Source organism: Primorskyibacter sedentarius, from assembly GCF_004342065.1.
GTDB classification, from domain to species: domain Bacteria; phylum Pseudomonadota; class Alphaproteobacteria; order Rhodobacterales; family Rhodobacteraceae; genus Primorskyibacter; species Primorskyibacter sedentarius.
Genome location: NZ_SLZU01000011.1, coordinates 56551 through 163216, shown reverse-complemented (window position 1 = coordinate 163216; position 106666 = coordinate 56551). Strand labels below are relative to the sequence as shown.

Sequence of the window (106666 nt, the reverse complement as noted above, 5' to 3'; positions counted from 1 at the left end):
CGAAGCAGAGGCAAACTTCTATGCTGCTCTGAAAAGATCAGATATGGCCGCGTAACTAAGACAAATCAGCCTCCGGCAAACCCGGCGCGGTTCAACGCTAGGTGCAAGCGACGTCAGGAATGGGTACCAAAAGCCGCTTGAGAGATACAGTTGCTAAAAGAGTTGAGAGACCGGAACGAAACCGTGGCAAGACCAAAAATCACCAGAGCTGTCACGAGATACTGCAGAACCTCACGCCGACTGACTCCTACTCCGGGCGCGGCCAGATCATTCTGAAAGAGCGAGAAATAATAAACGAAAGACTTTCAAAACCCTGCGCTTGCTTCGTCGAAAAACCGCCTCATAATCAAAAGGTCTGGATGGGCCAGTAACTCTTTTGATTCAGGGGGCGGAGTGGCCCAAAATCCCTGACGATGGACATAAGGAAATAAACATGAAACGGATCCTTCTGACAGCCGCCCTTCTATTCGGTACAGCAGGCGTCGCTGCGGCGCAGTCAATCGACATCGATGCACTAATAGCGGGCATCGACAAACGCAGCACTCAGTATGAGGCGCTGATCGACATTTTGCAGGGCACTGACGGAAACCGGTCCCTTGCTGCATTTGACGCCATGATCGAAACCGGCGACGCAACGATGATTGAGGTTGCCGTTAACACAGGGATTTCTGCGACAGACAGCCGCCTGCGTGCTCGCGCGCTTTGGGAGGCCCTATCGCGGCGCGACGCCCTGACCATCGAGATTGAAGTCGACGAACTTGCTGATGATCGCAAGGCCGCTGTCAAGGAGTGGTACGGCGCATTTCAGACCTGGTCCTTGCAGCAGAAATTTCCGGACAGTCAATGCATAAATCTTTCTTCGAAAAGCGACTGCTACGTAGGAAGAAATCTGACTGCTTCGGGCCTCATCGTTGACATCGTATACAACGCAGCACCGGGTATTTCCGGGCAGTTCGAATTGAACGGATCCGGAGAACTTTCGGGGACCGTAATGGACCTCAGCAGCAAATCGACTTATCCCGCAAGGATCACATTCCGATGAAACATTTTTCCAAACTTTTTTCAGTCCTGATCGTCACGGTGGCCACATCCGCAGCAGCGCAGGTGACGCTCGAAGAGGCCGACGACGTAATGAACAATCGAAATACCGAGTTGCAGGCTTTTCAGGACCGGCTGAACGATCCAGATCCCGAACGGGCGCTGGCCATCCTCAAGCTGTTGATCGTCAAGGGGGACGCCGATCAACGCCGTATGGCTATCCGGCATGGATTGCAAAGCACCGACAGCGCGATCCGGGCCACCACTGTGCGGGCCATTCTGGATTCGGAACCGACGATCGTGATTACGTTTGACCCCGTATCGGAAGAACCGGACGGCTATTATGCCCGGACGATTGCACAGGCGGGCGGAATCGTTGCCGAGGACGGAACTTCGGAAGTCACTCGGAACATCGCGGGCTTTGATGATGAGGAAGAGTGCTGGACATATAAGCAGGGCGTCTACACCCCATGCCTGGCGATGATGCGCGGGGAAGTAGTCAGCATTTTGTTCGGCGGCACCTGGGGCAGCTATACTCTGAATTCCAAAGGCGAATTGGAGGGTCAGCAAACGATCACTGGCAATCTCGCCAAGGGAGTAATCGAACTATACGAATAGAGATTTGGGAGTATCAGATTTGAAGAACTGTTTTTACGGTCTCGCGGTGGCCGCGATTTGTATGGCCACGGCAGTCACGGCTCAGGTAAGCCTCGACGAACTCGATCAGGCAATGGAAGGAAAGGAAGATCAGCAGGAAGCAATCCGTCTCAGACTAAATGACGAGAACCCCGACCGCGCTATGGCGGCGATGCAGCTGTTGATCGAAAAGGGCGACGACCGGCAACGGAAAGTGGCCATTTCGCACGGTCTGTCCAGCACGAACCACGACGTACAACTTGCCGCAGTCGAGGCAATTTTCAACTCCAAGCCGATCCTCGTAACGCGCTGGTATTCCGAGGAAGGTGCCAAATCGGGGGGATGGAGACAAACTGCAGAACGTCTGGACGGCGCGATAGAGATTGATGGCACCGCGCGGATGCCGATCCAGATTTCAGGCTATTCGGAAGAGAAACGCTGCTGGACGAACACAAAGACTTACTGTGTCTTCCGCATCAATTCCGGCGAAATCACATTCAACACTCATGGCGGCTGGACGCCCCTGATGCTCGATGTGGCAGGACAGCTTGTCGGTGAACGGTTTGTTTTCAACATCCCGACCCGCGTGGTCGTTGACCTTGGCGCCTAGTCGATCACAATTCGGTCAATACGGATCGGCGACCCACCTCCCCAAGACGACGTAATGCGGATCGTCACGCGCTTGGCGAAGCGTTCGCCGACCCTGTTGTCGTACCGCCCGTCAGGCGACATGTCGCGACGCGGCATTGGGTTTGGGCGGCTGCGCCCTTCTGCCGAGACATCGGTGACGATCTCGATATCCTTGGGTACTGCCGTGTCTTCGCCCGGCTCGGACAGTATACGGATGCGCCGCAAGCGGTCAGTGTCTGTCAGCAAGAGGTCCAGCACCACAGGCTCATGCGGAGACAAGGGCGCAATATAGGGACCCTCGCCGCTGGCGATCGCGGAGGGGTCCGCCGCGCCGCCGACAGGGTGGGCCGACCAGGCGAGCACCTCGTAGGGGGCGCCCTCGGCGGGCACCACAGGCGCGTCGCACGCTGCCGAAAGCACGCCCTGCTCGCAATTCGCCTTTGGGGGAACCTCGCCCATAAACCGGCCTAGCATGTTGACGATCTCGTCCATCCGCAGCGCCCAGGCCGCGTCGGCGGTCTCGGCCTGTAGCACCATTCCAACCGGGGTCCCGTCCATGAAGACAGTCGCGCCACTGGTGCCTCCGAAAAGATCGGGCTGCTCCTCCGGGGTCGGGACAAGCCGGATCCTTGCGAATTCCTTGCTGTGAAGCTGCACACGGCGACCTTCAACCGACTGCTGTCGCGCCCGTTCGATGATCCCGACCCGGCCGACGTCCAATTCGTCGGTCAGGGTTCTGGGCAGGGCGGACCAGTCCGGTCCGCAATCCTCGGTCACGGCTCCCTTGACCAGACCAAGCGAAATATCAGACAGCCTCGGCGCGCGATAGACGATATCGGCGGATCCGATAGTACCGGATTGGTAGCCATCAATGGGGATGTTGGTGTTGAACCGACCATGGACATGGCTTGGCATGATGACAAAGCAATTTCCACGATGGGTATAGAGGAAACCAGAGCCGGTCCCGTTCTCGACCCCGACGACCTTGGCTTCAGCAAGCGATGCAAAAGCTAGCCAAATCAGGCCAGCGGCGATACTATTTCTAAAAATCATTTTTTCGACTCGGATCCGTATAAGTGCGTATTTCTGTTATTCTATGCGTTACGCTTCTGCCCGCCACGGTTTTCGCACAGGAGATCAGATGGGCCGGGAAAGATTTCAATGAAACGGTGTCCGAAAACGCCCGGGTGTCGGGGGATATCGTATTGGGTGTGATGCTGACCGAAGATTCATCCTCGCCGGGGGGGCCGACGGTGACGACCGGCAACCACTGGATGGCAAGCGACGCCGAGGCGCAGGTCTGCGTCAGGATCGTGACTAAGGACGGGCGCTACGAGGCCGAAAACACCTACCTCATCCCGCAGCATTACCAGAAGCCCGACGCGATTTTTCCGTATGGTGGCGAAGGTCCGGACATCCTGTCCGAGGAACCAGTAGCGGCTCTGGTCAAGACCGGCCCCTGTGGCAGCCGCAATGCCGTCGCGGTTCCGGTCCTCTCGCTGAACGAAGGCGGGGCGGCATCGGATATGTTGCGCGTGTTCGTCAATGCCGCCGGTAATCCCGTCGATGTGGCGTGGGGGCGGGGGCGCGACCAGTTCACGGATTGCGATGACGTGACCGAACTTGACGGGTTGAAATACACTGCGCGCTGCGATGTGCCGCTAAATAAACTGCCCCAAGCGGGGGCAGCCAACCTCACATTCTTCATTGCGCGGGGCAATACCGAAGAGGATTTCGAACTATCTGTCCTGCCGCCCTATGTCGGTGAATAAGTCCGGGCGGCCAAGGGCCAGATGCCTGATTAAGGCGGTTGTGTTTGCGGCGATAGTGCTTGTCGCGATCTTTTGTGACCTTCTTTACGACCGCTACATAACGCGTAGCGCGGTAGTCGAGGCCACCACGGGAACGCTGCAGCTGGTTCTGACCCGCGAATTGAACGGCAAGTTCTTTGAGAACGCTATCGTTTGCCGTCGGCAGCAAGACGACGACGCCCCAGTGGCGCGCGGGGCGCCCTATGGGTGCAGCCGCCGGACACACGCATTGACCCCCCCGGAAGATGAACAGGTGCAGACACGCCCGCAGAACGACGAGGAAAATATCGGGCGCGAGAACTACAATCTGACCCTGCCGGCGGGCACGAAAGTCGTGCTGACCGCGCGCCCTGGTCTTGTCGCGCTGCGGGTAGTCGATGTGCCGACCGCCTATGCCGAAGCCGAGGCCGGTCTGCTTGTCGGTGGCGGTGTCATCCTTGACGCGCGCGCGATCCCCGCTTTCGGCACCCTCCCGATGACCGGCCGGGCCTTGATCGGCGCCAGCCAGAGCGAAACGGACTTTCCCACGATCACCACAGGGAGCTACCAGTTCACAGGTCCGACTCCCGCGGCGTTGCTGGACGGTGAATGGCGAGTGGTGCGGGAAGGCAAGCTATTGTCCGGAGCGACAGTCTATTTCGCCGAACGAGGTAGCGACGTGCAGGATCCGCTTGAAAAGCCGGCGCCGGAAACCCGCCTGACCGTCTCAATCCCCGATCCTGGGTCCTCTCTGCTTCGGGTGACGGGAATTTCGGATGCGGGTCCAATGGTGTTGAAGATCGCCTATTATTCGACAGAGGGTCCGACGGTGCGGCCCTCGATCACAAATGTCCTGCTTGCCGACCCCATCCTGACCTTTCTTGCCTCGCTGATCCTCGGCCTTATTGCATTCTACGAGTTCCTGCGATCCCGCAATTGATCAGCGGCGTTCCCGCATACACTCTAGGCGTCCTGCCAAAACAAAGGCTTCCGGATCAGAAGCGGGCACTGATCGACTGGAGTGGGCAGAACCCCCAGCTTTTGCCGGTGTTGTCACATTAGCTCAACCAGTCTTCAGGTTGGTGTGCCGATTTCACATCAAGCGACGTTGGCCGCGATTTTCCATACCTCGAATGCTTCCAGCCGGTGGTAACGGATCATAAGATCTGCGCGGCGGCGGGCTGGGGCGGAGAAGAAATTGCGGGTTGCGGAGTGCATGGAGACGAAGCGTTGCAATCCCCCTGGTGATCGGAAACGCTGCATCGTCCGTTCTCTTTTCCTCAACGGCAAATGGCTGTTCTTGGCGCGGTTTTTGAGCCCTTTGTGGGACCAGTGATCAAGGCCGGGGGCGACAGCTCGCTTCGCTGTGCCGTAGGAGCAGCTTGTCTGTGATGATCCGTCTGGGCACGAAGCCCCAGCGTTTCATCAGCCTGACCAAGAGCTGCTTTGCCGCGCGCTCGTCCCGCCGGGGCTGGAGGATTTCATCCAAAACAACACCGTCCTGATCGACGGCACGCCAGAGCCAGAATGACCGGTCCGCGATCTTCACCACGACTTCATCCAGATGCCAAACATCGCCGGGGCGGGCCTGTCGGGGGCGTAAGTTGTGCGTAATCAGCGATCCGAACTTGCGGGTCCACCGGCGGACCGTTTCGTAGGAAACATCGATGCCACGTTTCAGCATCATCTCCTCGACCTCGCGCAGGCTCAGATTGAAACGGACGTACAGCCAGACCGCGTGAGCGATGATCTCTGGCCGGAAGCGGTGGCGTTTGTAGTTGATGGAGGGTTGGATCATGCATTTCAATTACGCTGATGTCGGCACACCGACAACCGACGCCGAGTTTACGTGACAACACCCCCGGTCATTAATGTAACCGACCTATTTGACGACGCCTTTGCGCAAAATGATGTTGCCGTAGAGCCGTCTTTCGCCAGTTTGAACGATTGCAAATGCCTGTTTGGCCCGGTCGTAGAAGTTGAACCGCTCGATCGAGCTTAGTTGAGCGGGGGCGTCGGCGGTCTCATCAATGGTGGACTGGAAGATGGCAACCACTGGCGGGATCTCATCCGGGTTGCCGACCACCGCCATCACATTTGCCGGGTTCTCGCCGAAAGTATCCAGCGGCATGACCCCGAGGATCGCCTCAAGGAGGCGTGGCGCCTCGATCCCGTCGACCCGGTGCAAAGTACGGGCGCAGGCCTCGGCTGGAAAGTTCGCGTCAGCAATGACGATTTCGTCGCCGTGTCCCATCGCCCGAAGCGTTCTGAGAAGATCAGGCGAGAGGATGGGGTTGATTCCGATAAGCATGTGGCAGCACCTTTCTTCAATTCATGAGTCTGTCCGGGCGGGCGCAGGGTTAGGGATCCCCGATCCCGTAAAACCTTTGGGCGGTCCCACCCATGATGTCGGCACGTTCGTCGGCGCTCCGACCGGCAATCAGATCACCCGTGCAAGAAAACCATTGCGGGTAGGAACCATCAAGCTCCAACACCGGCCAATCGCTGCCCCACATGACGCGCGACGGCCCGAATGACCCGATCACATGCTCCGAGACCGGGCGGAGCGTTCCTTTCCGCCACCCGAGTCCGGCTTCCGTCACCAGCCCCGAAATCTTGCAATAAACCTGTGGATGGCGAGCAAGACTTTCCATGCCATCCCGCCAGTTGGCACTTGGGGCTGCACCCCCTCTGATGACCGGTTTCGCAGCGTGATCCACGACAATCGGCAGGTCAGGAAGTGCCTTTGCAAGGCGGTCAATCACCGGCAGATGGCGCGGCTGGATCAGCGCGTCAAAGCGCAGCCCGAGGGGTGCCAGCCGTGACAGTGCCTTCACTACCGCTGGGCGCAGGATCCATTCGTCCTCAGCGATGCCTTGCAGCACCGGACGAATGCCCTTGACGATGGGATGACGGGCCAGTTCTTCAATCTGTTCTATCGCCTCGGGTGCAGCCAGATCCACCCAGCCAACAACTGCTTTCACAAACCCACTCGCTTCGGCCTCGGCAATCATGAAGGCATTTTCACACCAAGTTTCGCTTGCCTGAACCAATACGGTGCCGTCGATACCAAGATGCGCCAGATACGGCGCCAAATGCTCGGGCAGGTAGTCGCGCCGGACGCCGGAAATTTCGTCGGTGATCCAATCGTTCACACCGCGATCAATGCGCCAGAAATGGTGATGTGCGTCAATGACAGTCCTCATTCCCAGACTACCGAGTTCAGCAACGTCCGCCGCGCGGATTGCAAGTGGGCTTTCAGCGCGTCTTCTGCCTTGGTCCGATCGCTCGCCAGGATGGATTGAATGACCTTCAGGTGCTCCTCTGCCGCCACCTCGTTGCGTTCACGCTCGTCAGTTTTCCTCCAGCGATAGTGAAAGTGGAAGATCATCGCCACGAGTTCGTAGAAATCATCGACGAAACGATTGTGCAGTTTGTTCGTAAACATGCGGTGAAACCGTTCATCAAGATTGGGGAACCGAAGATAGTTGGCATCCATATCGTCAAGGATTTCCAGATGTTCCTGTTCAAGCTTCGCAAGTTGCGCCTGCGCCTCCGGGGATGGCCAGGCATCAAAAAATGAATTGAAGGCGCGCAGTTCGAACATCTCACGCACGTCGAACAGCTCTATCGCGAATTCTCGGGTGAAACCGTTCAGAACCCAATGGCGGTTAGGTTTTTTTTCGATCAACCCGAAGCGGGAAAACCGGATCAGGAACTCACGAACCGCCGAGGTACTAATGCCAAATTCGCGAACAAGCTCGGCCTCGCGCAGGATCGTACCGGGGGCCAGATCCCCGCCAAGCACGTACTCCATAAAGGCCGTCTCGACCCTCTTTCCTGCCGAGCGCGTCTCTTCCACGGCAAAATAGTCAGACTTGCGGGGCTTGCGAAGAACCTGCTTGTCGCGGCCTTCCCAGTGGATAATCTGTGCCTCGTCGAGATGTTCCAGCACTGATCGAACAGTCGTGCGGCTTATGTGCCATTTTTCGGCAAGCGTTGTTTCAGGGGGCAGGTTGGATCTTGGCCCGAGTTCCTTGATGAAATCGAGACACCGGTTGTAGGTTTCCTTGTAAACGCTGTTGGTACGGGACACGGTGCTTCGATCCTTGTGTCTTTATTGGATTGTTCGACAGGTTACCGTTCGGTCCGCGATACGCCAAGTCCTGATGGTTGAGCAGTCATTGGCCCTCAAGCGAGATCATGACCTTGAAGGTTTCGTTCCTGTGATCTTGCCAATACTCAAAAGATCCTTGCGCTTCGGCCCATGGAAAAATCCGGGAGATCAGCCGGTCTCCGATTGTTGGATTGGCTTCCAGGAAAGCGATGACCTCGTTGAAATCGGCGCGGGTCGCATTGCGCGAGCCCATGATGTCCAATTCCTTGAGGTTGAACAAAGAGGTGTTGTAACTGACGTCCTGCTTTGCATAGCCAACATAGACGACACGGCCCGCAAAACAGACAAGGTCAATCGCGCTGCGGAAGGTTTCTGGCAGGCCGACAGCTTCTATCACGACGTTGGTGCCATGGTCGCCGGTAAGGCGCATCACCTCGTCGGCAAGGTTACATCGGGTGGGGTTGAGCACTTCAGAGACGCCCAAGTCCAGCAAGGTCTGTCGTTTTGACTCGCTGACTTCGACCGCCAGAACGCGGGCTCCGCGCGCCAGAGCGCCCAACATCGCGCCTACGCCGATCATTCCACCACCAAGTACAACAACGGTGTCGTCAGCGGTTACACGCCCTCGGGCGACTGCATGGAAGCCGACGGACAGGGGCTCCACCAACGCCCGGTGGGGAGATGTGAGTGTGTTATTCAGGATAAGGCGATCATGCCTGACAACCAACAGGTTCGACATGCCCCCGTCCTGCTGCACACCCAGCGTGCGATTGTAACGGCAGGCGTTCTGCCGCCCGGCAAGGCAGGCCGAACATTCGCCACAGGTCGTGTAGGGGATGACAATCGCCGTCGCGCCGACCTGAAAGGTTTCCGGTACGTTCGCGCCGCGTTCAAGTATCTCACCACCAATTTCGTGGCCGGGAATGCGGGGCAGTTGCACCAGAGGATTGAGGCCAGAATAGGTGTTGAGGTCCGATCCGCAAAGTCCAACATGCTGCACTGACAAGAGCACCTCGTCCCGTCCTGGGGAGGGTGCTTCGACCTCTCGGATTTCGGTTTGTCCGATATTGGTGATGACCAGAGCTTGCATGATTATTCCTGACTTTCAGTTTGCGTCTTCGACGTGCCGTGTCTGACCGCGAGGCGGGTGATCGGGGGCGGGCGGGTTGTGCATCGCAACGTCCAAGGGCTGCATCGTGTGGCATTTGCCAATCATCCGGTCGGGCGCATTGATCCGCTCGGGGGTTTGCGTGACCATAGCTTGGAAATACGGCACATATTGCGGTTTTGCACATGGCGGGAAAGCCTTGCACAGAAAACGCCAGCCTATGAATGACCGTCGCCCCCGCAGCTTTCAGACTCATGACGCGACAGTGCAAATTGAGCTATGCCTTACGGGTGTTCGAATTGTTGCATGATGCGCACAGAAGGTCCCTTCGCTGCAATAAATGTTTATATTGCCTTAAAAACACTATTGCGTTCCGTCAAGTGTTCTTTTTATATATTGTACATATCATACGCCGTAACGCGCCTTGATTCTGGAGGTCAAATCTTTGAACGAACTTCTAATTCTACATTCGGATGACAATGTCGGAGTGTTGAAAAATGCAGTGGAAAAGGGGGTGCGGCAGGTGGTTCGCGACAGGTCGCTTGTCGTATCTGACAGCCTTTCCATGGGGCACAAGGTGGCGATCAGAGAGATACGGAAGGGAGAAATGGTGCTGAAATACGGCGTTTGCATCGGGCTGGCGAAATCCGAAATCCCGGCTGGCGCTCATGTGCATCTGCACAACCTCGAAAGCCGTTACACGCAAATCGAAGACATGGAGACAGGCCAATGACCAAGCCGGGGGCAATGCATGCGTGGCGCCGAAGTGACGGCCGCAAGGGTATTCGTAACACGGTAGTTGTCACCTATCTCGTCGAATGCGCACATCACGTTGCCCGACAGATCGTGCGTCCGTTCGAGGGGATGGATGTCCATGTCATCGGGTTTCCGGGCTGCTTTCCGAACGACTACTCGCAGCGGATGATGGAGACTCTTTGCACCCACCCGAATGTCGGCGGCGTGCTGTTGGTGTCGCTGGGCTGCGAGAATTTCCGCAAGGGACAACTTTTCCGGCATATCGAGGCCACTGGGCGACCTGTCGAGTTGCTGACAATTCAGCATTCCGGTGGGACCGAAGCGAGCGTGCGGCTTGGGCGTGACTGGGTAAGCAAGACGCTTTCCTACCTGATTGATGCGCCGACGGTGGACATGGTCCCGTCTGAATTGATCATTGGTACGATTTGCGGGGGGTCCGATGCCACGTCTGGCATTGCGGGAAACCCAGCGGCGGGCAGGGCCTTCGATATGCTGCTCGCTGAAGGAGCGACATGCATCTTTGAAGAAACGGGCGAATTGATCGGGTGTGAGCATATCATAGCCGAGCGAGCGGCGAACCCGGCACTGGCCAATGAACTCGTTGGGTCGGTTAAGAAGGCTGCGCGCTATTATGCGGACATGGGCTATGGCTCGTTCTCGCAAGGAAACGCAGAAGGCGGGCTTACCACCATCGAAGAGAAGTCGATGGGCGCATATGCGAAATCGGGCAGTGCGTGTATCCAGGGGATCGTCAAGCCCTGCATCGTGCCACCGAAGCAAGGGCTCTACCTGCTGGACGTGGTGCCGGACGGGCCTCCGCGTTTCGGATTTCCGAACATTAATGACAATGCCGAAATCATTGAGCTGATATCCTGCGGTGCACATGCGGTGATCTTCGTGACCGGGCGTGGGTCGGTTGTGGGTTCTGCGATCTCTCCGGTGCTGAAGGTTTGCGCCAATCCCGAAACATTTGCGCGGATGCCTGAGGATATGGACGTGAATGCGGGTCGCATCCTTTCCGAAAACGCGTCTCTTGAAGATGTCGGCACCGAAATCCGCGACAAGGTGATCGCGCTTGGACAGGCCGGACAAACAGCTTCGGAACGGCTGGGCCACCAGGAGTTTGTCCTGACTTACAAGAGCTTCGATCCGCTTGGCCCCGCCTGCCTTCCGAATGTCGCGGCGGCCTGAAGGATGAACACTGCGACCTCAACCCCGATCATCCAATTCGGCACCAGCCGGTTTTTGCAAGCTCATGCTGATCTCTTCGTCGATGAAGCGCAGCGCGACGGTCGGGCGGCTGGGCCGATCACCGTCGTACAAAGTTCCGGCGATCCTGCCCGCGCTGCTCGTCTGTCTGCTTTGGCGGCGTCAGGTGGCTATCCGGTACGTATCCGCGGGCTTGAAGATGGTCGCATTATCGACCGGGTTCAGCAGGTGAGCAGCGTTACCAGAACGATGTCTACTGCGACCGGTTGGGCCGCTTTGGAAAAGGTTTTTTGTGAAGAGGCAGAGTTCGTGCTGTCCAATACCGGCGACCGCGGGTTCGCCCCACAGCCCGCCGATGAACAGCCGGAGTTTGAGCAGGCGATGGCTTACCCGGCCAAGCTGCAGCTGCTGCTGCGCGCCCGGTTTGACTCGTCTGGGCGGCCATTGACAGTGTTGCCGCTTGAACTGGTGCGACGCAACGGGAGGGTCCTTCAGGCTCGTGTGCTCGAACTGGCTGCCGGTGCGCCTGAAGCCTACCGCGAGTGGTTGGCGAACGATGTGATCTGGGCCAATTCTTTGGTCGATCGCATCGTGTCGGAACCCATTGAGCCTGCAGGGGCGGTGGCAGAGCCCTATGCGCTCTGGGCGATAGAAAAGGCCGAAGGTCTCATCCCGCCCTGCCGTCACCCTGCTGTACAATTGGTCGAGGATTTGGACGCGATCGAGGCGTTGAAGCTTTTCATTCTGAACCTCGGACACACATGGCTGGTTTCTGAATGGCAGCAGATGCACAGGCCGCCGGACACGGTCGCGGCGTTGCTGGATCAGCAAGAGGTCTGCGATGGTTTGCTGCGAGTCTATGAAGATGAAGTTCTGCCTGCTTTTGCGGTGGCCGGGCTTGGGGACGAGGCTGCGGCCTATGTCGAAACAACGCTTCAGCGTTATCGGAACCCGTTTTTGGATCATCTCCTATCGGACATCGCCCAGAACCATGCCGAGAAGGTCGCGCGCCGCATTGGCGGATTTCTCGAATGGGCAAACAACAATGGAGACACTACTCGAAAGCCGCTGCTGACAGGGTTATTTGAAGAGATGAAGACAGATGCTTGAAACGCGCAGGATTGGAAAGACGGATGTCATGGTCAGCGCCCTCTCGCTTGGGTGCAGCGCCATCGCCAATCTTTATGCCGAGGTCTCGCCCGACGATGCGCAGGCGCTTTTGTCCTATGCGTGGGCTCGGGGCATTCGGTATTTTGACACCGCGCCGCATTACGGTCGTGGGCTCTCTGAAGAACGACTTGGCAGCTTTTTGGAAAGCAAATCGCGCGGCGCCTTCACCTTGTCGACGAAGGTCGGGCGGGTGTTGCGGCCCGGCCCGGCAATGGAGCAGGCCGACGGCTTCATCGCGCCGCTGCCCAATGCCGCGTATTACGACTATTCCAGCAACGGCATCAGGGAAAGCTTTGAGGGCAGCTGTTCAAGGTTGAAGACCGACAGGGTTGATATTGTCTATGTCCATGACATCGGAGAGCTGACCCATGGCACCGAAAATGATCATCACATGGGTGACCTGCTGGACACGGGTCTGGCGGAACTTCAGTCCCTAAAGGCCAAAGGTCGGATCGGGGCGATTGGACTTGGCGTGAATGAAACTCAGGTCTGTCTGGACGTTCTGAAGAACCACGATTTGGATGCGATCCTGCTTGCCGGGAGGTGGACGTTGCTTGACCGGAGCGCCGAGGCCGAACTGGTTCCACTGTGCCATCTGCGCGACACAAGTCTTGTTCTGGGCGGGATATTCAACTCCGGCATTCTTGCCACCGGGGCCGTCGACGGGGCGCATTACGACTATCGCCCCGCACCTGACCATATCGAGCAACGCGTGCGCGATCTGCAATCGCAGTGCGAGGCGCAGGACATACCGCTTGCCACTGCGGCCTTGCAATTTGGGCTGACACGCCCCGGCGTCGCCAGCGTACTTATTGGGACTGCCAGGCCCAGCTCTCTCGCCCGCAATCTTGATGCGTTGGATGCGGACTTTCCCGCGCCTCTCGCTGATGCCCTTTTCTGATTTTCAGGAGTGTCCGACCTATGCCCGCCCAACAACCCAATATCATCTTCATCATGGCAGACGACCACGCGGCCAAGGCCATCAGCCATTACGGTCACGGGCTGAACAGCACTCCCAATATCGACCGGCTCGGTAACGAAGGGAAGCGGCTGAACCATTGCTACGTCACCAATTCAATTTGCACCCCCAGCCGTGCCGCGATCCTGACCGGGACGTATAATCACGTGAACGGGGTGACCACCCTTGAAACCGGGCTGAACAATCGCGCCCCGCATCTGGCGAAGCATCTCCAGCAGGTCGGCTACCGGACCGCGATGATCGGCAAGTGGCACCTTGGCGAAGGCGCTGCGCATCAGCCCACGGGCTTCGATCATTGGTCCGTGTTGCCAGGGCAGGGCGACTATTTCGACCCCATGTTCATCGGCCCGGAGGGGCAGGGCAGAGAGCCCGGCTACGTCACCGATGTGATCACTGACAAATGTCTTGATTGGTTGGACGGTGGAAGCAAGGATCAGCCGTTCTTCCTGATGTGCCATCACAAGGCACCGCACCGCAATTTTGCGCCCCACCCCAAGAACCGGCATCAGTTCGATGGCGAGGACATCGCTGTTCCTGACACGTTTGATGATGACTACAAGACGCGGGCGCGTGCGGCACGGGATGCACGCATGCGGGTAAGATCCGACTTCGAATACGAAGATCTGGGCCTTGCGCAGCCGGAAGGCGGTGATGAAGTGGGCGTGATCCATTTCGAAGGCAAGCCCGGACGCAAGATCCCCGATCCCGAGGATGTCAGCAAATTGGCGCTGGTGGATGTGAACACTGGCGAACAGTTCCGGTTCGAGACGAAAGAGCAGCTCGATCATTTCAAATATCAGCGCTACCTCAAACGCTACCTGCAAACTGTCGCCTCGATCGACGAGGGGGTCGGTCGCCTGCTGGATTGGCTGGATGACACCGGGCAGGCCGAGAACACGATAGTCATCTACACGTCCGATCAGGGCTTTTTCCTGGGTGAACACGGTTGGTTCGACAAGCGTTTCATGTATGAGGAATCGTTGCAGATGCCGTTCTTGATCCGCTATCCGCAAGCGATCAAACCGGGCAGCATCTGTGATGATCTGGTCTGCAATGTCGACTTCGCGCCGACCCTTTTGAGCTTTGCCGGTGCGACCATTCCCAGCTATATGCAGGGCAGGGATTTTCGGCCGATCCTTGAAGGTAACACGCCCGATGACTGGCAGCAGATCGTCTATCATCGCTATTGGATGCACAAGGACGAGAGCCACAATGCCTTCGCCCATTATGGCATTCGAAACCAGCGTTACAAGCTGATCTACTGGTACAATGACGCGCTTGACCAGCCCGGTGCCCACCAGGGAGACGAGCCCTCGGAATGGGAGCTTTTCGACTGTCTGAAGGACCCTTTGGAAGTGCTCAATCTGTACGGCGATTCGAGTTACGCGGATGTGCAGTCACAGATGCTGTCGGAGCTCGATATAAAGATGAAAGAGATCGGTGATATTCCGCAGCATTGATCTTTTCTACTTTAGTAGTATCACGCAAAGCATTGTAAAGTAAAATAAAAAAATGATAAATGAAGTTTCAAGAAATAATGTTCAAAAAAGAAAAAAAACAATTGGCAAGCCCGAAAACTGCTCGTACGGTTTAGGCGCTACCGGTGAAACCGCAGATCCGAATCGTGGTTTCACCGGCTTGAGGAGGTCATCAATTCCATCATCAAGGGAGGACACCATGCTTCGGATGGACACGACAAAGAGAACCACGCTTCTGGGCAGTGCCGCGGTGCTGCTGGGGTTGGCCTGTTCGGCCGGATCCGCACTGGCGCTGGACGGCGAACTGGTCATGATCAATTGGCTCGGTGGTGCCCAGGGCGAGATGATGGAAAAGCTTCAGGAAGATTTCGAAGCGAAGAACCCGGGCGTTGAAATCCGCAACGTCATCCCGCAGGCCTCTGGCGACGCGCGGGGCGGTATCCGGGCGGTCCTGATGGGTGGCGAGCAGGCGGATCTGCTGATCAACACTTGGCCCGCGTTTCGCGCCGAACTGATCGAAGCAGGGATGATCCTGCCGCTGGATGCATCTTACGAGTCCAACGGATGGGGTGAGAAGCTAGGCGAAAGCTGGCAGGCACTGTCCACGGTGGGCGAAGAAAACTACGGCGTCACATATACGTTCGGTGATCGTAGCGGCATCTGGTACCGGACGGACACGATGGCGAAGGCGGAAATTGATCCCCCCGCGACCTATGAAGAATTCCTCTCAGGGTTTGGCGCCCTGAATGCGGCCGGGGTCACGCCGATTTCTGTCCCCGCCAAGGTTTGGGCGCATGCCGAATGGTTCGAGTCGCTGCTGCTACGGACGGCGGGCGCCGACTACATGACCCGGCTGGCCAGTGGTGAAGCCTCATGGACCGATCCCGAGGTCAGGACAGCCCTGTCAAAGTGGCAGGAGATGCTGCAGTCCGGGTGCTGCGACGATGGTAACACGATGCTGGCGCTTGATTGGGACATCTCCGTGGATGCGGCGCTGAAAACCGGCGATGCCGCCTATGTCCTCATGGGCATGTGGTTGAACACCCGCGCTAAACAGGAATACGGCGAAACGCCGGGCGAGGATTTCAACATCGTTCAGTTCCCGGCCTTCGACATGGGGCATGACCGAGAATCCATGGTCGATGCCAAGGAACTGAACATGCTTTCCGCGGTTGAGAACCGCGAGGCCGCCGAGGCGTTCATGGGGTATATGCTGACCGCTGACGCTGCCGGGATCATGGCGGAATATGGACTTGCCTCGCCCAGCACCGAAGTTGACCCGTCGATCTACGATCCGGTCATCCAGAAATCGGTCAACGAGGTTACCTCTGCGGATAAGCTGCAATTTGTTCTCGGCGACCTTCTGCCGGGTGATCTTGGGGGCGAATACCGCATCGCTTTGCAACGGTTCCTGCAAGATCCCAGCGACGAAACAATTGATGCTGTGACCCAACAATTGGCGCTTGTCGCACAGGGCGCCTACTGACATGGCGCTTGCGGAAACAGCATCCCCGGATGGGCCGATTGGCCCGTCCACCGCGCGGCTGCGACCGGCTGCCCTGCGGCAACTGAGCGACACTCAGGCCGCATGGTTGTTGCTGACGCCGCTGCTGCTCTTTTTCGGCGTTTCGGTGATCTACCCGGTCATCGAAACGATACGCCTGTCCTTTTTCGAAATCCGTGGACTTGCACCGCCGAAATTCGACGGGTTCGGCAATTACATACGGCTTTTCTCCGACGCGAATTTCCTCAACTCGATGAAAGTCACGCTGGTCTGGGCGCTGACCGCCACGTTCTTTTCGGTCTTGATTGGCTGGGGCCTGGCGATGTTGTGCTCGCTCAACCCCCAAAAGACACTTGTCTTCCGAGTGATGATCTTCGCCGCCTATGGCGTGTCCGAGGCGGTCAGCGGATTTATGTGGCTGGGCATCTATCGCCCTGACTATGGGCTGCTGAACGGCATCCTTGAGGCGATTGGCCTGACAAACCTGACACAGCCCTGGCTTGGCAATCCGTCGACAGCGCTTGGTTCGGTGATTGTTGCCTATGTCTGGACCCAGGTGGGGCTGCCATTGATGACCTGTTTCGCGTCGATCCAGTCGATCCCCAAGAACTTGTTTGAAGCGGCCTATATTGACGGGGCCAAGTCCGGGTCCGTGATGCGCCACATCATCGCGCCACTCTCGATGCCGGGGGTCCGCGTAGCGATTTTCATCAACCTGCTGAATTCGCTCAAGGCCTTCGACCTGATCTTCATGCTGACCGGCGGGGGTCCCGTTCGCAGTACCGAAACCGTGGGTTTCTTCATGTACCGGGAATCCATGCTCAATTTCAAACTGGGCTACGGCGCCGCCAGCACGGTCATTCTTCTGATCGCTGTTCTGGTCGTGTCGATCCCTCTGATCCTGAAACGGACGGGAGACGCCAAATGATCGGTCGCGCACCTGGCTGGATCGTTCCGCTTGTCGGAGCTTTTGCCCTCATCTGGATCGTGCCCATCGTCGGGCTGGTGGTGACGTCGCTGCGCCCGATTTCCGAGATCATCCTTGGCTGGTGGTCGCTGCAGGAGTTTACCCTGACGCTGGATGCATGGATCGTCGTCTGGGACAAGTATCCGCTGGCATATGCTTTCTGGATCTCGACAAAGATCGCGGTGATCTCGACCATAATCCCGATGTTGTTGGCCCCGGCCGCTGCCTATGCCTTTCACTTCCTGAAGTTCCGTTTCCGGCGCTTGCTGCTGATCTTGATCATCAACGCCTTTGTCCTGCCCAATCAGGTCGTGATTATCCCGCTGTTCCGGCTGTGGCGTGAACTGGGACTGATCGACAATATCTGGTCCGTCATCATCCCCTTTGCCGGCTTGTCTTTCGCCTGGGCTGTCTTTCTGGTGAAGAACTACCTTGAAGATTTCCCCAACGAATTGATCGAGGCGGCGCAGGTCGATGGCTGCGGTCCCTTGGCGCGGTTCTTTTACATCGTTCTGCCCAACGCGCTGACCCCCATCGCGGCGGTCGGTATCTTGCAATTCATGTGGACGTGGAACGGCCTGCTTTTGCCGGTGGTCTTCCTTCGGGACGAACTGCCGCTGACCGCTCTGCTGGCACGTATTCAGGGGGTCTACGACCGCAACTGGGATCAGGTCGCAGTTGCCGCAATCATCACGACGATCGTGCCGCTTATGATCTTCATCGTTTTCCAGCGCTACTTCACTGCAGGCGCCCAGACCAAATCGGGAAGCAAGGAATGACCGAGCAATTCGCGCCGCTCCGCTATCGGCAGATTCATCTCGATTTTCACACATCCGAGGCGATCCCCGCAGTCGGGGCGGACTTCGATGCAGATGCATTCGTGCAGACCCTGAAAGCCGCGCATGTCGACAGCATCACGCTGTTTGCCCGCTGCCATCACGGCTGGTCCTATTATCCCGGAACCGTTGGCCCATCGCATCCCAACCTCGCGCGACCCGATCTCTTGGGCGAAATGGTCTCTGCCTGCCGGGCGGCGGATATCGAGACGCCGATCTATATCACCGTTCAATGGGATGAATACTTGGCCCGCACGCGGCCCGAGTGGCGCGTCATGGGGGCCACGAACGGTATGCAGGTGCCCAATCCCAAGGATCAATCGGCGGGCGGGCAGCTTTCCGCGACCTGGCATTCACTATGCCTGAGCAATGACGGATTGTTTGAATATGTCCGCAATACGGCGCTGGAAGTGGCAGAGCGATATGCCCCGCCGGGGCTATTCTTTGACATTGTCACTGGGTTCGATTGCGTGTGTGCGAACTGTCTGGCGCGCATGACCGAAATGGGATTGGATCCTGAAAGCGCCGCCGACCGTGCCACGAAAGATCAGGCGCTTGCAGCTTCGTTCCGCGAAAGTATGAGCGCGGCCGTCTGGCACCGCCATCCGAAGATGCGGGCCTTCTATAATGCAGGGCATATCCCGAAACGAGACGCGCAAAACTTCACACCCTATTCTCATTTCGAGATCGAAAGCCTGCCAACCGGTGGTTGGGGGTATGACCACTTCCCGACAAGCGCCCGCTTTGCGCGCGCTTTGGGTTTCGACACGCTGGGACAAACTGGCAAGTTCCACACGCTTTGGGGCGAATTCGGCGGCTACAAGAGCTCCGATGCGCTGCTTTATGAATGTGCGCAAATGGCCGCTTTGGGAACGAAATGCCTGATCGGCGATCAGTTGCACCCCTCGGGCGTGATGAATGCGGACACCTATGCGCGGATTGCCCCGGCCTATTCACATATCGCCGCGCTGGAGCCCTATCTTGATGGCGCAGATCAACTGAGCGAGGTTGCGGTCCTGCCGGTGGAGCATGTCGTGCCGGGCGCCTCTGCGCGCAGCACCATGGCCGACGACGGTGCTGCGCAGATGCTGTTGGAGCTTCACATCCCCTTCGACATCGTCACGGCAGAGGCGGATCTTGCTCAATACAAACTGCTCATCCTGCCCGACGAGGTTCCGATCTCGGGCGCGCTTTCCGATAAGCTCGCAAACTATATGGCAGGGGGCGGACGCATCATCGCATCGGGACGGTCCGGCCTGTCTGCTGAGGGACAATTCGCGCTTGATCTGGGTGTTCATCATTCGGGTGAAGTGGCGTACGACCCCGGATATCTTGTGCCAATCGGCGACAGTCTGGGGGCAAAGGTGCCAGCGAATGCGTCGGTCATGTATGGGCGGGCCCAACAGGTGACTTTGCATGGCGCGAAAGGTCTTGCCGAGATCCAGCCGCCGTATTTTCAGCGAAACTGGCGGCAATTCTCGTCGCATCAGCACACGCCGGATGACCCTGCAGCCCGTTCGCTTGGACCCGCCGTCGCCGTGACGGACCAAAGCGCCTTTGTCGCGTGGCCGATTTTCTCGATGTACAAACGTATTGGGCAACCGATCTACAAACATGTGCTTGCAGCTCTGCTTGACCGGTTGATGCCTCGACGCAATCTGCGGACGACCCTGCCCAGCGGTGGCCGCGTCAGCCTGACCCGACAGGCGGATCAAGATCGGCTGATCCTGCATTTGCTTTACGGCGGCCCGCAAGTTCGCGGCGTCGCCGTGGACGATCTGCAGCATGGCGTCCGGCATATCGAAGTCATCGAGGACGTGCCCCATCTGGGCCCGGTAAGCGCAGAAGTCGCGCTCGACCGACGCCCCGCGCGGGTCTTCGACGCGATCACCGGCAAGCATGTCGACTGGAATTGGAACGACGGGATCGTGACGCTGGTCGTCGACGGCCTGCATATTCACCGGGCCATTGTGATCGAAGGCGCCGGCAATGAGGAGGGAAAGCTCGATGGCGACGCTTGAACTAGATGGCATCAAGAAGAAATACGGCGAACTCGAAGTTGTCGAAGGGTTGGATCTGTCCGTCGAAGAGGGGTCATTCACCGTGTTTGTCGGACCGTCGGGATGTGGCAAGTCAACCTTGCTGCGTATGATCGCGGGGTTGGAGGAGATCACGGCTGGCGAATTGCGCATCGACGGGGAACGCATGAACGACGCCACACCGGTAGAGCGTGGCGTATCCATGGTTTTTCAGAACTATGCGCTCTATCCGCACATGAGCGTGGAAAAGAACATTGCGTTCGGCCTCAAGATGCTGGGCCTTCCGCGTGACGACATCAAGCGGCGGGTGGCGGCTGCGGCAGAGACGCTTCAGATCGGTGCATTGCTCAAGCGGCGCCCTTCGCAACTGTCGGGTGGTCAGCGCCAACGCGTTGCCATCGGGCGGGCCATTGTTCGCGAACCAAGGCTGTTTCTGTTCGACGAACCGCTTTCCAACCTTGATGCAGAGCTGCGCGTGACCATGCGGGTCGAGCTGGCAAAGTTGCACCGCCAGATTGGCGCGACGATGATCTATGTCACCCACGACCAGACCGAGGCGCTGACCCTGGCTGACAAGATCGTGGTTCTTCGCGATGGTGCCATCGAACAGGCGGGCACACCGATGGAGCTGTATCTTGATCCGGCGAACGCCTTTGTCGCCGGCTTCATTGGTAGCCCGCAGATGAATTTCCTGCCCGTCACGACCACTGGCACCGATGCCGGTCTGCGATTGAGCAGTGCAGAGCTTTACGCGCTCAACGTTGTTCCGGACGGGGCAGGCTGGGGGGCTGACATGACGCTCGACCTTGGTATCCGGCCCGAGCACCTTCAGGTTGGCGAGGACTTGCCGGTGCGTTTCGATATCAACGTCGATGTCGTCGAGAATCTGGGCGGGACCCGCTATGTATATGGCAGCACCGCGAGCGGAAAATCGGTCATTGCCGAAACCCGCGCGGACGCCATTCCACGTGCCGGGGACAAGGTGACCGTTGGCTTTGATCCGGTCCGGGCGCGGTACTTCAATGCAAACGGGCAGCGGTTGCGCCACAAGCTCGCCGCATGAAACGGACCCGAATTTCAGAGGTATGTCCGATCGCGGCTCATATCGGGCAGCGAAACATGTGCTTCGTCAAGATCACCTGTGAAGATGGCACAGTAGGCTGGGGCGAGGCGGGTCTGACCGGCCGCGAGAAAGCGGTTGTGGGAATGTTGGAACATTTCGCGCCGTTGCTCGTAGGCGAGTCGCCGGACGCGATCGGGCGGATATGGCAGCGGCTGTATCGCAGCCAGTATTTCGAGGGAGGCCGCGTGATCACGGCTGCGCTCTCGGCGATTGATCTTGCGCTTCATGACATTAAGGGAAAGCGGGTTGATGTGCCGGTCTACGAGCTGCTGGGTGGCCGCCAGCGCACTCACGTCCCTGCCTTCGCCTCCACCGCGCGTGAACCTGACGAAGTCATGATCGAAGAGGCAAAACTGCTGGTGTCGCTCGGATGGAACTGCATTCGGCTCAGTCCCGCTCAACATTATACCGATGAGATCTTCGATCCGCGAAGCTCCATTGCGGAAACCGCCCGCTGGATGGTGCGCGCACGAGAGGAGTTGGGGCCCGGCCCGGTTCTGGGTGTCGATTATCACCACAGGCTTTCCGTGGCCGAGGCGGCATCGTTCTGTCAGCGGATGCCGACGGGCACCCTGGATTTTCTTGAAGAGCCGATCCGCGCGCAAACTCCGGATGCCTACCGGGAGCTGCGGCGAATGACGGAAGTGCCCTTTGCAATTGGCGAGGAATTCAGCTCCAAATGGGATGCATTGCCCTATATAGAGGGCGGTCTGACCCAATTCCTGCGAGTAGATGTATGCGTCGTCGGCGGACTGACCGAAGCGATGAAGATCGCCGGTTGGGCCGAGGCACGTTATCTGGACCTGATGCCCCACAATCCACTGGGCCCGCTATGTACCGCCGCATCGGTGCATCTGGGAGCTGCCATTGGCAACTTCGCCTGGCTGGAATGCAGGGACACGCCGGTGGAGGCCTGCGGCTTTGACGCGCCGGAGTTCTTTCCCAACGGCATGCGGTTGGAAGGGTCATCTTATGTTGTGCCAGACACGCCCGGTCTGGGCGTCGACGTGAACGAGGCTGCGCTGCGCGCCTCGCCAGCACGTGTCGTCAAGGGTGCTCCGCTGCTGCGTCGCGCCGACGGGTCAGTGACGAACTGGTGATGCCATGAAACGTTTCCAAGTTCGATCAAAGATTTCTTGGTGCCTCCCCGGACAATCTGGCGTCCTTGGAGCGGGCACTACCGACCGAAAGCGCAGGGTGGTCTGAACATGACAAACGCACAGAATACCCACACTACAGTGAACGAGGAACGCCAGCGCCTGTTTCGCCGCGTGATGGTTTATGTCGCGCTTACGGTGGTGACGCTGATCATGGCGTTCCCGATCATCTGGATGGTCTCGGTCTCGCTGAAACCCACGGTAGAAACCTTCTCGCTGCCGCCCCGACTGCTTCCCAATTCGCTCTACCTGGATGGCTATACCCGTATTTTTGAAAACCCGCAGTTCCGCCGGTTTCTGCTCAACAGCTACTTGTTGGGTATCGTGGTGACGATCCTGTCGCTGGCGATCGGTACGCTCGCGGCCTTCGGGTTCTCTCGCTATCGGTTTTTTGGTGACAAGGCGGCGAAGCTCTTCGTCATCACGACGCAAATGGTGCCTTCGATCACCCTGCTGATCCCCTTCTTCGGAGTGATCGTCTGGCTGAGGCTTTACGATACGATCTGGGGTCTTGTTCTAACATATCTGACCTTCGCACTGCCTTACGCCGTGATCATGATGAATGGTTATCTCGACACGATACCGCGGGATTTCGACGAGGCCGCAACAATCGACGGCTGCAGCCCGCTTGGTGTCCTGTTCCGCGTTTTGCTGCCAGTCGCAGCACCTGGGCTCATCTCGACCGCTGTCTACACGTTCCTTCTGTCCTGGAACGAGTTTCTCTTCGCGTTGGCACTGACACGTTCGGTCGAGATGCGGACGGTGCCTGTCGGGATTTCAATGATGGTGGGCGAATTCGGCCTGAAATGGGACGAGATGATGGCCTTTTCCGTAATCGGCTCTCTGCCGGTTCTGGTGCTCTTCATGCTGGTGCAACGCTTTGTGGTGTCGGGCCTCTCGGCCGGGGGGATCAAAGGGTGAATGCCCGAAAACGCCGTGCGGTTAGGCACGGTTCAATGTCAGAGGAGGATAACGTGAAACTTACATGCACTCTCAAGGCGGCGGTCGCGGCCGCCACGCTATTGGCCGGAACGGCCTCGGCGCAGACCGAGATTGAATGGCTGCAATGGTTCGCTGCCGAAAATACGACAGGGTTCTACGAGGCGTTGGCCGAAGAATTCGAGGCCACACATCCTGACATCAAGGTCAAACTGGTAACCCAGCCCTTTGGCAAGGTCCGTGAGAGCATCGTGACCGACAGCGCAATCGGCGTGGGTTCGGACGTGTTGGGGCTCAACATGCCGTGGACAGCGGAGTTCATGAAGATCGGGCTGCTGGAACCGCTTGATGACTATTTGGCGCGCGACACGAATAGTTTCGCGACCGAAGATCTGGTTCAGGCCCCGATCGGCAAGATCGAAGGCCACACTTGGATGGTTCCGCTGAATGCCTTTCCCTTCGTGATGCATGTGAACATGCAGCTGGTTGAACAGGCAGGTTTCGACGCGCCGCCGTCAACCTGGGACGAGCTTCGAGAGCAGGCCATTGCGATCGCCGCCCTTGGCGAGGGCACGTCCGGTATCGGCCTGCCGTTCAGCTCTCAACCGCCTGCCAACGGTCCGATCCTGACTTTTCTGCCGCTTCTCTACACCAATGGTGGGCGGATCATGGATGGGACGACACCCAATTTTGACAATCCCAAGGTGGTTGAAACGCTCCACTTCCTCAACGACCTGAACAAGGCGGGCGCGATCGCGCCGGGTATTTCCTCGCGGACTGGCGGGGTTGATCTGGAAGAGTTCATCGCAGGCCGGACCGGTTTTCTGATCTCACCCGGTGTTCACGCTCAGGCAATCGAGGGGCGCAACGCGGATCTGGACTATGTTGCCGCCGCAGTGCCGAACAATGGTATCGAAGCGTACCGGGTCCATGGTTGGGAACTTGGCCTTTCTTCTGCCAGCAGGAACAAGGACGAAGCGTGGGAATTCATCAACTTCCTGCTTAGCAAGGACGTGAACGCTCGCGTTGCGGCGGCCTCCAACGCGTTGCCCGGAAACCTTGAAGCCCTTGAAATCGTAGGAGAAGGGGCAGGCGACGTCATGCAGGCTCAGATCGGGATCCTGGCCGAGCATGAACCGGTCGAGGAATTGCGGCAGGCGCCGAATGCCGTCGGTAGCTGGTCGCTGATGACAGAAGAGATGCAATCCATGCTGAACGGAGATCAAACGCCAGAAGAGACTGCAGCGAACGTGCAGGCCCGCTGGTTGGACCTGATCAAGTAACCACAGTGACCGGCCGCATTTGCAGCCGGTCCGCCCCTCTGGAAGGACAAATTGTGACAAGGATCATTCAGGGGTTCCGGGCGCAAGGCACGGCCTATCTGTTCCTCTTGCCATGCCTCGTTATCTTGGGTGCCCTGCTTTCGGTGCCGCTATACAAGGTCGTGGAATACTCGCTTTACGACAACGTCATCGTCGAACGAAATCCGACATTCGTCGGGCTGCAAAACTACCGCGATCTGCTGACTGACGGGGCGTATTGGTCCGCGTCGCTCAACACGATCCTGTTCACCATCGGTTCGGTCGTGGGGCACATCATCGTTGGAACGGGACTGGCTTTGCTCGTCAATTCCGACATCAATCGCCACGCGCAGACGCTGTTTCGCTCATTGCTGATCTTGCCGTGGATATTCACGGCAGTTGTGGTGGCGTTGAACTGGCAACTACTGCTGAATCCGTTCGGCGTGGTCAACTACGCGCTGGGGCAACTCGGGCTGATCGACGAACCGCTCGACTGGCTGGGCGATCCGGCCCTTGCGATGTGGTCGCTTTTGGTGATCTCGACCTGGCGGGGCTATCCATTCATCATGGTTAGTTTCCTCAGCGGCCTGCAATCTATCCCGCAAGAGCTTTACGAGGCCGCAGAGATCGATGGGGCCGGGTTCTTCGCGAAGTTTTGGCACGTGACCATCCCGCAGCTGAAGCCGGTAATCTATGGCGTTGCCCTGCTCGATCTTATCTGGACCTTCCAATTGTTCCCGCTTGTATGGCTAACCACCGGCGGCGGGCCTGGCCGTGCAACCGAGGTCTTGTCCACAATGACCTTCCGCTTTGCATTTGTGGATTTCGAATTCAGCAAAGCTGCTACCGCGGCGGTTTCGATCCTCGTGATCTCTGCAGCATTCACAATTCTCTATCTGCGAAACGAAACGCGGAAGATCTGACATTGAGGAGGCCTCGGCCATGTCGAAAATTGAGATCAGGAACCTGGTCAAGATGTATGGCGCGCATCAGGCGCTTCACGGCATCGATATCTCGATTGCACCCGGTGAATTCTGCGTGCTCGTCGGACCTTCGGGATGTGGAAAGTCCACAACCCTGCGCATGGTCGCGGGCCTGGAAACCATCTCGGGCGGAGAGGTGGTGATTGGTGACCGCGTCGTCAACGGGCTGAAGCCCAAGGACAGGGGTATCGCGATGGTCTTTCAGAACTACGCGCTTTACCCGTCCAAGACTGTCTATGAAAATATGTCTTTCTCGCTGCGTCTTGCGAAGATGCCAAAGCCGGAAATCGCTCGGCGCGTCAACGATGTCGCGCAGATCCTGGAACTTACTCCGCTTCTCGAACGCAAGCCTGGCGCTCTGTCAGGCGGTCAGCGTCAGCGCGTCGCAATGGGGCGTGCCATCGTGCGCGACCCGGAGGTCTTTCTCTTCGATGAGCCTCTCTCCAACCTTGACGCAAAGCTGCGTGGGCAAATGCGGGCTGAAATCAAGCGGCTGCATCAGCGTCTGAACAACACGATCATCTACGTGACACATGATCAGGTCGAGGCAATGACGCTTGCCGACAAGATCGTCATCATGAAAGACGGGCGGATCGAACAGCAGGGCACACCGGATGAGGTGTTTCACGACCCAGATACGCTGTTTGTTGCGGGCTTCATGGGAAGCCCCCCGATGAACCTGATTGACTGCATTGTGACGCCTACTGGAATCCGCCTGTCCGAAGTGGAGATTGCATGCGACGTGCCGCCATCGCTGACGTCTGGTGACAAGGTGGTGTTCGGGATCCGGGCGGACGATCTGCGTCCCAGTTCCGAAGGGGCGGAAGGTGTACCCATCAAGGCTCATCTCGATCTGATCGAGCAGTTAGGGACAGAGAACCTTGCTCATTTCCGTCTGGGACATACAGAAATGATCGGCAAGACCGATGGCCGCACAGCACTGAGTGCAGGCGACACTCCATCGTTCACACTTCAAATGCGTCACGCCTATTTCTTCGATCCTGCAACAGGTGCAAGACTGCGTTGAGTGTTTGACGCCACTGTTCACGCAGCGCAAGCTGTCTTGCGGCCGCCGGAGAAAGAAAGGTTGACCGAGGACATCATCGATCTGATCGTGAATGTGATCCGGGCACATCTCGGGGAGTTCGGAATCGTCGTCCCGAAGGGGATCCAGAACACCGGCCGCCTGATTGAGGTCCGCGACAAGGAAACGCTTCCAGATGCCGCTCGCAAGGCATTGAACCTGCTGGCCGATCAGTTGATGGACACGAAGAAGCCGATTGGAGATCTGACTGCTGACGTGGCCAACGTCGCCGCGTCCGACGAGGCCTCTCGGCGCCTGCAAACGATCCCGGGCATCGGCCCGATTACCGCCAGCGCTCTGGTTGCCTCGCTGCCGGACGTCACGGATTTCCAATCTGGCCGGGACCTCTCCGCCTGGATCGGCCTGACGCCAAAGCCCCACCCGACGGGAGGCAAGGAGCGGCCGGGGCGTATCTCGAAGACGGGGAACCGGTATCTACGACGCCTGCTATATCTCGGTGCCATGGCCCAGATCAGTTCCCGGCGCCGCAGAGAACCGGGCCACGACTGGCTGTGGCAGATTATCCAATGTAAGAAACCCAAACAGGCTGCAATCGCCTTGGCCAACCGCATGGCCCGAACGGTCTATGCGCTAATGAAGAACGGAACGGAATTCCAGGTAGCCAAAACCGCCTGAGCAGGTCCGGGGGTGTTGTCACGTAAACTCGGCGTCGGTTGTCGGTGTGCCGACATCAGCGTAATTGAAATGCATGATCCAACCCTCCATCAACTACAAACGCCACCGCTTCCCGCCAGAAATCATCGCTCACGCGGTCTGGCTGTACGTCCGTTTCAATCTGAGCCTGCGCGAGGTCGAGGAGATGATGCTGGAACGTGGCATCGACGTTTCCTACGAAACGGTCCGCCGTTGGACCCGCAAGTTCGGATCGCTGATTGCGCACAATTTACGCCGCCGACAGGCCCGCCCCGGCGATGTTTGGCATCTGGATGAAGTCGTGGTTAAGATCGCGGGCCGGTCATTCTGGCTCTGGCGTGCCGTCGAGCAGGACGGTGTTGTTTTTGATGAAATCCTCCAGCCCCGGCGGGACAAGCGCGCGGCAAAGCGGCTCTTGGTCAGGCTGATGAAACGCTGGGGCTTCGTGCCCAGACGGATCATCACGAACAAGCTTCGCTCCTACGGTGCAGCGAAGCGAGATGTCGCCCCCGGCCTTGATCACTGGTCCCACAAAGGGTTCAACAACCGCGCCGAGAACAGCCATTTGCCGTTGAGGGAAAGAGAACGGACGATGCAGCGTTTCCGATCACCAGGGGGGTTGCAACGCTTCGTCTCCATGCACTCCGAAACCCGCGATTTCTTCTCCGTCCCAGCCCGCCGCCGCGCAGCACTTGTGATCCGTTACCACCGAGTGAAAGCATTCGAGGCATGGAGAATCGCGGCCAACGTCGCTCTACGTGGAAATCGGCACACCAACCTGAAGACTGGTTGAGCTAATGTGACAACACCGACACCGAGTTTACGTGGCAACACCCCCGCTAAACCGCGTAGCCGAACAGTTTCGGAAGCCAGAGCACCAAGTCGGGTAACAGTACCAAACTCAGCAAGGCGAGCAGGAGAGCGATGAGGAACGGCCAGATTTCGCGGATAATCTCTGCCAATGGAATGCCCGTGACTGCGTTGAGCACAAACAGAAGGATGCCATATGGCGGGGTGATCAGCCCGATCATGCAATTGACGACGGCGATCACTCCGAAATGGACAAGGTCGATTTCAAGCTCGCGGCAGATTGGCAGGAATAGCGGGATGATCACCAGAATGATCGTTGTCGCATCCAGCACGCAGCCCAGAAGAAGCAGCAACAGCATGATGCCCAGAAGGAAGGACATCGGCCCGACATCAAGGTCCAGAAGGCTTGCAGCCAGCAGGCTGGGGATGTTTTCAGAGGCGACGACATAGTTCAGGATCAACGCGCCACCGATGACCAACCCGACCGCGGCAGAAGAGCGCGCGCTTTCGACCAGAATGCCGTAAAGCGCTTTGATGCTGAGCGCACGGTAAAAGAACGTGGCCAGCATCAAGGCGTAGAATGCTGCGACGGCGGCGGCTTCGGTCGGGGTCGTGACACCACCATAAATCCCGTAAAGCAGGATGGCGGGCATAAGCAGCGCCGGGAAGGCATTGGCCGTGCGGCGGGGCAGTTCAGACAGCGGGATAGGCTCTTCGAGTGCGAAGCCGCGGCGATGCGACAAGACAGTGTTCATGCCCATCAGGACCGCCCCCATCAGCAAGCCGGGGATGATGCCGCCAAGGAACAGGTAGCCGATAGAGGTGTTCGAAACCAAGGCATAGAGCACCATCGGGATTGATGGCGGGATGATCGGTCCGATCGTGGCAGATGCGGCCGTGATCGCCGCGGAATAGCCCCGCGTGTAGTGCCCGCTCTTGGTCATCATGGAGATGATGATCTTGCCGATGCCCGCCGCGTCCGCCACCGCAGATCCCGACATGCCCGAGAATATCAGGGAGGCCACGACGTTCACATGCCCCAAGCCCCCCCTGAACCGGCCCACCAGCGCGACGCAAAACCCCAGCAGACGGTCGCTGATCGTGCCTGCGTTCATGATATTGGCGGCGACGATGAACAGCGGCACGGCCAGCAGGATGAAGCTTTGATAGAGCCCATCCAACAGCACTTTGCCGATGATGCCGACTCCTTGCCCGGACGCCGCGACATATGAAATCGACGCAACGATGATCGCATAGGCGATGGGTGTTCCGATGCCCGCCAGAACAAACAGCGTGACGATGCAGATCAGGAATTCAGTCGTCATTTTGTCGGTTGTCCTGCGGGGGCTTCTACCGGCTCTTCCACGCCAAAGCGAACCGCGCGGTACACGGCCCAGGCGTAGCGCAGGGCCACTGCGACGAGGAAAAAGATGTAGATCGAGTAGATGTCGCGCATTCTGATCCAATCACCGAAGATGGTCGACAATGTCGCCGTTTTCTTGAGCCGCAGAATGTAGAACTTTGCCCAGGTCGGTTCGATCGACACCACGAGTGCTGTGCAAATCGAGATGCCGGATATGATGATGAACCAGCGCCGGACGGCAGGGCGCACCGTGACAAAGAGAATGTCAAAGGTGACGTGATCGCGGTCCCTTACGACAAAGGCATTTCCCCAGAAGACAAGCCAGATCCACAGCAGCAGGCAGAACTCCAGCGTCCAGCCGTAGAGCGATGGATTGAGGATGGGGAAGCGGTCTGCCAGCCATTCAAGCCGGGCCGAATACCGCACGACGATCTGGAGCATGAATGTCAGGAACATCGCGGCCATCATCGCGGCGGCAACCGCTTGGGCGAAGTGCTGCAACGCCGCTTGTACTCGTTTCATATGAGAGCCCCGTTCACGCGCATCTCGGTCGGATGGTGGATCAGCAAGGGAAGGGCGGATGTGACGCGCCCTTCCTCAGGTTTGCTGCGCGGCGTCTTAGTTGCCGAGCGCGTTGATCTTGTCGAGAACGCCCTCGGGCCAGCTTGCCGCCAGTTCAGAGCCTGCATATTGCGCCTGAACATGCGAGCGGAAGGCCGCGAGGTCGGGTTCGTACACATCAAGGCCCTGCTCGGTCAGGAACGCGACCAGCTCTGCTTCCTTGCCCAGCTGTGCCTGACGTCCGCTTTCGGCGGCAGCCTCGGCGGCGGCTTGAACGGTTGCCTGCTGTTCGGCTGTCAGGCCGTCCCAAACGCTCTTCGAGAAGGCAACATAGTTCAGGTCAACCAGATGCGAAGTCAGGGCGATTTGTTTGGTCACCTCATAGAACTTGGCATCCACGACGGTGGGCAAGGGGTTGTCCTGACCATCGACAGAGCCGGTCTGAAGCGCCGTGTAAACCTCTGTGAAGGCCATTGGGGTGGGGTTCGCACCAAGCGCCGAACCCAGGAACTGCCAGGCATCGGTTCCGGGCATGCGCAGGTTCACCCCAGCCAGATCTTCCGGGGTCATGACCGTCAGCTCGTCCTTGGATTGCCGCAGGTTGACGTGACGCTGACCCAGATACATCACGGCCAGAAGCTTCACGCCAAGCTCGTCCTCGACTTTTTGTTTGAACGGTTCCATCAGCGGATCGTTGAACACGGCGACCTGATGCGCTGCACTTTGATGCACATAACCGGTGGCGAAGATCGAAAATTCGGGGAAAAACTGTGCCAGCTCCTGTGCCGAGGTGATCGACATCTCAAGATCGCCCGACGCAATGGATTCCAGCTCTGACCCCTGCGCTATCAGCGAGCCGTTGTAATGGGGCTGGTAGGTTGCAAAACCGGCAACGGCGGGCGCGAAGACCTCTGCCAAAGCGACGGAGCGTTGGTCGGTTTCCGATGCCGGGGTCGACATCCGCAACGTGATATCGGCAGCATAGGCCGGGACAGCGATGGCCGCCGCCGTCAGCGCCATCAGGGTGCGCCTTGTGAGTTTCGTAATCATGTGTTTCCTCCTCCAAGTTAGATTGCGGTGTTTTCCCGCTTGATCGTACGTTGAGACCTCCCCCCGAGTGTCGTCAGATGCCCAGGGCACGGCGCTTTGCGCTGTCGATATGCGAATGAATTGCCTGAACGGCGGCCGCGCAGTCGCGCGCTTTCAGCGCTTCGAATATCGCGAGATGTTCGTCCAGAACAGGGACCACCAGATCGGGCAGCATCCGCGTGTCATTGTTCCTGATCAGTCGGATCTTGATCGCGTTGACGCGGTGGATGTCCGAAATGATCGGATTATTCATGGCGTCGATGATCCGGTCATGAAACGCCCAATCGGTGCGTTGAGCGGCCTTGAGAACCTCGGGTGTGACGCCCGCTTTCGCCTGTTCGCGAATGTCGGCATGCTGCTGCGCCAGCAGGTCGATCTCTTCCGAGGTGGCGGTTTTGCAGAACTCCGAAATCGCCTCGCCTTCGATGATATCGCGCAGCTGGAAAGCGTTGCGTACCAGATCAAGGTCGATGGAAAGAACCTGAAGCCCGCGCTTCGGCACCGTCTTGATAAGCCCGTCGGCTTCCAACCGCGGGATCATCTCGCGGATGGCACCCAGAGGCATCCCGGTCAGGTCAACCAGCTCGCGTTGGGAAACGATTTGTCCGGGTTTCAAATCGCGCGCGAGGAGTTTCTCGGTAAAGTTGGAATAGGCGTGATCGCGTTGGCGCAGGGCAGTATTCTGGGTCATGATCCGCCATCTTTCTTCGCGGCAAACCTCACTTCGATTGCGGCCTTCGCGTCAGCGGACAAAGGTTGCAAAGGGGCCCGAAGAGGCGCCCAATCCGCGTTGCCGGTCAATGTGACCATCGCGTGTTTCAGCGCGGGAATGACCGGGGTCGAGACGATAAGATCGACGTCCGATGACAGTGCTGTGTCTTCCTGGTGGGTTTGGAACAGGTCTGTCAGGCGCGCAGGAAACAGGTTCGCCATACCACAGATGGATCCGGCAGCACCCATCGGCAGGGCTTTGTGCAGCAGGCGTTCATCCCCGACAAGAACGGGAACCCTGCCACTTTCCAGAAGGGTGCGGGTATTGTCCCATTGTCCGGCGCTGTCTTTCACGGCCACCACCCGGTCCGGAAAGACGTCCTTCAAACGCATGATAAGGTCAAAAGACAGTGGCACCTGCGTGATCTGCGGGATGTGATACAGGATGAACCGCGCAGATGGGTCAGCGATTTCAAACAGGTCCGAATGCCACCGGAACAGGCCGGCATCGGTAAGATCGTTGAAATAGAAGGGCGGCAGAAGAAGGAATTGGGTGATGCCAAAGGCGACGCCCTGCTGCACCTGTGCCGCGACATCGGCCACTGCGGAAGCGCAAAGCCCAAGGGTGATCACCTCTGCCTCGATCCCGGCATCGCGGAGGGCCTTGATCGCCTCGCGCCGCTCTTCAAATCCGATCGAGGCGCCTTCGCCGGTCGTGCCAAACAGCGTCACGCCCTTCACCCCGCGTTGCAGCATTTCCTGCGCATGGGCGCAAAGCAGCGGAAGGTTGATCGCGCCATCGCGCCGGAATGGCGTCAGCAATGCCGTGGAAATTCCGAACGGGGGATTTGTTGTTTCTGTCATTATGCAGGTCCGCCTTTACCCCGAAGAATCTAGGGATAGCCTAGTATGTACACGTTGACTGTCAAGCTAACATGTTAGATGTGTTGTCATGCGCCATGAAGCTGCTGGAACGGGAAAGGGCACCTATGCCAAGGATCATCTGTGCGGGTCTGATCGCGGTCGATCTGGTGTTCGAGGTATCCCATATGCCCGCAAAGGGCACCAAGAACCGCGCTTCGACATCGCGGATGATCCCCGGTGGCGGCAGTCTGAACGCAGCGCTGGCGATTGCCGGTTTGGGTGGGCAGGTCAGCCTGTGCGGCGCCGTCGGCGACGACGTTTTCGGGCAGTTTCTGCGCCAGCGGATGCGGGATCGCGGGATAGACGATGTTCTGGTCAGCACGATGACAGAGATGCCGACTTCGCGGTCCGCGATCATCATCACGCCAGACGGTGACCGGAGCATCATCAATCATCGAGAGACAGGGCTCGCGCCTGCTTCAGTTGCGCTGCCAACGGATTTTCCATTCGACGCAGCCCTTGTCGATACACGTTGGCCCGCGGCCGCTGCCGAGATTGTCAAAGCCGCCCGGCATGCCGGAAAGCCAGCTGTCATTGATGCAGAAGCGCCGGTGGCAAACGCACGAAAGGCGCTTTCGGCCGCCAGTCATGTTGTCTTCTCCGAGCAGGGTTTGGCAGATTTCTGTGGTGCTGCCGGACCCGATTGTCTGGCGCAGGCTTCGGCCCGTCTGGGGTGCTGGTGCGCGGTGACGCGCGGTGCGGCCTCTGTCCTGTGTCATGACGGCGCCCAGATGACCGAGGTGCCGACGTTCAAGGCAAAGCCGTTGAACACGCTTGGTGCGGGCGATGCCTGGCACGGGGCTTTCACCTTGTCTCTGGCGCAGGGACGCTCCGAACTGGACGCTGTGCAGTGGGCCAATGCGGTCGCGTGCCTCAAGGTCGGCCGTTCCATCCACGACGAAGAAATGCCAACTGCGCAAGATGTGGCGCGTTTTCTCAATGCTCCGCCGGGTTCCGTTTGACCAACGCATCTTTGGTTGGGGTGGAGCATGTCCGGCTCGACCGAGCCAGCATCAACCAGCCATAAAAGCCTCTTTCCGGATGATCCCCTCCGCCGCAACCTGACCACTTGACTGCGTCGGCAATTGACGCGCGAGAAAAGGCACTACTTCTCTAACCTACCTGACCGGAGTGAAGCACAGCGCCGGTCTGGTCGGGGCGCGCGGTGCCTTGGGAATGTGGGTTAAAGAGGGTACATCCAGTGCGAAAAAGCGATCTGCCAAGCAAGACCTGCCCGGTATGCACACGGCCATTCTCGTGGCGCCGAAAATGGTCAAGAAACTGGGATGAGGTGCGATACTGCTCTGAAAAGTGTCGACGGTCGCGAAAGGCCAATGGAGCATGACGCGCCGCGCTCTTGTTATCGGGGCCACCGGGGGCATTGGTCATGCACTTGGCGTGGCGCTCGAAGCAAATGGCCTAGAGGTTACCCGGCTTTCACGCACCGCAGACGGGTTTGACATGACCGATCCCGCGAAGGTCGATGACCTCATGAACAGGATCGGCGGAACCTTCGACACCATCTTGATCGCCACGGGCATTCTGGCACCCGATGGGGCCGAGCCTGAGAAATCACTCGCCCAGATTGACGCTGAAAACATGGCAATGGTGATGGCCGCAAATGCCATCGGCCCGGCGCTGGTGTTGCGGCACATTCCTCGGCTAATCGCGCGAGATGAGCGTTCGGTGGTGGGGGTTCTTACGGCCCGCGTGGGGTCGATCGGCGATAACCGTCTTGGCGGGTGGTACAGCTACCGCGCGGCCAAAGCCGCGGCCAACCAGATCGTGCGCACGGCGGCGATTGAAATCGCGAGAAAGCGCAAAAAAGCGATCGTTGTCGCCTTGCATCCGGGCACCGTGGCCACATCGTTTACCGATGCCTATCCCGGGCACCCAAAGGTTGCTCCGGACGAAGCGGCCGCCAACCTCGTCGCGGTTCTTGACCAGTTGACGCCAGAACAGACGGGATGCTTTTTCGACTGGGCCGGAAAGCCAGTTCCATGGTGAAGCCGCGTCTTGTATTGGTGCTTGGCGATCAGTTGAGCCATGACCTCTCGTCCATCCGAATGGCCGAGAAGGGCCGGGACGCGGTCGTCATGGCCGAGGTGATGGACGAAGCAACTTACGTCCCGCATCACCCGAAAAAGATAGCGCTTGTTCTGGCCGCGATGCGCAAATTTGCGTCGGCGCTCAAGGATGATGGCTGGACCGTCGCCTATACCAAACTCGATGACGAGGCCAATACCGGCTCCATCACGGGAGAGCTTATTCGCCGCGCATCTGAATTTGATGCCGATGAGATCATCGCCACGACACCTGGCGAGTGGAGGCTGATCGATGCCCTGAACGACCTGCCGCTTGTGGTGCGCCAGTTACCGGATGACAGGTTTGTCACCTCGCCCAAGGAGTTTGCCAACTGGGCGGAGGGTCGCAAGGAATTGCGGATGGAATGGTTCTACCGGCAGGTGCGGCGCAAGACTGGCCTGTTGATGGAGGAAGGCGAGCCGGTTGGCGGAAGGTGGAACTATGACAGCGAGAACCGCAAACCGGCACCGCAGGACACCCGGTCACCGGAGCCGCTGACTTTTGAACCCGACGCCGTCGTTACCGACGTGCTCGACCTTGTCGAGAAACGCTTCGCGGAAAATTTCGGGGAGCTGCATCCCTTCGGGTTCGCAACGGACCGTAAGCAAGCGCTCGCGGTTCTTGATCATTTCATCTCCTGCGGGCTTCCGCGCTTTGGCGACTATCAGGACGCGATGATTGCCGGAGAGCCCTGGCTTTGGCATGCGATCATCTCGCCCTATCTGAACATCGGTCTGCTGAACCCGATCGAAGTCTGCCGCCGGGCGGAAGAGGCGTTTCGCGCAGGTGCCGCACCCCTGAACGCGGTGGAGGGTTTCATCAGGCAGATCATCGGCTGGCGCGAATATGTCCGGGGCATCTATTTCCTCGAAGGCCCGGATTACACGTCCCGAAATGCGCTGGTTCACGACCGCCCGCTTCCTGCACTTTTCTGGGGGGGTGGAACGCATATGCGATGCCTTGGCGAGGTTGTGGGCCAGACCAGGGACCATGCCTATGCTCACCACATTCAAAGGCTGATGATAACGGGAAATTTTGCGCTGCTGGCCGGGCTTGATCCGGGTGCGGTGCATCAATGGTATCTGTCCGTGTATGCAGATGCGTTCGAATGGGTCGAGGCCCCCAACACGATCGGGATGAGCCAGTTTGCGGATGGCGGCCTGGTCGCGTCAAAGCCTTACGTGTCCTCGGGCAACTACATATCAAAAATGTCCGATTACTGTTCGGGCTGCCATTATGACGTCAAGGCCAAGACAGGCGAGCGCGCTTGCCCGTTCAACCTGCTCTACTGGCATTTCATCGAACGCAACCGGGAGCGCCTTCAAAACAACCCCAGAATGTCCGTTATTTACCGGGGTTGGGACAAGCGAGATGCAGACCAGCGAGACGAGATCCTGACCGACGCGACTGCCTGGCTGGATCGGATGGAGAAAGGAGAAACCGTCTAACAGGCAGCAGCATGGTTGCTGTGAAGCCGCCGGATAGCTGTCGCAAGACGTTATTATCCACGCGGCGTGAAGCCCCACCACCCGTTGCGGGTCTTGCTCTCCATTGTCGATACGCGGCTGCCTCAGCTTTGGCCCGGGCCATGAGACGGAAAGTAGACTTGGTCGCTGCGCTGGTGGCAATTTAGCACCGCCCTGTGGATATACGTTCCCAAGTTCGGGCAAGATTTCAGATACACGCAGCAAAGCTTTGCCATATCCCTTCCGTCGTTTTTGATGTCTGCGGGGATTGTGCATCTTGTCTGCCCGATGGATCTGCCAAAGGTGACTACCCGGGCCGTGCGCCCGGCGACTGCTTCGCCTCCGCAATCAGCTTGGCGGCGGTGACCAGGTCGTGCTTGAAGTCTGCTGTTGCTTTCTCTCGCGCCGCAGGGTCCGGGAGCCGCAGCAGGTAGGAAGGGTGGAGGGTGACGAGCACGGGCAATCCGTCTGGCCCGGTTTCGATCTTGCCCCTTCGCGACAGGATATTCGCGCCATCACCTGTCAGGCTTTGCGCGGCGGTTGCGCCCATCGCAAGGATCAGCCTGGGCCGGACCTGCGCAATCTCGGCATCAAGCCACCAGCGACAATGTTCAATTTCGGACCGCTCTGGCCGCTGATGGATGCGCCGCTTGCCGCGCGGGGCGAATTTGAAATGCTTGACGGCGTTGGTGACGAATGCGGCCTCGCGGTCCAGACCGGCGGAGGCGGCGATGTTGTCAAACATCTGCCCCGCAGGACCGACGAAGGGGCGACCGCTCAGGTCTTCCATGTCGCCGGGTTGTTCACCCACCACCATCAGATCGGCGGAGGCAGGGCCCTCGCCCGGAACGGCTTGCGTCGCGTGACAATGCAGCGGGCAGCGCGTGCAGGCGCGGATCGCTTTCGGCAGCTCTTCGGCCGGGCCGTCCCAGGCGGAGTCGCAGGCCGCCAATTGCGCCTGAACTTGCGCCATACGGGCGGGTGGAAGCGTCGGCGCGGCCTCGGCCATGGCGCGCGCACGCGTCGGCGCGTCGGCGATCATCTGCGGAATGAACGCGGCTTCTGGCATGTTCTTCCAGTACTTCTTGGGCATTTCCGATTGCATCGCCTTCACCTTCAGGCGCGCCGGATTGAAGATATTCTGGAAATAGGTGATCCAAAGCTGCTCGCCCGCGTCTTCGGGCAGGTCTGGTTTGCTGTGGCCTTCTTGGAAGGACAGCTTTCCCCGCTCGAATATGGCTGACACATCGGGGGTAAGGATACGCCAATCCATGTCGGAAAAGCGCCGCACGAAAAAGTCTGCGGTCGGCTCTACCGTTTGGTGGCTGGGCTCAAACCATGCGGCGAAACTGCGACGGGCGTCCTCGGCTGTGCCAATTTCGCGGAAGCGGACAAATGCCTTCATCTTGTGTTGGCAGCGGCGCACATTCTTTTCCATCTGCCGAAGTTTCGCGAGATCCGGATCGCCGCGATCTGCCATCAAATGCGGCGCGTCTTTCAGTCGCCACAAGAACGCATAAAGCCGCGCAAAGCGTTCAGGATCGCTGTGCCATACGGCGGTTTCAGCCATGGAGATAAAGCTGCGCGGCACCGATACAGGCCCGCCCGCACGTGGCAGACTGTCCTCGCCGAAAAGGTCAGGCGCGGCGGCGTGATCGCCCCAAAGGATCTGCTCGGGTGGTACACCGGCGGCAAGAAAAGCCCGGGCCGCTTCGCGCCATGCCTTGGCGGTTCCGATCGCAGGCAGACTGACACGATGCATCAGAACAGCGTTAACTGTTCAGGCGGCGGCGCGAACCGCGCGCGCAGATCAGTACTGTCGGTCAATCCACCCGGCGTCCAGCCCCCGGCGGTGATGAAGGCGCGCGCCTTTTTCATCGACGCACCCATGCGCGAGAGATCTTCGTAGCGAAGCGACCGGTGGCGCCGCGTTGTCAGAATTCGGTTCACCGTCTTCACCCCGAAACCCGGCACGCGCAGCAGCATCTCTCGGCTTGCGCGGTTGACATCCAGCGGAAAGACTGCGCGATGCGCCAGCGCCCATGCCAGTTTGGGGTCGATCTCCAGATCAAGGTTGCCGTCCCGGGTGACCGAGGTGATCTCGTCCAGCTGGAAGTCGTAGAACCGCAGCAGCCAGTCGGCCTGATAAAGCCGGTGTTCGCGTTGCAGCGGCGGGCGGATCAGGGGCAGCTTAGCAGAGCTGTCCGGGATGGGTGAAAAGGCAGAATAGTAGACGCGTTTGAGCTTGTAGCTTGAATATAGCCGCGTCGACTGTCCCAATATCGTCGCATCATTGGATGCATCCGCGCCGATGATCATCTGGGTGGACTGGCCCGCCGGGGCAAACCGGGGCGGGCGTTTGCCGCTAAAGGATTTGTCCTTGCTCGCGTCCTTCGTTATGCGAACATTGGCCATGGCGCGGCGGATCTGTTCGGGCTTTTTCTCGGGCGCGTATTGTTTGACGGCGGCATCAGTGGGCAGTTCGACATTGATCGACAGGCGATCCGCCAGCCGCCCGGCCTCTTCAATCAACTCAGGCGAGGCATCGGGGATGGTCTTGAGGTGGATGTAACCGCGAAAATTCTCCTCGTGGCGCAGCTTTCGGGCGATCTGCACCATGTCGGACATCGTCGCATCGGGGGACCGGATCACACCCGAGGACAGGAATAGACCTTCGATGTAATTGCGCCGGTAGAATTCAATGGTCAGCCGCACCGCCTCATCGACGCTGAACCGCGCGCGGGGTACGTTTGAAGAGACGCGATTGATGCAATAGCTGCAATCGTAGATGCAGAAGTTCGTCATCAGGATTTTCAACAGGCTGATACAGCGCCCGTCGGGGGCGTATGCGTGGCAGATGCCGCTGCCTTCGTTGGACCCCAACCCTTTGCCATCACGTGAGTGGCGTTTGGTCGAGCCCGAAGACGCGCAAGACGCGTCGTATTTCGCCGCGTCGCTGAGAATAGCCAGTTTTTGTTCGAGTGTCTGTTTTGCCATATGTTCTACATATGTTCTCAATCTTGGATTGTCATCAGGTGAAGATCAACCTTGAAGATAACTGCGCGTGATCTTGCTCGCGTTGTGACCGTAGAGTAGGTCGACCTGCTTGATCGGCGCCGAAGGACGTTGTCCGACCTTTTCTATGCAGGGTTGACTGCGGCCAGAGAGCCGTTGGCCGCCCGGCGTAAACTGCTCTTTCGGTTTTTGGTGCAGGTCGGACGACTTCTGCAGAGTCCGAAATCGTCTGTTTGTTAACCTTAATAATTGTTCATTGACATAACTACTTCCCGATGTAGGTTTCCTTGGGGGAGAGAGATCATGATTGTTCAGGGCAAATTCGGTGTCCCTACCGGTGGCACGCGTGACCTAAGACCTGCAACGGCACGGCTGTTTTCCAAGGCGAGCGTAACGCTTGCGTGTTTGAACCTGTGCGGCGATGCACTGCCACGCGTTGCCGTGAAGAATGCCGGTACCGTTGCGGTGGCGGGAATTCCGCGCCCCGCATGCCAAAGAAGTTAGGATACGGACGTGACCAAAACCGAACCCACAGACAGTGTCTTGCTCGTCGAAATTGATGGGCCTGTTGCGACGTTGACAATGAACCGTCCGGCCAAGCGCAACGCCATGTGTGACGAGTTGTTGGACGCCATTGACGCGTTCTTCTCCAATCCGCCGGAACGGGTGCGGGTTGTTATCCTGACAGGCACAGCGGGGCATTATTGTTCGGGTCTTGATCTGTCCGAGCATGTGGCGCGCGACGCAGAAGGCACGATGCGCCATTCCCGCAACTGGCACCGGGTGATGGATCTGATCCAGATGTCCGGGCTTCCTGTCGTGTCGGCAATGTTCGGCGCGGTCATTGGCGGCGGGTTGGAGCTCGCGGCATCGACGCATGTGCGCATCGCTGAACCGTCCTGCATTTTCCAACTGCCTGAAGGGCGTCGCGGCATTTTCGTGGGCGGCGGTGCGACGGTGCGGGTTGGTCGTATTCTCGGCGCCGACCGGATGTGTGAGATGATGCTGACGGGCCGCAAGTTTGGCACCGAAGAAGGCCTTGCGATGGGGTTGACGCATTACGCTGTCGGTGAGGGCGAGGCGTTGCCGAAGGCGCGCGAATTGGCCGAAGGCATCGCGAGGAACGCGTCGCTGTCCAACTACATGATGATCCAGGCGATCAGCCGTATCTCTGACATGTCGCGCAGCGACGGTTTGTTCACCGAAAGCCTGGCGGCGGCGGTCTCGCAGACCAGCGCAGACGCCGAAGAGGGGCTCAAGGCCTTTCTTGAAAAACGCAAACCGGTCTTCCGGTGATTGCAGAAGGCAAGACTTGTCGTCATCGCTTCAGGCAGGAGACAGAATGACCGATCAACTTGGCAATGGGATCTGCAACGTCGCATCGACCTTGGCTGCCTACACGCAGGACCACTTTCCCGCCGAGGTCATCGACTTTACGCAGCCCTTCCGCCACACCGCGACATTCGGCACGGATGTCTCAACGCGTATTACGGTTTCAATTCGCTCTCCGGCGTTGAGCTATCGGCAGATCGACCCTGTGATGAAGTGAGGGCTTCAATTGGCGGCAAAAACACCTCCCCGGCACTCGACGACGACTGAACGGCGCGCAAGCGATGCGCTTTTGCGCCAGTTCGTCGGCTACCGGATGAAACGGGCATATCTGTTGATTCAGAATGATCTGGCCCAAACGCTTGAGCCGTTTGGCCTGCGGACGGGGACGTTTTCTGCCTTGGCAGTTGTGGTGGCCAGTCCAGGGATATCCCAATCGGACCTGTCGGACGTTCTGAACATCAAACGTTCTGGTGTTGTGGTCGTCGTTGATGAGCTGGAACGTGCGGGCTCGTTGAAGCGCGAGCCTGTCAAGGGAGATCGCAGAACCAATGCATTGACAGCCACACCGGCGGGCCGAAATCTTTGGAAGAAAGCGGAAAAAGTGGTGCAGAACCATGAAGCCGCGCTGTTCCGCGATCTGGATCCGCAAGAGATCGCGCATCTCCGCGATCTGCTGGGCCGAGTGAGCAGGGCGCCCGGCTCTGATTTGGAGACCGAGAAGTGACTGACCAGAAGACCGGCCTACATCTGGTGCCGCACGCGGTGAACGTCTCGCGGACCGGCAAAGACACGATCCTCACCTCTCGGGTTGATCTTGGCGATGTGGTGGACCGGACCGCAGACTGGCTGCATCATTGGGCGGAAAAGACGCCCGACAACGTCTTCCTGTCCGAACGCTGTGACAGCGGATGGCGCAATGTCACGTTCAGGCAGGCTCTGGATGCGGTGCGCGCAATTGCGACGTCACTGGCCGCGCGCGACATGGGCGCGGATACACCGATTGTGATCCTGTCCGGCAACTCCATCAACCACGCGTTGCTGTCCTATGGTGCGCAATATGCGGGTGTGCCAACGGTGCCGCTTGCGGAACAATATTCCCTGATTGCCGAAGCCCATGGCCGGTTGACATATGTGTTGGACAAGGTTCGGCCGACGATGGCCTACACCGATGACGCAGGGCTTTACGCGTCAGCCTTGGCGCTGCCGCAATTTGCCGATGTCGAAATCGTCGCAACGCACACAGGCGGGGCGCCGGTTGCGGTGACACGTTTTGACAGTTTGCTTAAAGGCGATGCGCGTCAGGATGCAGATGCGCTACTGGCCGCGACGGGCCCCGATACGGTTGCGAAGATCCTGTTCACCTCCGGGTCGTCCTCTGATCCGAAAGGTGTTCTGACCACGCAAGGGATGATGTGTGCGAACCAAAGCCAGATGGCGGCCGTTCTGCCTGTTCTGCAGGACCGAGCCCCCCGCATCTGTGACTGGTTGCCGTGGAACCATGTGTTTGGCGGCTCGCATAATACGAACATGATGTTGGCTCATGGCGGCACCCTTGTCATCGATGACGGCAAACCCACCGCAAAGCTTTTCGGGCGAACGGTGCGCAACATCCTCGAACAGCCGGGCACGTTGTCGTTCAATGTCCCGGTTGGGTTTTCCATGCTCGTTCGGGAAATGGAGACGAACCTCGCGCTTCGCGAAGCGTATTTCGGCGATCTTGACATGATCTTCTATGCCGGTGCTTCGCTGCCCCAGGATGTCTGGACACGTCTGGAGGAAATGGCGATCGAGGTGCGCGGACGCTTGCCGCTGATGATCTCCAGCTGGGGTATGACCGAAACCGCCCCGGCGACGATCATGGTCCATGAGCCCATCGGCCGTTCCGGCGTGATCGGCGTGCCCTTGCCGGGCACAGTGGTAAAGCTGAGCCCCGACGACGACATGCGCTGCGAGTTGCGCGTGAAAGGCCCAAACGTGATGAAGGGATACTTCGAAGATCCGGTCAAGACAGCCGAGGCATTTGACGACGATGGTTTCTTGATAACCGGTGACGCCGTGCGCTTTGTCGATGGGGCAGATCCCGACCGGGGGCTTGCGTTCGACGGGCGTGTGTCCGAGGACTTCAAACTTTCGACGGGCACATGGGTTCAGGCGGGCAAGCTGCGGCTGGACGCGCTCGACGCGCTGCGGGGTCTGGTGCAGGACGTGATGATTTGCGGCCATGATCGCGACGCAATCGGCCTGTTCATTTTCCCGCGGCCGGAACAGGTACATGGTGACAACACGTCCGCAGGGGCGGTGATCGACCCGGTTCTGCAATCCCAGATCGAAACCCGTCTCAGAGATCTGGCAAAATGCGCAACCGGGTCCGCCAAGCGGATCTCACGGGCGATTATTCTGGCTGAACCTCCTTCGCTCAAGAACAGCGAGGTCACGGATAAGGGCTCGCTCAACCCGCGCAAGATCATGACCAGACGGGCGGGTCTGCTCGAGCGGCTATACGACAACGACGATCCGGCGCTGATACGGGTATGAGGAGAACACGATGGTAGACTTTGCAAAGGTTCGCGCGATTGATTTTCATACCCATGCCGAGGAGGCCTGCGGGTGTCACACGGATGACGGGTATGACGAGTTGCAAAGCACGATGGCCAAATATTTTGGCGCGCCGTGGCAACATCCGCCAACCATCGACGAGACCGCCGCGCATTACCGCGAAAAGAACATCGCCGCCGTTATCTTTCCCGTCGATGCAGAGCGCGAAACCGGCTATCGGCGCTACAACAATTACGAGGTTGCAGACGCTTGCGCCAGGAATGACGACATCCTGATCCCCTTTGCATCCATTGATCCGGCCAAAGGCAAGTTGGGCGCGCGCGAGGCCCGGGATCTGGTGGATAACCACGGCGTGCAGGGCTTCAAATTCCACCCGACAATGCAGGGGTTCTATCCCAACGACCGCTCCGCCTATGTGCTGTATGAGGCAATCGCGGAAACCGGAAAGCCTGCATTGTTTCACACCGGCCAAACCGGCGTGGGATCGGGCATGAGGGGCGGAAACGGGATGCGTCTGAAATATTCGAACCCGATGTATATGGATGATTTGGCTGTCGATTTTCCCGACATGCCGATCATCCTCGCGCATCCGTCATTTCCCTGGCAAGAGGAGGCGCTGTCCGTCGCGCAACACAAGCCGAACGTGTATATCGACCTGTCTGGCTGGTCGCCAAAATACTTTCCCAGGATCCTCGTTCAATATGCGAACCGCATGCTCAAGCATAAGATGCTCTTCGGATCGGACTGGCCGATGATTGCTCCGGAAAAGTGGCTGGATGCCTTCGATCAGGCTGATTTCCGCGACGAGGTGCGACCCCTTATCCTGAAAGAAAACGCCATGCGATTGTTGGGCGTGACGGCATAGGGGATTGGGTGGATACCGGGCAAGCCCGCATTCTGGGTGCCTTCAATACTTCGTTCCGAATAGGGCTGCTGGTGTTTGAGCGTGCTTGAGCCTGATGCGCTTGCCGATAAACGTCCGCCGACGTCATCCAGCCATGATAAATTGACCGGACCGCCTTTGAGTCCTCGGAACGGGCTTATCTGACTTGCATGAGGTTTGAAGGTCAATTCACCCGTTTGACCTCATCCAGACGGTGCATCTACTGCGGGTTTGACGCTGTCCGGAAGCTGCTGGGGGATCAAACCAACTGAGCCATCTGGCCCCGACTGCTTCCCCAATCCAGATATGATAGCTCAATTGATCAGCAGTTGACCGTTCTTGGCATGGCGCATGGCCAGTTTCTTGCCCACCCGCCCGTTGGCAAGGCTCCGGGCTGCGACGGGAACCCCTTCCAGGGATTTCGGTGCGGGAAAGAGTGTCCGGATTTCCTGAACCGCAGCTTTGTTGAGAGATTTCAAAGCCTCCGCACCAGTATACAGCGTTTCAGTCGCGGCGCCGTTGCTGAACACCAGTTCATGGCCATCAAGCAGAATGTGGAAATATTCGATCGGTTCGAAGTCATCGACAAGATCGATACCATCAAGCATGCACAGGTGTTTTGCGGCAACCAGAATTTCCTGGGAACCGGTTAGTCTTTGTGCAATCTTCGAGCGCACCAGAACCCGGTGCTGTTGCGACACCATCAAAGTGGTATGCGGCAATCCGTTGCCCAAGGCGCCAGCGGCAATGCGAACCGGGCGCAGGTCTTCTTTGACCATCAGCATCACGCTGCTCAGCTTACGCGACCCGATCCAACGAACGGGCTGCGCTCCGTTGTCCGCGGTCTTTACAAGATCGCCTTCGCGAAGATCCTCGATGGCGCGCGCACCTTGTGGGGTTTCGATCATCGTCCCGCGACAGAAGCAAATCGGAGGGGTAAAGGCGGAGTATGCATCGAAGAAATCGAGATTGCTGTCACCATCGCCGTCACCCGCGTCGCCGTTCTGGTCTACGCCAAGAAGGGTGTAGTCTGTAGGCGTGGTCGATAATCCGCCGTTGATATCGTAAAAAAGGTGCCGCCCGCTCCCGTCCTGTATTTCGAGCACGATATATTCGTCGCCACCGCCAACGCCCGACACAAGGTCGGACTTGGGCACCAGATTGCTGTAAACTGTGCTCCAGCCTGCGTCGCCATTAAAGGGATCAGTATCGGAATCACTGGTGTCGTCATACGCTTCGACACGCCAGAACTGACCGTTTTGGAACTCCGTCGCGCTGGCGTTCAGGTTCTGATACCAGACCAGCCGATAGAAACTGTCGCTCCCACCTAATGCGGATGCGTTTTCAACCACCATCCCGAATCCATCCTGGCCGGGGTTGAGGCCCGGCGTCTGGATGGGTTGGGTCGGCGTCAACGCCATCATGTCGCCCGAAAAGTAGATCGGCTCTACATAGGTTGTGGTTGGCATCGTGCACTACCTCTTACTTCACTCGACCAGCATACCCTCTGCGAGCGCGTTCGTTCCAGCTTATCACCTTACCGCTGTAAATCTATCCGTCCAAGTTTCTTTGCACGCATCTTCTGTACGAGGCGCGCCTGCCGCCTCCGGCCTGCCTTGGCTGGGGGTTGTCCGAGGGTAGGAAGGATCGCGTTACAATTTTCTTAATGCCTATGAGCGGCGACGGTCCATGCGGCTGATAGGCGTGTTTTTGTGCTGCGAAGGGTGGTGCCGGGAATTTGCCGAGGCGTGGCCAACACCTCTGTATCGGCGTTGCACATGCGATCTTATGCTCATATAGTTATCATACCAGTTTACGGAGTGATTCACATGACGAAGATCGCGCTCTTCGGTGCAGGCGGGAAAATGGGGGTGCGGAGTGCCCGCAACCTTCTCAACACGGATTTTGACGTTGCCCATGTCGAGATTTCAGAGGCCGGACAGAAACGGCTGAAAGACGAAATTGGCAAGGACTGCGTTCCGGCCGAAGAAGCGCTGAAAGGCGCCGAGGTCGTGCTGCTTGCCGTGCCTGATACCGCGATCAAGGCAGTCTCGCATGCCATCATTGACAAGGTTGATCCCGGGGCTGTCGTCATTTGCCTTGATGCGGCCGGGCCCTTCGCCGGGCACCTGCCCACGCGCGAGGACGTGTCCTATTTCATCACCCATCCTTGCCATCCGCCCATCTTCAACGACGAAAACACGCCAGAGGGGCGCAACGACCATTTTGGCGGGATCGCCGCGAAACAGGGGATCGTCAACGCCCTGATGCAGGGGCCGGATGAACATTACGCGCTTGGCGAGGCGGTCGGAAAGGCGATCTACGCCCCGGTTATCCGGTCACATCGGGTGACGGTGGACCAGATGGCCCTGTTGGAGCCGGGCCTGAGCGAGACGGTCTGCGCGTCGCTTCTGCTTGTCATGAAAGACGCGATGGACGAGGTCGTCGCACGTGGCGTGCCCGAAGCCGCCGCGCGTGATTTCCTGCTTGGCCACATGAACATCCTTGCCGCTGTCACCTTTGGCCATATCGATGGGGTGTTTTCGGATGCCTGTTACAAGGCCATCGAAAATGGCACGCCCATGCTGATGAAAGATGACTGGAAACGCGTCTTCGAACCCGAAGAGATCGCCGCCAGCATCCAGCGGATCACGTGAGGCATTGATGTTACGGGGGGGGATTATCGGTGCCGGGTTTTTTGCGGCGAACCATCTTAACGGCTGGCGGATGGTTGATGGCGCAGAAATCGCGGCGCTGTGCGACACGGATACCGGGCGGCTTTCTACGATGGGCGACCAGTTCGGGATCACCCGCCGCTATACGGATGCGGCACAGATGCTTGCGGAAGAAGAGCTTGATTTCGTGGACATCATCACCACGGCGCCCAGCCACAGACCCCTCGTGGAGCTTGCGGCCTCAAGCGGAAAACACATCATCTGTCAGAAACCCTTTGCCGAGAACCTGACCGACGCCCGCGCTATGGTGGCGGCCGCGCAAACGGCCGGAAAGACACTGATGGTGCACGAGAATTTCCGCTGGCAGTCGCCGGTGCGCACCGCCATCAACGAAATCCGCGCAGGGATGATCGGCACCCCGTTCTTCTGCCGCGCCTCGTTCCGGTCTGGCTATGACGTCTTTTCCGGGCAGCCCTACCTGGCCGAGGGCGAGCGCTTCATCATCGAAGATCTGGGCATCCATGTTCTGGATATCGTACGTGCGGTGATGGGCGATGTCGCAACCGTTGCCGCTCATACCAACCGGATCAACCCGAAGATCCGGGGCGAGGATGTGGCCACCATCCTGCTGTCGCATGACAGCGGCATGAGCAGCGTCGTGGATTGTTCCTATGCCACGCAGCGCAGCCCTGAGACCTTTCCCCAGACCTTGCTGGAAGTGGATGGCGACAGGGGCTCACTCTATCTCAAAGCTGGCTACAGGCTTGAGATCCACACAAATGGCGAGGTCGAGACACGCGATGTTTCGCCAGAGCTTCTAAGCTGGGCCGAACGGCCGTGGCACAACATTCAGGAAAGTGTCCTCTCGATCCAGCAGCATTTCTGCGACTGCCTTCGCGACGGTCGCCAACCTGAAACCTCGGGCACTGACAACCTCAAGACGCTGACGCTGGTCGAGGCGGCCTACCTGTCAGCCAGTGAAGCACGGACGGTCGAGACCAATCACCTTTGACGTCAACGCGCCAAAGAAGCGCGAATTTACAAACCTGGGCCACAAACTTTCGAGCCCGTGTCATTTGATCAAGGAGGAAAACATGAAACTCAGAAAGCTTATCCTTGGTGCCGCGCTGGCCACAGCGTTTGCACCGATTGCATCGATGGCAGACACGATCGCCATCATAACGCCCAGCCACGACAACCCGTTCTTCAAGGCAGAGGCTGACGGCGCCATGGCCAAGGCCGAGGAGCTTGGCTACGACACCATGGTTCTGGTGCATGACGACGACGCGAACAAGCAATCTGAATTGTTCGACACGGTGATCGCGGCCGGGGTCAGTGCGATCATTCTGGACAATGCCGGTGCCGATGCGTCGGTCGCGGCGGTTCAGAAAGCCAAGGATGCGGGCATCCCGTCTTTCCTTATCGACCGAGAAATCACGGCCACCGGCGTTGCGGTCAGCCAGATCGTGTCGAACAATTATCAAGGCGCGCAGCTGGGCGGTGAGGAATTCGTCAGCCTGATGGGCGAAGAGGGCAATTATGTCGAACTTCTTGGCAAGGAATCCGACACGAATGCAGGCATCCGCAGCCAAGGCTACCATGACGTGATCGACCAATATCCGGACATGACGATGGTCGCGCAGCAGACCGCCAACTGGTCCCAGACCGAGGCGTTTTCGGTGATGGAATCGATCCTGCAGGCCAACCCCGAGATCAAGGGAGTGATCTCTGGCAACGACACGATGGCGATGGGAGCATGGGCAGCGCTGGAAGCCGCAGGCCGAACAGATGTGATCGTCGTGGGCTTTGACGGGTCCAACGACGTGCGCGACTCGATCCTTGGCGGAGGGATCAAGGCGACCGTCCTGCAACCTGCCTATGAGCAGGCTCAGTTGGCTGTAAGTCAGGCCGATCAATATTTGAAAACCGGCAGCACGGGGCTTGATGAAAAACAGCTGATGGATTGCGTTTTGATCAATGCCGACAATGCCGGTGCTCTTGAAACCTTCGCGTTGAACTGAAGCCAGACGCTTCTATGCGCGCGCAGCCACGCTGCGCGCGGGTAACACGCCCCATAACTCTAGGCCTCGCTTTGATGACCCGCAGATTGCTGTTCGTCCTGTCGATCCTTGCCGCCCTTTCCGTGACGGGCTGCAAGGTTGTCTTTGATGAAGACAAAGATGCCTCTGTCGTCCCGGAAGGGCCCGAAGGGGATGATGCGCGCAACGCGGCCCGGTTGGAGGCCACGTTCGATGCGGAGCTTCTGCCCCTCATTCGCGACAGGGCCTTGCCGATCGCGGAACTACGCATGCTGGTCGCGCAGGACATCGACGATGCCGGAGAGAAACACGCAAATCGTGGTTCTGGTCAGGGTGCAGCCTGGAACTTTCCCGTGACAGGCACTGGCACGGTGACAGAGGCGAAGCTGGACACCCGCGCGCGGTCCTTGTCGCTCGACACCGATGGCGACAAAGCCGCTGACGTGACAGTGCAGCTTGGCCCGGTCATTCGTGGCTCTGCGCTTCGCGACGCGGCACCTTTCTATCAATTCGACGATTTCCGCGACCAGATCGAATTTGCCAAACTCTCGCGCGCGCTGAATGACCGGATACCCGATCTGGTCAGCGTCCCCGAAGGCGACCTGATCGGCATGCAGGTCGCATTTGTTGGCGTCACACCGCTGAAATCCGCGGGCGATGCAGTGGTCGTAACGCCAATATCCGTGACCTTTGCACCATGACGGCCCTGCATCCCATCGGTCTGTCGATCCGCAACGCGGTCAAGATCTATCCCGGTACGCGCGCCCTGAAGGACGTGAATTTCGACATTCGCATGGGCGCTGTGAACGTGCTGGTTGGTGAGAATGGCGCCGGGAAATCCACGTTGATGAAGGTGATCGCCGGGGTGGAGACCCTGACCGAAGGCGAGATCATCGTCGACGGCACCCCGACCCAATTTCGCAACAAGGAAGACGCGGTTCGGGCGGGCATCGGCATCGTGTTTCAGGAACTCAACCTCTTTCCGGATCTCTCGGTGGCCGAGAACATCTTTATCGGGCGCGAACCCACCCGTCTGGGTGTGCAGATCGACACCCGCGCCCAGACCGAGCGCAGCCGGGAGATCCTTGTCCGGTTGGAGCAGCGCATCGACCCGGATATGCCCCTGGGGGCATTGCGACTGGGCCAGCAACAGATCGTGGAAATTGCCAAGGCGCTGGCGCAGGACGCGCGGATCCTGATACTGGACGAGCCAACATCGGCCCTGTCTTCGGTCGAGGTCGAGGTGCTGTTTCGCGTTATTGCAGAGCTGCGCGCGCAGGGTGTGGGCATCGTCTACATCTCTCACCGGCTGGAGGAGCTGATCCGGATCGGGGACTATATCACCGTCCTGCGGGATGGCGAGATGACCGGCACACGCAGCATGCAAGGCGTGGATATCCCGTGGATTGTCGAAGCCATGATCGGCGGAGATGCCAAGGATTTCGCTGCGGAAATCACACATCAGGTGGGTGACGAGGTCTTTCGCGCCGAAGGCGTGACGCTTGCAAAAACGGGCGGGGGCTACAGTGTCGATCACGTCTCGCTCAGGGCGAATGCGGGCGAGATCCTTGGCATTTACGGGCTTATGGGGGCAGGGCGCACCGAGCTGATGGAATGTATCATCGGTCGGCACCCCGAAGCGTTGGGCCGCTATTACGTGAAGGGCGAGGAACTGCGCCACACCAGCATTGCTGACCGCATTGCCCATGGCATCGCGCTGGTCCCCGAAGACCGCAAGGTCGACGGGCTGATACAGATGATGGCAATCCGCGAGAACCTGACGCTGTCCTCTTTGAAGGATTTCACGCGCATCTTCCACCTAAGCCTCTCCCGCGAGGCCAAACGCGCGGCGGAATTCATATCCCGGCTCAAGATCAAGGTGGCCAGTGCCGAAAACCCGGTGTCTTCGCTGTCTGGCGGCAACCAGCAGAAGGTGGCCATTGGCAAGGCGCTGATGACCCGACCGATCGTGCTGCTTCTGGACGAACCTTCGCGCGGCATCGACGTGGGTGCAAAGGCCGAGATCTACCGGGTGATGCGAGAGCTGTCCGCGCAAGGCATCGGCATCATCTTCGCCACTTCGGAAATCGAGGAAGCGATGGCGCTGAGCGACCGTATCATTGTGATGGCAGACGGGCGCATCACCGGGACATTTGGCAAGACCGCCGGGGTGGCCGACGTTGTCGCGGCAGCATCGCCCGGCACACTCACTGCAAAGGATACCGCGGCATGAGCATGACGACACAGCGCAATCCGAACGCCTCTGTCAACTGGCTGCTGCTGTTGCTGAAAGCGCGGACATTCGTGGCGCTGATCCTGGTCTTCGCCTATTTCTCCTTCGCCGCACCGAATTTTCTGAGCGTTGCCAACGCGGTGTTGATCTCCAAACATGTGGCGATAAACGCGTTTTTGGCCATCGGTATGACCTTTGTCATCATCACCGGTGGGATCGACCTGTCAGTCGGATCGGTGGTCGGGCTGACCAGCATGATCGCGGGCTACCTTGTCCTCAACGGGATCGATCCCGGCTTTGGCTGGTCAATCCAGTTCAACACGCTGGAAATCATGGTTCTGGTTTGCCTCGTCGGGGTGTTTGTAGGCTGGATCAACGGCATATTGATCACAAAGCTGAAGGTCGCGCCGTTCATCGCCACGCTTGGCATGCTCTATATCGCGCGCGGTGCGGCGCTGCTGATGTCTGGCGGGCGGACGTTTCCGAACCTGAACGGCAATCCTGAATATGGATCTGATACCTTCCATGTGATCGGGACGGGCGTGTTTCTGGGTGTGCCCGTGATGATCTGGATGTTGATCATCGCGGCCTTGGCCTCGGCCTATATCGCGCGCCGTACACCGCTTGGGCGCCACATCTACGCCACCGGGGGAAACGAGCGGGGCGCCTCTTTGTCCGGTGTTCGCGTGCAGCGCGTGAAGATGTTCGTTTACATGTTCTCGGGGCTGATGGCGGCGCTGGTCGGGTTGATCATCGCATCGCAGCTGAAGGCCGCGCATCCTGCTACGGGCGAATTTTTCGAACTGAACGCCATCGCTGCCGCTGTGCTTGGCGGCACGTCCATGTCGGGCGGACGCGGGCGCATCCTTGGCACGATCATCGGCGCCTTTGTCATTGGCATCCTGTCGGACGGGCTGATCATGATGGGCGTATCGTCCTTCTGGCAGATGGTCATCAAGGGGCTGGTGATCGTGGCCGCCGTGGTCATCGATCAGGCGCAAAGCCGGATTCAGGCGCGGGTCGCGCTCGCGCATGAGGCTGGGGCGTAGCCTCGTCCGAGATATCGGGCAGGCCGCAAAACGACCAATTTAAGGTATGGCTTCGCCCGTCGCGGGGTCAAAGAACAATGTCCGGTCCATGGCGACGGATAGGTGCGTCTGCCCGTGATTGGCCGCATGGGCGTCCAGTTCGGCCATCATGTGATTGCCCGCGATGTAGAACGTGCCATAAGACCGCGCGCCCGTTGGCTGGATCACGTCAAGCTTTGCTAGCAACGGTCCTTGTTCATCCGCCGTGAAATGCTCGGGCCGGATGCCCCATGTGTAGATGCCGTCCGGCATCGCACAGCCGGGCAGGGCCTGCCCGTCCGGCAGGATCACAGAACCGGCGGAGACGTTCACCTCGATGAAATTCATCGGGGGCGAGCCAAGGAACGCGGCGACATAGGCGTTGCGCGGCCTTTCGAACAGGTCAAGCGGCGGGCCCACCTGTTCGATCTGCCCGTCCTTCAGAAGAATGATCCGCTGCGCCAGCGTCATCGCTTCGATCTGGTCATGCGTGACGTAGATGAAGGTTTTGCCAAGCTTTTCGTGCAGCTTCTTGATCTCTTCCCGCATGCCGTCGCGCAGCTTTGCGTCCAGATTGGAAAGTGGTTCGTCGAAAAGATAAAGGTCCGCATCCCGCACGATGGCGCGTCCGATGGCAACCCGCTGTCGCTGCCCGCCCGACAGTTCGCGTGGATAGCGATCAAGGTAATCGGAGATGTCCAGAACCTCGGCCGCCCAGGCGACTTGTGTGTTGATCTCTGCGTCGGGGGTCTTGCGGGCGCGAAGGCCGAAAGCGATGTTCTCGCGCACGCTGAGATAGGGGTAAAGCGCGTAGGACTGGAACACCATCGCCACGTTGCGATCCCGCGGGGCCAGCCTTGTGATGGAGGTGCCGCGCAAAGTCATATCGCCGCCCGAGATCTCTTCGAGCCCGGCAATCGCGCGCAACAGGGTTGACTTGCCACAGCCCGAAGCGCCGACAAGGACGACGAATTCCCCTGCCGGAATGTCAAAGGAGACGTCACGGACAGCGTGGTAGGCGCCATAATACTTGTTGATGTTGTGAAGTTTGAGATTGGCCATGCTCTATCCCTTGACGGCGCCCAGTGACATGCCGCGCACGATGAAGCGCTGCATTGTCGCCACGACAAACATCATGGGCAGAACGCCCAGCATGCTCATCGCGCCTATCTTGGACCAGAAGGTGGATTGCGATCCGAAATAGCCAGTGACCTTGACGGTGTAGGTCACGGCTTCGGATTTGGTGAGGACAAGCGCGAACAGAAAATCGTTCCACGCGAAGATGAAGGTGAAAACAGCCGTTGCGAACAACCCCGCGCGTGCCATCGGCAACACGACCTTTCGTAACACGGCCCAACGCGACAAGCCGTCAACCAGCGCGGAATGTTCCAGCTCCAGCGGTATGTCCTGGATGTAGCCTCGCATCATCCAGGTGACATAAGGCACGTTGAAAGCGGTATAGAGCAGGATCAGGCCGAACCGCGTGTCGATCCATTGCCACGATACGAAGAGCAGGAAGATGGGAAAGGCCACGCAGATTGGCGGGATCATCCGTTGCGATATGATCCAGATCGCGAGGTTTTCGCCGCCGGTGCGGAAACGCACGATGGAATAGGCCGCCGTCGTGCCGATTGCCATCGCCAGAACCGTGCTGACCCCGGCCGTGATCAGTGAATTCCAGACGGCCCAGGCGTCACCGTCCCGAAACAGCGTCACATAGGATGAAAACCGGAATTCAGACGGGAACCAGACCGGCGGATAGGCGTAGATCTCGTCCGGCGATTTCACAGAGATCATTGCCAGCCAATAGACCGGGAAGACGAACACTAGGGTGATACCCAGTGCCAGCGCCACCCGTAGATACAGCCGCCAGCCGCGATCCCAGCGGATCATCGCTCCACCTCGACCCGTCGCAGCAGCCAGACGACCACCAGTGTAAGAATGAAGATCACCAGAAAGGCGATTGCCGCAGAATAGGACGTCTCGAATTCGCGGAAGGCGATGTTGTAGGCATAGATCGAAATCGTTTCGGTCATGGTGCCCGGACCGCCCTGCGTCATCGTCCAGATGATATCGAAAATGCGGAACAGGTCCAAAGCGCGGATCAGCATCGCGATCACCATCACCGGCATGATGGCGGGCAGGACGATGCGCCGGAACGTCATCCACCACGACGCGCCGTCAATCTGGGCGGCTTCCAGCTGTTCCTTGTCGACATTTGACAGCGCCGCATAAAGCATCAGGAACATGAACGGCGTCCACTGCCAGACCTCTGCGATCATGATTGCAGGCCAGACAAGATATGTCTGGATATTCCACAAAAGCTCTACTTCCCGGCCAGCTATCCAGCTTAGAATTTGGTTAACCGGTCCGAACCGCTGATCGATCATCAGCCGCCAGGTCGACCCGGCCACGATTGGCGAAATGATCGTCGGCAGCAAGATGATCGCGACGAAGAAGGATTTGCCCGGCAGACGCTCCAGAAACAAAAGAGCCAGCAGATAGCCCAGAACCAGCTCGATCGGCAAAGCGACGGCCGTGAACAGCACTGTGTGCAAGAGCGATTCCCAAAGGCGGCTATCCCCGAACAGGCGAACGTAATGTTTTGCCCCGTTAAAGCTGTAATCCGCCCCGAACATGGAGATGTCCTGAAAAGACGTCACCGCCAGTTTGATCAGGGGGTAAAGCCCGATCAGCAGGATCACGAAAACCGCAGGCGCGATAAGAAGGTATTTGAACACACCGGGGCGCTCAAGCGTGCGTGACAGGCTGTTGGCGGTCATGGGGGCGCGCATCCGTTCAGGCAAGCCGCCTCGGGGATCAAGACCCCCGGAGCGAGTGGTGATGGGCAGTTACTCGGGGTAGGCATTGGGTTTGCTGGCCCAGTCGGCATAGACGCGACGTTGCTTCTCAACACCGATCCGGTCAGTCAAAGCGTCCCAATTTGCGGCAACCTCGTCCAGAACCGCTTGCGGATCATCCCCCGCCCAAAGACGGCTGAGACCTTGGCGCAGGGCCTCGTTGTAGCGATCGATCTGGATAAGCGAGAGGTCAAGCATGCCGGTTTGCGCACCTGCCTCCAAAATATCAAGATATTCGCCCGCCGATGGCCATTTGGACCGGTATTCTTCACTGGCAAAATGGCTGGGGCGGAAGGGGTCACGCAAGGCATAGGGCAATTGCACGCGCTGCAGGCTGATCTCTTCCGAGTTCATCCACATCGCAAACAGGAACGCGGCTTCCTTGTGCTTGGACCCCGACGCAACCGACAGGGAGAACCCCGCCGCCAGTTCGGGCTTGCCGCCCGGGGGCAGCGCATAGGCGATGGTATCGGCGACAGTGGTTTCCGGGATCCAGTTCAGCGCCTCGGTCCCCTTGCCGTAACCCGCGGCCCATCTGCCGACCGGAGGCCAGCTGACCGCCATGGCAATGTCACCCGCCAGAAAGGCAGAGAAGACTTCGCCAAATCCCCATTGCTCGACACCCGGCGGCATCCAGGCGTTTTCGGCAACCATTCCTTGCATGGTGCGCAGCCCGGCCTCGGAATTCACAGTTGCGCGCATGGTTTCGGGATCAAAGAACCGGCCGCCCTCGACGCGGAAACGTTCTTCGAACAGGTATTTCGCGGCCCCCGGCTGCCGGAACATGCCCGCGCCATAGATTTCGGGGGCATGTTTGTCGGTGATGAACTGGCCGATCTCGCCAAATTCCTTCCAGGTCGTTGGCGCAGCCAGATCGTACCCGTGTTTGGCCTTGAATTCGGCCATCGTCTCGGGGTCTTCGAAAATGTCGCGACGGTAGTACAATACAAAGACATCGCCATCGTCGGGCAGGCCGTAGATCGTATCTTCGACCATCATCTGGTTGTCACGGTAAACCGGCGCGATGCTGTTCAGCTCGTCTCGATAGCCGAATTTGTCGACAAACGCGTCCAGTGGCTCCAAGGCGCCCGCAAGCGCAAGATCGGGCATCTGGCTGGGCAGGACGTTCAACACATCATAGGCGCCCGAGCCTCCCAGATGGGCCTGCATCGTCTTTGTGAACATCTCGTCATTGGGCGATTCTATGACGTTGATCTTGATGCCGGTAAGCTCTTCCCAAAGTGGGCCGGTGAAGTTCTTCGGATCAAGCGGTTGCAGCCCCGCTTCGTAGAAGACATTCAGCGTGATCCCGGAATATTGCTTTGCAGCCTCGACCGCGCGGTCCGCAGCCGATTGGGCAAACGCGCCGCCTGCGGAAACTGATAGCGCCGCAGCCGAAGTTATTGCCAGGGCTTTGCGCCTGGTTAATTTGAACAACATTGTTTCTCCTCCCTTTATTTATCTATTTCAATCGCTTGAGAACGTCCCCTCCACAAAGGCCACTGAGAATGGTGGCAGTTCAATATCTGCTGTTTGGGTGCGCGGCGCCGTTGCCAGCCAGTCGGCGGTGCGCGTCGCATCGTCGAATGTGCCAGCATCCAGTCGCAGGACGAAAGCGCGAACCGGAAGGGTCACGGCGCATTGTTCGTCAGAAAGATTGGCCAGCATCAGGCGATGCGCGTCGCGCGTTTGAGCCCCGAAGCCGACAGTGCCGTGCGGCAGGCCTTCGACCGACAGTCTGGGGTGACCTGCCAGATTGCAGGCTTCACTGACGACGTGGAAAAGCGGGTAAACCGCACGCCCTTCACCGTCATAGCCCGCCTGAGGATACGCCGCAGGTTCGGGGATCAGGCCAAATGGTCCGGCTGGTGCCGCAAGGCAGAGCGCCTCGACGGTGCTGCCCTCTGTCGTGGCCAGAATGCCTGCCGCAAAGGCCGCGCCGAACAGCCCGCGATGCCGTGGGTCGACCCGCGCCATGGTGCGCCGAATTTGGGCGGGATTATCGGCAACCGCGGCGCCGTAGGGGTTCGTTCGCATCCCGATACTGGCCAGTCCCAGACGATACGGCCTGCCATGCGCCAGTGCCCCGGCGCTGGCGAAAATCTGCGGCAAGGCTTCCAGCGTTTCCAGAACTGACAGGTCGTCCCCTGCATGGACCAGCGGCGTCAGCCCGTGGGTGAGGTAGTCACAACGCGTGGTGTCGGGACGGCAGCGGTTAAGCTCTGTAAAGTTGGTCATCATGCCGCCGCCGACCAGCGCCCCGGGAAAGGCCGTGCGGACCGCGCCGAACATTTCGTTCGGGGTCAGCCCCTCGGGCCAGGGGCCGGCCGGTTGATGACTGCCAAGGTAGGCTTCTCTCAGCGCGATAACGCGGGACGGCGCGACGCCTTCGGCGGCGAGCGCCGTGGCGACCTTCGCCAGCCCGGCGCTGACCGGCAGATCGTCAGGCAGCACGATTTCAAGGTCGACCTCGTCGAAATCTGCGCAAAACCTGGCCAGCTGGGGCAAATCATCCGCGTCAGGCGCGGTTCGCAGCAGGATCGCAGAGGCGCCAAGTTCGGGCATCGCGCCAGACGGCAGCCAACCGCTTTCCAGCGCCAGACCAATTTTCGGCGCAGCGCGCGACGTCGCGTTGACCGAAACCGGGTCAGATTGCGCCCCTTCCGAACCGATCCTTCCCGATCCTGACAATGTGATCCGCACCGATTGGCGGACCGGCTCCACGATATCATAGGTGAACGGATGGACGAGCGGTACGCAATAGGTCTTGTAGGACGCATCCGACCAGTTGCGCTGATCCTCCATTTCAAAAATTTCGCCCTCAAAGCCGATCTCTACCGATCGCGCGCCGACGCTATAGGCCAGACCGCGAATGTTCTTCACAGGCTGGTCGGGCTGGATACGTTCGGGAAAGCTGGTCTCTTCGACCGATCCGTCAGGATGGGTGACGCGCAGCGGCTGACCGGCGACGCCCTTGATGGGATGCAAAACCGTGAACCCCGCGCGGTTTGTCGAGAACGCGCCCCTTGGGGTCATCGTAAGGTCGGCTGCCAATTCGCCCGACGCAGTTGCGCGGATCGCAAGGTCGCATTCCAGCCGTTCGTCACCGACAGTGAACCGCAAGCGCGCCTCGAAGCGATCGCCATGCTCGACACGTTCATCAACGATGACAGCCGGATAGGTGCCCCAGTTTTCGTCGCGGATGGGCCAGGCGATTGCGCGAACAAGCTCTGTGCCCTGCCAGGAAATCCTGCGCAACCCGTCCTGGGAATACAGGAACGACAGCGAACCCACCGAGATCTGGTGCAGCTTCTGCACAGGCTCGGTGGTTCCATAGATCACAACAAAAGCATCTGCGTTCGCCACCCTTCGACCTCAATAAACTGCGTATATAACATACTCATTATACCAGTTTGCAGGGTCCGTCAATTTTGCTGACGGTGTGGCACCAACGCTGATACGCAAGGGGTGACTGCCGCCAAAGAGCAGAAATTCAGGTAAGTGGTTGGACCGCTGTGCATTCACACCAGAACAGAAAATGCGGGTCGGTGACTTCGTTTACGGCTGTCGCCGGTCTGCAGGCCCCGTCACCCCAGGATCCCCGCAGTCGTATCCAGCAGGGTTGGCAGAAACTTCTCCAGCACCTGTCTTTCATCAAATGCGACGCCGGAGATGGAGATCTGAACCGCGGCTTCGGCCTGCCCGTCCGTGCCTCTTACCGGTGCGGCCAAGCTGATTTCGTTCAGCAACATCTGATCCCGGGTGATGCAATAGCCGTTTTCGCGCGCGGCCTTTATGCTACGGGCGATTTCATCCCGGTCCGTGAGCGTCTTCCGCGTTGCTTGCACCAAGGGCCAGTTGGCACAGACCTCGTCGATCTCTGCGTCGGGTCTTGTCGACAGCATCACGCGACCGGCGGCGGTATTCAGTGCTGGCAGGCGTCGACCCACGATACTTGCAGCGAAATGGATGCGTTGGTTCGGCAACCTGAGCGAATAGATGATGTGATCGCCGGACATTTGCGCAAGGTTGATGGTTTCGCCCTCGGCATGGCTGAATTCGATGAGCTTGGGCAATGCGCGCGCGATGACGGGGTCCGACCAGTAATAGGCGTAGGCAAGCTCCAGCCAGGCGTGGCTTGGGCGAAAACGGCGGGTTTTGGGATCTCGGTCAAGCATCCCTTCCAGATGCAGGGTATGGGCCATGCGCTGCACTGCGCTTTTCTCCAGCCCGGTCCGAGCAACCAGATCGGTCAGGGAGAGCGAGACATGCGACTCGTCGAAAGCCCGCAGGATTTGCAGGCCCCGCGCGAGCGTGCTGACGTAAAGGCTGTCCTGCTTGTTTTTCATTCGATTGTTCCACTTGTGGCTGTGCCGGGCCGTTTGATGCACGCAGGGACTTGACGGCTGCCCGACTCGCCTTGCTATATTGATTAAATAACAATCACAGTTATCAAATAATGATAACTCCGAAAGCGCAATAGGGAAAACTACATGCTTGGCACAACCACACGCTCCACCCTTCTCGCCGCCACTCTGATGGCCAGCGTTGCCATGCCGGTGATGGCCGATAAAGCCTCTGGCACGCTGAACGTCGCCTTTACGAAGGAGTTGGAAAATGTCGACAGCTACTTCAACTCGTCGCGGGAAGGCGTTGTGTTGCAGCGCGCGGTCTGGGACGGGCTGATTTACCGCGACCCGGAAACAAACGAATATGTGGGCAATCTCGCGACCAGCTGGGAATGGATCGATGACACCACGCTGGAGTTCAAACTGCGCGAGGGCGTGACTTTCCACAATGGCGAAGCCTTCAGCGCCGATGATGTCGTCTACACCGTCAACTTCGTTGCCAATGAAGAGAATGGCGCGAAAACACAGCGCAACGTCAACTGGATGAAGTCCGCCGAGAAGATTGACGACTACACCGTGCGTATCCACCTGAAGGACAAGTTCCCGGCGGCGATCGAGTTCCTCTCCGGTCCGGTGTCGATGTATCCCGATGAGTATTATGCCGAGGCCGGGCCGTCCGGCATGGGGCTGAAACCGGTGGGCACAGGCCCTTACAAGGTGGTCGAGGTCGTGCCCGGCCAGCATTTCGTGCTAGAAGCCAACGAGAGCTACCATGACAGCCCCAAGGGTCAGCCCGAGCTTGCCAGGATTGACATCCGTACCATCCCGGATGTGAACACCCAGATGGCAGAGCTGTTTTCCGGCACGCTTGACCTGATCTGGCAGGTGCCCGCGGATCAGGCCAACAAGCTGGCACAGATGGACCAGTTCACGGTGGCCAACGAATCCACCATGCGCGTGGGCTATCTGCAAATGGATGCGGCTGGCCGCTCGGGCGAAAGCCCGTTCACCAACAAGCTGGTACGTCAGGCCGTGAACCACGCGATCAACCGTCAGGAGCTGGTCGACGCGCTGCTGCAGGGATCGTCCAAAGTGGTCTATACGCCCTGTTTCCCCAGCCAGTTCGGCTGCGTGCAGGATGTCACGGAATACGAATACGACCCGGAAAAATCCAAGGCGCTGTTGGCCGAGGCGGGTTATCCCGACGGGTTCTCGATTGATTTCTACGCCTACCGGGACCGTCAATATGCCGAGGCGATCGCATCGTATCTCAACGCCGTGGGCATCGAGACGAACTTCAACATGCTGCAATACTCTGCGCTGCGCGAGCTGAACATGAAAGGCGAGGTGCCTGTGTCGTTCCAGACATGGGGCAGCTATTCGATCAATGACGCTTCGGCAATGGTCAGCCAGTTCTTCAAGCACGGCGCGCTGGACAGTACGCGCGACGACGAGGTGCTCGAATGGCTGGACGTGGCCGACAGCTCGACCGATCCCGACACGCGTCTGGAATACTACACCAAGGCGCTGAAGAAGATCACCGAAGAAGCCTACTGGGCGCCGATGTTCACCTACAACACCAACTATGTCTTCAAGACCGAGGTCAGCTACACACCCACTGCCGACGAGGTGCTTCGTTTCGTCGACATGAGCTGGAACTGAGAAACCACGGGTTGAGGGGCGTGCGTCCCTCAACCGCCTTTCCACCCCGGCACGCCGACACCCGCAACGCATGGCACAGAAACCATGCGAAAGGTAATCCATGCTTACATTCATCCTGAAACGACTGGGATTGGCGCTGCTTGTCGCCTTTACCGTCAGCTTCATCAGCTTTTCGCTGCTATTTCTGTCAGGTGATCCGGCGGCCGCTTTGGCCGGGGAAACCGCCAGCGGAGAAGACGTGGAGGCGCTGCGCCGGTTGTACGGGTTCGACCGGCCCATGCTCGTGCAGTATGGCGAATGGCTGTTCTCGGCCCTGCGCGGGGATTTCGGCGAGAGCTATTATTTCAAACTTCCGGTCGCCAGCCTGATCGCCGACCGTTTGCAGATAACGATGACGCTGGGGGTTTGCGGCATTGTGTTTGCGCTGGTGACGGCGGTGCCGCTTGGCGTGGTTGCAGCGATCCGCCCGAATTCGCTCATCGACCGGGTGGCATTGTTCCTGTCCGTCGCGGGCCAGGCCATGCCGTCCTTCTGGTTCGGCTTGATCCTGATCGTCGTCTTCGCCATCCAACTCGGCTGGCTGCCACCGTCGGGTGCGGCCAGTTGGAAGCATTTCATCATGCCCACCATCGTTCTTGGGTATTACGCCATGCCGGCGATCATGCGCCTGACGCGGGCCGGCATGCTTGATGTGCTGAATTCGGACTTCATCCGCACCGCGCGGGCGAAAGGCGCGGGCGAAACCCGTGTGCTGTTCAAACATGCCCTGCGCAACGCGATCATCCCCGTTGTCAGCCTTGCCGCCGTCCAGATGGGTTTCATGCTGGGCGGTTCCATCGTGGTGGAAAGCGTCTTTGCACTGCACGGGGCGGGCTATCTTGCCTGGGAAAGCATCGCGCGCAACGACCTGCCAACGGTGCAGGCGCTGATCCTTGTCTTTTCGATGTTCTACATCGTCTTCACCTTCATTGCCGACGTGCTCAACGCCTGGCTTGACCCCAGAATGCGGAGCGCCTGAGATGACCGACGCCGCCGATCCACTCGCTCGCGAAATCAGGGGACCGTCTCCGCAACAAATGCTGAAATCCCGCGCGCTGTCGCATAAGGGGCTGATTTTCGGCATGAGCGTGGTGGTGCTGCTGGTGCTGGTTGCGCTTCTCGCGCCGGTGCTTGCACCGCATGATCCCTACGAGCAAAGCCTGATGACACGGATGGTGCCCCCGGTTTTCATGGGCGGGACTTGGGAACACCCGTTGGGCACCGACCACCTTGGCCGGGATTACCTGTCGCGGCTGATCTACGGCGCGCGCGTGTCGCTGATGATCGGGGCCATCGCCGCGCTGATCTCGGGCGTCATCGGGACCGCCATGGGTGTCGCGGCAGGCTATTTCGGCGGCAAGGTCGACGCCTTCGTGATGTTCCTTATCAACGTGCGCCTCGCGATGCCGGTTGTGCTGGTGGCGCTGGCCGTGGTCGCGATCCTTGGCGGGTCGCTGACAGTGGTGATCTGCGTGCTGGGCCTTCTGCTTTGGGACAGGTTTGCCGTCGTGATGCGCGCCTCGACCCTTCAGATCAGCCGCAGGGATTATATCGCCGCCGCGCAGGTGATCGGGGCGTCGACCCCGCGCATCCTGCTGACAGAGATTATGCCGAATGTCGTCAATAACCTGATCGTTATCGTGACCCTCGAAATGGCGCATGCCATCCTGCTGGAAGCGGCGCTGAGCTTTCTTGGCCTAGGGGTTCAACCGCCGACGCCCTCATGGGGGCTGATGGTGTCCGAAGGCAAGAACATGATGCTGTTCGAGCCTTGGTTGGTGCTGATCCCCGGTGTCGTGCTGTTCGTGCTGGTGCTGGCGATCAATCTCATGGGGGACGGTCTGCGCGACGTGACCGCCCCGGAAGGCCGGAGCTGAGCGATGTCTGAAACCCTGTTATCCGTCAAGAACCTGACGCTCGACATTCCGACTGGCAGCGGCACCCTGCATGCGGTGCGGGGCATCGACTTTGACGTCAGGCGCGGCGAGACCCTGTCCATTGTTGGCGAAAGCGGGTCCGGCAAATCGCTGACTTCGCTTGCGGTGATGGGCCTGTTGGGCAAGACGATCAAACGGTCAGCCGATGAGATCCGCTTCGCTGATATTGATCTGTTGAAGGCCAGAAAACGGGTGATGCGTGACCTGCGCGGAAACCGCATCGCCATGATCTTCCAAGAGCCGATGACCTCGCTCAACCCCGCTTACACGATCGGGGATCAGTTGACCGAAGCCCTGCTGTTGCACCGCAAGGTCAGCCGGGCCGCAGCACTGGCCCGCGCGGTGGAGCTGCTGGAAAAGGTCGGGATCACCGCCGCTGCAAGCCGCCTGTCGCAATATCCTCACCAGCTGTCGGGCGGGTTGCGGCAACGGGTGATGATTGCGATGGCGCTGATGTGCGAACCCGATCTGCTGATCGCGGACGAGCCGACCACCGCGCTGGACGTGACCATTCAGGCGCAAATCCTGCGGCTTCTGGTCGACCTTACCACCGAAATGAACATGGCGATGATCCTGATCACCCATGATCTGGGCGTGGTGGCCCGCGTCGCGGACAAAGTCGCGGTGATGTATGCAGGCGAACTGGTTGAAACCGGCCCGGCGACAGAGGTGTTCGCGGCCCCGAGCCACCCCTATACCCGCGGCCTTTTGCGCTGCATTCCACAACCGGGCAAGACGGCCCGCGGCGCGGCGCTTGGCACCATTGCGGGCATTGTTCCGTCATTGGTGGGCGAGGTTACCGGCTGCGCGTTCCGCACGCGTTGTGCCCATGCGATCCCCGCCTGTCGTGATCCGATCCCGCAGCGAGGCGACGCCAGCCATGCGTTCCGCTGCGTCTTTGCCGATGGGGCCCTGTCCGAAGAAGGAAAGGTGGCATGAGCAATATCCTGACCCTTGATCATGTCCAGAAGACCTACAGCGTCAAACAGGGTCTGTTTGGCAAGCGCAAGCCGCTGAGGGCGGTCAATGACGTCACCCTGTCGATGCGCAAGGGCGAGGTTCTGGGTCTGGTCGGCGAATCTGGTTGCGGTAAATCCACGCTCGCCAAGCTGTTGCTGGGTCTGGAAAAACCGACCGCCGGCGATGTGCTTGTCGAAGGCCGCAAGATGCAGGATCTTGATCGTCGCTCCCTTGCCGGTAGGCTCCAGCCGATCTTTCAGGATCCGTATTCCTCGCTCAATCCGCGAAAATCCATCTACGATCTGATCTCGCTGCCCTTGCGTGTGCACCGCATCGGCGATGCGGCCAGCCAGCGCAAGGCGGTGGAAGAGGTGTTGGATGTGGTGGGCCTGCCCGCGCGGGTCATCAACACCTATCCCAGCCAGATGTCGGGCGGTCAGCGCCAGCGCGTGGCCATTGCCCGTGCGCTCGTGATGCGCCCGGAGATTGTGATCTGCGATGAGCCGACCTCGGCGCTGGATGTATCGGTGCAAAGCCAGATTCTGAACCTTCTGGGCGATTTGCGCCGGGATTTCGGTCTGACCTACCTGTTCATTTCGCATGATTTGGCAGTGGTCGAACATCTCGCAACGCGCGTGGCAGTGATGTATCTGGGTCGGATCGTCGAAGAAGCCCCCGTGGCCGACCTGTTCGAACGCCCCCGTCATCCTTACACCCGGGCTTTGCTAAGCTCTGTGCTGACGCCGGACCCCACGCAGGGTGTGCCGGAAACCGCACTTGGCACCGCCTATCCCAACCCGATCGATCCGCCCTCGGGCTGTGCCTTCCACCCGCGCTGCCCCTTTGCGACTGCGCATTGTGCAGCACAGGCACCGCGACCATTGCAGACTGATGCAGGTCTGGTGGAATGCCATCTGCATGATCCCGAAAGCCCGATCTACGCGGAAGACGCCGCATGAGCGCATTGTCCAGAACGCAAGAGGTTCGCAAGCATGTGATCGAAACGCCGGGCGGGGTGGTTGCGGCGCAGCACCGGCAGGCTGCCGAGGCCGGGGCCGAGGTATTGCGCGCAGGCGGCGACGCGGTGGATGCGGCGGTGGCCGCCTCCTTTGTCATCGGCGTGCTGGAACCGTGGATGAGCGGCCCGGCAGGCGGTGGTGGCGCGGTTCATTGGCGCGCGGACACGGGCGAGGCCGTGGCGATCAATTTCGGCATGCGCTCGCCCAAAGGGCTGAACATTGCGGATTACCCGCTGTCCGGCGAAGGCAAGGCCGACGATCTCTTTCCATGGGAACGGGTGGTGGAGGACCGCAATGTGCAAGGGGCCAGCGCGATCGCCGTGCCGGGCACCGTGGACGGGGTCGGCCGAGCGCATGCGCGTTGGGGCCGGCTGCCGTGGCGGGATCTGCTGGCACCCGCCATCGCCCATGCCCGCAAGGGCATGTTGGTTGACTGGTATGCGGCACTTCTTATCGCCTCGGTCGCGCGCAACCTCGCGCAAGATCCAGACGCCGCGGCCCTCTTTCTGGATGACGGGATCTGGCCTAAAGGCTCCGGGTGGACGGCGATCCCGGACAACCGGCTGGATCAGAGCGCCATGGCTGACACGCTGGAGGTGCTGGCCAAAGACGGGGCGCAGGCGTTTTACAAAGGCGATATCGCGCAGGCGCTTGCTGGCGACGTTCAGGCCAAGGGCGGCTGCCTGTCGACCGATGACCTCGCCGGGTATCGCGCCTGGATGGGGGGCGCTCGGCCCGTTTCTTACCGCGATGCCATGTTCCACGTGCTGCCCGGGCTGACGGCCGGCCCGACCTTTGCCCGCGTGCTGGAGCTGCTGTCAGAGGTGGACCTGTCCACCCCCGTGCAGGCCTATCCCGCCTACGCCCGCGCGCTTGAGACTGCCTATACCGAGCGGTTGGGCACCATGGGCGATACCGGGGAGACCCCCGAAGCGCCCGGATGCACCACGCATTTTTCGATTGTCGACCGCGCGGGCAACATGGTGTCCCATACGCAGACCTTGCTGTCGATCTTTGGCAGCCGGGTAGTGTCTCCGTCCACCGGGTTGCTGATGAATAACGGGATCATGTGGTTCGACCCGGAACCGGGAAAGCCGAACTCACTTGCGCCGGACAAATCCTGCCTGATGAATATCTGCCCGGTCATCGGCAGCCAGGGCGCGCGCAGCTTTGCGCTGGGGGCCTCTGGCGGGCGCAAGATCGTCTCAGCCGTGTCGCAGCTGTCCTCTTTCATCTGTGACAGCGGCATGGATATCGGGGCGGCACTGCACGCGCCGCGCATCGATGTATCGGGGGGCAAAGGCAGCGTCGCCGACGAAACCCTGCCGCCCGAGGTTCTGTCAGCAATTGAAGCGGTCATGCCGGTTCAAACCACCAAACGGACCGTGATGCCCTATGCCTTTGCCTGCCCCGCCGGGGTCATGCGTGATGGCGCGGTGAACACCGGATGCACCGAAATCATGTCACCCTGGGGTGACGCAGCCCTTGAAGAGATCCAATGACCCGCAACACCGCCATTGCCAAAGCAACCGAGTATTTCGAGACGGGCCGCTTTCAATCCGATCTCTCACATCTTGTCTCTTACCGAAGCGAAAGCCAGAACCCCGCGCAAGAAGCCCGAAGCGAGGCGCGGCGCTACCTGACCGAGGCGATGAAGCCCCGGCTTGAGGCGATGGGATTTGTCTGTGACATCATCGAGAACCCCGATCCCAAGGGTGGACCCCTGCTGCTGGGCGAGAGAGCCGAGGGCAGCGATCTGCCAACGATCCTGACCTATGGGCATGGCGATACCGTTCTGGGCCAGGAGGGCATGTGGCGCGACGGGCTGCACCCGTGGGAGATTACCGAGGACGGGGACCGGCTTTATGGGCGTGGCACGGCGGATAACAAAAGCCAGCATCTGATCAATATTGCGGCGCTTGAATCCGTGCTGGCGACGCGTGGCAGCCTCGGCTTCAACACGCGCATTGTTCTGGAAATGAGCGAAGAGGTGGGTTCTGTCGGCCTGCCCGAGGTTTTCCGAACCCATAAGGACAGGCTCGTGGCTGATGTCCTGATCGCTTCGGACGGGCCGCGCCTGCAGCAGGACGTTCCGACCATGTTCATGGGCTCGCGCGGGGGCACGACCTTCGACCTGCTAATCGAAACCCACGAAGGCGCGCATCACTCCGGCAACTGGGGCGGATTGCTGGCCGATCCGGCCATCATTCTGGCTCACGCGCTTGCCTGCATCACGGATGTCCGTGGCGAGATCAAGGTGCCTGAATGGCGCCCCGACAGTCTGACCGACACTGTGCGCGCCGCGTTGCGCGACCTGCCGGTGGCGGGCGGCGACGGACCGGCTGTTGACCCGAACTGGGGAGAGGAAAGCCTCACGCCGGCAGAGCGCGCCTTTGGCTGGAACAGCTTTTCCGTTCTGGCCATGGTCTCTGGCGTGCCCGAAGCGCCGGTCAATGCGATTTCCGGATGGGCGCGGGCAACCTGCCAATTGCGCTACGTGGTTGGCACCGACCCGGCCGAGGTAGTGCCCGCCTTGCGCCGCCACCTCGATTCACACGGCTTTGACCGCGTGCAGATACGCCCGCATGATCGCGGCTTTTTTGCGGCGACGCGGCTTGATCCCGACCACCCTTGGGCGCGGTTCATTTCTGCCTCGATCCGCGAGACGTCGGGCAATTTGCACGTCCTGCCAAATCTGGCCGGTTCCTTACCCAATGACAGCTTCACCGACATTCTCGGGCTTCCCACGATCTGGATTCCGCATTCCTATCGCGGCTGTTCACAACACGCCCCCAATGAACATGTCTTGAAGCCCCTGTGCCGAGATGCGCTCCGTGTCATGGCGGGCGTTTTCTGGGACATTGGCGAAAAGACGCCCCCGGGTCGGTAGCGGCCCCATCCGGTCACCATGGGGCAGGACAGCGAGTACCGCGGCACCGGATGTCAGGGAGGCTTTAGCGGGCGTGTCCCGCAAGGCAGGGGAGCCGTAGAAAAGTACGCGGTCCCTGCCATAACCGTTCGCGTATTCTTTGAATTCGCTGCGGATGAGCATTTCGGGTCGACGTCGATCAGATGACGGAGGGTGGCACAGTCATCCATACGAACGCGGATATTGTTCGGTCGCTTGATGTTTTCTTATATCGAACCAATGTGCCGCTCGGTATCGTCGGCACCGCCTCACTCTAAGGGCGATGAAGTCATTATCGGACATTTCTGCATGTGACAGGGCGCGGGCACCGGGAGCGGGTCGATTGGCGTGGGCACCGGGAGCGGGTCGATTGGCGTGGGCCTCGGAGGGCGGGGCGCAGGGGGCGGCAATGGCGGATTCAACGTCGCAGCGGCGGTTAGCGTTGCAGGCACCGGGGCAGGCGGCGCGGCCGTGGGCCTGGGTGGCGCGGCCGGTACCGGTGGTACCTCAAGCACGGTGGCGTCAAACCTGACCGGAGACTTCGTGACGGATGGCGTTTCATCTTCGGGCGCGGTCATCCAGTCCTTGGGCGGCGGCGGTGGCAATGGCGGCATGAATATCTCGGCCACGATCACCGCGGTGGGTAGCGGCTCTGGTGGTGCCGCTGTTGGCATCGGCGGGAGCGGCGGTGCTGGCGGCAATGCCGGTGATGTGACCAGCATATTGACCGGGAATGTGACAACTCGGCAGGAACAATCCACCGGTGTTTTGGTGCAATCGGCTGGCGGCGGCGGCGGCGATGGCCGGACCGTTGTCAGTACGATCCGAACCGCGACGGACGCGCCCGGCATTTACACAACCGGCGTGGAAAGCATTGGTGCGTTGGCGCAGTCTGTCGGTGGCGGTGGCGGCGGCGGTGCAGGCGGCACCAACGTATCGGGAACCGTCAGCCTGAGCGGGCAAAACGGCGCTGCGATCTCGCTCGGCCTGGGCGGTTTCGGCGCAGCTGGCGGAGAGTCCGGCGACGTGACCATGGATGTCGCGGGCGACGTTATGACATCGGGCGATCAGGCTACGGGGTTGGTGGCGCAATCCATCGCCGGTGGTGGCGGATAGGGCGGCACCAACGTTTCGGGGTCGCTTTCCCTGACCAAGCCGGGCGGATCGAACACCATCCTGTCGATTGCTGCGGGCGTCGGCGGGTTCGGCGGCGACGGCGGCAATGCCGGTGCGATTGATTTCGACTATTCCGGTGACCTGCAAGCCGTGCCGCTGACCAATGTCGGTGGCACTGCGCAAATCGACCAGAACAAAGGCTCTGACGGGATCATCGCACAATCGGTGGGTGGCGGCGGCGGCAATGGTGGCGTGAATGTCACGGCCGGCATCTCCATCGCCAGCTTGCCCAGTGCCGGGCAGACCAACAACAACAATTCCGGCGCGGTGCTGGTTGGGGTTGGCGGATTTGGCGGCACCGGCGGGAACGCTGGTAGCGTGGAGGTCGATATCGCTGCGGGCAGCACGATCCGGGCGCATGGGACTGGAAAATCCGGCGTGATCGCCCAATCGCTGGGCGGTGGCGGCGGCAATGGCGGACTGAACGTGTCGGGCGGTATCGTTTCCGACAGCTCTTTGATTGTGGGCGTCGGCGGGCTGGGCGGCAATGCGGGCACTGCCGAGGATGTCACAGTGACTGCACGGGCCGACATCACTGTGACAACCGACCCCGAGGATATCGAGACCCCGACCGATTCCGATTTTGAGACCAAGCTACGCGAGGTGCTGAGCGATCAGGTTGTCGATCTGGCGAGCAATCAGCTTGATAGTTTCGGTCTCCGTGATCTTTTCGTCGATCTGGGCCTGTTCAACGAGGACAAGCCGGACACTGACGGCTCTGCGGGGTTGTTGGCGCAGTCCATCGGCGGCGGCGGCGGCAATGGCGGCCTGAATGTGTCGGGACAGTTGAACTACCAGGCGTCGGAAAACGGCAACGGCCAGACGGATCTGAGCATCGTCGCAGGTCTGGGTGGTCATGGCGGCACCGGCGCGGACGCAGGGGATGTTTCAGTCACGTCGACAGGCGATATCACCACACAAGGCTATGCTTCGCGCGGTATTTTTGCGCAGTCGATAGGCGGCGGCGGGACCGGCGGCATTAACGTAACTGCGGTTGGCACGCAGAACAGCTCTCCCATCGGGATCGGCGTGGGCGGCTTTGGCGCCAATGGCGGCAATGCGGGTAATGTGACCGTAGCGCGCGGGACCGCGACGCTTGCCGCGGGCCAGATCCGGACGGACGGGATCGGCGCAGTCGGGCTCGAGGCGTCCTCCATCGGCGGCGGCGGCGGCAATGCCGGGGTTAATGCGGTTCTGGGTGTGACGCGCACAACCGGCGCGCAAAGCGATGGCGGATCCGCCGGGGATCGGCGCACGCCGGTCAATGCTGGCGTCGATGCGTCGGTGATTACGAATTTCAACGCGGTTCTGGACGAGCTTGAGGGGAATAATTCAACACCGGCGGCGGGCGGCGGCACGCAGACCAACGCGGTGGCGATTGCCATAGGTGGTGGCGCAGGCAGTGCCGGCATGGCGGGGCGGTGGATGTGGACCACTTCGGCACCATCACCACGCTGAAGAACCAGAGCCATGGGATCCTTGGTCAATCGGTTGGTGGCGGCGGCGGCAACGCGGCGTTCAACCTGGCGTTCATGTACCATTTGGGGCAGGCGGACAACAATCGGGCTGTCGGCCTTGCTGTCGGCGGGGGCACCGGGGCAGGGGGCAGCGGTGGCATCGTGGATGTGGCCAGCACCGGAGATATCTTTACCGCCGGCGATGACAGCCACGGCGTCTTTGCCCAATCCGTGGGCGGTGGCGGCGGCAATGCTGGCTACGACATGCTGGTCAACAGCGCCGATGGCGGATCGGCCAACATCACCATTGGACGGCGCGGCGGCACGGGTGGGACCGGTGGCAATGTCACGGCCAGCACCTCTGGCGATGTGCGGACACAGGGCGTGCGGTCGCACGGGCTGTTCGCGCAATCGATCGGAAATGGCGGCGGCAATTCCAGCTCTACATCTGTCAGCCTGTCCACGCCCAAGGAAGAAGACGACAAGGGCACCAGCCTGTCACTGGCAGTCGGCCTTGAAGGCGGAGAGGGCGGATTGGCGGGCGACGTGGTCGCCACCGCGGCCGGGTCCATCGGCACGATGGGCGAAGAGGCGCATGGCGTCTTTGCCCAATCTGTTGGCGGCGGCGGCGGCAATGCCGGGTCGGCCAGCGGCGGCGCTGGCGAGGGGACCTCGATTTCCGTGGCACTGGGCGGCACCGGCGGCACCGGTGGTACCGGCGGGTCTGTTTCCGTCACGAGCACAGCGATGATCGGCACTGTGTCAGACCGGGCCATCGGTATCTTTGCTCAGTCGGTCGGCGGTGGCGGCGGCGATGCGCAATATGTCCGCAATATCCTTGTCGGACCTGATGCCGATGGTGCCACCCGCGCCTCGTTGTTGATCGGGGGCACGGGCGGTACAGGTGCCGCGGCGGGCGATGTCGAGGTCGCCAATGCCGATACCGGGCGGATCATCACCACCGGTGATGCGGCACACGGCATCCTGGCGCAGTCCGTGGGCGGTGGAGGCGGCACTGGGGGCGACGTGTCCAATGTCTCGCTCAGCCGGTCGACCGCTGGTGCGGGCAGTACAAGCCGGACCTTGCAGATCGGCATTGGCGGCAGCGGCGGCGACGGCGGTACCGGCGGCGAGGTTGTGGTGACAAATGACGGCTTTATTCAGACCGGCGGCGCAGAGGCGCATGGCATCATCGCGCAATCCGTGGGCGGCGGTGGCGGCAATGGCGGGCAGACGATCCAGGGCAGCTATACATTGGCCTCGGGCGACGCCACGACGCCCTCTGCAGCATTCAGCCTTGGTGGCAGTGGCGGATCCGGCAATGCAGGTGGCACGGTCGATGTCAGCAATGACGGCGACATCCTTGTGCAAGGCGCATCCTCCTATGGTGTGTTGGCGCAATCGGTTGGCGGCGGAGGCGGTAATGGCGGTCTGTCTATCGCGGTAGCTGGCACGAAACTGGTAGAGCAAGCGACTGGAAAGGCGTTCAACTCCATTGCAATTGGCGGGGCCGGCGGGGACGCGGCTGACGGCGGCGACGTCACGGTCACGCATAGTGGCACCATTCAGGCCGATGGCGACGACGCCTATGGCATCTTGGCACAATCGGTAGGCGGCGCAGGCGGCAATGCCGGGATTTCGGTTGGCGCACCGCTGGTCTCGGCACTGGATTACGGCTTTTCGACGCTGCTTGGCGCGCGCTCTGGCACCAATGGCACGGGCGGCACCGTGGTGGTGAACGCCACCGGTGACATCATCATGAACGGTGCCAATTCCGAAGCCGTTCTGAGCCAGGCGATCAATGGTGGCGGTGGCAATGTCGATGTGTTTTCGGTCTTTTCCGAAAACCTGCCGACTGGCCCCGAAGCTGCGCAAGGCACCACGATTCTGGGCAAGCTGGGTCTGGGCGGAGACGATGTGGATGGGTCTGAGGCGGCAGATGTCAGCCAGACTCACACCGGCAATGTCGTGACCATACAAGCGAACTCGACCGGCGCGCTGACGCAATCCATCGGCGGCGGCGGCGGCACGGCTTTGTCGAGGGTAGAGGCGAACGATCAGACAGATCTGACGCTGGAGGCGGTGCTGGGCGCGGTGAATACCGACAACGCATCAGGTGGCAATATCACCTCGCAGCGCACCGGCAACGTGATGACGCAGGGGGCATTCTCCTCTGCTGGGCTGACGCAATCTATCGGTGGCGGCGGTGGGCGGCTGACGCTGTTGTCGGATATAGACGGTGGCACAACCAAAACCGCATCTGTGGTGATGGGGGCCGATCCCAGCTTTGACAACCACGGCGGCGCTGTCAGCCTGACCCTGAACGGCGACACGCAGACGGCGGGTGATTTCGCCCATGGCCAGGTCGTGCAATCCATCGGCGCAGGTGGCGGCGAAACGCTGATCAGCGGAATGAGCAGCGTCGACGTGACCACGGGGGCTCAGGATGGGTCCACCGGGGATGGCGGCACGCTGGATGTGGTCAATGATGGGGATATGACCACGGCCGGGCGCAGAGCGCATGGGTTCGTCTTGCAATCCATTGGCGGCGGCGGTGGTCTGACCACGACCGATCTTGACGCAGGCAGTGTATCGGTCACGACTTCGGGCAATAATGGCGGGGATGGTGGGGCGCTGAGCTTTGCCAATACCGGCAATGTCATGACGATGGGCGATGAAGCTGTGGCGCTTCTGGCCCAAAGCCTTGGCGGCGGCGGCGGTGTCGTGGATCAAGTCTTTCGTGGATCGGCTGGTGGCACGGGTACCGGCGGTGCCATCACCATGACGCAATCGGGCAACGTAATTGCCGTTGGCAACGACGCCATAGCTGTTTTGGCGCAATCGGCAGGGGGCGCAGGCACGGGCGGTGCAATGCAGCTCAGCTTTGCCAACGTGGTGCTGGGTGGGGCAGGTGCCAGCGGTGCTGGCATCCGGCTCGACGGTGGTGCGGCGAACACGCTCACCCTGTCGGAGCAGAGCTTCCTTGCATCCCTGAATGACGAACTGATCCAAAGCGGCATCGGGTCCGAGGCTGTATCGCTTGCGGGCGGCGGCTTTGGCAATTTCGATCTTGGCGGTGGCACCAACAGTTTCACGCTTGAGGCGGCGGGCAGCTTCACAGCGCTGGACCGCATGCTGGCGGGCGTGGGCGGTCAGGTGACCATTGACGGCGCGCTGGATCTTGGCGGGGTCCTGACGTTTCCGGCAACGATCACGCCGAGTGTCACGGCTGCGGACTTCACCGTGGCGGGCAATGTCAATCAGACAACGACGCTGACCGGGTCGCTGGGCTTCGGGGCCACGGCAACCTACACGGCGGATGTCTACTTTGTGCAGCAGGATGGATCCGGCCGGCGTGAGGGCGATCTGATCAATGCGTCAGAGAACGCCGCGATGGGCGGTACGCTGGTGCCAGTGCTGAACACGCTGGAACAGGCGCGGCCTTATGTGCTGGTGGATGCAGGCGGAAACACCGCTGACAACGGCACGACGATTCAGGACACGGTTGTGCTGGACTATGAAATCGGCCTGAACGGATCGACCGGCGATGGCAGCACCATCGACCTGACGGTCACACCCGGTTTCGCGACGCCAACGATGAACCGCAACCAGGCTGCCGTTGGCGACTATATCGATGATGTTCTGAATGGTGCAGGGTCGCAGCCCATGGGCAGGCTCTTCGCGCTGATCGGCAATGCGGCGACGGAGGCCGAGGTCGTCGATGTAATCGATCGGATGACGGTCGAGGATTACGCGGCTACCCAAGTCGAAGCGTTCGGGTCCGCGCTGCGCTTTGCAGATGATCTGCGGACCTGTTCCAGTCACGGCAGTGCCAAGGTTCTGACGAAAGATGGGTGCATCTGGATGGGATTGTCCGTTTCGACCTCTCACCGCGATGCGAGCTTCGAATACAGATCCTTCGACGCAAAGTCGAACGCGCTGCAATTTGGGCGACAGTTTGATATGCAAAACGGTGTGAAATTCGGCGTCGCCATCGAACGTGACGACGTGGCGATGACGAACGGCCCACGTTTTTCGGCTGATGGTGAACGCTTCCAGCTTGGCGCGTCGCTGGAACAGACCGTGGATAACTGGGTATTGTTCGGCGGCCTGTCGGGCGGCAAGACGGACTACAAGGCGCACCGGCAGATCGGGATCAACGGCGCGTTCGGCGACGGCACCACCATCGCCTCTGGCAACGCCAAGGCCAACCAGACGGTTCAGCACCTGAACCTGCGGTTCGGTGCAGAGTATCGCCACCAGCCGATGGATCAGATCTGGTATATCCAACCCGGTCTCGCGCTTGATGTGACACGGTTACGGAGCAAGGCATTCAAGGAACGCGGCACCGACCTTGGATCGGAGCTTAAGGACACCAGCCAGGTGCTTTATACGCTGACGCCATCGTTGGAATTGGGCGTTGATACCGACTATGATGCCTCCACCGGGATCAAGGCGTTTCTGCGCGCCGAGGCGCTGTTCTCGTCCGAAAATGACATCTATATCGATGCCGGTCTTCCGGGGGCCTCCTCCGCCGATGGCAGTTTCCGCGACTACAGCGGCATTGACGACCGCCGCGGAAGACTGTCGGTTGGCATGACGGTGTTCGAGAAGAATGACAGTGCCTTCATGGATGTCGATTTCAGCCGCGAATTCGGTAAGAATTCCGTCGTGCAATCGGGCGGCATCAAATTCGGACTGCGTTTCTAAGGATAGAATTCACAAATGAAAAAACGACTGATCGGATTATTCTTCTGCGCCGCCACCATGGCATCGGCTCAGGCGCCGCTCTGGCTGGTGTCGTGCAACAACCAGAACGATCCCGCGCGTTTGATGTGCGAAGTGGCGCAAAGCATTGTCCTGAGCGAAGGCAATCAGCGCGTGGCAACTGCGGCCTTTGTCAAACCGGCCGGTGATGCGGAGCATACGGCGGTGTTTACCCTGCCTGTGGGGCTTTATCTGCCCGCCGGTCTGAAATTGTCCGTCGACGATCAGGATCTGGGCGAATTGGCGTTTCAATCCTGTGATGCGCAGGGCTGTTACGCCACCGGCGCGGCGGGCGAAACCTGGCCAGTAACGATGGCCGAAGGCGAAGAACTCAAGATCACGATCCAGCGGCAAGATCGGCAAACGGTCAATTTCTCCTTCCCGCTAGAAGGGTTCCGCGAGAGTATCGACATCATGCCCTGAACGGGACGGGCAAGTGCCGATCGAGGTGCATAAGAAGCTTCACTCCAGTCCTCGCCTGACGCGGTTGTTTCGATCAGCGGGGTGATGGACCGGCCCGCAGACGTGACGCATGGTTGCCGGTGATGTCTGTCTATTCCAAGGACTTCACCAGCCAGAGCACTGTGATTGGCGAGAAAACAACCACCATCAAACGCGCCAGATCCGCGATGAAGAAAGCGTTGACGCCCTCGTAGATCCGTATGATGCCAACGTCTTGCAACATAGAGAGGATGAAGATGACTTTCACCCAGATAAGGGCGTAATCAGGCTGATCTTAATCGCGACCTCCACGATAATGCCGTACCAGACCAGTTGCTGGTTGGGTCAATTGGCAGCGCGAGCCCGGCAATGAGGGGGATAGCGATCGGCGGGATGAGAAATTTCATCGCCGTGCCGTCGATGATCAGGCGCAATAGCACCTGACGGCACAGGATCGCCATAACGGTCCCTCAGGAACCAATGCAGAGACCGCTCACAATGCTCGGGAAGTCCTGCGGTTCGCCCGCGTTGTAAACGAATTGGTCAAGCACCAGAGCACCGAAGCCGACGCAGAAAAGATGCTTTGGATGATCCCTGCCGTGAGCAGCTTTGCCATATTCACCTCGGCCAGAAGACCCTGATGGTCGGGGTGCTGGGGGGATGAGGATGCCGATGTTGCCTGTGGCAGCACCGGTGCCGACCGAGAAGACATCGATGTACTTGTAGCGCCGCATCGCCGGGATCGCCACTATGGCCGTGGCGGTGGGGATGGAATAACAAGGGATTGCCGAAAAGCCCCTACAGGCCGCGATCATCGACAATGCCAAGCCGAGGCGCACGTGACCCAGCCATCTGGAAGCGATAAAAAGCGTTGGCAAGGTAATCGGTGATGGCTTGTTGCCCGGCACTACGATTGACCGGTGGACACTGCCAAACAGTTCAAGGTGGCGGCCCAAACGACCACCGCGGCGCGTGCGACGGGCCAGGATATGCAGGAACTGGGGCAGGTGCCTGACCCGGCGCCACATTTGGACAGGTTCTTCCAGCGCACCGTTTAGGTTTTCAACGCTGATCCCTCTACGCCAGACGTGCGCGAGAGGCACTTTGGCCCCTCCTTCCTCTTGTGCATTTCGACGCGAAGGTAGAGGCAATCGCGTTGACAAATGATGGCCGCTTGGCCTCGCATCCTATGTCTGGACGGATGATATCCAGCGTGCGGTCGCGCTGGAACGAGGCAGGCTGTGCTTTCGCCAATGCCACGTCCGCACTTGTCTGGCGGCCGCGAAGTTGGGCAGTGTCTTCAGCGTGGCGTCTTCGGGAAGAGCCGCCGGGGTCCTTTGCGCGCTGCGCTCGATTTCTTTCTGTGCGAACGTCAGCCGTGCAACAGGAAAGCCTGAACTCTGCCCCCAGCTTTCGAATTCGTTAGCAAATGGGGTTGCCGCCCTTGACCTCTCATCGTCACTTCCCTATCAGACCCCATCGGCACAGCCCCGGATTCGTCCGGGGCTATGTCTTTGTCTGTAAGGATATCACTAACCGGGCACCTACGGGGGCCTATATCTTGGCCCGCAAGGGCCCAAACATAGCGGGGCGAATAGCCCTGCATTGCTAAACGGAAGACAGAAAGCATGGCACTCAAGTCGTATAAGCCGACGACGCCGGGCCAGCGCGGGCTGGTGCTGATCGACCGTTCGGAGCTCTGGAAAGGACGCCCCGTCAAATCCCTCACCGAGGGTCTGACGAAATCGGGCGGCCGGAACAACACCGGACGTATCACATCACGCAGGCGTGGTGGTGGGGCAAAGCGCCTCTACCGGATCGTGGACTTCAAACGGAATAAACTCGACGTGGCGGCAACCGTTGAGCGGATCGAATATGACCCGAACCGGACCGCCTTTATCGCTCTCGTCAAATATGACGATGGCGAGCAAGCCTACGTACTTGCCCCCCAGCGTCTGGCTGTCGGTGACAAGATCGTCGCAGGCGCCAAGGTCGACATCAAGCCCGGCAACGCAATGCCGTTCTCGGGCATGCCGATCGGGACAATTGTCCACAACATCGAACTGAAGCCCGGCAAGGGTGGTCAGATCGCGCGTGCAGCTGGCACCTATGCCCAGTTTGTTGGTCGTGATGGTGGCTACGCTCAGATCCGCCTGTCTTCGGGCGAGCTGCGCTTGGTGCGTCAGGAATGCATGGCCACCGTCGGTGCCGTGTCGAACCCCGACAACTCCAACCAGAACTACGGTAAAGCAGGCCGCATGCGTCACAAGGGCATCCGCCCCTCTGTTCGCGGTGTTGTCATGAACCCGATCGATCACCCTCATGGTGGTGGTGAAGGCCGTACATCCGGTGGTCGTCACCCGGTTACCCCATGGGGCAAACCGACCAAAGGTGCCAAGACCCGTAACAAGAACAAGGCATCGCAGCAGCTGATCATCCGCTCGCGGCACGCCAAGAAGAAAGGGCGCTAATACATGACACGCTCTGTCTGGAAAGGCCCCTTCGTTGATGCCTATGTGCTCAAGAAGGCCGAAGCTTCCCGTGAGTCGGGTCGCAATGAAGTTATCAAAATCTGGTCGCGCCGCTCGACGATCCTGCCCCAGTTCGTGGGTCTGACGTTTGGCGTCTACAATGGCCGCAAGCATATCCCGGTGAACGTCTCCGAGGATATGATCGGTCAGAAGTTCGGTGAATATTCGCCGACCCGTACCTATTACGGGCATGCGGCTGACAAAAAAGCGAAGCGGAAATAAGCCATGAGCAAGGATAAGAATCCCCGCCGCGTGGCTGATAACGAAGCAATGGCAAAACTGCGCATGCTTCGCACAAGCCCGCAAAAGCTGAACCTGGTCGCTGCGATGATCCGCGGCAAGAAAGTGGAAAAGGCTCTGACTGATCTCACTTTCTCGAACAAGCGGATCGCTGTTGACGTGAAGAAATGCCTTCAGTCCGCAATCGCCAACGCCGAGAACAATCACAATCTGGATGTTGACGAGCTGATCGTCGCCGAGGCCTATGTCGGCAAGAACCTGACCATGAAACGCGGGCGTCCCCGTGCACGTGGCCGGTTCGGCAAGATCATCAAGCCGTTCAGCGAGCTGACCATCAAGGTCCGCCAGGTCGAGGAGCAAGCCTAATGGGTAATAAAACCAACCCGATCGGTATGCGTCTTCAGGTCAACCGTACCTGGGACAGCCGCTGGTACGCTGACACCAAAGACTATGGTGATCTGCTGCTGGAAGATATCGCCATCCGCGAATTCATCTTCAAGGAATGCAAGCAGGCAGGTGTGTCGCGCGTCATCATCGAGCGTCCGCACAAGAAATGCCGTGTGACCGTTCATACTGCGCGCCCGGGCGTGATCATCGGCAAAAAAGGCGCCGATATCGAAACCCTGCGCAAGAAGATCGCGGCAATGACCGACTCCGAGCTGCACCTCAACATCGTTGAAGTGCGCAAGCCCGAGCTGGACGCCCGTCTTGTTGGCGAGTCCATCTCGCAGCAGCTGGAACGTCGTGTATCCTTCCGTCGCGCCATGAAGCGTGCCGTTCAGAACGCGATGCGCATGGGCGCCCTGGGTATTCGGGTGAACGTCGCTGGTCGTCTGGGTGGTGCCGAGATCGCCCGTACCGAGTGGTATCGCGAGGGCCGTGTGCCCCTGCATACCCTTCGTGCAGACATCGATTACGCCAATGTCGAGGCCGAAACGGCTTATGGCATCATCGGAATCAAGGTCTGGATATTCAAAGGCGAGATCATGGAGCACGATCCCCAGGCACGTGACCGCAAGGCACAAGAAGTGCAGGACGGCCCGGCCCCTCGTGGTGCCGGCGGCGGCCGCCGCTAAGGAGAATTTGAGATGCTTCAACCGAAACGCACTAAATTCCGCAAGCAGTTCAAAGGCCGCATCGCCGGTCTTGCCAAAGGCGGCAGTGATCTGAACTTCGGCACCTATGGCCTCAAGGCCACTCAGCCCGAGCGTGTGACAGCGCGTCAAATCGAGGCGGCTCGCCGCGCGATGACGCGTCACATGAAGCGTCAGGGCCGTGTCTGGATCCGGATCTTCCCGGATGTGCCCGTGACCTCCAAGCCCACCGAAGTTCGTATGGGTAAAGGTAAGGGTTCGGTCGACTTCTGGGCCTGCAAGGTCAAGCCTGGCCGCGTGATGTTCGAGATCGACGGTGTCGACGAGGACATCGCTCGCGAGGCTCTGCGTCTTGCCGCGATGAAACTGCCGATCAAAACCCGCGTCGTCGTTCGCGAGGATTGGTAAGCAAAGGGCGAAAGCCCGTTGCGATTGATTTGACCCCCGGCGCGTAAGCGGCGGGGGTTTTCGTTTGCGCGCAGACATTTCGATCTGGCTGGACCCGCCCTGGACTTGATCCGGGTCCTTTCACTTGCCGGACCCGGACGCGAGGCCCCGGATCAAGTCCGGGGCGGGGGCCTGCAATTGTCCACTCGCGTCCTATGGCGACTCGCGCTACATAGCGGTCATGTCACAGATACGCTCGCTCTTCGCCACCCGCCTGTACCGCGCTGCCTTGTCAGAGCATGCGCCCGCAATCGACGCCGACGAAATGGCCGCGTCCTGCTACTCGATTGCCGAGGATGATGAGGCGGGTCAGGACTGGTGCGAGCAGAACGGCTATCCAGGATACACGTCTTATGCATCCCTGACCGATCTGCCATGGCGGTTTCCGATTTTTGGCGACCTGGTGAAATCGCTGGATGTCCATGTCGCGGCCTTTGCCGAAGATCTGGAGTTTGATTTGGGCGACAGGTCGCTTGTGCTGGAGGATATCTGGATCAACATCCTGCCCGAAGGTGGCACCCATTCCAGCCATATCCACCCGCATTCGGTGATCTCCGGCACCACCTATGTGGCCATGCCGGATGGGGCATCGGCGCTGAAACTCGAAGATCCGCGCCTGCCGATGATGATGGCCGCGCCGACACGCCGCAAGGATTGCCGCGAGGAGCTGCGACCCTTCATCTACGAGACGCCAAAGGTCGGGGATGTGCTCTTGTGGGAAAGCTGGCTACGGCACGAGGTCCCGATGAACATGTCCGAAGAAGAGCGGATCTCCGTCAGTTTCAATTACAAATGGGATTGACCCGTTCGCGGCCCCTTGGCGATTTGCGGGGCGGGGCTGAACGGGTAGGGGGCTTGTGAGACGACGCAGCCATCCTGAACGCGGCGCCATGTCAGCACATTCAACGACATTGCACAGCGCGCCAGAAAGCTTTTTCCACCCACGGTCAGGCAGGCAATTTCTCCCAGCGGGACTTCCTGTCCATCGCGATTGATACAGGCGCAGGTTGACGCAGCCTCATCGGAGTGAACCGGCAAGGCTGCAAATGCCAGAAGAAATGTCAGCATCACGCGCATGCCGCATTATAGCTCAACCCGGCGGCTGTCCAAAGAACTACCTTGAAGGGCGTCGGCTTGGCGCAGGAATGTGCATGTTTTTCGGGCGAAATCGCGCCTCATGGGCTTTCGCGTGGAAAGAGTGTTGCCTTTCGAAGGAATCGCGCGTATGGGGGCTGCTCATCCACGGACTCCACCGGATTGAGGGTGACCCTGTATGCACGCAGGCAGGGGCCTACCGGTGATGTTGCAACAAAGGAGAGGCGCATGAACGCCCACGAACTCCGTGACAAGACCCCGGACGAACTCCGGGAACAGCTTGTCCAGCTCAAGAAGGAGGCCTTCAACCTCCGCTTTCAGGCCGCGACAGGCCAGATGGAAAACACCGCACGCATGCGCCAGGTGCGCCGTGACGTTGCACGCGTGAAAACCGTGCTGAACCAGAAAGCCGCGCAAGCGGCTGCAGAATAAGGACACCTGATATGCCCAAACGAATTCTGCAAGGTACCGTCACCAGCACCGCCAACGCACAGACCGTCACCGTGAAGGTCGAGCGTCGCTTCAAGCACCCCGTGCTGCAGAAGACAATCCGTAAGTCCAAGAAGTACCGGGCTCACGACGAAGCTGAGAAGTTTCAGGTTGGCGACTCCGTCCGCATCATCGAATGCGCGCCGAAGTCGAAGACGAAACGCTGGGAAGTCGTGGCTGAATAAGCCTCTGCCCACCAGTTTTACGAAACCCTGGGGGAAAGGCGTGAATGACGCCCCCCAAAGGTCGGGAGAAACCATATGATCCAGATGCAGACCAATCTGGATGTCGCTGACAACTCCGGCGCTCGCCGGGTGCAGTGCATCAAGGTCCTGGGTGGTTCCAAACGCAGATATGCGAGCGTCGGTGACGTTATCGTCGTCTCCGTCAAGGAAGCCATTCCGCGCGGCCGCGTGAAGAAAGGTGACGTCCGCAAGGCCGTCGTCGTGCGCACCGCCAAAGAAGTTCGCCGTGAAGACGGCACAGCAATCCGCTTTGACCGCAACGCCGCCGTGATCCTGAACAACGCAGGTGAGCCGGTCGGTACCCGTATCTTCGGGCCGGTTGTGCGCGAGCTGCGTGCCAAGAACTTCATGAAGATCATCTCGCTTGCTCCGGAGGTGCTGTAATGGCTGCTAAACTCCGCAAAGGCGACACTGTCGTCGTTTTGACCGGCAAGGACAAAGGCAAGCAGGGCACGATTACCCTGATTGACCCCAAGGCCGGCAAGGCTGTTGTCGATGGGCTGAACATGGCCATCCGTCACACCCGCCAGACCCAGGCCAGCCAGGGGGGCCGCGTGCCCAAGGCGATGCCTATCGCATTGTCGAACCTGTCTTTGGTTGACTCCAACGGCAAAGCAACCCGCGTTGGCTTCCGCATGGAAGGCGACAAGAAGGTCCGTTTTGCCAAGACCACGGGGGACGTGATCGATGCTTGATACTGCAACTTATACCCCGCGTCTGAAGGCGCAGTTCCGCGAGACCATCAAAGCGGCACTGAAGGAAGAGTTCGGCTACAAGAACGACATGCAGATCCCGGCGCTTGAGAAGATCGTGCTGAACATCGGCTGTGGTGCCGAGGCAGTGCGCGACTCCAAGAAGGCGAAATCGGCTCAGGAAGACCTGTCCGCGATTGCCGGCCAAAAGGCGATCGTCACGACGGCCAAGAAATCCATCGCGGGTTTCCGGGTTCGTGAAGAAATGCCCCTGGGTGCCAAGGTGACCCTGCGCGGTGACCGGATGTACGATTTCCTCGACCGTCTGATCACAATCGCAATGCCCCGTGTCCGCGACTTCCGCGGCGTGTCGGGCAAATCGTTCGATGGCCGCGGCAACTATGCCACGGGCCTCAAGGAACACATCGTCTTCCCCGAGATCGATTTCGACAAGGTGGACGAGACCTGGGGCATGGACATCGTGATCGTCACGACCGCGAAGACCGACGCGGAAGCCAAAGCGCTGTTGAAGCATTTCAACATGCCGTTCAACAGCTGAGGGGATCTGTATCATGGCAAAGAAAGCAATGATCGAACGCGAGAAGAAGCGCGAGCGTCTGGTGGCAAAATATGCCGCTAAGCGCGCCGAGCTGAAGGAAATCGCGAAAGACGAGTCGAAGCCGATGGAAGAGCGCTTCAAGGCCCGTCTCAAACTGGCGAAACTGCCGCGCAACAGCGCGCCGTCGCGTCTTCACAACCGCTGCCAGCTGACGGGGCGTCCGCACGCCTATTACCGTAAGCTGAAAGTCAGCCGTATCATGCTGCGTGAACTGGCCTCGAATGGTCAAGCGCCCGGCATGGTCAAGTCCAGCTGGTAAGGGAGGTTAGCAAATGAACGATCCTATCGGCGATATGCTGACCCGTATCCGTAACGCTCAGATGCGCGGCAAGTCCACTGTGGCGACCCCTGCTTCGAAGCTGCGGGCCTGGGTTCTCGACGTGCTGGCGGACGAAGGCTACATCCGCGGTTACGAGAAAACCACCGGCGCGGATGGCCACCCGGCCATCGAAATCAGCCTCAAATACTACGAAGGCACCCCCGTCATTCGCGAAATCAAGCGCGTTTCGACACCGGGCCGTCGTGTGTATCTGGGTGTTAAAGAGATCCCGCAGGTCCGTCAGGGTCTGGGTGTCTCGATTGTCTCCACCCCCAAGGGTGTGATGTCGGATGCAACAGCACGCAGCCAGAATGTTGGCGGCGAAGTGCTTTGCACGGTCTTCTAAGGAGTAGGCAATGTCTCGTATTGGCAAGAAACCGGTCGAGCTGCCCTCGGGTGTCACAGCATCCGTGTCCGGCCAGACCTTTGAAGTGAAGGGCCCGAAAGGGTCCCACAGCTTCACCGCAACCGACGACGTCACCATCGAGGTGCAGGACAATGTTGTCGCGGTTACCCCGCGTGGCAAGTCCAAGCGCGCGCGCCAGCAGTGGGGCATGAGCCGCACCATGGTTGCGAACCTCGTGCAGGGCGTGTCCGACGGCTTCAAGAAAGAGCTCGAAATTCAGGGTGTTGGTTACCGCGCCCAGATGCAGGGCAACGTGCTGAAGCTGAACCTCGGTCTGTCGCATGACGTCGATTTTGCTGTGCCGGAGGGTGTCACCGTGACTGCCCCGAAGCCCACGCAGATCGTCATCGAGGGTACTGACGCACAGCTCGTCGGTCAGGTCGCAGCGAACATCCGCGAATGGCGCAAGCCCGAGCCGTATAAAGGCAAGGGTATCCGCTACAAGGGTGAATTCATCTTCCGTAAGGAAGGCAAGAAGAAGTAAGGACGCACAAGATGGCAAACAGCAAAAGAACCCTGTTTCTGAAGCGCCGCCTGCGCGTTCGGAACAAACTTCGCAAGGTCAACGCCGGTCGGCCGCGGCTGAGCGTGCATCGCTCGAACAAGAACATCAGCGTTCAGCTGATCGACGATGTGAACGGCGTGACCCTGGCTTCCGCCTCCTCGCTGGAGAAGGATCTGGGCGTGACCGGCAAGAACAACGTGGAGGCCGCCGCAAAGGTGGGCGCCGCGATTGCCGAGCGTGCCAAGAAGGCCGGCGTCGAAGAAGCCTATTTCGATCGTGGCGGTTTTCTGTTCCACGGCAAGGTAAAGGCCCTCGCCGATGCTGCCCGTGAAGGTGGCTTGAAGATCTAAGCGCAGAGCGCCCCGGGCCAGACCCGGGGCCTCTCGATGATCCGGGTTCCGGATGCGTTTCGGAACACCAGGATTGCAACAATCTGGGGCGCGATGTCGCGCCTGAAGGAAAGGACGCCGAATGGCAAGAGATACCAACCGTGGCGGCAACCGTCGTCAACAGCGTGAAGAAGCCCCCGAATTTGCAGACCGCCTGGTCGCGATCAACCGGGTTTCCAAGACTGTGAAGGGCGGCAAGCGTTTCGGCTTTGCAGCACTCGTGGTCGTGGGTGACCAAAAGGGCCGGGTCGGTTTCGGCAAGGGCAAGGCCAAAGAGGTCCCCGAGGCGATCCGCAAGGCAACCGAGCAGGCGAAGCGCAAGATGATCCGCGTGCCGCTGCGCGAAGGCCGCACTCTGCACCACGACATCGAAGGTCGTCATGGCGCGGGCAAGGTTGTCATGCGTACCGCACCTCAGGGTACCGGGATCATCGCAGGTGGTCCGATGCGTGCCGTTTTCGAGATGCTGGGTGTTCAGGACGTCGTCGCAAAGTCGATCGGCTCGCAGAACCCCTACAACATGATCCGCGCCACGCTGGAGGGTCTCGGAAAAGAGGCAAGCCCGCGCTCCGTGGCTCAGCGTCGTGGCAAGAAGGTCGCCGATATTCTGCCCAAGCGTGAAGACGCCCCGCAGGACAGCGCCCAAGTGGCCGAAGAAGCGTAAGGAAGCAGGAACATGGCAAAAACCATCGTTGTAAAGCAGATCGGCTCGCCGATCCGTCGCCCTGAGATCCAGCGCAAGACGCTGATCGGTCTGGGCCTCAACAAGATGCACAAGACCCGCGAGCTGGAGGATACTCCATCCGTGCGTGGCATGATCGCCAAGATCCCCCACATGGTCGAGATCATCGAAGAGCGCGACTGACACGCGCCGGGATCTTCCCGATTGACAAGAATTACGCCCCTCGGTTCCGCCGGGGGGCGTTTTTCTTGCCGAGTTCTTTCTTCCCGATTGCCGTTCGCGGTGGCTGGTCTATCTTTCAATCATCCAAAGGGAGAATTCTAACATGACACAGACACGCAGAGCCTTTCTGGTCACCGCGGCCGCAACTGCCGGGGCAATCACGGTGTTGCCATATGCGGCCCGCGCGGCATCGCATTCGGGCGATATGTTCGAAACACCGGGCGGCGCCATTTCGGTCCATCCGGTCAGCCACGCTTCGGTCGTGCTGGAGACGCCCGCCGGCACCATCTATGTCGACCCGGTTGGGGATCCGGCGCAATATGCCAACCTTCCATCCGCGGATCTTATCCTGATCACGCATGAGCACGGCGATCACTACAACGCTGAAACCCTCGCAGCCCTGATGGGGGATGATACCGTCTTGATCACCAACCCCGCTGTGCAGGGGATGCTGCCCGAAGATCTGGCCGGCCGCGCACAGGCCATCGGAAACGGCGATGCGGCCGGGTTCAATGGTGTGGGGATCGATGCAATCCCTGCCTACAACACGACAGAGGACCGCCTAAACTTCCATCCCCAGGGGCGCGACAACGGCTATGTGCTCAGCTTCGAAGGTTTCCGCGTCTACCTCTCCGGCGACACCGAGGACATCCCCGAAATGCGCGCCTTGGAGAATATCGATCTGGCTTTTGTCTGCATGAACCTGCCCTTCACCATGGACGCGGCAGCAGCGGCGGACGCGGTCAAGGAATTCGGGCCGACCTATGTCTACCCTTACCACTATCGTGGCCGGGATAACGGCACCCAGGATCCGGAGGAATTCGCCAGCCTCGTCGGGGATGCCGCCGAAGTGAAAATGGGCGGCTGGTACGAAGAAAACGAGGCCTGATCTCAGGTCGCGATGCTGACAGTTGTGCCCACCGGCCCCCGCCCTGAGCGGGGGCCTTTTGGACTGCCGGTCTTGACGGGCAACTCCGCTCTTGATCGCAGATCGAGGGATCGCTATACGCGCCCGGTGGCCCAGTACGGGCTGCGACTCGATGAAATCATACGCCGTGTTCGGCCGCTCCCGTCGCTGGGGGCCGCATCCGGCAAAGGAGAAGCGACATGAAACTGCACGAACTGCGCGATAACGATGGCGCAACCAAGCGCAAGAAGCGCGTCGGCCGCGGCCCCGGCTCCGGTCTGGGTAAAATGGGTGGCCGTGGTATCAAAGGTCAGAAATCCCGTTCGGGTGTGGCGATCAAGGGCTACGAAGGCGGCCAGATGCCGCTCTACCAGCGCCTGCCAAAGCGCGGCTTCAACAAGCCGAACCGTAAATCCTACGCGGTCATCAACCTGGGCCTGATCCAGAAATTCGTCGAAGCGGGCAAGCTTGATGCCGGCAACGCCATCACCGAAGACGCGCTGATCGCGTCCGGTCTGGTGCGCCGCAAGCTGGACGGCATCCGCGTTCTGGCAAAGGGCGAAGTGACCTCCAAGCTGACCCTCGAAGTCACCGGTGCCTCCAAGGCAGCGGTTGAGGCGGTCGAGAAGGCTGGTGGCTCGCTGAAGGTCACGACTGCGCAAGCTGCCGAATAAGAGGTTGTGAGCGGACGCCAGTCCGCTTACATAACCCTGAGTTTTCCAAACGCCGCCCATGAGCCGGAAAACGGCCCGGGCGGCGTTTTCACTATAGAGAGACCCTCATGGTATCTGCAGCAGAACAAATGGCCGCGAATACAAGCTGGGCGGCGTTGGGCAAGGCGACAGACCTGCGCAATCGCATCCTGTTCACGCTTGGCCTACTGATCGTCTATCGCCTTGGCACCTATATCCCCGTTCCGGGCATTGACGGGCTGGCGCTTCGTGAATTCATGGAGCAGGCGCAGCAGGGTATCGGGGGGATCCTCACGATGTTCACCGGCGGCGCCCTGGGCCGCATGGGCATCTTCGCGCTGGGGATCATGCCGTATATCTCGGCCTCGATCATCATTCAGCTGCTCTCTTCGATGGTTCCGGCGCTGGAACAGATCAAGAAAGAGGGTGAGCAGGGCCGCAAGAAGATCAACCAGTACACGCGCTACGGCACGGTGATTCTGGCGACCTTCCAGGCCTACGGTCTGGCAGCCTCGCTGGAAGCAGGCGATCTTGTGACCGATCCGGGCCTCTTCTTCCGTGCCTCCTGCGTCATCACGCTGGTTGGGGGCACCATGTTCCTGATGTGGCTGGGTGAGCAGATCACCGCACGCGGCATCGGCAACGGTATCTCTCTGATCATCTTCGTGGGCATCATTGCAGAAGTTCCGGCCGCTCTGGCTCAGTTCTTTGCCTCCGGTCGCTCCGGCGCGATCAGCCCGGCCGTCATCATCGGCGTTATCCTGATGGTCATCGCAGTGATCATGTTCGTGGTCTTCATGGAACGTGCCTTGCGCAAGATCCATATCCAGTACCCGCGCCGTCAGGTCGGTATGAAGGTCATGGAAGGCCAGTCCAGCCACCTGCCGGTCAAGGTCAACCCAGCGGGCGTTATCCCGGCGATTTTCGCCTCTTCGCTGCTGCTGTTGCCCACCACGATCGCAACATTCTCTGGCTCTGATGCCGGGCCGGTCATGTCGACGATCCTGGCCTATTTCGGCCCCGGCCAGCCGCTCTACCTGCTGTTCTTCGCCTCGATGATCGTGTTCTTCGCGTATTTCTATACGTTCAACGTGTCGTTCAAGCCCGATGAAGTGGCGGACAACCTGAAGAACCAGAACGGTTTTGTCCCTGGAATTCGTCCGGGCAAGAAAACTGCCGAATATCTTGAATATGTCGTCAACCGCGTGCTGGTTCTTGGCTCTGCCTACCTTGCTGCGGTCTGCCTTCTGCCCGAGATCCTGCGCGGCCAGTTCGCCATCCCGTTCTACTTCGGCGGTACATCGGTTCTGATTGTGGTCTCGGTCACGATGGACACGATCCAGCAGGTGCAAAGCCATCTTCTGGCGCACCAATACGAAGGTCTTATTCAGAAATCGCAGTTGCGCGGTAAAGGAAGTAAGAAGCGAAACAAACGGGGGCCCGCGCGTCGATGAACATCATTCTTCTTGGACCGCCCGGGGCGGGCAAAGGCACTCAGGCGCGGATGCTCGTCGACGAGCGTAACATGATCCAGCTGTCGACTGGCGACATGCTGCGCGAGGCCAAGGATAGTGGAACCGAAATGGGCAAGATCGTGGCCGACGTCATGGCGCGCGGCGATCTTGTGACCGATGAAATCGTCATCGGCCTGATCCGTGAGAAGCTGGACGGCGACAAGGCGGGCGGGTTCATCTTTGATGGCTTTCCCCGGACGCTGGCCCAGGCCGATGCGTTGGGCGAATTGCTGCAAAGCGCAGGCGAGACGCTGGATGCCGTTATCGAGATGGAAGTGGATGATGCCGCGCTGGTCGCACGTATCACCGCCCGTTCGACTTGCGGCGACTGCGGCGAGGTCTACAACGACCAGACGAAGCCTTGGCCCGCAGATGGCAAATGCGCCAATTGCGGTGGTACCAACCAGAAGCGCCGCGCTGACGACAATGAGGACAGCCTCAAGCAGCGCCTGATGGAATACTACAAGAAGACATCCCCGCTGATCGGCTATTACTATGCCAAGGGCCAGCTGACAAAGGTCAATGGTTTGGGCGAGATTTCCGAGGTCAAGGCAGCGATTGACGAAGCGCTGGCAGGTTAAGGTCTTCTTAGCTTCACAAATGTATTTCCCTATGCATGTGCGCCTTGGCGCTCGGCATATTGGAGTACGTGAATGCTTGGAAATCGGTTTTTATGTGAATTTACAGTTGGCGAAGCCATTGGGCAGCTGATCATTTGGTTGATACTTAGTATCGTAACCTTTGGGTTGGCACTCTTCGTTTTGCCATACTATTTTCTCAAGGCTCCTATGAACCGCACCTATGTGTTGGATCGCGAGGGATACAAGATTGCACGGGTGTCGGTTGAGGTGGCCTTTGTGGACATTCTGGGCCATGCTCTTGTTTGGCTGTTGCTTACGATCGTGACGTTTGGGCTCGCATATCTGATCTATTGGCCAGCGGTCATCAAACGTCTCTTGAACGCTGTCGAGCTAAAGCAACTGTAGGTTAACAACAAAGCTCTTGACAGGGGTTGACGGCGCTTCGGTGCGCCAATAGACAGCGCTATCTCGCGTTCATCGCGCGATTCCCCCTGTGGGATACACCATATCGAATTCAGCTGTGGCCCGGACAATCGTCGTCCGGGCTTCCGTTGTGAAAAAAGGTTCTGGAGCTACGGAACCGCAACGAAAAGGAAAGTGACACGTGGCACGTATAGCCGGCGTTAACATCCCGACCCATAAACGGGTCCCTATCGCCCTGACATATATCACCGGAATCGGTCATTCCTCGGCCAAGGCCATCTGCGAAGCCGTCAACATCGACGCGACACGCCGTGTCAACGAGCTGTCTGACGCCGAAGTACTGGCTGTGCGCGAGCATATCGACGCCAACTACTCCGTCGAAGGTGACCTGCGCCGCGAGACGCAGATGAACATCAAGCGCCTGATGGACCTTGGTTGCTACCGTGGCCTGCGTCATCGCCGCAATCTCCCCGTTCGCGGTCAGCGGACCCATACCAACGCACGCACGCGCAAAGGCCCCGCAAAGGCCATTGCCGGCAAGAAGAAGTAAGGGAGATCAGCAGATATGGCACGTGATACCCGTCGCACGAAGAAGAAGGTCTCCAAGAACATCGCCACTGGCGTTGCGCATGTGAACTCTTCCTTCAACAACACCAAGATCCTGATCTCTGACGTTCAGGGTAACGCCATTGCATGGTCCTCGGCCGGCACTTGTGGCTTCAAAGGCTCGCGTAAATCGACGCCTTATGCCGCTCAGATGGCTGCCGAAGACGCAGGCAAGAAGGCGCAGGAACACGGTGTGAAGACGCTGGAAGTCGAAGTTCAGGGCCCCGGTGGCGGTCGTGAATCCGCACTTCGCGCGCTCGCCGCGGTTGGCTTCAACATCACTTCGATCCGTGATGTGACCCCGATGGCGCATAACGGCTGCCGTCCTCCGAAGCGCCGCCGCGTCTGATCGATATTACTCATTGTCGGGGCCTTGCCAGGTGCAGGGCCCCGTATCGTCGTTTGAAACCTCGGGCGTTTGCCTTTTAGGACATGGAAGGCAGACAGGAATGGAGGGACGCATGATCCACAAGAACTGGGCTGAGCTGATCAAGCCCACACAACTGGACGTAAAACCGGGCAATGACCCGATGCGCCAGGCAACAGTCGTGGCCGAACCGCTTGAACGCGGATTTGGTCTGACGCTGGGCAACGCTCTGCGCCGTGTTTTGATGTCGTCGCTTCAGGGCGCCGCGATCACTTCCGTGCAGATCGACAATGTCCTGCATGAATTTTCGTCCGTCGCCGGTGTGCGCGAGGATGTTACCGACATCGTTCTGAACCTCAAGGGCGTTTCCCTGCGCATGGAAGTCGAAGGGCCCAAGCGCCTGTCGATCAACGCCAAGGGTCCAGGTGTCGTCACTGCCGGGGATATCTCTGACAGCGCGGGCATCGAGGTTCTGAACAAGGAACACGTGATCTGTCACCTCGACGATGGCGCGGACCTGTTCATGGAACTGACCGTGAATACGGGCAAAGGCTATGTCGCAGCGGACAAGAACAAGCCCGAGGATGCGCCTATCGGCCTGATCCCGATCGATGCGATCTATTCGCCGGTCAAGAAGGTCAGCTATGACGTGCAGCCCACCCGTGAGGGCCAGGTGCTGGACTATGACAAGCTGACGTTGAAGATTGAAACCGATGGCTCGATCCCGCCGGATGATGCCGTGGCCTTTGCTGCGCGCATCGTTCAGGATCAGCTGTCGATCTTCGTGAACTTCGACGAGCCGGAATCGGCTGGCCGCCAGGACGAAGATGACGGGCTGGAATTCAACCCGCTGCTTCTGAAGAAGGTCGACGAGCTGGAACTGTCCGTGCGTTCGGCAAACTGCCTGAAGAACGACAATATCGTGTATATCGGCGATCTGATCCAGAAAACCGAAGCAGAGATGCTGCGCACACCGAACTTCGGCCGCAAGTCCCTGAACGAGATCAAGGAAGTGCTGTCGGGCATGGGTCTGCACCTTGGCATGGATGTCGAGGACTGGCCGCCGGACAATATCGAAGACCTGGCTAAAAAGCTGGAAGATACTTTTTAAGCTAGCTAATGGATTGTGGGTGTCCGATTTTTATCGGGCACCCCATTTTTGTTGGAGGTCCCCCAGTATGATTGTTGGCAATGACTGGATCTGGTTGCATGTGCCAAAATGCGCGGGTTCAGCGACGGAAAAAGTGCTCCGACAGCTATATTCCAAAGATCCGACATTTAAATTCGACGAAATCAACCCTCCGGGACGTACGCCGCCCCAGGTCAAAAAGCCACGCATGGCCTTTGCCTCGCGTGACGCCGCCACCTCCGAACGGGGAGTCGGCCGCCACAATCCAGTGATCTGGCATCAATCAATCGCCCAACGTCGGGAATTGGATTCCTCTTTCGATGCGGGGTCACGGCGTGTGTTCGGGAACATTCGTCGGCTTCCATCGTGGATCTTGTCGCGCGTTCATTTCGAAGTTCAACGCTCTGATGCGGGCGGAGTGGTGACGCGTGGCATGCTGGTTCGAGGGAAATACCGAAACAGGCCTGTGAAAGGTCAGAAGCTGGGGCGGCCCGTGAAGGCTGATGCGACGATAGGAAAGTTCGCGTCCGAGGTCACGGACTGGATTCGCTCCGAAAACTTGATCGATGATTTATCAGCCTTGATCGGTGTCGATGCTGCGCGTGTGCCCTTGGCAAAGAGCCAAGTAAATCGCGGTCGGATCGACTATATTCGCGATCTTAACTTTTGGTTCTGTCAAGAAGAGATCGATTTAATGTACGCGGAGAATCCGATCTGGGCTGACTTGGAAAAGCGAGTCTACGGCGACTTGCTGCGCCTAGATGACTAGATTGGGAAGCAGGGTTTACCCTGGTTTTCAACGCGTGTAATGAAGCGGTTCAGGGCGAATTCTCGCCCCAAGGTGAGTCCCTGACACGCATCGGGGACCGGACAAAGCAAAGCCGCCCGTAGAGGGCAATTAGGAGTTAGAAATATGCGTCACGCAAGAGGTTACCGCCGCCTGAACCGTACCCATGAGCACCGCAAGGCGCTGTGGGCGAACATGGCCGGCTCGCTCATCGAACATGAGCAGATCAAGACCACCCTGCCCAAGGCCAAGGAACTGCGCCCGATCGTTGAGAAGCTGATCACGCTTGGCAAACGTGGCGATCTGCACGCCCGCCGTCTGGCTGCATCGCAGCTCAAGCAGGACAAGTACGTTGCCAAGCTTTTTGAAGTGCTTGGCCCGCGCTTTGCTGACCGCAAGGGTGGCTATATCCGCATCATGAAAGCCGGTTTCCGTTACGGTGACATGGCGCCGATGGCGATCATCGAATTTGTCGACCGCGATGTCGATGCGAAGGGTGCAGCCGACAAGGCCCGCCTGGAAGCCGCGGAAGCAGCAGACGAGTAAAGCGCTTTTCTCAAGCCGAAAGCAAAAGGTCTCGCAGGAAACTGCGAGGCCTTTTTCCGTTGTGGCATGGCATGCCTTCTGGCATTCGCGACGTCCTGATCATTCTGACCCTCTACATTTTCAGCTGGCCAGCCATTTCAGGTACGGTGGCGCGCCTGCATTTTGTCTGGCTGAACAGTGGGGCTGACGCCTTGCCGTGGGTGGATCAACGCTACGCGGATCATCCCTTGCTGACGGCGCTGCATCTGGTGCCTGGCCTATTGTTCTTTGCCATCGCGCCCTTGCAGTTCTGGCCAGCTTTGCGACGCAATCGCCGCCTCCATCGTTGGCTGGGCCGGGCTTTCATTCTTGTCCGGGATAGGTGTTCTGTGGATGGTGGTGGTCTTCCCGGCAGTTGGAGGACTACTCACCCAAGTCGTCACCTTCGTAATTGTGGGAGGCATGTTGGGCTTCATGGCGCATGCGTGGCGCGCGATCCGTGCGCGGCGCCTGGCCGCGCATCGGGCTGCCATCATCCGCGCCTATGCCCTTGCTCTGTCGGTATCCACCGCGCGGATTTTTATCGATCTGGCCGCATGGCTGTGGAGCACACCATTTCTGGACAGTTTCGTTATTGCGTCAGCGCTTGGCGTCGGCGTCAATGTGGCGGTGGCCGAGGTTATTCTGCGCCGACCAAGCCTTTGGCTTTCCGGCGCATGTGGCGTTCGTAAATGATCCGGGCAACGACATGTTCGTACCCCCAGTCGAGAAGCTGAAACAGCCCGGGTAACCGTGCGATCTTTGCCAGAATTCTGTAGCGCGGCATCTGCGACCAGAGCACCAGAAACGCGTCAAACCCTTTGTAGAGTTTGCCATCATGAATGACATGCAGCAGCCGCGTGGCGGCCTCTTCGGTCACACCCCAATGCGACAGATCAATCTTGTTGAGATCGTCAAAGGCGATCGGCAGCGCGGTCTCTTCGGAATAGGCGGCATAGGCACACATTTCCGAATTGCACACTGGGCAATCGCCATTATAGAGCGCGCGGGTCTTTGGGGCTTGGGTCATCTGGGGCGCCTCCTTTCCCTTATATTTAGGCCGCGCCCTGCGGGGCGGGTAGGGGCGAAGCGTCGCAGCGAGGGTGCCTCAAGGCTTGCATCGGGCGTCCCGCGCAGACATATGCTGTGTCACCTCAGGCCCGGGAAACTGGAAAGGGTTGCATGGCGGATCTGTTCGACAGTTCTTTGGAACACGCGGTGCCGAGCGGGCCGCGCCCCTTGGCCGACAGGTTGCGGCCGCAGACGCTTGCCGAGGTGATCGGTCAGGAGCATGTGCTGGGGCCGGAGGCGCCTTTGGGGGTCATGCTCGACTCCGGGACGCTGTCCTCGCTGATATTCTGGGGGCCGCCGGGCGTGGGCAAGACCACCATCGCGCGGCTTCTGGCGGGCGAGACGGATCTGCACTTTGTCCAGATAAGCGCTATTTTCTCGGGTGTTGCGGATCTGAAGAAGGTGTTCGAGGCAGCAAAGCACCGGCGGGCAAACGGGCAGGGGACGCTGCTTTTCGTGGACGAGATCCACCGGTTCAACAAGGCGCAGCAGGACGGGTTTCTGCCGCATATGGAGGATGGGACGATCCTTCTGGTTGGGGCGACGACGGAGAACCCTTCGTTCGAGCTGAATGCCGCCTTGATGTCCCGCAGCCAAGTGCTTGTTCTGCAACGCCTTTCCCTTGCGGATCTGGAACGTCTGGCGCAACGGGCCGAGAAAGAGCTGAGCAAGGCCTTGCCGCTGACGGGCGAGGCGCGCGAGCAGCTGCTGGAAATGGCCGACGGGGACGGGCGCGCCCTGCTGAACCTGGTCGAGCAGGTGATGGCGTGGAAGATTGAAAAACCGCTTGATACCAAAGGGTTGAGCGAACGTCTGATGCGGCGCGCGGCGCAGTATGACAAATCCGGTGACGCGCATTACAACCTGATTTCCGCGCTGCACAAATCCGTTCGGGGATCGGACCCGGATGCGGCGCTTTACTGGTATGCGCGGATGCTGGAAGGGGGGGAAGATCCCCGGTATCTGGCGCGGCGGATCACCCGGATGGCGGTGGAGGATATTGGTCTGGCAGACCCGCAGGCGCAGGCTATGTGTCTGGAATCGTGGGAGACTTTTGAACGCCTTGGCAGCCCGGAGGGGGAGCTGGCGATCGCCCAGGCCTTGGTCTATATCGCGCTCGCGCCCAAATCCAACGCGGTTTACAACGCCTATAAGGCGGCGCGGCGGGCGGCGGCCAGAACGGGCAGCGAACCTCCCCCGAAGCATATTCTGAACGCGCCAACAAAGCTTATGAAATCAGAGGGTTATGGGGACGGATACGCCTATGACCACGATCAGGAAGACGCGTTTTCCGGGCAGGATTACTTTCCTGAAACCATGGGCCGGACCGAATTCTATGCGCCCGTTGAACGCGGGTTCGAGCGGGAACTGAAAAAGCGCACCGAGTATTTCGCAAAGCTGCGCGCACGCCGTAACGCGACCTGAGTTTGGGGCCTTTTGTGCTTTTTGTACGCTGAATATGTACGAATGCCCCCGGACCCCGCGAAACCCCTTGTCCGCTTGACAAGAGAGGCCACAGGCGCGACAGGTCCGGCATGTTTTTCACAATCCTTCAAGTCGCCCTTGGCGGGGCCATCGGCGCCAGCGCGCGCTATCTGACCGGGGTCGGCATTCTGCGGGTCTTTGGGCAGATGGGATTCCCGCTGGGCGTGATCACCGTCAATGTTCTGGGCTCTTTCATCATGGGGGCGTTCGTCGTCTTTGCGGCCAACAAGGGGCTGACCCATTGGGCGCCATTCGTGATGACCGGCATGCTGGGCGGCTTCACCACTTTTTCATCCTTTTCGCTGGAGACCGTGACGCTGATCGAACGGGGCGCATTCGGGCTGGCGACGCTTTACGTGCTGTTGTCGGTGGGTCTTTCGATTGGCGGGCTTATGCTGGGGATGGTTGCAACGCGTGGGGTATTCGCATGAGCCAGGTTCAGATTGTCACCATCGGGGCGGATGACGCCGATCAGCGGCTGGATCGCTGGTTGCGGCGCATGTTCCCGCATGTCCAGCAGGGGCGCATCGAAAAGATGTGCCGCAAGGGAGAGCTGCGCGTCGATGGCGGGCGGGTGAAGGCCAACACCCGGCTGCTGGAGGGCCAGGAGGTCCGCATTCCGCCGATTCCGGCAGAGGATCACAAGCCCGCGCCGGTGCGCACCCAGATCACGCCCGCGGATGAGGAGATGATCCAGGGCACGGTTCTGTACCGCGACGACCATATCATCGCGATCAACAAACCGCCGGGCCTGCCGACGCAGGGTGGCAGCGGGCAGGGCACGCGGCATGTTGATGCGCTGTCGGCGGCGCTGACCTTTGGCTTTGACGAAAAGCCGCGTCTGGTGCACCGGCTGGACAAGGACACATCCGGTGTTCTGCTTCTGGCGCGCACCCGGCCCATGGCCAAGGCGCTGACAGAGGCGATCCGCCACAGGCTGACGCACAAGATCTACTGGGCGCTGGTTGCGGGCGTGCCGACACCCTATCTGGGCGAGATCCGTTTTGGCCTTGTGAAGGCGCGCGGGCATGGCGCGCGGGGCGAGGGCGAAAAGATGATCTGCGTGCATCCGCAAGAGATCAACGCCACGCCCGGCGCACAGCGCGCCCATACGCTGTATGCGACGCTTTACCGGGTGGCGGGGCGTGCGTCCTGGGTGGCGATGGAGCCCATCACGGGCCGGACGCATCAGCTGCGCGCGCATATGGCCGAGATCGGGCATCCGATCATTGGTGACGGCAAATATGGCGGGTCCGGGCAGGACAACCTTGGCGATGGCTGGGGCGCGCAGCTGGGCGGCGTGATCTCTAAAAAGCTGCACCTGCATGCGCGGTCGCTGAGCTTTCAGCATCCCGTGACGGGCAAGGAGATCATTGTCACAGCCCCCCTGCCGCCGCATATGAAGCAAAGCTGGGACACGTTCGGCTGGACCGAAGACCTGGCAGATACGGACCCGTTCGAGAGCCTGCGATGACTGACGCGCCCAAACTGATCATTTTCGATGTCGACGGCACGCTGGTCGACAGTCAGGCCGATATCGTGGCCTCGATGGCCGCAGCCTTTGCCGAGGCGGGGCTGCCTGCGCCCGCGCGCGCCGATGTGCTGGGCATCATCGGGCTGTCGCTGGACAACGCCATTGGCAAGCTGGCACCGGAGGTCGATGCCGAGGTGCTGTCGCGCATGGTGGCCTGTTACAAGGATGCCTATGTGGCGCTGCGGGCGCGCGACGGCGCCGAGGTGACATCGCCGCTTTACCCCGGTGTGCGGGCGATGCTGGACCGGTTGAAGGCGCGCGACGACGTGTTGCTGGGCGTGGCCACGGGCAAATCGCGGCGCGGGCTTGATGCGCTGCTGGACGGGCATGGGCTGCGCGGGGTTTTCGTGACCGAGCAGGTGTCGGATTTTCATCCCTCAAAGCCGCATCCATCGATGTTGCAGGCCTGTCTGGACGAGACCGGCGCGCTGCCCGAAGAGGCGGCGATGGTGGGCGACACCACCTATGACATGGATATGGCGCGGGCGGCCCGGATCGGGTCTGTCGGTGTCAGCTGGGGGTATCACCCGGTGGCGCGCCTGCAGGCCGATGTGGTGATCGACACGATCGAGGCTCTGCCCGGCGCGCTTGGCCGGATCTGGGAGGGGTGGACATGAGCGGACGGTCGCTGCCACGGTTCTGGAAAGAGGCCGCGATGCGCGAGGTCGAGGGCGGCTTTGCCGTGGTGCTGGACGATCGCCCGGTCAAGACCCCGGCCAAGGCGCCGCTTGTGGTGCCCACCGCGTCCTTGGCGCAGGCCATCGCGCAGGAATGGGATGCGCAGGGCGACCGCGTCGATCCGCTGAGCATGCCGGTGACGCGCGGGGCCAATGCCGCCATCGACAAGGTCTCTGTGCAGCATGCAGAGGTTGCAGAGATGCTGATTGCCTATGGCGACAGCGATCTTCTGTGCTACCGCGCCGACAGCCCGATGGAGCTGGTGGCGCGGCAGGCCGAGGGGTGGGACCCGCTGCTGGACTGGGCCGCCGCGCGCTATGAGGCCCGGCTGCATCCGCGCGTGGGCGTGATGCATGCGCCGCAAGACGCGGCCGCGCTGGAGCGCCTGGGCGCCGAGGTGCGCGCGATGACGGCATTCGAGCTCGCGGCGTTTCACGATCTCGTGTCGATTTCGGGCTCTTTGGTGCTGGCGCTGGCCGTCGCAGAGGGGCATCTGAGTGCCGACCAGGGCTGGTCGCTGTCGCGCATCGACGAGACCTGGCAGCAGGATCAATGGGGCGAAGATGACGAAGCCGTCGAAATGGCGGAGAAAAAGCGGGTTGAGTTTCTGCGGGCGCATGTGTTTTTGGGGCTCTGCCGTGTTTGAGCCGCTGATTTTGCGGGAATACGCAGATTGGGGCGACGCATCTTTGGGCAAACGGTAATTCGTAGAGAGTTGTCTTGACCTTGGAGCGTGAATCCGCCCAAACTCACGCGCGACGCCCGGAATTTTCCCGGGACTTGTGGTCGGATCGCGTTGGGGAGCGCGGCACATCCTTCTGCAATGCAAAGATGAAAGACTGGAAGGGGTGAATATGAAGGGGACCGTATTGCTTGGCGCGCTTGGCGTCGCCGGCCTGGCGGTCGGTGCCGCGGCGGCCGGGACGCTGGACGATGTCCAGGCGCGCGGCAAGCTGAACTGCGGCGTTTCCGAAGGAATGGTTGGATTTGCCGCTTCGGATGCCAATGATAACTGGAGCGGTTTTGACGTAGGCATCTGCCGCGCGGTCGCGGCTGCCGTTCTGGGCGACCCTTCTGCCGTGACATTCATCCCGACCTCGAACAAGATCCGGTTCACGGCGCTGGCCTCTGGTCAGATTGATGTGTTGGCGCGCAACACGACCTGGACGTTTTCGCGCGATGTGGACCAGCAATTCGATTTCGCGGGCATCAACTATTACGACGGGCAGGGGTTTCTGGTGCCCAAGGCGTTGGGCGTGTCCTCGGCCAAAGAGCTGAATGGCAGGACGCTTTGCGTGCAGGTCGGCACCACGACCGAGCTAAACGTGATGGATTATTTCCGCAAGAACAACATGGAATACACCACCGTTCCGATTGACACGGTGGCCGACGCGCAGACGCGCTATCTGGCGGGTGAATGCGAGATCTACAGCTCTGACGCGTCGCAGCTGGCCGCGATTCGGGCGACGTTTGAAAACCCCAAGGACCATGTTGTCCTGCCCGAGATCATCTCCAAGGAGCCGTTGGGCCCGCTGGTGCGCCATGGCGACAACCACTGGGGCGATATCGTTCGCTGGACGCTGAACGCGCTGATTGCGGCCGAAGAATATGGCGTCACCTCTGCCAATGTCGAGGAACTGTCGGCCGGAACCGACAGCCCCGAGATCAACCGCCTGCTGGGCGCCACCGGATCGCTGGGCGAGATGCTGGGGCTGAATGCCGACTGGGCAAAACAGGCGATCATGGCGGGCGGCAATTACGGCGAATTGTTCGAAAAGAATATCGGCCAGAACACCCCGGTGGGTCTGTCGCGCGGGCTGAACGCGCAATGGATCGATGGCGGGCTGCTTTATTCGCCGCCCTTCCGCTAGGCCGCGGGAGCACGATAAGCGATATTGAAAGCCGCCTCTGATCGCAGGGGCGGTTTTCGCATGTTTGGCGCGTGGGTTTGCGCATGGCGGTCGCCGGAGGACCGCTGTGTGCTTACTTCAGCAGCCCAGATGCCCCCATGGTCTGGCCAAATGGGGGCGCTGCGTGCCGGTCACGAATGCGTTGCCCGCTTTTACACGCGCTGATAGCATCGGACCCAGTGCAACGCCCCTTGGTTGCACATGAACCAGCCAAGCGAGGTGCTCATGGTCCGGTCTTCCCCTTTGCAGCTTCTTTCTGCCGCCATTCTGATCTTGCTGATGGTCGGATGTGCGCGCCCGCCAGAGCTGATCGGGGTGGACAACCCGCAATATCCGGCGGCCTCTCTGGAGCTGGACCGGCAGAAAGTGTTCATCGCCACGACCCGCCAGGCAACAGAGGTGACGGGCGCGTTTTTCACCGCGCAGCGCGCGCCAGAGCTGGGGCTGGCCTCTGTCGAGGTGACGATCCCGCCGGGCCATGTGCCCGGAAAGATCGAGCGGGCGCGGCAATTGCCGCCTGACCCGCGCCGGGAATTCAGCATTGTCGACCCCACCGTCTATGGCAGCGACGGCGCTTTCATCGCGGCGCTCAACAAGGCGCTGGCGGAAAAACCGCCCGGTCAGCGGTCGGTCATGTTCTTTGTCCACGGCTATAATACGAGTGCGAGCGACGGCATCCTGCGGCTGGCGCAATTCGTGCAGGATTCGAAATTCGAGGGCGTGCCGGTGCTGTTCACCTGGGCCTCTGCGGCGCGCACGCCGCGCTATGTCTATGACCTGAACAGCGCGCTTGTGGCCCGCGCCAAGCTCAAGGAAATCACCGAGATCCTGACGCGCACCAATGCCGAAGGGTTCGGCATTTTCGCCCATTCGATGGGGACCTTCCTGACGATGGAAGGCATGGTCGATGCGCAGCTGGCGGGCCGTCTGAAAAGCCATGACAAGCTGGAGCATATCGTGCTGGCCGCGCCGGATATCGACATAGATCTTTTCCGCACGCAGGTGGGCATGCTTCCGGTTTCGGTCCGCGAAAAGCTGTATGTTCTGGTGTCCAAGGATGATTTTGCGCTGCGGATTTCGCGGCGGATCGCGGGGGGCGTGCCGCGTGTGGGCGCCGCGGATACGGCGGCATTGGAACGGCTGGGCGTGACGGTGATCGACCTGTCCAAGATCCACGACCAAAGCTCCAGCAACCATACGAAATTCGCAGGCTCGCCGCAGGTGGTGCAGATCATCGGGCAGGGGCTAAACGCGAATACCCAGTTCAGCAAATCGCCCTCGCCTGCCCTGGGCCAGCTTCTGGCGGCCTCTCCGATACAGGTGTTCGGGAACTGACCGCGCGGGGCAGGGGGCGTTTGCGCGCCCCGGCCTGCGCAATTGCGACGCCAATGAAGCGGGGGGCGGGTCTTTGCCCGCGCGCGGTCTTGAATCCACGGCCTCTTGTGATAGCAGGATGGGCAATCACAGCCGGGGTGCCGCAATGGACGATCTGAAATCGAAATACCTGAACCTGATCGCCAATGCGGGCGATGAAAACGCGCTGGAGGAGATCCGCGTAACCGCCGTGGGCAAGAAGGGCGAAGTGGCGCTGAAGATGCGCGAGCTTGGCAAGATGACGCCCGAGGAACGCCAGGTTGCGGGCCCGGCACTGAATGCGCTGAAGGACGAGATCAACTCTGCCCTTGCGGCCAAGAAGGCCGCGTTGGGCGATGCGGCGCTGGATGAGCGTCTGCGCGGCGAATGGCTGGACGTGACGCTGCCCGCGCGGGGCCGCCGTCAGGGCACGATCCACCCGATCAGCCAGGTAACCGAAGAGGTCACGGCGATTTTGGCCGAGATGGGATTTTCGGTGGCCGAAGGTCCACAGATCGACACGGATTGGTATAATTTCGACGCGCTGAACATTCCCGGCCACCACCCCGCACGGGCCGAGATGGACACGTTCTACATGCATCGCGACGCGGGCGACAACCGCCCGCCGCATGTGCTGCGCACGCATACCTCGCCGGTGCAGATCCGGCATATGGAAAAGCACGGCGCGCCCTGCCGGATCATCGCGCCGGGCCGGGTATACCGCGCGGATTACGACCAGACGCACACGCCGATGTTCCATCAGGTCGAGGGGCTGGCGATCGACAGGGACATCTCGATGGCGAACCTGAAATGGGTGCTGGAAGAGTTCTTTTCGGCCTTCTTCGAGATCGAGGGCATCAAGACCCGTTTCCGCGCGTCGCATTTCCCGTTCACGGAACCGTCCGCCGAGGTCGATATCCAGTGTTCGTGGGAAGACGGTCAGCTGAAGATCGGGCAGGGTGACGGCTGGCTGGAGGTTCTGGGCTCGGGCATGGTTCACCCCAAGGTGCTGACAGCGGCGGGCGTTGATCCGGCCGAGTGGCAGGGCTTTGCCTTCGGCATGGGCATCGACCGGATCGCCATGCTGAAATACGGCATCCCCGACCTGCGCGCCTTTTTCGATTCCGACCTGCGCTGGCTGCGGCATTACGGGTTTGCGTCGCTTGACGTGCCGACCCTGCGGGGGGGGTTGAGTCGGTGAGACTGGACCATAAACTCATGCGTGATCTCATTTTTCAAATTGAGAACACAGACGATGGTCATGGAGTGACTTTTTATGATGCTGATCTAACCAATTTCCAACCAAAGCTTCAAGATGAAGCAGAGGGTCAACCACGCCTAACGCCAAAAATTTTGTTTCATCTCAAGGAAATGGACATGCGTGGGTGGATCAAGTTTACTCGGGCAGCCGGATCGTCCTCGGTCAAAATTCGGCCAAGTGGGCACGAAGCAGCAGAGTTTTTCCGAGAAAACACGTGGCTGAGGAGAGTGCTGAAGTACCTCGGGCATTGGACCGACCGACTGCTACAATCGGTTATTGTGCCAATTGTAGTCGCTGTACTGACGGTACTAATTCTAAATTACTTAGGGTTGAATGGTATTGCCGATAAGGAATGAATGACCATTCGGAAGGGTTCTAAACCAACTGAAAAGTAGCGCGACTAAAAAGTTACGGGCAGTTTTGCATACAAGAGACAATAAGCCTGCTATTTTGATGTTTTCGATAGCAATGGCGCGGAAATAAGCCCGTCGGCGCGGTGCGCGAATGTAGGTCTCGGAACTTCTGGGCGCTCCTGCTACGTTCATTTCCTGAACCCGTATGCGCAGAGTGAGGTTTGACCTATGCAACTGTTCCGCCATTCAAGTCGCACCCGGAATGAGGATACGCAGCGTGTTTATGCGGCCTATGAGTTGGCGCATACGCTGGTCGATTTTGCGGCGGCGATCTTTTTCACCGTAGGATCTGTCCTGTTCCTGTGGGACAGCATGCAGACGCCCGCGATCTGGCTTTTCATCATCGGGTCGCTTTGTTTTCTGGCCAAGCCCAGCCTGAAACTGGCGCGCGAGATCAAGCTGTGGCGCATGGGCAAGGTGGACAAGCTGGCCAACCGGATCGAGACCGAGTAGCGCCGGGGCCTTCCCCCTCTCGCGCCTTTGGGCTAAGGGTGCAGGCAAAGACAAACAAGCGGCGGCAGACCCATGAAATTCACGCTCTCCTGGCTGAAATCCCACCTCGACACCACTGCAACGGTGGATGAAATCGCCGAGGCGCTTACCGATCTCGGGCTGGAAGTGGAGGGGATCGAAAACCCTGCCGATGCTCTGAAAGGGTTTACGCTGGCCAAGGTCACCCATGCCGAGCAGCACCCCGATGCGGACCGGCTGCGCGTGTGCAATGTGGCCACGGATGAGGGCGACAAGCAGATCGTCTGCGGCGCGCCCAACGCTCGCGAAGGCATCACGGTTGTGCTGTGCAAGCCCGGCGATTACGTGCCCGGCCTCGATATCACGCTGAGCGTTGGAAATATTCGCGGGGTGGAAAGCCACGGGATGATGGCCTCGATGCGGGAATTGCAGCTGGGCGAGGATCACGACGGCATCATCGAGCTGCCCTCGGGCGAGGTGGGCGAGCTGTTCGTGGACTGGCTGGCGGCGCATGATCCGGCCAAGATCGACCCGGTGATCGAGATCGCGATCACGCCCAACCGGCCCGACGCGTTGGGCGTGCGCGGGATTGCGCGCGATCTGGCGGCCCGCGGTCTGGGCAAGCTGAAACAGCGCGATTGCGACGCGGTGGAGGGCAGCTTTGCCTCGCCCATCACCGTCACGATCGACGAAGATGCGCGTGAAGTGTGCCCTGTCTTTTTCGGGCGCGTGATCCGCGGCGTGAAGAACGGCCCCAGCCCCGACTGGTTGCAGCAGCAGCTGCGCGCCATCGGCCTGCGCCCGATCAGCTTTCTGGTCGATGTGACCAACTTCTTCACCTATGACCGCAACCGGCCGCTGCACGTGTTCGACGCCGACAAGGTCAAGGGCAACCTGCGGGTGCATCTGTCGGCGGGCGGCGAAGAGATGGTGGCGCTGGATGACAAGACCTACCGGCTGGAGCCGGGGATGGTCGTGATCTCGGATGACGAGGGCGTCGAGAGCCTTGGCGGGATCATGGGCGGCGCGCATACCGGTGTCACCGAAGAGACGGAGAACGTGTTCCTTGAGGCCGCCTATTTCGATCCGGTCCGCACCGCCTATACGGGGCGCGCGCTGAAGATCAACTCTGACGCGCGGTACCGGTTTGAACGCGGGATTGACCCGGAATGGACGCCCGAGGGCATCGAGCATGCAACGCGAATGATCCTGGATCATGCGGGCGGCGAGGCGTCAGAGGTTGTCGTGGCAGGCCACATGCCCAACCAGGCGCGCGCCTACAAGCTGGACCCCGCGCGGGTGCAGTCGCTGGTCGGGATGGAGATCCCCGAGAGCGAGCAGCGCCAGACCCTGACCGCGCTTGGCTTCCGGCTGGAGGGCAACATGGCGCATGTGCCAAGCTGGCGCCCCGATGTGATGGGCGAGGCGGATCTGGTCGAGGAAGTCGCCCGCATCGCCTCGCTGACCAAGCTGCAGGGCAAGCCCCTGCCGCGCGTGCCCGGCGTGCCAAAGCCGGTTCTGTCGCCGATGCAGAAACGCGAGCAGGCCGCGCGCCGGACGACCGCGGCGCTGGGGTATAATGAATGCGTGACCTACAGTTTCATCAATGCAAAGGCGGCAGCGCTGTTTGCGGGGGGTGATGACGGGTCCATGCTGGCCAACCCGATCAGTTCGGAAATGAGCCATATGCGCCCCGATCTTCTGCCGGGGCTGTTGCAGGCGGCGGCGCGCAATCAGGCGCGCGGGCAGGCCGACATGGCCCTGTTCGAGGTGGGTGCCGCGTTCAGCGGTGGCGAGCCGGGCGAACAGCATCTGATGGTCACAGGTCTGCTTGTCGGGCGGACCGGGCCCAAGGATGTGCATGGTGCCTCGCGCGCCGTTGATCTGTACGACGCCAAGGCCGATGCAGAGGCTGTCCTGGCCGCGATGGGGGCGCCTGCGAAGGTGCAGATCCTGCGCGGTGCGTCCGATTGGTGGCATCCGGGGCGGCATGGCAAGATCTGTCTGGGTCCGAAGAAGGTGCTGGGCATTTTCGGTGAATTGCATCCCAAGGTTCTGCGCGAGCTGGATGTCAAAGGGCCTGCGGTTGCCTTCACCCTGTGGCCTGCGGAAATTCCGCTGCCGCGCAAGCAGGTGACGACCCGCGCGGCGCTGGTGCTGAACGATCTGCAACCGGTGGAGCGTGACTTTGCCTTCGTGGTTGATGCAGAGGTCGATGCGCTGACGCTGATCAATGCCGCCGCTGGGGCCGACAAGGCGCTGATCGAGGATGTGCGTGTTTTCGACGAATTCATCGGCGGCAGCCTTGGGGAGGGCAAGAAATCCCTCGCCATCACCGTGCGCCTGCAACCGACGCAGGCGACGTTGAAGGAAAAGGACATCGAGGCGGTCAGCGCCAAGATCGTCGAGAAGGTGACCAAGGCCACGGGTGGCAGCCTGCGCGGCTGATATCTGCGGCGTTGAAAGGGGAAAGAGACGATGCTGAGAGTTTACCTGTCCGGAGAAATCCATACCAGCTGGCGCGAAGAGATCGTCGAGGCGTGCGAGGGGCTGGCGATTTCGTTCGATGCGCCGGTGACGGATCACGCGGCCTCGGATGATTGCGGCGTGGCGATCCTTGGGGCGGAGCCGGACAAGTTCTGGCACGACCGCAAGGGCGCGATGGTCAACGCGATCCGCACCCGCAAGGGGCTGGAAGAGGCCGATGTGGTCGTTGTGCGCTTTGGCGAGAAATACCGCCAGTGGAACGCGGCGTTTGATGCAGGCTATGCCGCAGCACTTGGGAAATCGCTGATCATCCTGCAGCAGCCGGATCACGATCACGCGCTGAAAGAGGTGGACGCAGCCGCACTTGCCGTGGCGCGTGACCCGGTGCAGGTGGCGCAGATCCTGCGCTATGTCCTGACGGGCACATTGCCGGGCTGAGCCTGCCCTTTGTGAAATAGCGCCCCGGTGTGGAATCGGGGCGCCACTTTTGGTGCAAAGCGGATGTGACAGGGCGTTGGCCCGGCACCGATGGCGCCGGACCGGGTTGACGATCAGTCGCGCGGCGGCGTCACAAG

Annotated in this window: 111 protein-coding genes and 1 pseudogene (1 of these 112 cut by a window edge); 88 read left to right on the top strand and 24 right to left on the bottom strand. The window is 59.8% G+C overall.

Annotated elements, in window-relative coordinates:
- Positions 1 to 433 precede the first annotated feature (433 nt).
- From EDD52_RS15380 to EDD52_RS15370, 3 genes are all read left to right on the top strand, one after another.
- Positions 434 to 1042: a hypothetical protein gene (locus EDD52_RS15380; RefSeq protein ID WP_132246538.1), complete on the top strand. Its 609-nt coding sequence runs from the start codon at positions 434 to 436 to the stop codon at positions 1040 to 1042.
- A complete protein-coding gene (locus EDD52_RS15375) occupies positions 1039 to 1656 on the top strand; it encodes a hypothetical protein (RefSeq protein ID WP_132246536.1) in 618 nt (205 codons plus the stop codon). Before EDD52_RS15380 ends, EDD52_RS15375 begins: the two co-directional genes overlap by 4 nt.
- Before the next feature lie 61 nt (positions 1657 to 1717).
- Positions 1718 to 2284, top strand: a complete 567-nt coding sequence (locus tag EDD52_RS15370) for a hypothetical protein (protein WP_207906039.1) — start codon at positions 1718 to 1720, stop codon at positions 2282 to 2284.
- On the opposite strand, the gene EDD52_RS15365 is transcribed toward EDD52_RS15370, so the two are convergent.
- A complete protein-coding gene (locus EDD52_RS15365) occupies positions 2281 to 3357 on the bottom strand; it encodes a hypothetical protein (protein ID WP_132246532.1) in 1077 nt (358 codons plus the stop codon). The two genes, EDD52_RS15370 and EDD52_RS15365, sit on opposite strands and share 4 nt — an antisense overlap.
- Before the next feature lie 23 nt (positions 3358 to 3380).
- Here EDD52_RS15365 and EDD52_RS15360 point away from each other — a divergent pair, with 23 nt between their 5' ends.
- The gene (locus EDD52_RS15360; RefSeq protein ID WP_132246530.1) at positions 3381 to 4076 is read left to right on the top strand and encodes a hypothetical protein; all 696 of its coding nucleotides are present in this window, start codon (positions 3381 to 3383) and stop codon (positions 4074 to 4076) included.
- 268 nt (positions 4077 to 4344) lie between these two features.
- Entirely contained in the window at positions 4345 to 5034 is a 690-nt protein-coding gene (locus tag EDD52_RS15355) for a hypothetical protein (RefSeq protein ID WP_132246528.1), read from the top strand.
- Between the two features lie 158 nt (positions 5035 to 5192).
- On the opposite strand, the pseudogene EDD52_RS15350 reads toward EDD52_RS15355, so the two are convergent.
- From EDD52_RS15350 to EDD52_RS15330, 5 genes and pseudogenes are all read right to left on the bottom strand, one after another.
- Positions 5193 to 5892, bottom strand: a pseudogene (locus EDD52_RS15350) (IS6 family transposase).
- 84 nt (positions 5893 to 5976) lie between these two features.
- Positions 5977 to 6405 (bottom strand): RbsD/FucU family protein, encoded by a 429-nt coding sequence (locus EDD52_RS15345; protein WP_132246526.1) that lies wholly within the window; start codon positions 6403 to 6405, stop codon positions 5977 to 5979.
- Positions 6406 to 6454: 49 nt separating this feature from the next.
- Positions 6455 to 7300 (bottom strand): amidohydrolase family protein, encoded by an 846-nt coding sequence (locus EDD52_RS15340; protein ID WP_132246524.1) that lies wholly within the window; start codon positions 7298 to 7300, stop codon positions 6455 to 6457.
- Positions 7297 to 8049: a GntR family transcriptional regulator gene (locus EDD52_RS15335; RefSeq protein ID WP_243651961.1), complete on the bottom strand. Its 753-nt coding sequence runs from the start codon at positions 8047 to 8049 to the stop codon at positions 7297 to 7299. Before EDD52_RS15335 ends, EDD52_RS15340 begins: the two co-directional genes overlap by 4 nt.
- A gap of 226 nt (positions 8050 to 8275) precedes the next feature.
- Positions 8276 to 9301 (bottom strand): zinc-binding alcohol dehydrogenase family protein, encoded by a 1026-nt coding sequence (locus EDD52_RS15330; protein ID WP_132246520.1) that lies wholly within the window; start codon positions 9299 to 9301, stop codon positions 8276 to 8278.
- A 463-nt stretch (positions 9302 to 9764) separates the two neighbouring features.
- Here EDD52_RS15330 and EDD52_RS15325 point away from each other — a divergent pair, with 463 nt between their 5' ends.
- From EDD52_RS15325 to EDD52_RS15245, 17 genes are all read left to right on the top strand, one after another.
- Positions 9765 to 10052 (top strand): UxaA family hydrolase, encoded by a 288-nt coding sequence (locus EDD52_RS15325; protein ID WP_132246518.1) that lies wholly within the window; start codon positions 9765 to 9767, stop codon positions 10050 to 10052.
- Complete coding sequence (locus tag EDD52_RS15320; protein WP_207906038.1) at positions 10049 to 11266, top strand: UxaA family hydrolase; 1218 nt, start codon at positions 10049 to 10051, stop codon at positions 11264 to 11266. The genes EDD52_RS15325 and EDD52_RS15320 overlap by 4 nt, the downstream gene beginning before the upstream one ends.
- A 3-nt stretch (positions 11267 to 11269) precedes the next feature.
- Entirely contained in the window at positions 11270 to 12394 is a 1125-nt protein-coding gene (locus tag EDD52_RS15315) for a mannitol dehydrogenase family protein (protein ID WP_132246516.1), read from the top strand.
- Positions 12387 to 13355: an aldo/keto reductase gene (locus tag EDD52_RS15310; RefSeq protein WP_132246514.1), complete on the top strand. Its 969-nt coding sequence runs from the start codon at positions 12387 to 12389 to the stop codon at positions 13353 to 13355. Before EDD52_RS15315 ends, EDD52_RS15310 begins: the two co-directional genes overlap by 8 nt.
- Before the next feature lie 20 nt (positions 13356 to 13375).
- Positions 13376 to 14893, top strand: coding sequence for a sulfatase family protein (locus EDD52_RS15305; protein ID WP_132246512.1), 1518 nt, complete (start codon positions 13376 to 13378; stop codon positions 14891 to 14893).
- Between the two features lie 217 nt (positions 14894 to 15110).
- Positions 15111 to 16397, top strand: a complete 1287-nt coding sequence (locus EDD52_RS15300) for an ABC transporter substrate-binding protein (protein ID WP_132246510.1) — start codon at positions 15111 to 15113, stop codon at positions 16395 to 16397.
- 1 nt (position 16398) lies between these two features.
- The gene (locus tag EDD52_RS15295; RefSeq protein WP_132246508.1) at positions 16399 to 17343 is read left to right on the top strand and encodes a carbohydrate ABC transporter permease; all 945 of its coding nucleotides are present in this window, start codon (positions 16399 to 16401) and stop codon (positions 17341 to 17343) included.
- Positions 17340 to 18161 carry a carbohydrate ABC transporter permease gene (locus EDD52_RS15290; protein WP_132246506.1) on the top strand — a complete coding sequence of 274 codons (822 nt, stop codon included), beginning with the start codon at positions 17340 to 17342 and terminating at the stop codon, positions 18159 to 18161. The genes EDD52_RS15295 and EDD52_RS15290 overlap by 4 nt, the downstream gene beginning before the upstream one ends.
- Positions 18158 to 20239 (top strand): alpha-amylase family protein, encoded by a 2082-nt coding sequence (locus EDD52_RS15285; protein WP_132246504.1) that lies wholly within the window; start codon positions 18158 to 18160, stop codon positions 20237 to 20239. The genes EDD52_RS15290 and EDD52_RS15285 overlap by 4 nt, the downstream gene beginning before the upstream one ends.
- Entirely contained in the window at positions 20226 to 21320 is a 1095-nt protein-coding gene (locus EDD52_RS15280) for an ABC transporter ATP-binding protein (RefSeq protein ID WP_132246502.1), read from the top strand. Before EDD52_RS15285 ends, EDD52_RS15280 begins: the two co-directional genes overlap by 14 nt.
- Positions 21317 to 22480: a mandelate racemase/muconate lactonizing enzyme family protein gene (locus EDD52_RS15275; protein WP_132246500.1), complete on the top strand. Its 1164-nt coding sequence runs from the start codon at positions 21317 to 21319 to the stop codon at positions 22478 to 22480. Before EDD52_RS15280 ends, EDD52_RS15275 begins: the two co-directional genes overlap by 4 nt.
- 108 nt (positions 22481 to 22588) lie before the next feature.
- Positions 22589 to 23458 (top strand): carbohydrate ABC transporter permease, encoded by an 870-nt coding sequence (locus EDD52_RS15270; protein WP_132246498.1) that lies wholly within the window; start codon positions 22589 to 22591, stop codon positions 23456 to 23458.
- 53 nt (positions 23459 to 23511) lie between these two features.
- The gene (locus EDD52_RS15265; RefSeq protein ID WP_165907559.1) at positions 23512 to 24759 is read left to right on the top strand and encodes an ABC transporter substrate-binding protein; all 1248 of its coding nucleotides are present in this window, start codon (positions 23512 to 23514) and stop codon (positions 24757 to 24759) included.
- A gap of 53 nt (positions 24760 to 24812) precedes the next feature.
- Positions 24813 to 25700 (top strand): carbohydrate ABC transporter permease, encoded by an 888-nt coding sequence (locus tag EDD52_RS15260; RefSeq protein ID WP_165907558.1) that lies wholly within the window; start codon positions 24813 to 24815, stop codon positions 25698 to 25700.
- A 19-nt stretch (positions 25701 to 25719) separates the two neighbouring features.
- Positions 25720 to 26787: an ABC transporter ATP-binding protein gene (locus tag EDD52_RS15255; RefSeq protein WP_132246492.1), complete on the top strand. Its 1068-nt coding sequence runs from the start codon at positions 25720 to 25722 to the stop codon at positions 26785 to 26787.
- 60 nt (positions 26788 to 26847) lie between these two features.
- On the top strand, positions 26848 to 27480 hold the full coding sequence (locus tag EDD52_RS15250; protein ID WP_165907557.1) for an IS110 family RNA-guided transposase: 633 nt from the start codon (positions 26848 to 26850) through the stop codon (positions 27478 to 27480).
- Between the two features lie 73 nt (positions 27481 to 27553).
- On the top strand, positions 27554 to 28291 hold the full coding sequence (locus EDD52_RS15245; protein ID WP_132246488.1) for an IS6 family transposase: 738 nt from the start codon (positions 27554 to 27556) through the stop codon (positions 28289 to 28291).
- 46 nt (positions 28292 to 28337) lie between these two features.
- Here the strand turns inward: EDD52_RS15245 and EDD52_RS15240 are convergent, their stop codons facing one another.
- From EDD52_RS15240 to EDD52_RS15220, 5 genes are all read right to left on the bottom strand, one after another.
- Positions 28338 to 29633: a TRAP transporter large permease gene (locus tag EDD52_RS15240; RefSeq protein WP_132246486.1), complete on the bottom strand. Its 1296-nt coding sequence runs from the start codon at positions 29631 to 29633 to the stop codon at positions 28338 to 28340.
- On the bottom strand, positions 29630 to 30193 hold the full coding sequence (locus EDD52_RS15235) for a TRAP transporter small permease (RefSeq protein ID WP_132246484.1): 564 nt from the start codon (positions 30191 to 30193) through the stop codon (positions 29630 to 29632). Before EDD52_RS15235 ends, EDD52_RS15240 begins: the two co-directional genes overlap by 4 nt.
- A 96-nt stretch (positions 30194 to 30289) precedes the next feature.
- Complete coding sequence (gene dctP, locus EDD52_RS15230) at positions 30290 to 31282, bottom strand: TRAP transporter substrate-binding protein DctP (protein WP_132246482.1); 993 nt, start codon at positions 31280 to 31282, stop codon at positions 30290 to 30292.
- 73 nt (positions 31283 to 31355) lie between these two features.
- A complete protein-coding gene (locus tag EDD52_RS15225) occupies positions 31356 to 32012 on the bottom strand; it encodes a GntR family transcriptional regulator (protein ID WP_132246480.1) in 657 nt (218 codons plus the stop codon).
- Positions 32009 to 32896, bottom strand: a complete 888-nt coding sequence (locus tag EDD52_RS15220) for a dihydrodipicolinate synthase family protein (protein WP_132246478.1) — start codon at positions 32894 to 32896, stop codon at positions 32009 to 32011. Before EDD52_RS15220 ends, EDD52_RS15225 begins: the two co-directional genes overlap by 4 nt.
- Before the next feature lie 125 nt (positions 32897 to 33021).
- Here EDD52_RS15220 and EDD52_RS15215 point away from each other — a divergent pair, with 125 nt between their 5' ends.
- The 4 genes from EDD52_RS15215 to EDD52_RS15200 all read left to right on the top strand — a co-directional run bounded on the left by EDD52_RS15215 (position 33022) and on the right by EDD52_RS15200 (position 36489).
- Positions 33022 to 33918: a carbohydrate kinase family protein gene (locus tag EDD52_RS15215; protein WP_165907556.1), complete on the top strand. Its 897-nt coding sequence runs from the start codon at positions 33022 to 33024 to the stop codon at positions 33916 to 33918.
- Between the two features lie 203 nt (positions 33919 to 34121).
- Complete coding sequence (locus EDD52_RS15210; protein WP_341539842.1) at positions 34122 to 34301, top strand: DUF2256 domain-containing protein; 180 nt, start codon at positions 34122 to 34124, stop codon at positions 34299 to 34301.
- Positions 34298 to 34963 (top strand): SDR family NAD(P)-dependent oxidoreductase, encoded by a 666-nt coding sequence (locus EDD52_RS15205; RefSeq protein WP_132246472.1) that lies wholly within the window; start codon positions 34298 to 34300, stop codon positions 34961 to 34963. Before EDD52_RS15210 ends, EDD52_RS15205 begins: the two co-directional genes overlap by 4 nt.
- Complete coding sequence (locus EDD52_RS15200) at positions 34957 to 36489, top strand: cryptochrome/photolyase family protein (protein ID WP_207906037.1); 1533 nt, start codon at positions 34957 to 34959, stop codon at positions 36487 to 36489. Before EDD52_RS15205 ends, EDD52_RS15200 begins: the two co-directional genes overlap by 7 nt.
- Positions 36490 to 36814: 325 nt before the next feature.
- Here the strand turns inward: EDD52_RS15200 and EDD52_RS15195 are convergent, their stop codons facing one another.
- Together EDD52_RS15195 and EDD52_RS15190 are read right to left on the bottom strand one after the other, a co-directional pair.
- Positions 36815 to 38269: a UdgX family uracil-DNA binding protein gene (locus EDD52_RS15195; RefSeq protein WP_132246470.1), complete on the bottom strand. Its 1455-nt coding sequence runs from the start codon at positions 38267 to 38269 to the stop codon at positions 36815 to 36817.
- Complete coding sequence (locus EDD52_RS15190; protein WP_132246468.1) at positions 38269 to 39504, bottom strand: putative DNA modification/repair radical SAM protein; 1236 nt, start codon at positions 39502 to 39504, stop codon at positions 38269 to 38271. The genes EDD52_RS15195 and EDD52_RS15190 overlap by 1 nt, the downstream gene beginning before the upstream one ends.
- Positions 39505 to 40035: 531 nt before the next feature.
- Here EDD52_RS15190 and EDD52_RS15185 point away from each other — a divergent pair.
- The 5 genes from EDD52_RS15185 to EDD52_RS15165 all read left to right on the top strand — a co-directional run bounded on the left by EDD52_RS15185 (position 40036) and on the right by EDD52_RS15165 (position 44275).
- Complete coding sequence (locus EDD52_RS15185) at positions 40036 to 40818, top strand: crotonase/enoyl-CoA hydratase family protein (RefSeq protein ID WP_279389270.1); 783 nt, start codon at positions 40036 to 40038, stop codon at positions 40816 to 40818.
- A 46-nt stretch (positions 40819 to 40864) separates the two neighbouring features.
- Positions 40865 to 41071 (top strand): hypothetical protein, encoded by a 207-nt coding sequence (locus tag EDD52_RS15180; protein ID WP_132246466.1) that lies wholly within the window; start codon positions 40865 to 40867, stop codon positions 41069 to 41071.
- A 72-nt stretch (positions 41072 to 41143) separates the two neighbouring features.
- Entirely contained in the window at positions 41144 to 41578 is a 435-nt protein-coding gene (locus tag EDD52_RS15175; protein WP_243651959.1) for a MarR family winged helix-turn-helix transcriptional regulator, read from the top strand.
- Positions 41575 to 43389 carry a feruloyl-CoA synthase gene (locus tag EDD52_RS15170; RefSeq protein WP_132246464.1) on the top strand — a complete coding sequence of 605 codons (1815 nt, stop codon included), beginning with the start codon at positions 41575 to 41577 and terminating at the stop codon, positions 43387 to 43389. Before EDD52_RS15175 ends, EDD52_RS15170 begins: the two co-directional genes overlap by 4 nt.
- A 10-nt stretch (positions 43390 to 43399) precedes the next feature.
- Positions 43400 to 44275, top strand: coding sequence for an amidohydrolase family protein (locus EDD52_RS15165; protein ID WP_132246462.1), 876 nt, complete (start codon positions 43400 to 43402; stop codon positions 44273 to 44275).
- 332 nt (positions 44276 to 44607) lie between these two features.
- On the opposite strand, the gene EDD52_RS15160 is transcribed toward EDD52_RS15165, so the two are convergent.
- Positions 44608 to 45648, bottom strand: coding sequence for a Hint domain-containing protein (locus tag EDD52_RS15160; RefSeq protein ID WP_132246460.1), 1041 nt, complete (start codon positions 45646 to 45648; stop codon positions 44608 to 44610).
- A gap of 474 nt (positions 45649 to 46122) precedes the next feature.
- Between EDD52_RS15160 and EDD52_RS15155 the strand changes: the two genes are divergently transcribed.
- From EDD52_RS15155 to EDD52_RS15130, 6 genes are all read left to right on the top strand, one after another.
- Positions 46123 to 46950, top strand: coding sequence for a phosphogluconate dehydrogenase C-terminal domain-containing protein (locus EDD52_RS15155; RefSeq protein ID WP_132246458.1), 828 nt, complete (start codon positions 46123 to 46125; stop codon positions 46948 to 46950).
- A gap of 7 nt (positions 46951 to 46957) precedes the next feature.
- Complete coding sequence (locus tag EDD52_RS15150) at positions 46958 to 47980, top strand: Gfo/Idh/MocA family protein (protein ID WP_132246456.1); 1023 nt, start codon at positions 46958 to 46960, stop codon at positions 47978 to 47980.
- 82 nt (positions 47981 to 48062) lie between these two features.
- Positions 48063 to 48989: a D-ribose ABC transporter substrate-binding protein gene (locus EDD52_RS15145; RefSeq protein ID WP_132246454.1), complete on the top strand. Its 927-nt coding sequence runs from the start codon at positions 48063 to 48065 to the stop codon at positions 48987 to 48989.
- A gap of 74 nt (positions 48990 to 49063) precedes the next feature.
- Positions 49064 to 49708 carry a DUF2291 family protein gene (locus EDD52_RS15140; protein ID WP_132246452.1) on the top strand — a complete coding sequence of 215 codons (645 nt, stop codon included), beginning with the start codon at positions 49064 to 49066 and terminating at the stop codon, positions 49706 to 49708.
- Positions 49705 to 51240: a sugar ABC transporter ATP-binding protein gene (locus EDD52_RS15135; protein ID WP_132246450.1), complete on the top strand. Its 1536-nt coding sequence runs from the start codon at positions 49705 to 49707 to the stop codon at positions 51238 to 51240. The genes EDD52_RS15140 and EDD52_RS15135 overlap by 4 nt, the downstream gene beginning before the upstream one ends.
- The gene (locus tag EDD52_RS15130; RefSeq protein WP_132246448.1) at positions 51237 to 52289 is read left to right on the top strand and encodes an ABC transporter permease; all 1053 of its coding nucleotides are present in this window, start codon (positions 51237 to 51239) and stop codon (positions 52287 to 52289) included. Before EDD52_RS15135 ends, EDD52_RS15130 begins: the two co-directional genes overlap by 4 nt.
- 39 nt (positions 52290 to 52328) lie before the next feature.
- Here EDD52_RS15130 and EDD52_RS15125 read toward each other — a convergent pair whose 3' ends face one another.
- The 6 genes from EDD52_RS15125 to EDD52_RS15100 all read right to left on the bottom strand — a co-directional run bounded on the left by EDD52_RS15125 (position 52329) and on the right by EDD52_RS15100 (position 59517).
- Entirely contained in the window at positions 52329 to 53369 is a 1041-nt protein-coding gene (locus EDD52_RS15125) for an ABC transporter ATP-binding protein (protein WP_132246446.1), read from the bottom strand.
- 3 nt (positions 53370 to 53372) lie between these two features.
- Positions 53373 to 54200 (bottom strand): carbohydrate ABC transporter permease, encoded by an 828-nt coding sequence (locus tag EDD52_RS15120; RefSeq protein WP_132246444.1) that lies wholly within the window; start codon positions 54198 to 54200, stop codon positions 53373 to 53375.
- A complete protein-coding gene (locus tag EDD52_RS15115; protein WP_165907555.1) occupies positions 54197 to 55090 on the bottom strand; it encodes a carbohydrate ABC transporter permease in 894 nt (297 codons plus the stop codon). Before EDD52_RS15115 ends, EDD52_RS15120 begins: the two co-directional genes overlap by 4 nt.
- Before the next feature lie 69 nt (positions 55091 to 55159).
- The gene (locus tag EDD52_RS15110; protein WP_132246440.1) at positions 55160 to 56608 is read right to left on the bottom strand and encodes an ABC transporter substrate-binding protein; all 1449 of its coding nucleotides are present in this window, start codon (positions 56606 to 56608) and stop codon (positions 55160 to 55162) included.
- A 27-nt stretch (positions 56609 to 56635) separates the two neighbouring features.
- Positions 56636 to 58534 (bottom strand): D-apionate lactonase family protein, encoded by a 1899-nt coding sequence (locus EDD52_RS15105; protein WP_132246437.1) that lies wholly within the window; start codon positions 58532 to 58534, stop codon positions 56636 to 56638.
- A 221-nt stretch (positions 58535 to 58755) separates the two neighbouring features.
- Positions 58756 to 59517, bottom strand: coding sequence for an IclR family transcriptional regulator (locus EDD52_RS15100; RefSeq protein WP_132246435.1), 762 nt, complete (start codon positions 59515 to 59517; stop codon positions 58756 to 58758).
- A 144-nt stretch (positions 59518 to 59661) separates the two neighbouring features.
- On the opposite strand from EDD52_RS15100, the gene EDD52_RS15095 reads away from it, so the two are divergent.
- From EDD52_RS15095 to EDD52_RS15045, 11 genes are all read left to right on the top strand, one after another.
- A complete protein-coding gene (locus EDD52_RS15095) occupies positions 59662 to 61179 on the top strand; it encodes an ABC transporter substrate-binding protein (protein WP_132246433.1) in 1518 nt (505 codons plus the stop codon).
- Between the two features lie 100 nt (positions 61180 to 61279).
- Entirely contained in the window at positions 61280 to 62197 is a 918-nt protein-coding gene (locus EDD52_RS15090; protein ID WP_132246431.1) for an ABC transporter permease, read from the top strand.
- 1 nt (position 62198) lies between these two features.
- The gene (locus EDD52_RS15085) at positions 62199 to 63095 is read left to right on the top strand and encodes an ABC transporter permease (protein WP_132246429.1); all 897 of its coding nucleotides are present in this window, start codon (positions 62199 to 62201) and stop codon (positions 63093 to 63095) included.
- Positions 63096 to 63098: 3 nt separating this feature from the next.
- A complete protein-coding gene (locus tag EDD52_RS15080; RefSeq protein WP_132246427.1) occupies positions 63099 to 64094 on the top strand; it encodes an ABC transporter ATP-binding protein in 996 nt (331 codons plus the stop codon).
- On the top strand, positions 64091 to 65074 hold the full coding sequence (locus tag EDD52_RS15075; RefSeq protein ID WP_132246425.1) for an ABC transporter ATP-binding protein: 984 nt from the start codon (positions 64091 to 64093) through the stop codon (positions 65072 to 65074). The genes EDD52_RS15080 and EDD52_RS15075 overlap by 4 nt, the downstream gene beginning before the upstream one ends.
- Positions 65071 to 66636, top strand: coding sequence for a gamma-glutamyltransferase (locus EDD52_RS15070; RefSeq protein ID WP_132246423.1), 1566 nt, complete (start codon positions 65071 to 65073; stop codon positions 66634 to 66636). The genes EDD52_RS15075 and EDD52_RS15070 overlap by 4 nt, the downstream gene beginning before the upstream one ends.
- Entirely contained in the window at positions 66633 to 68024 is a 1392-nt protein-coding gene (locus tag EDD52_RS15065) for a M20 family metallopeptidase (RefSeq protein WP_132246421.1), read from the top strand. Before EDD52_RS15070 ends, EDD52_RS15065 begins: the two co-directional genes overlap by 4 nt.
- 366 nt (positions 68025 to 68390) lie before the next feature.
- On the top strand, positions 68391 to 69158 hold the full coding sequence (locus EDD52_RS15060) for a hypothetical protein (RefSeq protein WP_132246419.1): 768 nt from the start codon (positions 68391 to 68393) through the stop codon (positions 69156 to 69158).
- Positions 69159 to 69308: 150 nt separating this feature from the next.
- Positions 69309 to 70676, top strand: a complete 1368-nt coding sequence (locus tag EDD52_RS15055) for a hypothetical protein (protein WP_132246417.1) — start codon at positions 69309 to 69311, stop codon at positions 70674 to 70676.
- A complete protein-coding gene (locus EDD52_RS15050; RefSeq protein WP_132246415.1) occupies positions 70646 to 75385 on the top strand; it encodes an autotransporter outer membrane beta-barrel domain-containing protein in 4740 nt (1579 codons plus the stop codon). Before EDD52_RS15055 ends, EDD52_RS15050 begins: the two co-directional genes overlap by 31 nt.
- 15 nt (positions 75386 to 75400) lie before the next feature.
- Positions 75401 to 75865, top strand: a complete 465-nt coding sequence (locus EDD52_RS15045) for an invasion associated locus B family protein (RefSeq protein ID WP_132246413.1) — start codon at positions 75401 to 75403, stop codon at positions 75863 to 75865.
- A gap of 488 nt (positions 75866 to 76353) precedes the next feature.
- Here EDD52_RS15045 and EDD52_RS15040 read toward each other — a convergent pair whose 3' ends face one another.
- On the bottom strand, positions 76354 to 76986 hold the full coding sequence (locus tag EDD52_RS15040) for a TRAP transporter large permease subunit (RefSeq protein ID WP_132246411.1): 633 nt from the start codon (positions 76984 to 76986) through the stop codon (positions 76354 to 76356).
- A 525-nt stretch (positions 76987 to 77511) separates the two neighbouring features.
- Here EDD52_RS15040 and rplB point away from each other — a divergent pair.
- The 6 genes from rplB (at position 77512) to EDD52_RS15010 (ending at position 80997) form a co-directional block, all read left to right on the top strand.
- Positions 77512 to 78354, top strand: coding sequence for a 50S ribosomal protein L2 (gene rplB, locus EDD52_RS15035; RefSeq protein WP_132246409.1), 843 nt, complete (start codon positions 77512 to 77514; stop codon positions 78352 to 78354).
- 3 nt (positions 78355 to 78357) lie between these two features.
- Positions 78358 to 78636 carry a 30S ribosomal protein S19 gene (gene rpsS / locus EDD52_RS15030; RefSeq protein ID WP_132246407.1) on the top strand — a complete coding sequence of 93 codons (279 nt, stop codon included), beginning with the start codon at positions 78358 to 78360 and terminating at the stop codon, positions 78634 to 78636.
- A gap of 3 nt (positions 78637 to 78639) precedes the next feature.
- Entirely contained in the window at positions 78640 to 79020 is a 381-nt protein-coding gene (gene rplV, locus EDD52_RS15025; protein ID WP_132246405.1) for a 50S ribosomal protein L22, read from the top strand.
- Positions 79020 to 79730 carry a 30S ribosomal protein S3 gene (gene rpsC / locus EDD52_RS15020; RefSeq protein ID WP_132246403.1) on the top strand — a complete coding sequence of 237 codons (711 nt, stop codon included), beginning with the start codon at positions 79020 to 79022 and terminating at the stop codon, positions 79728 to 79730. The genes rplV and rpsC overlap by 1 nt, the downstream gene beginning before the upstream one ends.
- 12 nt (positions 79731 to 79742) lie before the next feature.
- Complete coding sequence (gene rplP, locus EDD52_RS15015) at positions 79743 to 80156, top strand: 50S ribosomal protein L16 (RefSeq protein WP_132246401.1); 414 nt, start codon at positions 79743 to 79745, stop codon at positions 80154 to 80156.
- 220 nt (positions 80157 to 80376) lie between these two features.
- Positions 80377 to 80997 carry a 2OG-Fe(II) oxygenase family protein gene (locus EDD52_RS15010; protein ID WP_132246399.1) on the top strand — a complete coding sequence of 207 codons (621 nt, stop codon included), beginning with the start codon at positions 80377 to 80379 and terminating at the stop codon, positions 80995 to 80997.
- Here EDD52_RS15010 and EDD52_RS15005 read toward each other — a convergent pair.
- Entirely contained in the window at positions 80982 to 81263 is a 282-nt protein-coding gene (locus EDD52_RS15005) for a hypothetical protein (protein WP_207906036.1), read from the bottom strand. The two genes, EDD52_RS15010 and EDD52_RS15005, sit on opposite strands and share 16 nt — an antisense overlap.
- A gap of 255 nt (positions 81264 to 81518) precedes the next feature.
- Between EDD52_RS15005 and rpmC the strand changes: the two genes are divergently transcribed.
- The 22 genes from rpmC to EDD52_RS14895 all read left to right on the top strand — a co-directional run bounded on the left by rpmC (position 81519) and on the right by EDD52_RS14895 (position 94124).
- Positions 81519 to 81722: a 50S ribosomal protein L29 gene (gene rpmC, locus EDD52_RS15000; protein ID WP_132246397.1), complete on the top strand. Its 204-nt coding sequence runs from the start codon at positions 81519 to 81521 to the stop codon at positions 81720 to 81722.
- An 11-nt stretch (positions 81723 to 81733) separates the two neighbouring features.
- Entirely contained in the window at positions 81734 to 81964 is a 231-nt protein-coding gene (gene rpsQ / locus EDD52_RS14995) for a 30S ribosomal protein S17 (RefSeq protein ID WP_084352031.1), read from the top strand.
- 75 nt (positions 81965 to 82039) lie between these two features.
- On the top strand, positions 82040 to 82408 hold the full coding sequence (rplN, locus tag EDD52_RS14990) for a 50S ribosomal protein L14 (RefSeq protein ID WP_132246395.1): 369 nt from the start codon (positions 82040 to 82042) through the stop codon (positions 82406 to 82408).
- Positions 82408 to 82719 carry a 50S ribosomal protein L24 gene (gene rplX / locus EDD52_RS14985; protein WP_132246393.1) on the top strand — a complete coding sequence of 104 codons (312 nt, stop codon included), beginning with the start codon at positions 82408 to 82410 and terminating at the stop codon, positions 82717 to 82719. Before rplN ends, rplX begins: the two co-directional genes overlap by 1 nt.
- A complete protein-coding gene (gene rplE, locus EDD52_RS14980) occupies positions 82712 to 83275 on the top strand; it encodes a 50S ribosomal protein L5 (protein ID WP_132246391.1) in 564 nt (187 codons plus the stop codon). The genes rplX and rplE overlap by 8 nt, the downstream gene beginning before the upstream one ends.
- A gap of 13 nt (positions 83276 to 83288) precedes the next feature.
- Positions 83289 to 83594 carry a 30S ribosomal protein S14 gene (gene rpsN / locus EDD52_RS14975; protein ID WP_132246389.1) on the top strand — a complete coding sequence of 102 codons (306 nt, stop codon included), beginning with the start codon at positions 83289 to 83291 and terminating at the stop codon, positions 83592 to 83594.
- 13 nt (positions 83595 to 83607) lie between these two features.
- Complete coding sequence (gene rpsH / locus EDD52_RS14970; protein ID WP_132246387.1) at positions 83608 to 84000, top strand: 30S ribosomal protein S8; 393 nt, start codon at positions 83608 to 83610, stop codon at positions 83998 to 84000.
- A gap of 10 nt (positions 84001 to 84010) precedes the next feature.
- Positions 84011 to 84544 carry a 50S ribosomal protein L6 gene (rplF, locus tag EDD52_RS14965; RefSeq protein ID WP_132246385.1) on the top strand — a complete coding sequence of 178 codons (534 nt, stop codon included), beginning with the start codon at positions 84011 to 84013 and terminating at the stop codon, positions 84542 to 84544.
- Positions 84545 to 84555: 11 nt separating this feature from the next.
- Positions 84556 to 84915 (top strand): 50S ribosomal protein L18, encoded by a 360-nt coding sequence (gene rplR, locus EDD52_RS14960; protein WP_132246383.1) that lies wholly within the window; start codon positions 84556 to 84558, stop codon positions 84913 to 84915.
- Positions 84916 to 85036: 121 nt separating this feature from the next.
- Complete coding sequence (gene rpsE / locus EDD52_RS14955) at positions 85037 to 85618, top strand: 30S ribosomal protein S5 (protein ID WP_132246381.1); 582 nt, start codon at positions 85037 to 85039, stop codon at positions 85616 to 85618.
- A gap of 12 nt (positions 85619 to 85630) precedes the next feature.
- Entirely contained in the window at positions 85631 to 85819 is a 189-nt protein-coding gene (gene rpmD / locus EDD52_RS14950) for a 50S ribosomal protein L30 (RefSeq protein WP_132246379.1), read from the top strand.
- A gap of 142 nt (positions 85820 to 85961) precedes the next feature.
- A complete protein-coding gene (locus EDD52_RS14945) occupies positions 85962 to 86747 on the top strand; it encodes an MBL fold metallo-hydrolase (RefSeq protein ID WP_132246377.1) in 786 nt (261 codons plus the stop codon).
- Between the two features lie 218 nt (positions 86748 to 86965).
- Complete coding sequence (gene rplO, locus EDD52_RS14940) at positions 86966 to 87439, top strand: 50S ribosomal protein L15 (RefSeq protein ID WP_132246375.1); 474 nt, start codon at positions 86966 to 86968, stop codon at positions 87437 to 87439.
- A gap of 107 nt (positions 87440 to 87546) precedes the next feature.
- Positions 87547 to 88911: a preprotein translocase subunit SecY gene (gene secY, locus EDD52_RS14935; RefSeq protein WP_132246373.1), complete on the top strand. Its 1365-nt coding sequence runs from the start codon at positions 87547 to 87549 to the stop codon at positions 88909 to 88911.
- Complete coding sequence (locus EDD52_RS14930; protein WP_132246371.1) at positions 88908 to 89552, top strand: adenylate kinase; 645 nt, start codon at positions 88908 to 88910, stop codon at positions 89550 to 89552. The genes secY and EDD52_RS14930 overlap by 4 nt, the downstream gene beginning before the upstream one ends.
- Before the next feature lie 72 nt (positions 89553 to 89624).
- Positions 89625 to 89957 (top strand): DUF6693 family protein, encoded by a 333-nt coding sequence (locus EDD52_RS14925; protein WP_132246369.1) that lies wholly within the window; start codon positions 89625 to 89627, stop codon positions 89955 to 89957.
- Positions 89958 to 90156: 199 nt separating this feature from the next.
- Positions 90157 to 90525 (top strand): 30S ribosomal protein S13, encoded by a 369-nt coding sequence (rpsM, locus tag EDD52_RS14920; RefSeq protein ID WP_132246367.1) that lies wholly within the window; start codon positions 90157 to 90159, stop codon positions 90523 to 90525.
- A 15-nt stretch (positions 90526 to 90540) separates the two neighbouring features.
- Positions 90541 to 90930, top strand: a complete 390-nt coding sequence (gene rpsK / locus EDD52_RS14915) for a 30S ribosomal protein S11 (protein ID WP_132246365.1) — start codon at positions 90541 to 90543, stop codon at positions 90928 to 90930.
- A gap of 112 nt (positions 90931 to 91042) precedes the next feature.
- Positions 91043 to 92059, top strand: a complete 1017-nt coding sequence (locus EDD52_RS14910) for a DNA-directed RNA polymerase subunit alpha (protein WP_132246363.1) — start codon at positions 91043 to 91045, stop codon at positions 92057 to 92059.
- A 67-nt stretch (positions 92060 to 92126) separates the two neighbouring features.
- On the top strand, positions 92127 to 92846 hold the full coding sequence (locus tag EDD52_RS14905) for a hypothetical protein (RefSeq protein ID WP_132246361.1): 720 nt from the start codon (positions 92127 to 92129) through the stop codon (positions 92844 to 92846).
- Between the two features lie 144 nt (positions 92847 to 92990).
- Complete coding sequence (gene rplQ, locus EDD52_RS14900) at positions 92991 to 93410, top strand: 50S ribosomal protein L17 (RefSeq protein WP_132246359.1); 420 nt, start codon at positions 92991 to 92993, stop codon at positions 93408 to 93410.
- Positions 93411 to 93758: 348 nt separating this feature from the next.
- A complete protein-coding gene (locus tag EDD52_RS14895; RefSeq protein ID WP_132246357.1) occupies positions 93759 to 94124 on the top strand; it encodes a DUF2306 domain-containing protein in 366 nt (121 codons plus the stop codon).
- Here the strand turns inward: EDD52_RS14895 and EDD52_RS14890 are convergent.
- A complete protein-coding gene (locus tag EDD52_RS14890) occupies positions 94069 to 94458 on the bottom strand; it encodes a thiol-disulfide oxidoreductase DCC family protein (RefSeq protein WP_132246355.1) in 390 nt (129 codons plus the stop codon). The two genes, EDD52_RS14895 and EDD52_RS14890, sit on opposite strands and share 56 nt — an antisense overlap.
- Positions 94459 to 94610: 152 nt before the next feature.
- Between EDD52_RS14890 and EDD52_RS14885 the strand changes: the two genes are divergently transcribed.
- The 12 genes from EDD52_RS14885 to EDD52_RS14830 all read left to right on the top strand — a co-directional run bounded on the left by EDD52_RS14885 (position 94611) and on the right by EDD52_RS14830 (position 106529).
- Positions 94611 to 95924 (top strand): replication-associated recombination protein A, encoded by a 1314-nt coding sequence (locus EDD52_RS14885; protein ID WP_132246353.1) that lies wholly within the window; start codon positions 94611 to 94613, stop codon positions 95922 to 95924.
- A gap of 110 nt (positions 95925 to 96034) precedes the next feature.
- Positions 96035 to 96415, top strand: coding sequence for a fluoride efflux transporter CrcB (gene crcB, locus EDD52_RS14880; RefSeq protein ID WP_132246351.1), 381 nt, complete (start codon positions 96035 to 96037; stop codon positions 96413 to 96415).
- On the top strand, positions 96412 to 97458 hold the full coding sequence (locus tag EDD52_RS14875) for an RluA family pseudouridine synthase (protein ID WP_132246349.1): 1047 nt from the start codon (positions 96412 to 96414) through the stop codon (positions 97456 to 97458). The genes crcB and EDD52_RS14875 overlap by 4 nt, the downstream gene beginning before the upstream one ends.
- Positions 97455 to 98135: an HAD-IA family hydrolase gene (locus tag EDD52_RS14870; RefSeq protein WP_132246347.1), complete on the top strand. Its 681-nt coding sequence runs from the start codon at positions 97455 to 97457 to the stop codon at positions 98133 to 98135. The genes EDD52_RS14875 and EDD52_RS14870 overlap by 4 nt, the downstream gene beginning before the upstream one ends.
- Positions 98132 to 98842, top strand: a complete 711-nt coding sequence (locus tag EDD52_RS14865; protein ID WP_132246345.1) for an ATP12 family chaperone protein — start codon at positions 98132 to 98134, stop codon at positions 98840 to 98842. The genes EDD52_RS14870 and EDD52_RS14865 overlap by 4 nt, the downstream gene beginning before the upstream one ends.
- 208 nt (positions 98843 to 99050) lie before the next feature.
- Positions 99051 to 100067: an amino acid ABC transporter substrate-binding protein gene (locus EDD52_RS14860; protein ID WP_132246343.1), complete on the top strand. Its 1017-nt coding sequence runs from the start codon at positions 99051 to 99053 to the stop codon at positions 100065 to 100067.
- A gap of 264 nt (positions 100068 to 100331) precedes the next feature.
- Entirely contained in the window at positions 100332 to 101441 is a 1110-nt protein-coding gene (locus tag EDD52_RS14855; protein WP_132246341.1) for an alpha/beta hydrolase, read from the top strand.
- A 145-nt stretch (positions 101442 to 101586) separates the two neighbouring features.
- Positions 101587 to 102660: a phenylalanine--tRNA ligase subunit alpha gene (pheS, locus tag EDD52_RS14850; RefSeq protein WP_132246339.1), complete on the top strand. Its 1074-nt coding sequence runs from the start codon at positions 101587 to 101589 to the stop codon at positions 102658 to 102660.
- A 17-nt stretch (positions 102661 to 102677) separates the two neighbouring features.
- On the top strand, positions 102678 to 103076 hold the full coding sequence (locus EDD52_RS14845; RefSeq protein WP_132246337.1) for a hypothetical protein: 399 nt from the start codon (positions 102678 to 102680) through the stop codon (positions 103074 to 103076).
- A gap of 225 nt (positions 103077 to 103301) precedes the next feature.
- Positions 103302 to 103586 (top strand): YrhK family protein, encoded by a 285-nt coding sequence (locus EDD52_RS14840; RefSeq protein ID WP_132246335.1) that lies wholly within the window; start codon positions 103302 to 103304, stop codon positions 103584 to 103586.
- A gap of 72 nt (positions 103587 to 103658) precedes the next feature.
- Positions 103659 to 106052: a phenylalanine--tRNA ligase subunit beta gene (gene pheT, locus EDD52_RS14835; RefSeq protein ID WP_132246333.1), complete on the top strand. Its 2394-nt coding sequence runs from the start codon at positions 103659 to 103661 to the stop codon at positions 106050 to 106052.
- Between the two features lie 30 nt (positions 106053 to 106082).
- The gene (locus EDD52_RS14830; protein ID WP_132246331.1) at positions 106083 to 106529 is read left to right on the top strand and encodes a YtoQ family protein; all 447 of its coding nucleotides are present in this window, start codon (positions 106083 to 106085) and stop codon (positions 106527 to 106529) included.
- Between the two features lie 113 nt (positions 106530 to 106642).
- Here EDD52_RS14830 and EDD52_RS14825 read toward each other — a convergent pair whose 3' ends face one another.
- Positions 106643 to 106666, bottom strand: partial view of a glutathione binding-like protein gene (locus tag EDD52_RS14825; protein WP_132246329.1) — the 3' portion only. 678 nt of this gene lie beyond the right edge of the window; 24 of the gene's 702 nt are visible here — the last part of the coding sequence; the start codon falls outside the window, past its right edge; the stop codon is at positions 106643 to 106645.

Bases quoted from the DNA above. Each gene is read 5' to 3' on its own strand.
- EDD52_RS15380 (WP_132246538.1), top strand. From the start codon at position 434: ATGAAACGGATCCTTCTGACAGCCGCCCTTCTATTCGGTACAGCAGGC.
- EDD52_RS15375 (WP_132246536.1), top strand. From the start codon at position 1,039: ATGAAACATTTTTCCAAACTTTTTTCAGTCCTGATCGTCACGGTGGCC.
- EDD52_RS15370 (WP_207906039.1), top strand. From the start codon at position 1,718: ATGGCCACGGCAGTCACGGCTCAGGTAAGCCTCGACGAACTCGATCAG.
- EDD52_RS15365 (WP_132246532.1), bottom strand. From the start codon at position 3,357: ATGATTTTTAGAAATAGTATCGCCGCTGGCCTGATTTGGCTAGCTTTT.
- EDD52_RS15345 (WP_132246526.1), bottom strand. From the start codon at position 6,405: ATGCTTATCGGAATCAACCCCATCCTCTCGCCTGATCTTCTCAGAACG.
- EDD52_RS15340 (WP_132246524.1), bottom strand. From the start codon at position 7,300: ATGAGGACTGTCATTGACGCACATCACCATTTCTGGCGCATTGATCGC.
- EDD52_RS15330 (WP_132246520.1), bottom strand. From the start codon at position 9,301: ATGCAAGCTCTGGTCATCACCAATATCGGACAAACCGAAATCCGAGAG.
- EDD52_RS15320 (WP_207906038.1), top strand. From the start codon at position 10,049: ATGACCAAGCCGGGGGCAATGCATGCGTGGCGCCGAAGTGACGGCCGC.
- EDD52_RS15315 (WP_132246516.1), top strand. From the start codon at position 11,270: ATGAACACTGCGACCTCAACCCCGATCATCCAATTCGGCACCAGCCGG.
- EDD52_RS15310 (WP_132246514.1), top strand. From the start codon at position 12,387: ATGCTTGAAACGCGCAGGATTGGAAAGACGGATGTCATGGTCAGCGCC.
- EDD52_RS15305 (WP_132246512.1), top strand. From the start codon at position 13,376: ATGCCCGCCCAACAACCCAATATCATCTTCATCATGGCAGACGACCAC.
- EDD52_RS15300 (WP_132246510.1), top strand. From the start codon at position 15,111: ATGCTTCGGATGGACACGACAAAGAGAACCACGCTTCTGGGCAGTGCC.
- EDD52_RS15295 (WP_132246508.1), top strand. From the start codon at position 16,399: ATGGCGCTTGCGGAAACAGCATCCCCGGATGGGCCGATTGGCCCGTCC.
- EDD52_RS15290 (WP_132246506.1), top strand. From the start codon at position 17,340: ATGATCGGTCGCGCACCTGGCTGGATCGTTCCGCTTGTCGGAGCTTTT.
- EDD52_RS15285 (WP_132246504.1), top strand. From the start codon at position 18,158: ATGACCGAGCAATTCGCGCCGCTCCGCTATCGGCAGATTCATCTCGAT.
- EDD52_RS15280 (WP_132246502.1), top strand. From the start codon at position 20,226: ATGGCGACGCTTGAACTAGATGGCATCAAGAAGAAATACGGCGAACTC.
- EDD52_RS15275 (WP_132246500.1), top strand. From the start codon at position 21,317: ATGAAACGGACCCGAATTTCAGAGGTATGTCCGATCGCGGCTCATATC.
- EDD52_RS15270 (WP_132246498.1), top strand. From the start codon at position 22,589: ATGACAAACGCACAGAATACCCACACTACAGTGAACGAGGAACGCCAG.
- EDD52_RS15255 (WP_132246492.1), top strand. From the start codon at position 25,720: ATGTCGAAAATTGAGATCAGGAACCTGGTCAAGATGTATGGCGCGCAT.
- EDD52_RS15245 (WP_132246488.1), top strand. From the start codon at position 27,554: ATGATCCAACCCTCCATCAACTACAAACGCCACCGCTTCCCGCCAGAA.
- EDD52_RS15240 (WP_132246486.1), bottom strand. From the start codon at position 29,633: ATGACGACTGAATTCCTGATCTGCATCGTCACGCTGTTTGTTCTGGCG.
- EDD52_RS15235 (WP_132246484.1), bottom strand. From the start codon at position 30,193: ATGAAACGAGTACAAGCGGCGTTGCAGCACTTCGCCCAAGCGGTTGCC.
- dctP (WP_132246482.1), bottom strand. From the start codon at position 31,282: ATGATTACGAAACTCACAAGGCGCACCCTGATGGCGCTGACGGCGGCG.
- EDD52_RS15225 (WP_132246480.1), bottom strand. From the start codon at position 32,012: ATGACCCAGAATACTGCCCTGCGCCAACGCGATCACGCCTATTCCAAC.
- EDD52_RS15220 (WP_132246478.1), bottom strand. From the start codon at position 32,896: ATGACAGAAACAACAAATCCCCCGTTCGGAATTTCCACGGCATTGCTG.
- EDD52_RS15215 (WP_165907556.1), top strand. From the start codon at position 33,022: ATGCCAAGGATCATCTGTGCGGGTCTGATCGCGGTCGATCTGGTGTTC.
- EDD52_RS15205 (WP_132246472.1), top strand. From the start codon at position 34,298: ATGACGCGCCGCGCTCTTGTTATCGGGGCCACCGGGGGCATTGGTCAT.
- EDD52_RS15200 (WP_207906037.1), top strand. From the start codon at position 34,957: ATGGTGAAGCCGCGTCTTGTATTGGTGCTTGGCGATCAGTTGAGCCAT.
- EDD52_RS15195 (WP_132246470.1), bottom strand. From the start codon at position 38,269: ATGCATCGTGTCAGTCTGCCTGCGATCGGAACCGCCAAGGCATGGCGC.
- EDD52_RS15190 (WP_132246468.1), bottom strand. From the start codon at position 39,504: ATGGCAAAACAGACACTCGAACAAAAACTGGCTATTCTCAGCGACGCG.
- EDD52_RS15180 (WP_132246466.1), top strand. From the start codon at position 40,865: ATGACCGATCAACTTGGCAATGGGATCTGCAACGTCGCATCGACCTTG.
- EDD52_RS15165 (WP_132246462.1), top strand. From the start codon at position 43,400: ATGGTAGACTTTGCAAAGGTTCGCGCGATTGATTTTCATACCCATGCC.
- EDD52_RS15160 (WP_132246460.1), bottom strand. From the start codon at position 45,648: ATGGTGGTTGAAAACGCATCCGCATTAGGTGGGAGCGACAGTTTCTAT.
- EDD52_RS15155 (WP_132246458.1), top strand. From the start codon at position 46,123: ATGACGAAGATCGCGCTCTTCGGTGCAGGCGGGAAAATGGGGGTGCGG.
- EDD52_RS15150 (WP_132246456.1), top strand. From the start codon at position 46,958: ATGTTACGGGGGGGGATTATCGGTGCCGGGTTTTTTGCGGCGAACCAT.
- EDD52_RS15145 (WP_132246454.1), top strand. From the start codon at position 48,063: ATGAAACTCAGAAAGCTTATCCTTGGTGCCGCGCTGGCCACAGCGTTT.
- EDD52_RS15140 (WP_132246452.1), top strand. From the start codon at position 49,064: ATGACCCGCAGATTGCTGTTCGTCCTGTCGATCCTTGCCGCCCTTTCC.
- EDD52_RS15135 (WP_132246450.1), top strand. From the start codon at position 49,705: ATGACGGCCCTGCATCCCATCGGTCTGTCGATCCGCAACGCGGTCAAG.
- EDD52_RS15130 (WP_132246448.1), top strand. From the start codon at position 51,237: ATGAGCATGACGACACAGCGCAATCCGAACGCCTCTGTCAACTGGCTG.
- EDD52_RS15125 (WP_132246446.1), bottom strand. From the start codon at position 53,369: ATGGCCAATCTCAAACTTCACAACATCAACAAGTATTATGGCGCCTAC.
- EDD52_RS15120 (WP_132246444.1), bottom strand. From the start codon at position 54,200: ATGATCCGCTGGGATCGCGGCTGGCGGCTGTATCTACGGGTGGCGCTG.
- EDD52_RS15115 (WP_165907555.1), bottom strand. From the start codon at position 55,090: ATGACCGCCAACAGCCTGTCACGCACGCTTGAGCGCCCCGGTGTGTTC.
- EDD52_RS15110 (WP_132246440.1), bottom strand. From the start codon at position 56,608: ATGTTGTTCAAATTAACCAGGCGCAAAGCCCTGGCAATAACTTCGGCT.
- EDD52_RS15100 (WP_132246435.1), bottom strand. From the start codon at position 59,517: ATGAAAAACAAGCAGGACAGCCTTTACGTCAGCACGCTCGCGCGGGGC.
- EDD52_RS15095 (WP_132246433.1), top strand. From the start codon at position 59,662: ATGCTTGGCACAACCACACGCTCCACCCTTCTCGCCGCCACTCTGATG.
- EDD52_RS15090 (WP_132246431.1), top strand. From the start codon at position 61,280: ATGCTTACATTCATCCTGAAACGACTGGGATTGGCGCTGCTTGTCGCC.
- EDD52_RS15085 (WP_132246429.1), top strand. From the start codon at position 62,199: ATGACCGACGCCGCCGATCCACTCGCTCGCGAAATCAGGGGACCGTCT.
- EDD52_RS15080 (WP_132246427.1), top strand. From the start codon at position 63,099: ATGTCTGAAACCCTGTTATCCGTCAAGAACCTGACGCTCGACATTCCG.
- EDD52_RS15075 (WP_132246425.1), top strand. From the start codon at position 64,091: ATGAGCAATATCCTGACCCTTGATCATGTCCAGAAGACCTACAGCGTC.
- EDD52_RS15070 (WP_132246423.1), top strand. From the start codon at position 65,071: ATGAGCGCATTGTCCAGAACGCAAGAGGTTCGCAAGCATGTGATCGAA.
- EDD52_RS15065 (WP_132246421.1), top strand. From the start codon at position 66,633: ATGACCCGCAACACCGCCATTGCCAAAGCAACCGAGTATTTCGAGACG.
- EDD52_RS15045 (WP_132246413.1), top strand. From the start codon at position 75,401: ATGAAAAAACGACTGATCGGATTATTCTTCTGCGCCGCCACCATGGCA.
- rplB (WP_132246409.1), top strand. From the start codon at position 77,512: ATGGCACTCAAGTCGTATAAGCCGACGACGCCGGGCCAGCGCGGGCTG.
- rpsS (WP_132246407.1), top strand. From the start codon at position 78,358: ATGACACGCTCTGTCTGGAAAGGCCCCTTCGTTGATGCCTATGTGCTC.
- rplV (WP_132246405.1), top strand. From the start codon at position 78,640: ATGAGCAAGGATAAGAATCCCCGCCGCGTGGCTGATAACGAAGCAATG.
- rpsC (WP_132246403.1), top strand. From the start codon at position 79,020: ATGGGTAATAAAACCAACCCGATCGGTATGCGTCTTCAGGTCAACCGT.
- rplP (WP_132246401.1), top strand. From the start codon at position 79,743: ATGCTTCAACCGAAACGCACTAAATTCCGCAAGCAGTTCAAAGGCCGC.
- EDD52_RS15010 (WP_132246399.1), top strand. From the start codon at position 80,377: ATGTCACAGATACGCTCGCTCTTCGCCACCCGCCTGTACCGCGCTGCC.
- EDD52_RS15005 (WP_207906036.1), bottom strand. From the start codon at position 81,263: ATGCTGACATTTCTTCTGGCATTTGCAGCCTTGCCGGTTCACTCCGAT.
- rpmC (WP_132246397.1), top strand. From the start codon at position 81,519: ATGAACGCCCACGAACTCCGTGACAAGACCCCGGACGAACTCCGGGAA.
- rpsQ (WP_084352031.1), top strand. From the start codon at position 81,734: ATGCCCAAACGAATTCTGCAAGGTACCGTCACCAGCACCGCCAACGCA.
- rplN (WP_132246395.1), top strand. From the start codon at position 82,040: ATGATCCAGATGCAGACCAATCTGGATGTCGCTGACAACTCCGGCGCT.
- rplX (WP_132246393.1), top strand. From the start codon at position 82,408: ATGGCTGCTAAACTCCGCAAAGGCGACACTGTCGTCGTTTTGACCGGC.
- rplE (WP_132246391.1), top strand. From the start codon at position 82,712: ATGCTTGATACTGCAACTTATACCCCGCGTCTGAAGGCGCAGTTCCGC.
- rpsN (WP_132246389.1), top strand. From the start codon at position 83,289: ATGGCAAAGAAAGCAATGATCGAACGCGAGAAGAAGCGCGAGCGTCTG.
- rpsH (WP_132246387.1), top strand. From the start codon at position 83,608: ATGAACGATCCTATCGGCGATATGCTGACCCGTATCCGTAACGCTCAG.
- rplF (WP_132246385.1), top strand. From the start codon at position 84,011: ATGTCTCGTATTGGCAAGAAACCGGTCGAGCTGCCCTCGGGTGTCACA.
- rplR (WP_132246383.1), top strand. From the start codon at position 84,556: ATGGCAAACAGCAAAAGAACCCTGTTTCTGAAGCGCCGCCTGCGCGTT.
- rpsE (WP_132246381.1), top strand. From the start codon at position 85,037: ATGGCAAGAGATACCAACCGTGGCGGCAACCGTCGTCAACAGCGTGAA.
- rpmD (WP_132246379.1), top strand. From the start codon at position 85,631: ATGGCAAAAACCATCGTTGTAAAGCAGATCGGCTCGCCGATCCGTCGC.
- EDD52_RS14945 (WP_132246377.1), top strand. From the start codon at position 85,962: ATGACACAGACACGCAGAGCCTTTCTGGTCACCGCGGCCGCAACTGCC.
- rplO (WP_132246375.1), top strand. From the start codon at position 86,966: ATGAAACTGCACGAACTGCGCGATAACGATGGCGCAACCAAGCGCAAG.
- secY (WP_132246373.1), top strand. From the start codon at position 87,547: ATGGTATCTGCAGCAGAACAAATGGCCGCGAATACAAGCTGGGCGGCG.
- EDD52_RS14930 (WP_132246371.1), top strand. From the start codon at position 88,908: ATGAACATCATTCTTCTTGGACCGCCCGGGGCGGGCAAAGGCACTCAG.
- EDD52_RS14925 (WP_132246369.1), top strand. From the start codon at position 89,625: ATGCTTGGAAATCGGTTTTTATGTGAATTTACAGTTGGCGAAGCCATT.
- rpsK (WP_132246365.1), top strand. From the start codon at position 90,541: ATGGCACGTGATACCCGTCGCACGAAGAAGAAGGTCTCCAAGAACATC.
- EDD52_RS14910 (WP_132246363.1), top strand. From the start codon at position 91,043: ATGATCCACAAGAACTGGGCTGAGCTGATCAAGCCCACACAACTGGAC.
- EDD52_RS14905 (WP_132246361.1), top strand. From the start codon at position 92,127: ATGATTGTTGGCAATGACTGGATCTGGTTGCATGTGCCAAAATGCGCG.
- rplQ (WP_132246359.1), top strand. From the start codon at position 92,991: ATGCGTCACGCAAGAGGTTACCGCCGCCTGAACCGTACCCATGAGCAC.
- EDD52_RS14890 (WP_132246355.1), bottom strand. From the start codon at position 94,458: ATGACCCAAGCCCCAAAGACCCGCGCGCTCTATAATGGCGATTGCCCA.
- EDD52_RS14885 (WP_132246353.1), top strand. From the start codon at position 94,611: ATGGCGGATCTGTTCGACAGTTCTTTGGAACACGCGGTGCCGAGCGGG.
- crcB (WP_132246351.1), top strand. From the start codon at position 96,035: ATGTTTTTCACAATCCTTCAAGTCGCCCTTGGCGGGGCCATCGGCGCC.
- EDD52_RS14875 (WP_132246349.1), top strand. From the start codon at position 96,412: ATGAGCCAGGTTCAGATTGTCACCATCGGGGCGGATGACGCCGATCAG.
- EDD52_RS14870 (WP_132246347.1), top strand. From the start codon at position 97,455: ATGACTGACGCGCCCAAACTGATCATTTTCGATGTCGACGGCACGCTG.
- EDD52_RS14865 (WP_132246345.1), top strand. From the start codon at position 98,132: ATGAGCGGACGGTCGCTGCCACGGTTCTGGAAAGAGGCCGCGATGCGC.
- EDD52_RS14860 (WP_132246343.1), top strand. From the start codon at position 99,051: ATGAAGGGGACCGTATTGCTTGGCGCGCTTGGCGTCGCCGGCCTGGCG.
- EDD52_RS14855 (WP_132246341.1), top strand. From the start codon at position 100,332: ATGGTCCGGTCTTCCCCTTTGCAGCTTCTTTCTGCCGCCATTCTGATC.
- pheS (WP_132246339.1), top strand. From the start codon at position 101,587: ATGGACGATCTGAAATCGAAATACCTGAACCTGATCGCCAATGCGGGC.
- EDD52_RS14845 (WP_132246337.1), top strand. From the start codon at position 102,678: ATGCGTGATCTCATTTTTCAAATTGAGAACACAGACGATGGTCATGGA.
- EDD52_RS14840 (WP_132246335.1), top strand. From the start codon at position 103,302: ATGCAACTGTTCCGCCATTCAAGTCGCACCCGGAATGAGGATACGCAG.
- pheT (WP_132246333.1), top strand. From the start codon at position 103,659: ATGAAATTCACGCTCTCCTGGCTGAAATCCCACCTCGACACCACTGCA.
- EDD52_RS14830 (WP_132246331.1), top strand. From the start codon at position 106,083: ATGCTGAGAGTTTACCTGTCCGGAGAAATCCATACCAGCTGGCGCGAA.